This is a genomic window from Vibrio anguillarum, assembly GCF_003390515.1.
Classification (GTDB): domain Bacteria; phylum Pseudomonadota; class Gammaproteobacteria; order Enterobacterales; family Vibrionaceae; genus Vibrio; species Vibrio anguillarum.
In genome coordinates, this window is the sequence record NZ_CP031479.1 from 792,028 (window position 1) to 907,370 (window position 115,343).

The 115,343-nt window shown below is 45.3% G+C and carries 95 protein-coding genes, 1 pseudogene and 1 other annotated feature (2 of these 97 only partly in view); of the genes and pseudogenes, 59 read left to right on the forward strand and 37 right to left on the reverse strand.

All coding sequences use genetic code 11. From position 1 onward, the window contains the following. The 5 genes from DD616_RS07705 to gltB (DD616_RS07725) form a co-directional block, all read right to left on the reverse strand. Nucleotides 1-68: the beginning of a DUF1499 domain-containing protein gene (locus DD616_RS07705; protein WP_081244961.1), read on the reverse strand. Its footprint begins 358 nt before the window's first position; 68 of the gene's 426 nt are visible here — the first part of the coding sequence; its start codon is at nt 66-68; its stop codon lies off the left edge, out of view. A 140-nt stretch (nt 69-208) separates the two neighbouring features. Beyond that, nucleotides 209-1,621 carry a glutamate synthase small subunit GltD family protein gene (locus DD616_RS07710; protein ID WP_208872145.1) on the reverse strand — a complete coding sequence of 471 codons (1,413 nt, stop codon included), beginning with the start codon at nt 1,619-1,621 and terminating at the stop codon, nt 209-211. A gap of 18 nt (nt 1,622-1,639) precedes the next feature. Beyond that, on the reverse strand, nt 1,640-6,103 hold the full coding sequence (gltB, locus tag DD616_RS07715; protein ID WP_094148031.1) for a glutamate synthase large subunit: 4,464 nt from the start codon (nt 6,101-6,103) through the stop codon (nt 1,640-1,642). A 412-nt stretch (nt 6,104-6,515) separates the two neighbouring features. Continuing rightward, complete coding sequence (locus DD616_RS07720) at nt 6,516-7,985, reverse strand: glutamate synthase subunit beta (RefSeq protein WP_013856103.1); 1,470 nt, start codon at nt 7,983-7,985, stop codon at nt 6,516-6,518. Next, nucleotides 7,986-12,533 (reverse strand): glutamate synthase large subunit, encoded by a 4,548-nt coding sequence (gene gltB / locus DD616_RS07725; RefSeq protein WP_029189889.1) that lies wholly within the window; start codon nt 12,531-12,533, stop codon nt 7,986-7,988. Nucleotides 12,534-13,071: 538 nt separating this feature from the next. Here gltB (DD616_RS07725) and mnmL point away from each other — a divergent pair. The 3 genes from mnmL (at nt 13,072) to DD616_RS07740 (ending at nt 16,897) form a co-directional block, all read left to right on the forward strand. Further along, nucleotides 13,072-14,007: a tRNA modification radical SAM protein MnmL/YtqA gene (gene mnmL / locus DD616_RS07730; protein WP_094129850.1), complete on the forward strand. Its 936-nt coding sequence runs from the start codon at nt 13,072-13,074 to the stop codon at nt 14,005-14,007. Between the two features lie 99 nt (nt 14,008-14,106). After that, nucleotides 14,107-16,446 (forward strand): aerobic respiration two-component sensor histidine kinase ArcB, encoded by a 2,340-nt coding sequence (gene arcB / locus DD616_RS07735; RefSeq protein WP_199871270.1) that lies wholly within the window; start codon nt 14,107-14,109, stop codon nt 16,444-16,446. Between the two features lie 4 nt (nt 16,447-16,450). After that, a complete protein-coding gene (locus DD616_RS07740) occupies nt 16,451-16,897 on the forward strand; it encodes a hypothetical protein (RefSeq protein WP_013856107.1) in 447 nt (148 codons plus the stop codon). Between the two features lie 92 nt (nt 16,898-16,989). Here the strand turns inward: DD616_RS07740 and arcA are convergent, their stop codons facing one another. Further along, nucleotides 16,990-17,706, reverse strand: coding sequence for a two-component system response regulator ArcA (arcA, locus tag DD616_RS07745; protein WP_013856108.1), 717 nt, complete (start codon nt 17,704-17,706; stop codon nt 16,990-16,992). A 697-nt stretch (nt 17,707-18,403) separates the two neighbouring features. On the opposite strand from arcA, the gene DD616_RS07750 reads away from it, so the two are divergent. Continuing rightward, nucleotides 18,404-18,889, forward strand: a complete 486-nt coding sequence (locus DD616_RS07750) for a putative 4-hydroxy-4-methyl-2-oxoglutarate aldolase (RefSeq protein ID WP_010318275.1) — start codon at nt 18,404-18,406, stop codon at nt 18,887-18,889. On the opposite strand, the gene DD616_RS07755 is transcribed toward DD616_RS07750, so the two are convergent. Continuing rightward, nucleotides 18,886-19,389 carry a hypothetical protein gene (locus tag DD616_RS07755; protein ID WP_017043071.1) on the reverse strand — a complete coding sequence of 168 codons (504 nt, stop codon included), beginning with the start codon at nt 19,387-19,389 and terminating at the stop codon, nt 18,886-18,888. The genes DD616_RS07750 and DD616_RS07755 overlap by 4 nt on opposite strands. A 242-nt stretch (nt 19,390-19,631) precedes the next feature. Here DD616_RS07755 and thrL point away from each other — a divergent pair, with 242 nt between their 5' ends. The 4 genes from thrL to thrC all read left to right on the forward strand — a co-directional run bounded on the left by thrL (nt 19,632) and on the right by thrC (nt 24,509). Next, a complete protein-coding gene (gene thrL / locus DD616_RS07760) occupies nt 19,632-19,709 on the forward strand; it encodes a thr operon leader peptide (protein ID WP_100208354.1) in 78 nt (25 codons plus the stop codon). After that, nucleotides 19,647-19,764: a sequence feature (Thr leader region), on the forward strand. It overlaps the preceding gene by 63 nt. A gap of 30 nt (nt 19,765-19,794) precedes the next feature. After that, on the forward strand, nt 19,795-22,254 hold the full coding sequence (thrA, locus tag DD616_RS07765; RefSeq protein WP_208872146.1) for a bifunctional aspartate kinase/homoserine dehydrogenase I: 2,460 nt from the start codon (nt 19,795-19,797) through the stop codon (nt 22,252-22,254). 18 nt (nt 22,255-22,272) lie between these two features. Further along, nucleotides 22,273-23,229 carry a homoserine kinase gene (thrB, locus tag DD616_RS07770; protein ID WP_026027386.1) on the forward strand — a complete coding sequence of 319 codons (957 nt, stop codon included), beginning with the start codon at nt 22,273-22,275 and terminating at the stop codon, nt 23,227-23,229. Beyond that, nucleotides 23,226-24,509, forward strand: a complete 1,284-nt coding sequence (thrC, locus tag DD616_RS07775) for a threonine synthase (protein ID WP_199871272.1) — start codon at nt 23,226-23,228, stop codon at nt 24,507-24,509. Before thrB ends, thrC begins: the two co-directional genes overlap by 4 nt. Before the next feature lie 109 nt (nt 24,510-24,618). Here thrC and grcA read toward each other — a convergent pair whose 3' ends face one another. Then, complete coding sequence (grcA, locus tag DD616_RS07780) at nt 24,619-24,996, reverse strand: autonomous glycyl radical cofactor GrcA (RefSeq protein ID WP_026027385.1); 378 nt, start codon at nt 24,994-24,996, stop codon at nt 24,619-24,621. A gap of 298 nt (nt 24,997-25,294) precedes the next feature. Between grcA and nfo the strand changes: the two genes are divergently transcribed. From nfo to DD616_RS07795, 3 genes are all read left to right on the forward strand, one after another. Then, nucleotides 25,295-26,212 carry a deoxyribonuclease IV gene (gene nfo / locus DD616_RS07785; protein ID WP_064625854.1) on the forward strand — a complete coding sequence of 306 codons (918 nt, stop codon included), beginning with the start codon at nt 25,295-25,297 and terminating at the stop codon, nt 26,210-26,212. A gap of 271 nt (nt 26,213-26,483) precedes the next feature. Further along, complete coding sequence (gene ung / locus DD616_RS07790) at nt 26,484-27,164, forward strand: uracil-DNA glycosylase (protein WP_026027958.1); 681 nt, start codon at nt 26,484-26,486, stop codon at nt 27,162-27,164. Nucleotides 27,165-27,251: 87 nt separating this feature from the next. Further along, nucleotides 27,252-27,803: a hemerythrin domain-containing protein gene (locus tag DD616_RS07795; protein ID WP_208872147.1), complete on the forward strand. Its 552-nt coding sequence runs from the start codon at nt 27,252-27,254 to the stop codon at nt 27,801-27,803. Nucleotides 27,804-27,853: 50 nt separating this feature from the next. Here DD616_RS07795 and DD616_RS07800 read toward each other — a convergent pair whose 3' ends face one another. Then, the gene (locus DD616_RS07800; RefSeq protein ID WP_010318284.1) at nt 27,854-28,033 is read right to left on the reverse strand and encodes a DUF3545 family protein; all 180 of its coding nucleotides are present in this window, start codon (nt 28,031-28,033) and stop codon (nt 27,854-27,856) included. Nucleotides 28,034-28,743: 710 nt separating this feature from the next. On the opposite strand from DD616_RS07800, the gene DD616_RS07805 reads away from it, so the two are divergent. The 9 genes from DD616_RS07805 to deoD all read left to right on the forward strand — a co-directional run bounded on the left by DD616_RS07805 (nt 28,744) and on the right by deoD (nt 38,373). Further along, a complete protein-coding gene (locus DD616_RS07805) occupies nt 28,744-30,168 on the forward strand; it encodes an alanine/glycine:cation symporter family protein (protein ID WP_013856119.1) in 1,425 nt (474 codons plus the stop codon). Nucleotides 30,169-30,277: 109 nt separating this feature from the next. Beyond that, nucleotides 30,278-31,051 carry a peroxide stress protein YaaA gene (yaaA, locus tag DD616_RS07810; RefSeq protein WP_208872148.1) on the forward strand — a complete coding sequence of 258 codons (774 nt, stop codon included), beginning with the start codon at nt 30,278-30,280 and terminating at the stop codon, nt 31,049-31,051. A gap of 16 nt (nt 31,052-31,067) precedes the next feature. Next, nucleotides 31,068-31,205 carry a DUF5363 family protein gene (locus DD616_RS07815; RefSeq protein WP_013856121.1) on the forward strand — a complete coding sequence of 46 codons (138 nt, stop codon included), beginning with the start codon at nt 31,068-31,070 and terminating at the stop codon, nt 31,203-31,205. Continuing rightward, nucleotides 31,192-31,980: a TatD family hydrolase gene (locus tag DD616_RS07820; RefSeq protein ID WP_013856122.1), complete on the forward strand. Its 789-nt coding sequence runs from the start codon at nt 31,192-31,194 to the stop codon at nt 31,978-31,980. Before DD616_RS07815 ends, DD616_RS07820 begins: the two co-directional genes overlap by 14 nt. Nucleotides 31,981-32,188: 208 nt before the next feature. Beyond that, a complete protein-coding gene (locus DD616_RS07825; protein ID WP_013856123.1) occupies nt 32,189-33,448 on the forward strand; it encodes a NupC/NupG family nucleoside CNT transporter in 1,260 nt (419 codons plus the stop codon). A gap of 646 nt (nt 33,449-34,094) precedes the next feature. Continuing rightward, a complete protein-coding gene (gene deoC / locus DD616_RS07830) occupies nt 34,095-34,871 on the forward strand; it encodes a deoxyribose-phosphate aldolase (RefSeq protein WP_013856124.1) in 777 nt (258 codons plus the stop codon). Between the two features lie 95 nt (nt 34,872-34,966). After that, nucleotides 34,967-36,328 carry a thymidine phosphorylase gene (deoA, locus tag DD616_RS07835; RefSeq protein ID WP_017043061.1) on the forward strand — a complete coding sequence of 454 codons (1,362 nt, stop codon included), beginning with the start codon at nt 34,967-34,969 and terminating at the stop codon, nt 36,326-36,328. A gap of 21 nt (nt 36,329-36,349) precedes the next feature. Then, a complete protein-coding gene (locus DD616_RS07840; RefSeq protein ID WP_026027379.1) occupies nt 36,350-37,573 on the forward strand; it encodes a phosphopentomutase in 1,224 nt (407 codons plus the stop codon). 80 nt (nt 37,574-37,653) lie between these two features. Then, entirely contained in the window at nt 37,654-38,373 is a 720-nt protein-coding gene (gene deoD, locus DD616_RS07845; RefSeq protein ID WP_013856127.1) for a purine-nucleoside phosphorylase, read from the forward strand. 58 nt (nt 38,374-38,431) lie between these two features. On the opposite strand, the gene DD616_RS07850 is transcribed toward deoD, so the two are convergent. After that, complete coding sequence (locus DD616_RS07850) at nt 38,432-39,049, reverse strand: YtjB family periplasmic protein (RefSeq protein ID WP_026027378.1); 618 nt, start codon at nt 39,047-39,049, stop codon at nt 38,432-38,434. Nucleotides 39,050-39,235: 186 nt separating this feature from the next. On the opposite strand from DD616_RS07850, the gene serB reads away from it, so the two are divergent. Then, a complete protein-coding gene (gene serB, locus DD616_RS07855) occupies nt 39,236-40,216 on the forward strand; it encodes a phosphoserine phosphatase (protein WP_208872149.1) in 981 nt (326 codons plus the stop codon). 97 nt (nt 40,217-40,313) lie between these two features. Here the strand turns inward: serB and DD616_RS07860 are convergent, their stop codons facing one another. Next, complete coding sequence (locus tag DD616_RS07860) at nt 40,314-42,659, reverse strand: PilZ domain-containing protein (RefSeq protein ID WP_019282345.1); 2,346 nt, start codon at nt 42,657-42,659, stop codon at nt 40,314-40,316. 191 nt (nt 42,660-42,850) lie between these two features. Between DD616_RS07860 and radA the strand changes: the two genes are divergently transcribed. Both radA and fusA read left to right on the forward strand, forming a co-directional pair. After that, the gene (radA, locus tag DD616_RS07865; RefSeq protein WP_013856131.1) at nt 42,851-44,230 is read left to right on the forward strand and encodes a DNA repair protein RadA; all 1,380 of its coding nucleotides are present in this window, start codon (nt 42,851-42,853) and stop codon (nt 44,228-44,230) included. Nucleotides 44,231-44,392: 162 nt separating this feature from the next. Continuing rightward, a complete protein-coding gene (gene fusA / locus DD616_RS07870) occupies nt 44,393-46,486 on the forward strand; it encodes an elongation factor G (protein WP_017043055.1) in 2,094 nt (697 codons plus the stop codon). A 153-nt stretch (nt 46,487-46,639) separates the two neighbouring features. On the opposite strand, the gene DD616_RS07875 is transcribed toward fusA, so the two are convergent. The 5 genes from DD616_RS07875 to DD616_RS07895 form a co-directional block, all read right to left on the reverse strand. Then, complete coding sequence (locus DD616_RS07875) at nt 46,640-46,852, reverse strand: VF530 family protein (RefSeq protein WP_017046551.1); 213 nt, start codon at nt 46,850-46,852, stop codon at nt 46,640-46,642. A gap of 154 nt (nt 46,853-47,006) precedes the next feature. Continuing rightward, nucleotides 47,007-48,695, reverse strand: coding sequence for an AMP-binding protein (locus DD616_RS07880; protein WP_208872150.1), 1,689 nt, complete (start codon nt 48,693-48,695; stop codon nt 47,007-47,009). A 176-nt stretch (nt 48,696-48,871) separates the two neighbouring features. Then, nucleotides 48,872-50,020, reverse strand: a complete 1,149-nt coding sequence (locus DD616_RS07885) for an HD-GYP domain-containing protein (RefSeq protein WP_088721265.1) — start codon at nt 50,018-50,020, stop codon at nt 48,872-48,874. 224 nt (nt 50,021-50,244) lie between these two features. After that, nucleotides 50,245-51,393 (reverse strand): chromate efflux transporter, encoded by a 1,149-nt coding sequence (gene chrA / locus DD616_RS07890; protein WP_208872151.1) that lies wholly within the window; start codon nt 51,391-51,393, stop codon nt 50,245-50,247. Between the two features lie 114 nt (nt 51,394-51,507). Further along, nucleotides 51,508-52,818, reverse strand: a complete 1,311-nt coding sequence (locus DD616_RS07895; RefSeq protein WP_017050437.1) for an MATE family efflux transporter — start codon at nt 52,816-52,818, stop codon at nt 51,508-51,510. Nucleotides 52,819-53,110: 292 nt separating this feature from the next. Between DD616_RS07895 and galE the strand changes: the two genes are divergently transcribed. The 4 genes and pseudogenes from galE (at nt 53,111) to galM (ending at nt 57,636) form a co-directional block, all read left to right on the forward strand. Next, on the forward strand, nt 53,111-54,124 hold the full coding sequence (gene galE / locus DD616_RS07900; RefSeq protein ID WP_094129812.1) for a UDP-glucose 4-epimerase GalE: 1,014 nt from the start codon (nt 53,111-53,113) through the stop codon (nt 54,122-54,124). A gap of 53 nt (nt 54,125-54,177) precedes the next feature. Continuing rightward, the gene (locus DD616_RS07905) at nt 54,178-55,230 is read left to right on the forward strand and encodes a UDP-glucose--hexose-1-phosphate uridylyltransferase (protein WP_094129809.1); all 1,053 of its coding nucleotides are present in this window, start codon (nt 54,178-54,180) and stop codon (nt 55,228-55,230) included. Nucleotides 55,231-55,419: 189 nt separating this feature from the next. After that, a pseudogene (gene galK / locus DD616_RS17325) lies at nt 55,420-56,571 on the forward strand (galactokinase); the annotation flags it as partial. A 30-nt stretch (nt 56,572-56,601) separates the two neighbouring features. Further along, on the forward strand, nt 56,602-57,636 hold the full coding sequence (gene galM, locus DD616_RS17330; RefSeq protein ID WP_231140423.1) for a galactose-1-epimerase: 1,035 nt from the start codon (nt 56,602-56,604) through the stop codon (nt 57,634-57,636). Between the two features lie 69 nt (nt 57,637-57,705). Here galM and DD616_RS07915 read toward each other — a convergent pair whose 3' ends face one another. The 4 genes from DD616_RS07915 to DD616_RS07930 all read right to left on the reverse strand — a co-directional run bounded on the left by DD616_RS07915 (nt 57,706) and on the right by DD616_RS07930 (nt 61,882). After that, entirely contained in the window at nt 57,706-58,704 is a 999-nt protein-coding gene (locus DD616_RS07915; RefSeq protein WP_026027964.1) for a substrate-binding domain-containing protein, read from the reverse strand. A 156-nt stretch (nt 58,705-58,860) separates the two neighbouring features. Further along, nucleotides 58,861-59,412, reverse strand: a complete 552-nt coding sequence (locus tag DD616_RS07920) for a gamma-glutamylcyclotransferase family protein (RefSeq protein WP_208872314.1) — start codon at nt 59,410-59,412, stop codon at nt 58,861-58,863. A 10-nt stretch (nt 59,413-59,422) separates the two neighbouring features. Further along, on the reverse strand, nt 59,423-60,364 hold the full coding sequence (locus DD616_RS07925; protein ID WP_017046560.1) for a zinc transporter ZntB: 942 nt from the start codon (nt 60,362-60,364) through the stop codon (nt 59,423-59,425). Nucleotides 60,365-60,430: 66 nt separating this feature from the next. After that, nucleotides 60,431-61,882 (reverse strand): RimK family ATP-grasp domain-containing protein, encoded by a 1,452-nt coding sequence (locus DD616_RS07930; RefSeq protein ID WP_017046561.1) that lies wholly within the window; start codon nt 61,880-61,882, stop codon nt 60,431-60,433. 70 nt (nt 61,883-61,952) lie between these two features. Between DD616_RS07930 and DD616_RS07935 the strand changes: the two genes are divergently transcribed. Together DD616_RS07935 and DD616_RS07940 are read left to right on the forward strand one after the other, a co-directional pair. Continuing rightward, a complete protein-coding gene (locus tag DD616_RS07935) occupies nt 61,953-63,068 on the forward strand; it encodes a GNAT family N-acetyltransferase/peptidase C39 family protein (RefSeq protein ID WP_094163626.1) in 1,116 nt (371 codons plus the stop codon). Nucleotides 63,069-63,246: 178 nt separating this feature from the next. After that, nucleotides 63,247-64,431, forward strand: a complete 1,185-nt coding sequence (locus tag DD616_RS07940) for an NnrS family protein (RefSeq protein ID WP_105977224.1) — start codon at nt 63,247-63,249, stop codon at nt 64,429-64,431. A 120-nt stretch (nt 64,432-64,551) separates the two neighbouring features. On the opposite strand, the gene dapD is transcribed toward DD616_RS07940, so the two are convergent. The 3 genes from dapD to DD616_RS07955 all read right to left on the reverse strand — a co-directional run bounded on the left by dapD (nt 64,552) and on the right by DD616_RS07955 (nt 67,117). Then, a complete protein-coding gene (gene dapD / locus DD616_RS07945; RefSeq protein ID WP_081245327.1) occupies nt 64,552-65,583 on the reverse strand; it encodes a 2,3,4,5-tetrahydropyridine-2,6-dicarboxylate N-succinyltransferase in 1,032 nt (343 codons plus the stop codon). Between the two features lie 243 nt (nt 65,584-65,826). Beyond that, the gene (locus DD616_RS07950; RefSeq protein ID WP_010318120.1) at nt 65,827-66,126 is read right to left on the reverse strand and encodes a YebG family protein; all 300 of its coding nucleotides are present in this window, start codon (nt 66,124-66,126) and stop codon (nt 65,827-65,829) included. 97 nt (nt 66,127-66,223) lie between these two features. Continuing rightward, nucleotides 66,224-67,117: a LysR family transcriptional regulator gene (locus DD616_RS07955; protein ID WP_064625837.1), complete on the reverse strand. Its 894-nt coding sequence runs from the start codon at nt 67,115-67,117 to the stop codon at nt 66,224-66,226. Between the two features lie 117 nt (nt 67,118-67,234). Here DD616_RS07955 and DD616_RS07960 point away from each other — a divergent pair, with 117 nt between their 5' ends. From DD616_RS07960 to recD, 4 genes are all read left to right on the forward strand, one after another. Beyond that, the gene (locus tag DD616_RS07960) at nt 67,235-68,251 is read left to right on the forward strand and encodes a TDT family transporter (RefSeq protein ID WP_088732809.1); all 1,017 of its coding nucleotides are present in this window, start codon (nt 67,235-67,237) and stop codon (nt 68,249-68,251) included. A gap of 98 nt (nt 68,252-68,349) precedes the next feature. Continuing rightward, nucleotides 68,350-71,793, forward strand: a complete 3,444-nt coding sequence (gene recC, locus DD616_RS07965; RefSeq protein WP_208872153.1) for an exodeoxyribonuclease V subunit gamma — start codon at nt 68,350-68,352, stop codon at nt 71,791-71,793. Between the two features lie 273 nt (nt 71,794-72,066). After that, nucleotides 72,067-75,684, forward strand: coding sequence for an exodeoxyribonuclease V subunit beta (recB, locus tag DD616_RS07970; RefSeq protein WP_370685853.1), 3,618 nt, complete (start codon nt 72,067-72,069; stop codon nt 75,682-75,684). Further along, nucleotides 75,681-77,807 carry an exodeoxyribonuclease V subunit alpha gene (recD, locus tag DD616_RS07975; protein ID WP_208872154.1) on the forward strand — a complete coding sequence of 709 codons (2,127 nt, stop codon included), beginning with the start codon at nt 75,681-75,683 and terminating at the stop codon, nt 77,805-77,807. Before recB ends, recD begins: the two co-directional genes overlap by 4 nt. 114 nt (nt 77,808-77,921) lie before the next feature. On the opposite strand, the gene DD616_RS17335 is transcribed toward recD, so the two are convergent. Beyond that, the gene (locus DD616_RS17335) at nt 77,922-78,101 is read right to left on the reverse strand and encodes a hypothetical protein (RefSeq protein WP_013856153.1); all 180 of its coding nucleotides are present in this window, start codon (nt 78,099-78,101) and stop codon (nt 77,922-77,924) included. A gap of 257 nt (nt 78,102-78,358) precedes the next feature. Beyond that, nucleotides 78,359-79,696: an amino-acid N-acetyltransferase gene (argA, locus tag DD616_RS07980; RefSeq protein ID WP_026027647.1), complete on the reverse strand. Its 1,338-nt coding sequence runs from the start codon at nt 79,694-79,696 to the stop codon at nt 78,359-78,361. Nucleotides 79,697-79,847: 151 nt separating this feature from the next. On the opposite strand from argA, the gene DD616_RS07985 reads away from it, so the two are divergent. The 4 genes from DD616_RS07985 to csdE all read left to right on the forward strand — a co-directional run bounded on the left by DD616_RS07985 (nt 79,848) and on the right by csdE (nt 82,825). After that, complete coding sequence (locus DD616_RS07985) at nt 79,848-80,315, forward strand: DUF2850 domain-containing protein (protein WP_013856155.1); 468 nt, start codon at nt 79,848-79,850, stop codon at nt 80,313-80,315. A gap of 69 nt (nt 80,316-80,384) precedes the next feature. Further along, the gene (gene mltA / locus DD616_RS07990) at nt 80,385-81,488 is read left to right on the forward strand and encodes a murein transglycosylase A (protein ID WP_208872155.1); all 1,104 of its coding nucleotides are present in this window, start codon (nt 80,385-80,387) and stop codon (nt 81,486-81,488) included. A 90-nt stretch (nt 81,489-81,578) separates the two neighbouring features. Beyond that, entirely contained in the window at nt 81,579-82,388 is an 810-nt protein-coding gene (tcdA, locus tag DD616_RS07995; RefSeq protein ID WP_017049732.1) for a tRNA cyclic N6-threonylcarbamoyladenosine(37) synthase TcdA, read from the forward strand. A 5-nt stretch (nt 82,389-82,393) separates the two neighbouring features. Then, on the forward strand, nt 82,394-82,825 hold the full coding sequence (csdE, locus tag DD616_RS08000) for a cysteine desulfurase sulfur acceptor subunit CsdE (RefSeq protein WP_017046572.1): 432 nt from the start codon (nt 82,394-82,396) through the stop codon (nt 82,823-82,825). A 32-nt stretch (nt 82,826-82,857) separates the two neighbouring features. Here the strand turns inward: csdE and csdA are convergent, their stop codons facing one another. The 4 genes from csdA to DD616_RS08020 all read right to left on the reverse strand — a co-directional run bounded on the left by csdA (nt 82,858) and on the right by DD616_RS08020 (nt 86,464). Continuing rightward, a complete protein-coding gene (gene csdA / locus DD616_RS08005) occupies nt 82,858-84,069 on the reverse strand; it encodes a cysteine desulfurase CsdA (RefSeq protein WP_208872156.1) in 1,212 nt (403 codons plus the stop codon). Then, nucleotides 84,069-84,668, reverse strand: a complete 600-nt coding sequence (locus DD616_RS08010) for a DJ-1 family glyoxalase III (RefSeq protein ID WP_064625831.1) — start codon at nt 84,666-84,668, stop codon at nt 84,069-84,071. The genes csdA and DD616_RS08010 overlap by 1 nt, the downstream gene beginning before the upstream one ends. Then, nucleotides 84,665-85,555 (reverse strand): 2-dehydropantoate 2-reductase, encoded by an 891-nt coding sequence (panE, locus tag DD616_RS08015; protein WP_208872157.1) that lies wholly within the window; start codon nt 85,553-85,555, stop codon nt 84,665-84,667. The genes DD616_RS08010 and panE overlap by 4 nt, the downstream gene beginning before the upstream one ends. Nucleotides 85,556-85,657: 102 nt before the next feature. Continuing rightward, entirely contained in the window at nt 85,658-86,464 is an 807-nt protein-coding gene (locus tag DD616_RS08020) for a nucleoside-specific channel-forming Tsx family protein (protein ID WP_208872158.1), read from the reverse strand. Nucleotides 86,465-86,793: 329 nt separating this feature from the next. Here DD616_RS08020 and DD616_RS08025 point away from each other — a divergent pair, with 329 nt between their 5' ends. The 3 genes from DD616_RS08025 (at nt 86,794) to DD616_RS08035 (ending at nt 88,814) form a co-directional block, all read left to right on the forward strand. Then, nucleotides 86,794-87,369 carry an LON peptidase substrate-binding domain-containing protein gene (locus tag DD616_RS08025; protein ID WP_026029151.1) on the forward strand — a complete coding sequence of 192 codons (576 nt, stop codon included), beginning with the start codon at nt 86,794-86,796 and terminating at the stop codon, nt 87,367-87,369. Between the two features lie 162 nt (nt 87,370-87,531). After that, nucleotides 87,532-88,134 (forward strand): RNA polymerase sigma factor, encoded by a 603-nt coding sequence (locus DD616_RS08030; protein ID WP_013856164.1) that lies wholly within the window; start codon nt 87,532-87,534, stop codon nt 88,132-88,134. After that, a complete protein-coding gene (locus DD616_RS08035; RefSeq protein WP_208872159.1) occupies nt 88,131-88,814 on the forward strand; it encodes a ChrR family anti-sigma-E factor in 684 nt (227 codons plus the stop codon). Before DD616_RS08030 ends, DD616_RS08035 begins: the two co-directional genes overlap by 4 nt. Nucleotides 88,815-88,869: 55 nt before the next feature. On the opposite strand, the gene DD616_RS08040 is transcribed toward DD616_RS08035, so the two are convergent. From DD616_RS08040 to DD616_RS08055, 4 genes are all read right to left on the reverse strand, one after another. Beyond that, nucleotides 88,870-90,261 carry an AmpG family muropeptide MFS transporter gene (locus DD616_RS08040; RefSeq protein ID WP_208872160.1) on the reverse strand — a complete coding sequence of 464 codons (1,392 nt, stop codon included), beginning with the start codon at nt 90,259-90,261 and terminating at the stop codon, nt 88,870-88,872. Between the two features lie 83 nt (nt 90,262-90,344). Then, a complete protein-coding gene (locus tag DD616_RS08045) occupies nt 90,345-90,890 on the reverse strand; it encodes a peptidylprolyl isomerase (protein ID WP_013856167.1) in 546 nt (181 codons plus the stop codon). Then, on the reverse strand, nt 90,890-91,459 hold the full coding sequence (locus DD616_RS08050) for a YajG family lipoprotein (RefSeq protein WP_208872161.1): 570 nt from the start codon (nt 91,457-91,459) through the stop codon (nt 90,890-90,892). The genes DD616_RS08045 and DD616_RS08050 overlap by 1 nt, the downstream gene beginning before the upstream one ends. Nucleotides 91,460-91,483: 24 nt before the next feature. Beyond that, entirely contained in the window at nt 91,484-92,614 is a 1,131-nt protein-coding gene (locus tag DD616_RS08055; protein ID WP_094149699.1) for a methyltransferase, read from the reverse strand. Between the two features lie 161 nt (nt 92,615-92,775). Here DD616_RS08055 and DD616_RS08060 point away from each other — a divergent pair, with 161 nt between their 5' ends. The 13 genes from DD616_RS08060 (at nt 92,776) to DD616_RS08120 (ending at nt 106,025) form a co-directional block, all read left to right on the forward strand. Then, nucleotides 92,776-93,084: a BolA family protein gene (locus DD616_RS08060; RefSeq protein WP_026027643.1), complete on the forward strand. Its 309-nt coding sequence runs from the start codon at nt 92,776-92,778 to the stop codon at nt 93,082-93,084. Between the two features lie 495 nt (nt 93,085-93,579). Then, nucleotides 93,580-94,920: a Na(+)-translocating NADH-quinone reductase subunit A gene (locus tag DD616_RS08065; RefSeq protein ID WP_026027642.1), complete on the forward strand. Its 1,341-nt coding sequence runs from the start codon at nt 93,580-93,582 to the stop codon at nt 94,918-94,920. A gap of 5 nt (nt 94,921-94,925) precedes the next feature. Then, nucleotides 94,926-96,170, forward strand: coding sequence for an NADH:ubiquinone reductase (Na(+)-transporting) subunit B (locus DD616_RS08070; RefSeq protein WP_013856172.1), 1,245 nt, complete (start codon nt 94,926-94,928; stop codon nt 96,168-96,170). Further along, complete coding sequence (locus DD616_RS08075) at nt 96,160-96,933, forward strand: Na(+)-translocating NADH-quinone reductase subunit C (protein WP_094147720.1); 774 nt, start codon at nt 96,160-96,162, stop codon at nt 96,931-96,933. The genes DD616_RS08070 and DD616_RS08075 overlap by 11 nt, the downstream gene beginning before the upstream one ends. Further along, on the forward strand, nt 96,933-97,565 hold the full coding sequence (locus DD616_RS08080; RefSeq protein ID WP_013856174.1) for an NADH:ubiquinone reductase (Na(+)-transporting) subunit D: 633 nt from the start codon (nt 96,933-96,935) through the stop codon (nt 97,563-97,565). Before DD616_RS08075 ends, DD616_RS08080 begins: the two co-directional genes overlap by 1 nt. Nucleotides 97,566-97,572: 7 nt before the next feature. Continuing rightward, on the forward strand, nt 97,573-98,169 hold the full coding sequence (gene nqrE, locus DD616_RS08085) for an NADH:ubiquinone reductase (Na(+)-transporting) subunit E (protein WP_013856175.1): 597 nt from the start codon (nt 97,573-97,575) through the stop codon (nt 98,167-98,169). A 33-nt stretch (nt 98,170-98,202) separates the two neighbouring features. Beyond that, entirely contained in the window at nt 98,203-99,426 is a 1,224-nt protein-coding gene (gene nqrF, locus DD616_RS08090; protein ID WP_013856176.1) for an NADH:ubiquinone reductase (Na(+)-transporting) subunit F, read from the forward strand. A 178-nt stretch (nt 99,427-99,604) separates the two neighbouring features. After that, complete coding sequence (locus tag DD616_RS08095) at nt 99,605-100,612, forward strand: FAD:protein FMN transferase (protein ID WP_105977238.1); 1,008 nt, start codon at nt 99,605-99,607, stop codon at nt 100,610-100,612. Between the two features lie 8 nt (nt 100,613-100,620). Then, a complete protein-coding gene (nqrM, locus tag DD616_RS08100; RefSeq protein ID WP_013856179.1) occupies nt 100,621-100,854 on the forward strand; it encodes a (Na+)-NQR maturation NqrM in 234 nt (77 codons plus the stop codon). 116 nt (nt 100,855-100,970) lie between these two features. Beyond that, nucleotides 100,971-102,035, forward strand: a complete 1,065-nt coding sequence (gene dinB / locus DD616_RS08105; protein ID WP_017046582.1) for a DNA polymerase IV — start codon at nt 100,971-100,973, stop codon at nt 102,033-102,035. 142 nt (nt 102,036-102,177) lie between these two features. Then, complete coding sequence (locus DD616_RS08110) at nt 102,178-102,921, forward strand: YggN family protein (RefSeq protein WP_208872162.1); 744 nt, start codon at nt 102,178-102,180, stop codon at nt 102,919-102,921. Nucleotides 102,922-102,986: 65 nt separating this feature from the next. Beyond that, nucleotides 102,987-104,543 (forward strand): diguanylate cyclase, encoded by a 1,557-nt coding sequence (locus DD616_RS08115; protein ID WP_208872163.1) that lies wholly within the window; start codon nt 102,987-102,989, stop codon nt 104,541-104,543. Between the two features lie 126 nt (nt 104,544-104,669). Beyond that, complete coding sequence (locus tag DD616_RS08120; protein ID WP_094147589.1) at nt 104,670-106,025, forward strand: sodium-dependent transporter; 1,356 nt, start codon at nt 104,670-104,672, stop codon at nt 106,023-106,025. A 106-nt stretch (nt 106,026-106,131) separates the two neighbouring features. On the opposite strand, the gene DD616_RS08125 is transcribed toward DD616_RS08120, so the two are convergent. From DD616_RS08125 to DD616_RS08140, 4 genes are all read right to left on the reverse strand, one after another. Then, a complete protein-coding gene (locus DD616_RS08125; RefSeq protein WP_088718002.1) occupies nt 106,132-107,229 on the reverse strand; it encodes a succinylglutamate desuccinylase/aspartoacylase family protein in 1,098 nt (365 codons plus the stop codon). Further along, entirely contained in the window at nt 107,189-108,094 is a 906-nt protein-coding gene (rimK, locus tag DD616_RS08130; protein ID WP_010320145.1) for a 30S ribosomal protein S6--L-glutamate ligase, read from the reverse strand. Before rimK ends, DD616_RS08125 begins: the two co-directional genes overlap by 41 nt. Beyond that, entirely contained in the window at nt 108,094-108,534 is a 441-nt protein-coding gene (locus tag DD616_RS08135; RefSeq protein ID WP_094147590.1) for an ATP-dependent zinc protease family protein, read from the reverse strand. The genes rimK and DD616_RS08135 overlap by 1 nt, the downstream gene beginning before the upstream one ends. A gap of 295 nt (nt 108,535-108,829) precedes the next feature. Next, nucleotides 108,830-110,302 carry an aminoacyl-histidine dipeptidase gene (locus tag DD616_RS08140; RefSeq protein ID WP_094147591.1) on the reverse strand — a complete coding sequence of 491 codons (1,473 nt, stop codon included), beginning with the start codon at nt 110,300-110,302 and terminating at the stop codon, nt 108,830-108,832. Between the two features lie 469 nt (nt 110,303-110,771). Here DD616_RS08140 and vcdP point away from each other — a divergent pair, with 469 nt between their 5' ends. From vcdP to proB, 6 genes are all read left to right on the forward strand, one after another. Further along, complete coding sequence (gene vcdP / locus DD616_RS17560; protein ID WP_481008213.1) at nt 110,772-110,858, forward strand: small protein VcdP; 87 nt, start codon at nt 110,772-110,774, stop codon at nt 110,856-110,858. Between the two features lie 330 nt (nt 110,859-111,188). Continuing rightward, complete coding sequence (locus DD616_RS08145; RefSeq protein ID WP_019282317.1) at nt 111,189-112,484, forward strand: NCS2 family permease; 1,296 nt, start codon at nt 111,189-111,191, stop codon at nt 112,482-112,484. Nucleotides 112,485-112,523: 39 nt separating this feature from the next. Continuing rightward, the gene (gene gpt / locus DD616_RS08150; RefSeq protein ID WP_010320141.1) at nt 112,524-112,988 is read left to right on the forward strand and encodes a xanthine phosphoribosyltransferase; all 465 of its coding nucleotides are present in this window, start codon (nt 112,524-112,526) and stop codon (nt 112,986-112,988) included. A gap of 89 nt (nt 112,989-113,077) precedes the next feature. After that, complete coding sequence (gene frsA / locus DD616_RS08155) at nt 113,078-114,325, forward strand: esterase FrsA (protein ID WP_019281101.1); 1,248 nt, start codon at nt 113,078-113,080, stop codon at nt 114,323-114,325. 100 nt (nt 114,326-114,425) lie between these two features. Next, entirely contained in the window at nt 114,426-114,815 is a 390-nt protein-coding gene (crl, locus tag DD616_RS08160) for a sigma factor-binding protein Crl (RefSeq protein ID WP_026027640.1), read from the forward strand. Between the two features lie 122 nt (nt 114,816-114,937). Beyond that, nucleotides 114,938-115,343 carry the beginning of a glutamate 5-kinase gene (gene proB / locus DD616_RS08165; RefSeq protein WP_038148735.1) on the forward strand. It continues 734 nt past the right edge of the window, so only the first 406 of its 1,140 coding nucleotides appear in the window; its start codon is at nt 114,938-114,940; the stop codon falls past the right edge of the window.

Sequence of the window (115,343 nt, forward strand, 5' to 3'; positions counted from 1 at the left end):
ATAGTTGTCACTCCTTGGCTGCAAGCGGTTAGTGTGGCAAACATCAGTAAACTTAGTACTACGCGCATGATAGTCCTTATCAAATGAATCCTCATTACCAATCGCCAAAATACAAGCAAGCTGCAGTGTCGATGGTTGAAGGAAAATGGCCTAAGAAAAAAGGATTCACGTTACCATGAATCCTTCAAGGATATTAAGCAGTTAAGGCTTAAAGGCCTAAGTAGTCAAGTATTCCTTCTGCGGCTTTGCGCCCTTCGTCAATGGCCGTGACGACCAGATCGGAGCCGCGCACGGCATCCCCACCAGCAAAAATTTTTTCATTACTGGTTTGGTACTGGAACGATTGCTGCGACGCGGCCTTAATGCGTCCCCATTGATCAAGTTCAACGCCGAATGGCTCAAGCCATGGCATGGCATGTGGCTGAAAACCAAACGCCATAATGACGGCATCGGCTGCCAACACATGTTCGCTACCCGCAACGGGCTCGGGCTTGCGACGCCCAGCGGCGTCAGGCTCCCCTAAAGCGGTTTGCACCACTTTAACGCCACTCACTTGGCCTTGTTCATTGACCTCAATGGCGAGCGGTTGCAGGTTGAACATAAATTCTACGCCTTCTTCTTTGGCATTTTTCACTTCTCGGCGCGAACCCGGCATGTTCTCTTCATCGCGTCGGTAGGCACAAATCACTTTGGCGGCATGTTGGCGAATGGAAGTACGCACGCAATCCATCGCAGTGTCTCCGCCTCCAAGTACCACGACTTTTTTGCCCGCCATATCAATAAATGTTTGGGGTGATTCCAAACCCATCACTTTATAAGTATTTGACACTAAGAAGGGTAGAGCATCGTAAACACCGTTTGCTTCTTCATTTTCTAGCCCTGCGCGCATGTTTTGGTAAGTCCCGACACCGAGAAAAACGGCATCATATTCATTAAGCAGCGTCTGCAGTGTGATGTCTTTACCTACTTCGATGTTGAGCTGAAATTCGACGCCCATCTCACTGAAAATGCGGCGGCGGTTTTCCATTACGCCTTTTTCAAGTTTGAAAGAGGGAATACCAAAGGTTAGCAAACCACCAATTTCAGGATAGCGATCAAACACCACGGGCTTTACTCCGTTGCGCACTAAAATATCGGCTGCGGCTAGGCCTGCTGGGCCTGCACCAATGATCGCCACTTTCTTATCCGTCCACTCCACGTGCGACATGTCTGGTTTCCAGCCCATCTCAAACGCTTTGTCGTTAATGTATTTTTCGATGTTACCTATGGTGACCGCACCAAAGTCATTGTTTAGGGTACAAGAGCCTTCACAGAGGCGATCTTGTGGGCAGACTCGCCCACAGACTTCGGGCAAGCTGTTGGTTTGGTGCGATAGTTCAGCGGCTTCAATAATGCGCCCTTCGTTGGCCAGTTTTAGCCATTGCGGAATGTAGTTGTGCACTGGGCATTTCCATTCGCAGTAAGGGTTGCCGCAATCTAAGCAGCGATCCGCTTGAGCGGTCGCTTGCTGTTTAGTAAAGGGTTCGTAAATTTCGACGAACTCGATTTTGCGAATAGTGAGCGGCTTTTTTGCCGGATCAACTCGATTCACATCAATAAATTGGTATACGTTCTGGCTCATTAATCTGGCTCCTTCCAATTATTGCGCTTGAACGCGAAGTTCGGCGGCACTGCGGCTTTGATGGCCGAGTAGGGTTTGCAGATCCGCCGCCTGGGGTTTGATGAGATAGAACTTTGGAATCCATTCATCAAAGTTCGCTAAGATCTGTTCAGCATGCACCGACCCCGTCTCTTCCAAATGCTCGGCAATTAAACCACGTAAATGTTCTTGGTGAATGTAGAGATCTTGCAATGAAATAGCCTCTACTGATTCACTATTGACTCGACCTTGGAAATCACCGTTTTCATCCATCACGTAAGCAAAGCCGCCCGTCATACCCGCGCCAAAGTTAACGCCTGTTGCACCCAAAATGGCGACGATTCCGCCTGTCATGTATTCGCAAGCGTTATCACCAGCGCCTTCGATAACCGTGATAGTGCCAGAGTTACGCACACCAAAACGCTCTCCCGCTTTGCCAGCCGCAAACAGCTTGCCGCCCGTTGCGCCATATAAACAGGTGTTGCCGATGATCGTAGCGTCGTTGCAGTTAAAAGCGGTACCAAGGTGGGGTTTGATGACCAGCTTCCCGCCTGCCATCCCTTTACCAACATAGTCATTGGCATCGCCAGTAAGGTAAAGCTCAACACCACCCGCGTTCCATACACCAAATGACTGACCTGCTGTGCCATCGAGATAAATTTTAATCGGCGAGGCGGCTACGCCTTGGTTACCATAACGTTTGGCTATTTCACCAGATAGGCGAGCACCGAGCGAGCGGTCAGTATTCTGTACGTTATAATACAAGCTGATCGATTGTTGTGCTTCAACTGCCGCTAAAGCGTCATCGACAAATTGTTGGTTAAGTTGTCCTTTATCAAACGGTGTATTGGGTTGAGTCCAGTAAAGCGGATGACCCTGAGCGGATACTGGCGCTTCCAATAAACCGGATAAGTCCAATTTGCTTTGCTTAGCGGTCATCCCTTCAAGTACTTCTAGTAAATCGGTGCGGCCAATCAGATCGGTGAGCTTTTCAACGCCCAACTGCGCCAAGTAACCACGGACTTCGTCGGCAAGACCGATGAAATAGTTCATCACCATCTCAGGTAAGCCTTTGAAATACTCTTTACGCAGCGTTTCATCTTGCGTTGCTACGCCTGTCGCACAGTTATTAAGGTGGCAAATCCGTAAGAATTTACAGCCCATCGCGACCATAGGAGCTGTGCCAAAACCGAAGCTTTCGGCACCTAAAATCGCGCCTTTAATCACGTCCAGTCCTGTTTTTAGACCACCGTCAACTTGAAGTCGAATTTTGTGGCGCAGGCCGTTTGCGACTAACGCTTGTTGGGTTTCAGCAAGGCCGAGTTCCCAAGGGCTACCAGCGTATTTTACCGAGGTGAGTGGGCTAGCCGCTGTACCGCCGTCATAACCAGAAATAGTGATAAGATCGGCGTAGGCTTTGGCAACGCCAGTGGCAATGGTGCCAACGCCCGGCTCTGAAACTAATTTGACCGAAACCAAAGCTTTTGGGTTAACTTGTTTGAGATCGAAAATCAGCTGGGCTAAATCTTCAATCGAATAAATATCGTGGTGCGGCGGTGGTGAAATTAAGGTCACGCCTTGCACTGAATAGCGCAACTTGGCAATTTCCGCGGTCACTTTATGGCCGGGAAGTTGGCCACCTTCACCCGGCTTTGCTCCTTGCGCCACTTTAATTTGCAGTACGTCAGCATTGGTGAGGTAATGCGGAGTCACGCCAAAACGCCCTGATGCGACCTGCTTAATACGGGAGTTACGTTCAGTGCCAAAACGGCGTGGATCTTCTCCACCTTCACCAGAGTTGGAGTAGCCACCTAAGCGGTTCATTGCGGTCGCTAACGCTTCATGAGCTTCTGGGCTTAAGGCGCCAATCGACATCGCCGCAGAATCAAAACGTTTAAATAGCTCCGTACTGGGTTCAATTTTTTCCAGTGCTAGCGGTGTCGCTGATTTTTTTAAGCGCAGCAAATCGCGCAACATCGCGACGGGGCGTGCGTTGACCTGCTGGGCAAAGCTTTGGTAATCGGCACTTTCACCTGATTTAACTGCGGCTTGTAAGGTACCAACCACATCTGGGTTATAGGCATGGTATTCACCACCATGCACGTATTTTAATAAGCCACCTTGTTCGAGCGTTTTACGTTTGGTCCACGCTTTGCGCGCTAAATTAAATAGATCTTGTTGGAAGTCTTCGAAGTTAGCACCTTGAATGCGCGTGGTGACGCCTTTAAAACACAACTGAACTACGTCGCTATGTAGGCCAACCGCTTCAAACAGCTGCGAGCAGCGATAAGAAGCGACGGTTGAAATACCCATTTTCGACATGATTTTCAATAAACCTTTGTCGATACCGTAACGGTAGTTTTGCATCACCTCGCGATAGCTTTTTTCCAACGTGCCATCATCAATCATTTTGCCGAGCGTTTCGTAGGCCAAGTAAGGGTAGACGGCGGTTGCGCCAAAGCCGATTAAGACTGCAAATTGATGAGGGTCACGTGCGGTGGCGGTTTCGATAATGATGTTTGCATCGCAGCGTAAATTGGCTTCGACTAAGCGAGTGTGTACTGCGCCCACTGCCATTGCCGCTGGGATCGGCAGTTTATCCTTATGCAAAGCGCGGTCAGACAATACGATCAATACCGATCCTTGGCGTACGGCCTCCTCTGCTTGTTGGCAAAGTTCGAGCAAAGCTTGCTTGAGATCCTTATGCTGTGGATCGTAATTGATGTCTAAAATGGTATTGCGATAGTGTTTGTCGCTGAGCTCCAATAGCTGTTGCATGTCGGAATAGAGCAAGATAGGTGAATCAAAGGTAACACGATAAGCGTGACCATCGGTTTCACAGAACACGTTCATCTCTTGGCCGATGCTGGTGGCTAGTGACATCACGTGCTTTTCACGCAGTGGATCGATAGGCGGGTTCGTAACTTGGGCAAATTTTTGGCGGAAATAATCGGTAACCAAGCGCTCTTTCGAAGAGAGCACCGCCATCGGCGTATCATCACCCATTGATCCCACCGCTTCTTGGCCTACATCTCCCAGTACGCGCAGTACTTGATCAATCTCTTCGTTGCTCATTGCAAACTGTTTTTGATAGGTTTTCAGCTCGTCATTGTCAAAGCTGCGCTCGCCCACCAAGTCGTCACTGAGTTCAGAAAATGGCGTTAATCGGTGGACGTTATTTTTCATCCACTCGCCATAAGGGTGGCGGCTTTTGAGATCGTTATCAATTTCACTAGATTGCCACAATTTCCCATGACGGGTGTCGATCACCAGCAGTTCACCGGGCCCAACGCGGCCTTTTTCAGCCACTTCATCGGGCGCGTAATCCCAAATTCCGACTTCAGAGGCGAGGGTGATGAGTTTATCTTTGGTGATCACATAACGCGCAGGGCGAAGGCCATTGCGATCAAGGTTACAAGCAGCATAACGGCCATCCGATAACACAATGCCAGCTGGGCCATCCCATGGCTCCATGTGTTTTGAGTTAAAGTCGTAAAAGGCACGAAGGTCTGGGTCCATATCAGGGTGATTTTGCCACGCCGGCGGCACTAACATACGCATGGCACGGAAAATATCCATTCCCCCCGCTAAAAACAGATCGAGCATGTTGTCTAAGCTTGATGAATCGGAACCTGTTTCATTGACAAATGGCGCGGCGGTTTGCAGATCCGGTAGTAGGGGAGAGGCAAATTTGTAAGCCCGTGCTCGCGCCCATTGACGGTTCCCTTCGATAGTATTGATTTCACCATTGTGCGCTAAGTAGCGGAACGGCTGTGCTAGTGGCCAACGTGGCTGAGTATTGGTTGAAAAGCGCTGGTGGAACAAGCAAATGGCTGATTCCATCCGTAGATCAGCTAGGTCAAGATAAAAGCGCGGTAGGTCAGCAGGCATGCACAAGCCTTTGTAAACAATGACTTGAGTCGATAGTGAGCAAATATAGAAATCACGATCTTCGGTGATCTGTTTTTCAATGCGACGGCGAGCAATGTAAAGGCGTCGTTCAATGTCTCGTTCACGCCAACCAGCGGGAGCACTAATAAAGACTTGTTGAATATCAGGCACGGATTCGGCAGCAATAGGGCCAAGTACAGCTTGGTTCGTTGGTACGGTTCGCCAACCTGTCACTGTGAGTGTTTCTTGCGCCAGTTCTTTGTTGATAATATCGCGCGCTGATTGCGCTTTGACCGGATCTTGACTGAAGAAAATCATACCAATCGCATACTGTTTGGCGAGCTTCCAGCCTTTTTCTTCAGCGATGAGTCGTAGGTAACTATCTGGTTTTTGTAGTAATAGACCACAGCCATCACCGGTTTTACCATCGGCTGCGATGCCGCCACGGTGGGTCATGCGATCTAATGCTGAAATCGCGGTTCTGACTAATTTATGGCTGGTTTGGCCTTCCATGTGGGCGATCAAACCAAATCCACAGTTGTCTTTCTCTAAACTTGGATCATATAGAGCCATTGCAATTCTCCCTTTGCTTCTCTGTCATCCAGACAGTAAATGACTAACTATTCTATTTTTGTTGTTTTAAGTGGGTAATTATGCGTTCATTCTCAATTTAAATTTTAACAAAAATGATTATTTTAATTTTCACTGACTTCACAACCTATAGCTTATGGTGCAAAAGGTCAAGTTGTTGGTGAAAAATCATGTTGCAATGGGATTTACCACCTAATCATCTAGATTAATATAATATATTCAATGAGATAGAATTTTTGTTGTTACAGTTTGTTAACGTGGGTAATCTCATGGAATAAGAATTAGCCATAAAAAAGGCCAGCATTAAATGCTGGCCAAAAAGTAGAACGTTGGAAGGAATCATCGCTGCTTAGCGCTCTGGATCACCTTGAACCAGCGAAAAGAGCGCGAGGCACTAGGCTGAAAGCATCAATGAGTCGGCTTTCGCTTCTAAGTTGGTGTTGCCCATCAAGTAAGCGTCGATCTCGCGTGCGCACTCGCGCCCTTCATTGATACAACGTACGACTAACGATTGTCCTGTGCGCATATCACCTGCAGCGAAAACACCTTTTTGGTTGGTCGCAAAACCTTGTGTTGCCACATTGCCACGCTCATCTAACTTGATATCAAGCTGAGCAAGTACACCATGTGGTTCTGGATGTAAAAAGCCCATAGCAAGGAAAGCCATATCACACGCAATAATACGTTCACTGCCCGCGACTTCATCAAAGTTCGGGCGCTCACCCGGTTTTGCATCTTGCCAAACGATATCAGCAACACGTAGCCCCGTGACTTGACCTTGCTCGTTGCCGAGGAACTCTTTGGTTAGAATATTCCAATGACGTTCGCAGCCCTCTTCGTGGGAGGTTGAGGTGCGCAAAATCATTGGATATTGCGGCCAAGGCATGTTGGCTGGGCGTTTATTGGCCGGGATCGGCATGATTTCAACTTGCGTTATGCTTGCGGCGCCGTGTCGGTTTGAGGTTCCAACACAGTCAGAACCAGTATCACCACCACCAATTACTACCACATGTTTGCCCTTAGCGTGGATCTCATCAGTTTTAAGATCCATGTTATTCGCGCGGCGGTTATTTTGTGCCAGAAACTCCATCGCAAAATGAACCCCTTTTAACTCGCGCCCCGGAATCGGCAGGTTACGAGGCACGGTAGAGCCACCAGTAAGCAAGATGACATCAAACTCTTGGCGCAGTTGCTGTGCGTTAATATCAACACCGATATGTGCGTTTACTTCAAACTTGACGCCCGCTTCTGCCATCAAATTGATTTTGCGATCAATAACGTCCATACCCAGTTTGAAATCCGGAATGCCAAAACGCAGCAGGCCGCCGACTTTTTCATCACGTTCAAACACAGTAACTGAGTGACCCGCGCTGTTCAGCTGCTCAGCTGCGGCCAAGCCTGCTGGGCCAGAGCCAATGATGGCGATGGTTTTTCCAGTACGAGAACGCGGCTTTTTCGCTTTGGCATAGCCTTCGCGATAAGCCGTTTCCACGATGGTTTTTTCGATATTACAGATGGTGATGGGATCTTGGTTGATCCCGAGTACGCACGAACTTTCACAAGGAGCAGGGCACACGCGACCAGTAAACTCGGGGAAGTTATTGGTTGAGCTTAAGATCTTCCAAGCTTCTTCCCAACTATCACGATAAACGGCATCGTTAAATTCAGGAATAATGTTACCGATAGGGCAACCGTTATGGCAAAACGGTACTCCGCAGTCCATGCAACGAGAAGCTTGAGTATTAATTTTGCTACCAAACTCTTCGTTGAGGACAAACTCTTGGTTGTTTTGAATGCGAACCGTTGGATCGAGCTTTTTTGGCAGCTCGCGGCCATGTTCTAAAAATCCAGTAGGTTTACCCATTTATACGGCCTCCACTTCTTCCGTTTGTACTTGCGCAGCTGCAGCCTTGCGTTTTTGAAGAACCGCTTTGTAGTCACGCGGCATCACTTTCACCATTTGGGTGAGGTTTGCTTCAAAATTATCAAGGAATAACTGAGCCACTTCACTTCCTGTGAACTGAACATGCTTGTTGAGCATCTCACGTAGCAGATCGGTATCTTCTTGTTGCAGTGGGTCGAGATCAACCAATTCAGCGTTAAGCTTAGTTTCGAAGTCTCCATGTCGATTCCACACGTAGGCTACACCGCCGCTCATACCAGCCGCAAAGTTACGTCCTGTCGAACCGAGGATCACTGCGACGCCACCTGTCATGTATTCACAGCCGTGATCGCCGATACCTTCTACGACCACTTTAGCTCCTGAGTTACGCACGCAGAAACGTTCTCCAGCAAGGCCGCGAATATAGGATTCACCAGAAGTTGCGCCATAGAAACAGACGTTACCCACCACGATGTTATCTTGCGCAATGATGGTTGAGCGCGTGTCAGGGTAGAGCACTAACGTACCGCCAGATAAACCTTTGCCCCAATAATCGTTGGCATCACCTTCCACTTCAAACGTTACACCTTTAGCAAGGAATGCCCCGAATGATTGTCCTGCGGAGCCGTTGAATTTAACTTTCATTGGCTGAGGTAGACCTTGGTCTTTGTATACCTTCGATATTTCGTTCGACAGCATAGTACCCGTGCTACGGTCAGTGTTGACGATAGGGAAGACTGCGTTAACCGCTTCGCCTTTCTCAAGCGCGGGGTTGGCTACTTGAATTAGCTGACGATCGAGCACGTTTTCTAGATGATGATTTTGTTTGGTTTGGCAATAAACACCATCTTCTGCACGAGGCTCTTGAATGTACAACACTGGTGACAAATCGAGGTTTTTGTATTTCCAGTGGTTGATGTTGTCACGCACTTTCAGTTTATGCGATTGGCCAACCATTTCATCGATAGTACGGAAACCCAGTTCAGCCATGATTTCACGTAAGCCTTGCGCCATGTATTGGAAGAAGGTGACGACATCGTCTACGCGGCCATCAAAGCGCTCACGCAAGGTTTTGTTTTGTGTCGCAATCCCTACTGGGCAGGTGTTTTTATGACACTTACGCATCATGATACACCCTTCAACCACTAGCGCAGCGGTGGCAATTCCCCACTCTTCCGCGCCTAACAATGTCGCCATTGCAAGGTCACGTGGTGTTTTCATCTGACCGTCACTTTGCACCACAATGCGATTACGCAGGCCATTTTTAAGCAAGGTTTGGTGCGTTTCAGCAAGGCCGAGCTCCCAAGGTAAGCCTGTGTGACGAATCGAAGACATCGGTGATGCACCCGTGCCGCCATCATAGCCAGCAATTAACACCACATCCGCTTTGGCTTTAGCCACACCGGAGGCGATAGTACCGACCCCGGCTTCGGAAACTAATTTCACGTTGACGCGGCCGGTACGGTTCGCGTTTTTCAAATCAAAGATCAGCTGCGCCAAATCTTCGATCGAATAGATATCGTGATGTGGTGGTGGTGAAATAAGACCGACTCCCGGAGTCGAGTGGCGTGTCGCACCGATCCAATCATCGACTTTATCACCCGGCAGTTGCCCACCTTCACCTGGTTTCGCGCCTTGAGCCATTTTGATCTGTAGTTCATCGGCATTGGTGAGGTAGTAGGAGGTCACGCCAAAACGACCAGAAGCGACCTGTTTAATTGCAGAGCGTTCCCAATCGCCATTTTCTTTGCGTTCAAAGCGTGCTGGATCTTCACCGCCTTCACCCGAGTTGGATTTCGCGCCAATACGGTTCATCGCCACGGCTAACGTTGAGTGCGCTTCGTAGGAGATTGAACCAAACGACATGGCACCGGTTGCGAAGCGTTTTAAAATACGTTCAATCGGTTCCACTTCCTCAATGGGAATCGAACCGGCTGGATTTTTAACAAAATCAAGCTGGCTACGCAGCGTGGCAGCGTTGTCGCCTTGGTCATCTACCGCTTTCGCGTATTGCTTGAACTGCACATAATCTTTGTTGCGTGTTGATTGTTGCAGCAACGAAATCGTCTCTGGGTTAAACAGGTGTTTTTCGCCACGCTGTTTCCACTGATAAACGCCGCCCACATCCAACACTTGCACTGGAACTTCGCGAGTCGGGTAGCCCACGCGATGGCGAACTAACACCTCTTTTGCGATGTCATCAATGGTCAAACCTTGGATGCGCGATACAGTGCCAGTAAAGTACTTATCTACCACTGATTTGCTGATGCCCAACGCTTCAAAAATTTGCGCACCGTGGTAAGACTGCAGTGTGGAAATGCCCATTTTGGAGAAGATCTTCAGTAGCCCGCCGTTGATGCCTTTGCGGTAATTGTCAAACAGATCTTTCGCTGCAATGGTCGGGTCGAGTTTTTTAACTCGTTGTAAATCGATAATGGTTTCAATGACTAAATACGGGTTAACCGCATTTGCGCCATAGCCAATCAATGTCGCAAAGTGGTGTGTTTCACGCGCGTCGCCGGTTTCTACCACTATGTCACATTTAGCTCGTAAGCCTTTACGGATCAGGTGGTGATGAACCGCACCGACAGCGAGCATTGCAGGGATTGCCGCATGGTTTGAGTTTACCGCGCGGTCGGTCAATAAAATAATCGAGTAACCATCGATAACCGCATCTTCTGCATATTGGCAAATGCGTTTCAGCGCGCGTTCCAATTTGCCTTGATCTTCACTGGCTTGAAATACGATATCTAAGGTTTTCGCTTGCAGATGTTCGTTATCAATAGCGCGCAGTTTCTCAAGCTCAGAGTTGGAAAGAACCGGAGATTCCAATTCGACTTTTAAGCAGTGCAGGGGGGTCTCTGTCAGTAAGTTCTGATCTTTACCGAGGTAAGTATTGAGCGACATCACCATTCTTTCACGGATCGGGTCGATCGGTGGGTTGGTGACCTGAGCAAACAGTTGCTTAAAGTAGTTGGAGAGATGCTGTGATTGATGCGAAAGCACTGCTAGAGGCCAGTCTGCACCCATAGCCGAAAGCGGTTCATAACCGGTTTTTGCCAAAGGAAGAATGATTTCATTCACCTCTTCTGAGCTGACGCCAAACGACTGTTGGCGTGACATTAGACGCTCAGGAGCAGGTTGGCTGTACTGGTTGCTCGCTTCAGGCAGTTTTTTCAAGCTGAGGAGGTTCTCTTCAACCCATTTGGCGTAGGGCTGCGCATTCGCAATGCTGTCTTTCACTTCCTCATCAGAAATGATGCGTCCTTGCTCTAAATCAGCGACAAAGATACGTCCGGGCTGTAAACGGCCACGGTATTCCACGTTCTCTGGTGCAATTTCAACGACGCCAGATTCAGAAGCCATGATCAGAAAATCATCTTTAGTCACGGTATAACGTGATGGGCGCAGGCCGTTACGGTCCAGTGTTGCGCCAACTTGTACACCATCGGTAAAACATACTGATGCTGGGCCATCCCACGGTTCCATGACGTTAGCATGGTATTGGTAAAATGCGCGGCGGGTTGGATCCATATTTTTATTTTCTTGCCACGCTTCAGGGATCATCATCATCAGGGCGTGTGGCAGGCTGCGGCCAGACAGAACCAGTAACTCTAATGCCATATCGAAGTTGGCGGAATCTGAACTGCCTTCTTGGCAAATTGGCAGCAGCATGTCGATTTCAGCTTGTGTAAACAAATCTGATTCGAGGATCGCTTCGCGCGCTTTCATCCAGTTTAAATTGCCGCGTACTGTGTTGATTTCGCCGTTGTGAGCAATGTAACGGAAAGGCTGAGCTAAGCGCCATTTAGGGAATGTATTGGTCGAAAAACGAGAATGCACCAGTGCCAGCGCGGTCACCATGGTCGGATTTTGTAGATCAAGGAAGTACTGTGGTACTTGCTCTGTGGTGAGCTGACCTTTATACACCAAGGTTTTGTAAGACATGGAGTTGATGTAAAAATCATCACCAATGTTGGACACACTTTCTAAGCAGACTCGAACGGTGTAATTACGCAGAACGTACAATTTACGCTCTAATTCTGCGGGGGTGGTACTTGGGCCACCGGAGATGAAAACGTGCTCAAATTGAGGCTCAGTGCTAAGTGGGTCTGCGCCAATCATGGAGTTATCGGTTGGCAAAACGCGATAACCCAGTACTTCTAAATCGAGTCTCTTGGCGTTGCGTTCTAAAATATCACGACACTGGGCGCGTTTGTGCTCATCTCTTGGAAACAGCACCACGCCGACGCCGTACTTTTCAAACGAAGGCAGTTTTAAGCCAAGTTTAACGGTCTCTTCAAGTAAAAACTCATGGGGTTTTTGTAATAAGATACCTGCGCCATCACCAGAACATGGGTCACAGCCTTGGCCACCACGGTGTTCCATACGAGCAAGCATGTCTAAAGCTTGAGTCACTACTTGGTGAGACTTACGGTTTTTCAGGTGGGCAACAAAACCGATACCACAAGCGTCATGCTCCAATTCAGGAGTATATAGACCTCGTGAATCCTGCTCTCTATCTACCATAGATACATCCTTCCAGTTCAATTTAGACGCACGTGTGCTAAGGCATACTTAGCGATGCGACTTGTCCTTTAATTGTTATCAATCTAAACCTGCCTGTGTTGGCGGGTTCGAATCCTTTCCGTCTCTCGCCGGAAAAATATGGCGAGAAAAACATTCCTTAGTGATATTCAATTTATTTATGCCACTTGCTAGTGGTTTGTATAGGAGGGGTGCGAATATCACCGATTTTTCCACAACTATTTATGTAAGGAATATCACAAAAAATAGGGCGGATATGTAAGTATCCTACAATTTTGTTTATAGGAATTCCAACGAAAACTCATTTTAGTCGCCCATTTTTTTCGTTAAAAATGCATGCACTGTTTAACATTGGTGCAACATTAAGCAAATAACGCTGTTTTTATGAATGTTTATTGATTTTTGTTAGGTTGGAGAGTGTTTGATACGGCTACTCTTTGTGAATTTATTTTGCAGGGATGTAATTTAGTTACATAAATCTAACTGATATTCATTACTATCTATAAGCGGTATTTCTTCAATGCAATTACATCAATTGGTTAACACGATCGGCCAAGATCTGCAGCGCCGTTATGGCGAAAAAGTTCACAAGCTGACCCTGCATGGTGGTTTTAGCTGTCCGAACCGAGATGGTACGATTGGGCGAGGTGGTTGCACCTTCTGTAATGTCGCTTCTTTTGCTGATGAAGAAACACAAGCCCAAAGTATTGAGCAGCAATTGACAGAACGCGCTGGTGAAATCAAACGTGCCAAAAAATATCTAGCCTATTTTCAAGCTTATACCAGTACCTATGCGGAAGTGCAGGTGTTGAAAAATATGTATCAGCAAGCGCTTCAATCGGCTGACATTGTTGGGTTATGCGTTGGCACTCGGCCTGATTGTGTACCCGATGCTGTGCTCGATTTATTGGCCGATTATGTGCGACAAGGTTTTGAAATTTGGCTCGAACTGGGTTTGCAAACCGCCAATAATCAAACGCTCAAACGGATCAACCGTGGTCATGATTTTGAATGTTATGCGTTGATCACTGAGCGCGCTCGAGCCTTGGGGATCAAAGTATGCACGCATCTCATTGTGGGGCTACCTAAAGAAACGCGTACCGATAATCTTCAAACCTTAAAGCAAGTCTTAGCGGTAGGCACTGATGGTATCAAGTTACATGGGTTGCATATTGTTGAAGGCAGTACGATGGCCAAAGCGTGGCGAGCAGGAAAATTACAAGCGCCAACGTTAGAAGAGTATGTTGCTATTGCGAGTGAATTGATTCAAATGACACCGCCTGAGATCATTTATCACCGAGTCTCGTCAGCCGCCCGGCGGCCGACACTGCTTGCGCCACTGTGGTGTGAAAATCGTTGGCTTGCGATGACCGAAATAGGCCGAGCACTTAATCAAGGTGGCGCGCAAGGCTCACGCTTAAGTCGACCGTTTGTCTATACGCTTCCAAACAGCTAAAGATTCAAGCAATTTCGCAAATCCTTGTGATTAACTTGGCTGACGAATCGACGTTAAACGCGTTAGACTAGTGGCACTGTTATTACATGGAAGTGTTTAATGAAACCCATGAAAAACCTTGCCCAGTACTATGTCGACCTATTGGTCAAACTGGGCATTCTCCGTTTCTCCATTCTTCTAGCGCTCGCTTTAGTGGCCTTGGCAGTGGTGGTGCAAGTTGGTATCACGTTGGTGCTCAATGGTTATGTTGATGATATCGACATCGTTCGTTCTGTCTTTTTTGGTTTATTGATCACGCCTTGGGCAGTTTATTTCCTTTCAGTGGTGGTCGATCAGTTAGAAGAGTCACGTCAACGCCTCTCGAAGTTGGTTTCTAAGCTCAAAGACATGCGCTCACGCGATCAAGAGCTCAATTATAAGCTTCAGCAAAATATCGAAAAACTCAACCAAGAAATTGAAGAGCGAATTAAGGCAGAGGAAGCGCGTGAAGAGGCGATGGCCGATTTAGAAAATGAGGTCTATCAACGCGAAAAAACGCAGCTTGAATTGGCAGAAAGAACCGCCTTATTGCGCTCTTTTATCGATGCCTCTCCTGATCTGATTTACTACCGTAATGCGAACGGCGTTTTTTCTGGCTGCAACCGAGCGATGGAAGAGCTAACGGGCAAGCGTGAGCATCAGTTGGTTGGGTTAACTCCGTGGGATGTCTATAGCAAAGAAGTCGCGCAACAGATCGTTGAAACTGACGAAAAAGTGTTTGCTGACAATCAAGCCATCACTTATGAGCAGTGGCTTGAATACCCTGATGGCCGCAAAAACTATTTTGAACTGCGTAAAGTCCCTTTTTATAGCAAAGATGGCCGCCACTTAGGGTTGGTGGGCTTTGGGCGAGACATTACCGAACGTAAACGCAATCAAGAGTCTTTGGAAAAAGCGAGCCGGGATAAAACCACTTTTATTTCGACCATCAGCCACGAATTGCGCACACCACTCAACGGTATCGTTGGTTTGAGCCGCATGTTGCTCGATAGCCCCATGACCCCAGAACAGCGTAAGTACATGCAGACCATTAATGTCAGTGCCATTACGTTAGGTAATATCTTCAACGATATCATTGATATGGATAAGTTTGACCGCCGGAAACTAGAGCTACTGCCAGCACCGTTGAATTTTGAAGAATTTGTTGCTGAAATTGAAAGCATCTCGGCGTTGATGGCTGAGCAAAAAGGGCTTAGGTTTGATCTCGAGCGGCTCAGTGATTTACCTGTTGCGATTGAAGTGGATGCTACGCGCCTGCGTCAGGTATTGTGGAACCTGATAAGCAATGCGATGAAATTTACCAAAGAAGGTGGCGTCGTCATGACGGTCTGCGCTGACATTGAGGATAAGTTTGCGCACATTACCATGGAAGTTGAAGACACAGGCATTGGTATACCAGAGGCTGAACTCGATAAAATCTTCGCCATGTATTACCAAGTTAAATCGGGTAAGGACAATTTGCACGCTGTTGGCACGGGGATTGGCTTAGCGGTATCTCGCCAGTTAATCAACTTAATGGATGGTGATATTTCTGTGAGCAGTGAAGAAGGCTTTGGTAGCACCTTCACCGTTTCAATTCGTGTGCCTTTGGCACAAGATGCCCAATTCAAACCAACGTTACCCGTTCCTCAAAAAAGTTTAGCCATTTTTATGGTTGAAGATATTGAGCTCAATATTACAGTTGCTCGTTCTTTGCTAGAAAGTTTAGGACACACGGTTACCGTCGCTATGACAGGTGAAGAAGCCAAACAAAAATTTGTGCCGCAAGAGTACGATCTGGTTTTCCTCGACATTCAACTGCCAGACATGACCGGGTTTGATGTCGCTGCGTTTTACCGAGAAACTTATGATCACCTTCCGCCACTGGTTGCATTGACCGCCAACGTATTGAAAAATAAAGCTGAATATCTAGAGAAAGGGATGGATGACGCGATCAGTAAACCATTGTCAGTACTGGCGATTCAAGAGGTGATTGCAAAATTCACCCATAGTGAGGCGACTCAACTTGCCGACGCTAAGGTTAAGGCTGCCTCAGAAGAACACAGTGAGTTGAACACGCATTTGCTCGATCTTGAAATGCTTGAGTCTTATATCGATATTGTTGGCCCGAAACCTGTGCTGGAAAGTATCCAAATGTTCGAGCAGATGATGCCCAGTTACGTTGAAGTGCTAGATTCCAATATGGTAGCAAAAGATCAAGCAGGCATTGTTTCAGAAGCACACAAAATCAAGGGTGCTGCGGGTTCAATTGGTTTGAAACACATTCAAAACGTTGCACAAAAGGCACAGTCGCCAGAGCTACCTGCTTGGTGGGAAAATATTGGTGACTGGATAGATGAAATTAAAAATGGGTATCAACACGATATTCAAGTCTTGAAACAATGGTTAACTCAAAGGTAATGGTATGAAAAAAATCGGGTTGGCTTCATTAGTCATGGCACTACTATCTGGCTGTAGTTCACCGCAAGTGAATTGGCTGCAGGACAGCAGTGCCGTGATATCAAATATCACCATTGGGTTGAAAAGTAACCTTTGGATCAATCAAATGCCTACAGCTAATGAGAGCGAAATACCTCTTGTGCATGGGACATTAAGATTGGATTCGTCGGCAATATTACCTGCCAATTTAACGATTGACGCGTTGATGGTCCAGCAAAGGGATAAAAATTGGCTGGTGGGCAGTGAATCGTTAGATTTACGGACTCAAAGTGAAGATCAATGGGAAGTTGTGTTTGAATGGCCGATGCAGCTTAATGTGGATAAGCCCGTTAATGTAGCTTTGCAATTGAGCGATGGTACAACAGCGCAGTGGCTTATCGAAAAGAGCGTCTTCATCGACAAAGTCTATTAGATTTATAGAACGGCTCCACGCACAGTAGTCAGCCATGAAAAAAGCCCTTTAACCTGAGGTTAAAGGGCTTCTAACTATCTGGGGGTAGACGCTTAGTCTTCTAGATCACCACAGAAGCGGTAGCCTTCGCCATGAATTGTGGCGATGATCTCTGGCGTACCTGAGACTGATTCAAAGTGTTTACGGATACGACGAATCGTCACATCTACTGTTCTGTCGTGTGGTTTCAATTCACGGCCAGTCATCTTTTTAAGCAAATCTGCGCGAGTTTGGATTTTTCCTGGGTTCTCACAGAAGTGCAGTAAAGCGCGGAATTCTGAGCGAGGAAGCTTGTAGCCTTCACCATCCGGGTTCACTAAAGAACGGCTATTGATATCCAATACCCAACCGTTGAACTCATATTTTTCCACACTGCGTTTCTCTTCTTGAGTCGTATTGGTATTCATTGAACGACCTAGAAGATTACGAGCACGAATCGTCAGTTCACGTGGGTTAAATGGTTTGGTTATGTAGTCATCAGCCCCGATCTCTAAACCGAGGATTTTATCAACTTCATTATCACGACCAGTCAAAAACATCAGTGCAACATTAGCCTGTTCACGAAGCTCACGAGCTAACAGAAGGCCGTTTTTACCTGGTAAATTGATGTCCATAATGACCAAGTTAATGGGGTTATCAGACAGCACATGGTGCATCTCTTCACCGTTACTGGCCTCAAAAACAGCGTATCCCTCTGCTTCAAAAATACTCTTAAGAGTGTTACGAGTTACTTGCTCATCTTCAACGATAAGAATCTGCGGGGTTTGCATTGGCGGTACCTAAACTTGTGAAAAAATTGTGCTAATAGAATTAATTGTAGGCAAAAAATTGCAACATACAGGTAATCTGCTGCCGATAATAAACTAAAGTTTTGAAAAAAACACTTACTTCAGTTGCCCGCCGTCCTTAGGCATATCTTGCATTGAGGTCTCCATACCCTCGGTGTTCTACTAGTCTTTAAGGCGGATTCTATAATGTTAACAGCATGCTAACAACGGCAGAATGTTAATTCCAATCACTTTGTTGATTTACATCAAGAGTTCTAATGTAACAAATATTAATCGTCTTAAGCAGTTGTAAATTTACACCACATTACCCATGCAAATAGCATGTTTTTTGGGGATTTTCGCTGGGGATGGTAGCATTAGGCGCAATGGGCTTTACCTCACATGGAAATTTACCAGCAAAGAACTTGTTAACTCGATACTTGTCAAAAAATGGGAATTGCGTAAAAAATCAACGTTTACAGCGGGGGATATCGCACTATTATGGATGTCACCAATATGAATATTCAGTCTTTTAAATGCAGTTGGCCGCCAAGTTATGCTCATTCTCAGCGGGTTTTTCTTTGCATCGTTTGTATGAATAGGTGAGTAAAGTATCTGGCATTATGGTTCATTGAGCTGTGGTTTTACAGCGCGTCTAATGTGTCAGATGAAAATAATAAACAATAATCAAGGAAGAAGGATGATAGATATCACACCAGATATTTGCGATAAATTTGAATCGCAAATCAATATATTGGATTTGCCTTTGCAAACTTTTGGTTTAAGGAGTGCTTTTTGGGGGCAAATTGTCACCGTGCGTTGCTATCACGATAACTCTAAAGTTCGTGACGTATTAAGCCAAAATGGTAAAGGTAAAGTTTTAGTCGTCGATGGTAACGGTTCGTGTCAAAGAGCCTTATTGGGTGACCAACTGGCGATCATGGCGATTGAAAACGGTTGGGAAGGGGTCATCATTTATGGAGCGATACGCGATGTTGCTGCGTTATCGCAAATGGATTTAGGCGTGAAAGCGTTAGCGAGTTGTCCACTTAAGACCGATAAGAGAGGTGCAGGCGAAATTAATGTGACGCTGACTATCCTCAACCAGATGATTCAGCCGGGTGACTATGTTTATGCCGATTGGAATGGTGTTTTAACGTCAACTCAAGCGCTAGACTGGCACTAGAATCTGAAACCCACCCCAAATTGAACGCCTTGTTGCCACTCTTGATAATCAAGGGTGGCATGTAAATCAACGTTTTCTGACAGTTGAAGTCGGCTAGATAGCTCCGCCGCCATAGCATCGGCACTGCTCGTATCATTCGGATTACTGGCGGCTGACCGTAAGGTGCTTTTTAGTGATAATTTTGGGGTTAGCTGGTAGCTAAGGCCACTTAAAAAACCACTTTCGGATCCGTAGTCGGAATTATTTATCCTCGCTCCAATGTACAGATCTAAATTGTCAAAAAGGTTATAAGAATAACCGCCATCAATAGTCCAACTATCAAATTGTTGACCATCACTTTCGCTTGAAAGAAATAAGCGATGTGGAGATTGGCTCTGTGAAGAAGGAAGTGCAGGTAAGGTATTGGCCATGCTAGATAAAGAAACAAGCAGAAATAAACATAGTGCAACTTTTAGTTTCATCTGCCTCTCCTTATTCTTGTTTTGAGTTACTGCGTCCACTGCGGTAACAACAATTAAAGCACAAATTTCACACGATGACAGCGTTATGTATATAGCATTTTGTTATTTGCTTATGTGTAAAATGGTTGCACTTAATGTGCAATAAGTATCTTATTTGTGTTGTGTTTTTTAATTTGATTAATTCGGAATGACTATAAAAAATAGCAGATTTTCGTTGACTAATGATGACGAAGTAAGGTAAACGTAAAGGCAATTAAACACACGAGTATTTAAATTTTTCTATGTTACAGCGCAGCCTAGTAGTAATGACAACCACCATTATTATTACCGACATGACACATGTTGGGGCGGGCCGCTGAGCGAAAAGTTTTTACAAAAAAGGCCTGTATCCCACCAGATACAGGCCTTTTTTTTATACCAATTTGAACTGTTTTGGAGGAAGGGATGCGAGTATTAAAGTTTGGAGGTTCATCGTTAGCCGATGCTGATCGTTTTTTAAGGGCGGCAGATATCATCGTTAACAATGTACAGCAAGAAGAAGTCGCCGTTGTGCTCTCTGCACCGGGAAAAACCACCAATAAATTAGTGGCAGTTATTGAGAGTGCTTTGCGTAATGGCGAAGCAGAACGCCAAATAGCGGAGCTTGAATTCTCATTTTTCGATCTACTCGCTGGCATCAAAGCACAATTGCCTAATGTGGATTCGGCCGCTTTTGACAATCAAGTAAAAACGTCACTTTCTCAGCTGCGTCAATTTGTACACGGCATTAATTTACTCGGTATGTGCCCAGACAACGTCAATGCGCGCATTATTAGTAAAGGTGAGCGAGTCTCTATCCAACTGATGAAAGCGGTACTTGAAGCAAAAGGACAAGCGGCTGCATTGATTGACCCAGTACAATATCTTTTTGCTAAAGGTGAGTACCTTGAGGCAATGGTCGATGTTGAGATCTCCACGCAAAATTTCAAGCAAAATCCACTTCCGCAAGCGCATGTTAACATTATGCCGGGTTTCACGGCTGGTAATGAAAAGGGTGAATTGGTCTGTCTAGGCCGTAATGGCTCGGATTATTCTGCGGCTGTGCTTGCGGCATGTTTACGTGCAGATTGTTGTGAGATTTGGACCGATGTCGATGGCGTTTATAACTGTGACCCACGTTTGGTTGCGGATGCTCGTTTATTAAAATCACTCAGCTACCAAGAAGCGATGGAGCTTTCGTATTTTGGCGCGTCAGTGTTACATCCCAAAACCATTGCACCGATTGCACAATTTCATATTCCGTGTCTTATCAAAAACAGTTTTAATCCTCAAGGCGCAGGCACGCTGATTGGTCAAGATACAGGTGAAGATAAGCTGGCTATCAAAGGTATTACTACACTCAATAATTTGACTATGGTCAACGTCTCCGGCCCTGGCATGAAAGGCATGGTCGGCATGGCTAGCCGTGTGTTTGGCGCGATGTCTGCCGCAGGCGTTTCTATTGTGCTGATTACACAATCCTCTTCAGAATACAGCATCAGTTTCTGTATTGAGGCGCAAGATAAAGCCCTTGCCAAAAGAGCATTATCGGAAGCGTTTGAACTGGAATTAAAAGATGGCCTACTTGAGCCTGTCGAGTTTATGGATGACGTTGCGATTGTCACTCTGGTTGGTGACGGCATGCGCACTTCGCGCGGAGTGGCTTCTCAATTTTTCTCATCGCTGGCTGAAGTTCACGTCAATATTGTTGCCATTGCACAAGGCTCTTCCGAGCGAGCTATTTCGGCGGTGATTCCAGAAGATAAAATTTCAGAAGCGATCAAGGCTTGTCATGAAAATCTCTTCAATTCTAAGCATTTCTTGGATGTGTTTGTGGTCGGTGTCGGCGGTGTCGGAGGCGAATTAGTTGATCAAATTCATCGTCAGCAAGCCAAACTAGCCGATAAAGGAATTGTGATTCGAGTGTGTGGCCTTGCGAATAGTAAGGCACTATTGCTGGATAGCGAAGGCTTGCCGCTGGAGCATTGGCGTGATCGAATGCATAGCGCGAGTGAAGAATTTAGCCTCGCAAGGCTTATCTCTCTAGTGCAGCGTAACCATATCATTAACCCTGTCTTAGTTGATTGTACTTCCAGTGAAGTGATTGCCAACCAGTACGCCGAATTTCTGGCTGCGGGTTTTCATGTTGTGACGCCTAATAAAAAAGCCAATACCGCAAGCATGGCCTACTATCACCAGCTGCGTGAAGTGGCGCGCAACTCGCGCCGTAAATTGATGTACGAAACGACGGTTGGTGCTGGTTTACCTGTGATTGAAAACTTGCAAAATCTCATTGCCGCTGGTGATGAGTTGGAAAAATTCAGCGGTATTTTATCTGGCTCTCTTTCGTTTATTTTCGGCAAACTGGATGAAGGTATGACTCTTAGTCAAGCTACGCAGCTAGCTAAAGACAAAGGTTTTACTGAGCCTGATCCTCGTGATGATCTGTCGGGAATGGATGTGGCTCGTAAGCTGTTAATTTTAGCTCGTGAGGCGGGAATGCCTTTAGAACTGGATGACGTAAAAGTCGATCTTGCTTTGCCACCGGGTTTTGATATTTCGGGTACAGTTGAAGAGTTTATGGCGCGCTTGCCGCAGGCTGATGCTCATTTCCAAGAGTTATCCACTAAGGCAGCTGCCGAAGGTAAGGTATTACGTTATGTTGGTGAAATATCAGAAGGCCAATGCAAGGTAAAAATTGCAGTGGTCGATGAAAATGACCCAATGTTTAAAGTCAAAGATGGTGAGAATGCACTGGCGTTTTATAGCCGTTATTATCAACCGATTCCATTGGTGTTGCGTGGTTATGGGGCGGGTACAGAAGTAACAGCAGCAGGGGTGTTCTCTGATGTGATGCGCACCTTAGGTTGGAAGTTAGGGGTTTAATTGATGAGTTCAAGTGACATGAGTGTGGTGGTGTATGCCCCAGCTTCAATTGGTAATGTGAGCGTTGGGTTTGATGTTTTAGGGGCGGCTGTGTCGCCAATTGATGGCAGTTTATTGGGGGATCGTGTTGAAGTTAAAGCGGGCAGCGAACCTTTTGTACTCGAAACAGCAGGTCGCTTTGTCGACAAGCTGCCAGAAGATCCAAAGCAGAATATTGTTTACGATTGCTGGCTTGTTTTTGCCAGAGAGCTTGAAAAAAAGAGCATTGCAGTAAAGCCGCTGCAAATGACGTTAGAAAAAAACATGCCGATTGGTTCAGGCTTAGGTTCGAGTGCTTGTTCAATTGTTGCAGCTTTAGATGCGTTGAACCAGTTTCACGGTAACCCACTTAATCAGACTGAGCTTTTAGCGCTGATGGGTGAAATGGAAGGTAAAATTTCAGGCGGTATACATTATGATAACGTTGCCCCCTGCTACTTAGGCGGCGTGCAATTGATGCTTGAAGAGCTAGGCATCATCAGCCAAGAAGTGCCTTGTTTTGACGATTGGTATTGGGTAATGGCGTATCCTGGGATTAAAGTTTCCACAGCCGAAGCGCGAGCGATCTTACCTTCACAATATCGTCGACAGGACATCATTGCGCATGGCCGTCATCTCGCAGGTTTCATTCATGCTTGCCACTCAGGTCAGCCTGAGCTAGCGGCTAAACTGATCAAAGACGTGATTGCTGAACCGTATCGTGAGAAACTTCTGCCCGGCTTTTCGGATGCGCGTAAATACGCTGCATCAGCCGGAGCGCTCACCACTGGCATTTCCGGCAGTGGCCCAACACTGTTCAGTATTTGCAAAGAAAAAGAGGTTGCCGAGCGAGTTGCTCGTTGGCTTGAACAACATTATGTACAAAATGAAGAAGGATTCGTCCATATTTGTCGCTTAGACAAAAATGGCTCGACCGTTACAGGAAGTGCTCTATGAAGCTTTACAACATAAAAGAAAATGATGAACAAGTCTCTTTTGGCCAAGCCGTACGCCAAGGATTAGGACGCAATCAAGGGCTATTTTTCCCAGCAGAGTTGCCTCAGTTTGAAGATATTGACGCGTTACTAGCCGAAGATTTTATCTCTCGTAGTACAAAAATTCTCAGCGCCTTGATTGGTGATGAATTACCAGCAGAGCAAGTGAATGCGATGGTTGATGCGGCTTTTCAGTTTCCAGCACCCATTAAGCAAGTGAAAGACGGCATTTATGCTCTAGAGCTTTTCCACGGCCCAACGCTGGCATTTAAAGATTTTGGTGGTCGCTTTATGGCGCAGTCACTGGCCGCTGTTTCAAATGGCGGACAGATCACCATTTTAACCGCGACTTCTGGTGATACTGGCGCTGCGGTGGCTCATGCCTTTTATGGAATGCCCGACATCAAGGTCGTGATACTTTACCCTAAAGGTAAGATCAGCCCGTTACAGGAAAAACTCTTCTGCACTCTGGGCAACAATATTCACACTGTCGCGGTAAATGGTGACTTTGATGCTTGCCAAGCGTTAGTTAAGCAGGCTTTTGATGACGCCAAGCTTCGCCAAGAGATCGGTTTAAACTCTGCAAATTCAATCAATATCAGTCGTTTAATGGCACAAATTTGCTACTACTTTGAGGCCGCATCACAATTAAGCAAAGCGCAGCGTGAAAACTTAGTCATCTCCGTACCGAGTGGCAACTTTGGCAACCTAACCGCTGGTCTGTTGGCAAAAGCATTGGGCTTACCAATCAAGCGTTTTATCGCGGCAACCAATGCCAATGATACCGTTCCTCGTTACTTAGAAACGGGTCAATGGGATCCAAAACCCACTGTCGCGACCACATCGAATGCGATGGATGTGAGTCAGCCGAACAACTGGCCGCGCATCGAAGAGCTTTGTCGCTTAAAGGGCTGGGGGCTAGATACCTTAGGTAAAGGTGCGGTATCTGATGCACAAAGTGCGGATTCAGTTCGTGAACTTTACGCGCAAGGTTATTTGTGTGAACCGCATGGTGCCATTGCGTATCGAGTTTTGGATGAGCAGTTACAAGCGGGAGAAACGGGGCTATTTTTGTGTACTGCGCACCCTGCCAAATTTAAAGAAGTCGTTGACGATGTGCTAGGCACTGACATTGAATTACCAGCTCCTCTTGCAAAACATGCAGTGATGACGTTGCTTTCTGAAGAGTTAGACAATGATTTTGACGCTCTAAAAACGGTGTTAAGACGCGTTCAGCCTTAAAGAGATCCTTATTTCATCTTATTGAAGTCAGGATGATATTCCTCTAACGATAAAAATGGCGCTCATTGAGCGCCATTTTTGGATATGAATATTCTCATCAACGCTATGATTATAGCGTCTCAGTGAAGGTACGTGCGATAACGTCACGTTGCTGTTCTTGAGTCAATGAGTTGAAACGAACAGCGTAACCAGAAACACGAATCGTCAGTTGCGGATACTTCTCAGGGTGTGCAACGGCATCTTCAAGAGTTTCACGCTTAAGAACGTTCACATTTAGGTGCTGACCGCCTTCGATGCGAGGTGCTGTTTCAATCGCAACTTCACGGCTTTCATACTCACCAAGGTCGCTGACCGCGATAACTTGATCTGCTTGGTAGCCTGCGTTAGCGGCAACGCAACGTGCTTCATTCTTTTCGTTATCGAGTAACCAGATAGAATTTAGTAGGTTGTCGTTTGCTGCTTTTGTAATTTGAATGCCTTGAATCATCACTATCTCCTAGTCCACTTAAGTGGCGTTATTGGTGTTTATTTTCTAACTTTGTTGAGTTGGTTATTATATAGCTAATATCCTTAAAATTAATATTGATTTAGGTCAAAAAACAACGATAAATATTGATAATATGGGGTTTATTTTATTGATTTAAATCAATAAAGCATTTGAAAACAATGAGTTCTACTTTTTTTTAATACATAAAATATTTTTTATTTATTGTTTTGTTGTAATTTTACTACATTTTTAGCGCGTGTTTGACCTAAGTAACAGAAAATCAGACAATTGAAGTCCAATGTTGAAAGTACAAAGTGATTTAATGACAAATAGAATTCAGGGCCGTGGAATGAAATTTATTGGTGCTCATGTATCGGCCTCTGGCGGCGTTGACCAAGCCCCATTGAGAGCGAGAGAAATTGGAGCAAATGCATTTGCTTTATTCACTAAAAACCAGCGCCAGTGGGTTGCTAAACCGCTCGAAGAGGCAACCATTCGCGCTTTTAAGGCTAACTGCCACATGCTTGGTTTTAAAAGTGAACACATTTTGCCGCATGATTCATACCTTATTAATCTGGGCGCGCCAGAAGCCGATAAGCTTGCTAAGTCACGCGAAGCTTTTATTGATGAAATGCAACGTTGCCAGCAACTGGGGTTGACGCTTCTGAATTTTCATCCGGGTAGTCACCTTAAACAAGTCTCAGAAAGTGAATGTCTTGCGACGATTGCAGAATCGATAAACCTTGCACATCAAGCCGTGCCTGAGGTCGTTGCTGTGATTGAAAACACCGCAGGGCAGGGGACGAATCTAGGCTGGCGTTTCGAACATTTAGCCGAAATTATCCAGCAAGTTGAGGATAAATCGCGAGTAGGTGTGTGCCTTGACACGTGTCATACTTTTACTGCAGGTTATGATTTGCGCACAGTTGAGGCGTGCGAGGCAACCTTTTCTGAGTTTGATAGCGTGGTGGGAATGCACTACTTACGTGCAATGCACATCAACGACTCAAAGGCAAAGTTTGCCAGCCGTGTTGACCGCCATCATTCTCTAGGGCAAGGCGAAATTGGTTGGCCATGCTTTGAATTTATTGCCAAAGATTCAAGGTTTGATGGTATCCCATTGATTTTAGAAACAATCGATCCAGACATTTGGGCCCAAGAAATTCAAACATTAAGAGATCTACACGCACAATCGGTAGATTCAGTAGCATCTTAAATAAGTTGGCATCTTTCTTTCATAAAGACAAAGGCATAGCCGCGTCAATATGAAGGAGGATGTCACTATGTTTCATATGATCTCACGTTCACCATCAATAGCTCGACCACCAGTCCGATTGCCTATACCTAACCGACATGTGAACGGTCAAGGGCATACTCGAACGCCACAAAAATCACATTAACTGGCAAAAGCTCTGTGACATTGACTCATGCAGTGGTGGCTTTTTATGGTTACAATGCGGTAATTAGTTAATTTGCAGAGCGTTGTTATGACTCAATCATTGACTTGGCACGATGTTATCGGCCATGAAAAACAGCAGGAGTATTTTCAACAGACGATAGCGTTTGTTGAAAAGGAAAGGCTGGCGGGGAAAGTGATTTATCCACCTGCTGCTGACGTGTTTAATGCGTTTCGTTTTACCGAATTTGGCGATGTTAAGGTTGTGATTTTAGGGCAAGATCCTTATCACGGGCCAAATCAGGCTCATGGGTTATGTTTTTCGGTGTTACCCGGCGTTAAAACCCCACCTTCACTGGTGAATATCTACAAAGAGCTGGTGCAAGATATCCCCGGTTTTGTTACTCCTCAGCACGGTTACCTAAAAAGTTGGGCCGAGCAAGGGGTGCTATTGCTCAATACCGTATTGACCGTTGAACAAGGTATGGCGCATTCGCACGCTAATACTGGTTGGGAAACCTTTACCGACCGGGTGATTGAGGCGGTAAATCAGCAGCGTGAAGGTGTTGTCTTCCTGTTGTGGGGTTCACACGCGCAGAAGAAAGGCAGCATGATTGATCGCAGTAAACATCATGTATTAGTAGCACCGCATCCTTCTCCTCTTTCTGCGCATCGAGGCTTTTTGGGCTGTAAACATTTTTCAAAGACTAATCAATTGCTTATTGAGCAGGGGAAAGCGCCTGTGAATTGGCAACCCGTATTGGATAAGTGATTAATTGATGTTTTTTCGAGCAGGGTCAAAACAAGCACGCTGAAGCTTTTATACACTTATCTAAAATAAGTGTAATGGAGAAGCACAATGATGATTGAAAGGATCCGTAGAGAACACGGGTATATGGCGCGTTTGCTTGCCATTTTGCGAGATAAACAACGGCAATTGAGTAATGAACAAAGTATCAACTACTCTTTAGTGAAAGAGATTATTGACTACTTGGCGACGCATTCAGAGTCAGTACACCACCCCAAAGAAGATATTCTCTATCACTATTATATTGATCATTATGGTCAACATAATGATATTCAAAATTTAGCGAGAGAACATATAGAACTTTCTGAGAAAACTCATGCTTTTCTAGAGATTGTCGATATGATTTTGCAAGATGCAGTTGTACCACAGCACGTGTTCATCGAGCAGCTTGATGCATTTATTTCTTCCCAGAAGCGTCATCTGGAGTTAGAAGAACAATCGGTTTTACCCTTGATCAGCCGCACCTTTAATGTGACTGATTGGCAAGCGGTGGAGGCGAGCTGGCAACAATCCGAAGATGATCCAGTATTTGGTGAGACAATTGCGGAGCAGTACCAACAATTAGCTCACCGAGTTCGACAAACCGCACAAGAGTGCCAGTAATCTCTGCTGATTCAGTTAAACAAAAAGGCACTGTTGAAGTGCCTTTTTACTCAGAGTTTTATTTGATCAGCCTCGAAGCAGACATCCATTTCCATCAATTCTCTTTGTAACCGTTTTTGATCCTGAATCGCTTCAATTTCTCGCCACATTCTTTTGACTGGTTTAGTGCGACTAGAGCGGAGTTTTGTGATTTCCATTTCCAACATTTCGTCAAATTGCAAGCTTTCCATAAGCAACCTCTTGTTGTTGTTATTACGCCATGTCGTGCTCTCTAGATAGCACAGTTTTCGCTAGCCTAGCTATGATTTGTTTCTCATTTGTTTCCTTTTGATGAACCTTTTATTGGATTTTGACCAGAATTTCACAGTTTCAGAGGGATTCTTTAGTACAAAAAGGGAGCGGTTAAGCGACGCAAACGATTTTATTTGCATTTTGAAATGTTAAATAAATGTTGTTTTGAAAATTTGCAATTGCCTGGTTGGTTGTTTTATGACCATTCAATAAAAAATTATCATAAATTTATGCAAGATTTAGTGGTGAAACTGATTAGCCCTTTATTCTCAAGGGGTGAGATTAAGTGAGTGCAACTGGGTTTTTATGGTTGTTTTTTATCTTTCAATGTTTCCAGTTTGAGTTGTTTTGGTTGCCAAGTTGTTGCTGTATTGGTTTGTTAAATGTTAATCAAAGGTGATTTTATAGTGAAAAATAACATTTTAACTAAACTTGTTGCATATTGATTTTTGTTCTTTCAGGTTGCATTATCCGCCCGTCAAAAATACGTTGCCCCTTCAAAAGTTGAGACTCCTCACTTTTTGGACGAATAAAATGCATTGCATAATATCGATAAAAACATGCTGGTTAGAACGTTGACTCGCAGCATGTGCATTTTTTCGTGAAGCTTTTCGCTTAGGTCAGCGCTATCACTCTATGAGAGGTTCTTGTGACAGACTTAATCAATTTAATGAATGATTTACTTTGGGGATCCATCCTTGTTTATCTTTTAGTCGGTGTTGGTGTGTACTTCACCGTTCGCCTAGGATTCATTCAATTTCGCCATTTCGGCCACATGTTTAGTGTGTTGAAAAACAGCCGCAAAGCAGATAAAGCCGGTATTTCTTCTTTCCAAGCACTTTGTACTAGCCTTGCTGCGCGTGTTGGTACGGGAAACATGGCCGGTGTAGCCGTTGCTTTAACGGCGGGTGGTCCAGGCGCGATTTTCTGGATGTGGTTGATTGCTATGCTTGGTATGGCGACTTCATTTGCTGAAAGCACGTTGGCTCAGCTATACAAAACCCGTGACAAAGATGGTAACTACCGTGGTGGTCCTGCGTACTATATGGAAAAAGGCCTTGGTATGCGTTGGATGGGTGTGCTGTTTTCCATCTTCCTGATTATTGCTTTTGGCCTAGTATTCAATGCCGTTCAAGCTAATTCAATTGCAGGGGCTATGAAAAATGCTTTTGGATTTGATCCGCTGTATGTCGGTATCTTCATCGTTGCAATTTCGGCTTTCGTCATTTTTGGTGGTATCCGTAAAATTGCGCGTACCGCTGAGTTGATTGTACCTTTCATGGCATTAGCTTACTTAGCGATTGCGATGTTTGTCATGGTCACTAATATAGAAAAGCTACCAGCCGTATTAAGCCTTATTTTCAAAAGTGCATTTGGCCTTCAAGAAGCGGCCGCAGGCGGTTTAGGTTACGCGATTGCTCAAGCCATGATTAACGGTATCAAACGCGGTCTGTTTTCCAATGAAGCGGGTATGGGTTCAGCACCTAATGCAGCGGCTTCTGCAACGCCTTATCCGCCGCATCCTGCTTCTCAAGGTTACGTGCAAATGTTGGGTGTTTTTATTGATACGATTGTGATCTGTTCAGCAACCGTCGCCATTATTTTGATGTCGGGTGAATATGTACCGCACGGTGAAATTACCGGTATCGAGCTGACTCAGCGCGCATTAAGCTCACAAGTGGGCAGTTGGGGTGGGATTTTTGTTGCTTTTGCGATTTTCTTCTTCGCCTTTACTTCAATTATTGCCAACTACTCTTATGCCGAAACGAACCTGATTTTCTTAGAGCACAACAATAAGAAAGGGTTAACGTTGTTCCGTATTGTTTTCCTTGCCATGGTGATGTTTGGCTCATTGGCGACCTTGCCTACCGTATGGGCAATGGCGGATGTCTCGATGGGGTTAATGGCGATTGTTAACTTGGTGGCGATCATTCTGCTCTCTGGCATTGTGATTAAGCTCGCGAAAGATTATAACCGTCAGCTAGCCGCAGGTAAGGTTCCCACCTTCGATGCTAATGATTACCCTGAGTTAAAATCTCAGTTGGAAGATGGCATTTGGTACAACAACAAATAGCCGGTTATCGTTACTGACGATTAAATAGATTGAAAAAGCCATGCAGACACCGCATGGCTTTTTTTGTACTCTGTGAGTCATAAAATAAGAATAGAAAGGAAGGAATATCATGCTCATTGTTGTTTCCCCAGCCAAGACGTTAGATTACGAATCCCCGTTGGTGACAAGCAAATATACTCAGCCGGAGCTTATTGACCATTCAGCTCAGTTGATCGATGTTTGCCGTCAATTGACTCCTGCCGACATCTCAGCGTTGATGAAAGTGAGCGATAAAATCGCTGGGCTCAACGTGGCTCGCTTTGCGCAGTGGAGCCCAACCTTCACGTTGGATAATGCACGTCCCGCCATTTTGGCGTTTAAAGGGGATGTTTATACAGGATTTGAAGCAGAAACGTTATCGGATGCCGGATTTGAACATGCACAACAGCATTTAAGAATGCTCTCTGGCTTGTATGGTGTACTGAAACCACTGGATCTGATGCAACCATACCGTTTAGAGATGGGCACGAGATTGGGTAACCCGAGGGGGACTAACCTGTACCAGTTTTGGGGGGATATCATTACCGATAAACTCAATCAAGCTCTGAAAGAGCAAGGTGATGATGTGTTGGTTAATCTCGCTTCCAACGAGTATTTTAAAGCGGTTAATCCGAAAAAGCTTAAGGGGAGCATCATTACTCCGGTATTTAAGGATTGTAAGAAAGGGCAATACAAAGTCATTAGCTTCTATGCTAAGAAGGCTCGTGGCATGATGGCGCGCTACATTATCGATAAACAAATCTCTTCTGTAGAGCAATTGGCTCAGTTTGACAGTGCTGGCTACTATTTTGTAGAACAGGAGTCATCAGCAACTGAGTTGGTCTTTAAACGCGAAGAGCAGTGATGTAAGAGAGGCGGTTATGTGGCAGTGGTTGAAAAAGCAGGTTGCGCGTTATGATCGCTGGTGTGAGAACATGGGTTTAACACCAGATAAAAAACGTAGCTGTGTTCCTTATCGTCAAGATCCTGTTCAGAGTAAAGAACGTGAGCGAGAATAAGAAGCTGCGTTTATTTGATACGCATTGCCATCTCGATTTTTCTATCTTTGAGCGTGAGTTTGAACACCATTTACATTTAGCTCGCCAGCAGGGGGTTGAGAAAATAGTGATTCCCGCCGTTGGTCCAAGTAACTGGCAGCGAGTGGCCGAGCTTGCTAACGGTTATCCTGAACTCTATTTTGCTCTCGGTTTCCATCCCTGTTTTTTATCAACCTCTTCCCCTGCGGATATCGACGAGCTTGAGCAAAAGCTACTTCAAAAACCAGCCCAATGCGTGGCTCTGGGGGAGTGTGGCTTAGATTTTGCGACTGATATTGCTCCCGCTTTGCAAGAAACAATGTTTGAAATGCAACTAGAGCTTGCGAAACGAGCCAGACTTCCATTGATATTACACAGCCGCAAAGCGCACAACCGCTTAATACAACTGTTAAAAAAGCATCAATTTAACCAAGGTGGAGTGCTGCATGCTTTTTCTGGCAGCGTTCAACAGGCAAACCAGTTTATTGAACTGGGTTTTAAGATTGGCGTGGGTGGTGTTATTACCTATCCAAGAGCCAACAAAACCCGTCTTACTATTGCGGCACTCCCCATCGAAAGTTTAGTGCTAGAAACGGATGCTCCTGATATGCCACTCAATGGTTTTCAAGGGCAAGCGAATCACCCACAAAAACTGCCGATTATCCTGCAAACGCTTGCGTTGCTGAAGAACCAATCAGAGCAAACGGTTGCTGATGTTTTGTGGAAAAACAGCCATTCTCTGTTCTTTCCGGTGTGAATAAATTCGAAATGAAATGTAGGTTTAATGATTCTAGTGTCAGTAAACATTGAACGTGCTCACATAAATGAGTGAATGGGCAGTGAATCTTATAAGAAAGTGTGAGGCTGGCATTACTTTATCTTAGTGGTGATGAGTATAATCACCCCGCTTCATGAGCTCCATTTTATAACACGCCAACAATAACCTAATAAGGAAATCATAAACTATGAGCCTGTTTATGAGCCTAGTCGGTATGGCAGTTCTGCTAGGACTTGCAGTTCTACTGTCTGATAACCGCAAAGCTATCAATCTAAGAACAGTGGGTGGCGCTTTTGCTATCCAATTTATTATCGGTGGTTTCGTTCTTTACGTACCATGGGGTCGTGATCTCCTTGCAGGTTTCTCTGCGGGTGTCCAAAACGTCATCGACTTCGGTAAAGACGGTACTGGTTTTCTATTCGGCAGCCTAGTTAACTTTTCAGTTGACGGTATTGGCTTCATCTTTGCTTTCCAAGTTCTACCTACTCTAATCTTCTTCTCGGCACTTATCTCTGTGCTTTACTACATTGGCGTTATGCAATGGGTAATTAAGATTCTAGGTGGTGGTTTACAAAAAGCACTCGGTACCTCTCGTGCGGAATCGATGTCTGCTGCAGCCAACATTTTCGTAGGTCAAACAGAAGCGCCACTCGTGGTTCGTCCGTTTGTACCTAAAATGACTCAATCTGAGCTGTTTGCAGTAATGTGTGGTGGTTTGGCTTCAGTTGCGGGTGGTGTACTTGCTGGTTACGCATCGATGGGTGTGCCGCTAGAGTACCTTGTTGCGGCCTCTTTCATGGCAGCACCGGGTGGTCTACTGTTTGCAAAAATCATCAAACCAGAAACCGATACTCCAGATGAAGAACTGGGTAGCGATATGGATGGCAATGATAAACCTGCCAACGTAATCGATGCTGCTGCAGGTGGTGCTTCTGTTGGTCTGCAACTTGCGTTAAACGTAGGTGCAATGCTACTTGCCTTCGTTGGTCTAATCGCCTTAGTTAACGGTATGCTTGGTGGTGTGGGTGGTTGGTTCGGTATGCCTGAACTGACTCTAGAACTACTGCTTGGTTGGCTTTTCTCTCCATTAGCATTCCTAATTGGTGTGCCATGGGAAGAAGCAACGCTAGCGGGCTCTTTCATCGGTCAAAAACTGGTTGTAAACGAATTTGTTGCTTATCTAAACTTCGTACCTTACGTGGGTGAGAACGCACAGATCGTTGCTGCTACTGGTGCGGTGATGTCTGAGAAAACTCAAGCTATCATCTCATTTGCACTGTGTGGCTTCGCCAACCTTTCTTCTGTTGCGATTCTACTCGGTGGTTTAGGTGGTCTTGCTCCTAACCGTCGTCACGATATCGCGAAGATGGGTGTAAAAGCCGTTTGTGCTGGTACACTGTCTAACTTAATGGCAGCAACCATTGCTGGCTTCTTCCTTTCTTTCTAATTAAATAAGAGAAAGAGATATAGACGCCGTTTAACATCGCCCCGTAGCAAGAGATTGCTGCGGGGCTTTTTTGTTTTGGCGAAAGGAATACTTTGATTCACTCTTTAGTCGGGTGGTCAGTGTTTATCACCTCAAGCTCTCTTTTATAAGTTAGCTTTTAATGGATAGATCAGAGTTTATCGGTAAACGAGATTATCGTTGACGCTGATCTTTTTTGAGATACAAACCGTTTGCTCTATGAATGACGCTACAGTTTTGTAGTGAAAATCTATACTGTATCAGTGAGATTCATTTTCAATAGAAGAGTGAAGATATCAGCTAGCGCCAATCAATACATGGAGTATGATTTGACGCAAAGGCAGCCCGTTTTATCATGTCGTGTTGCTTTGATATAAATTAGATACGGGTATAAGTTACACACGGATATACGTTAGACACGGCGATGAGTGCAAATAAGCGGCATATCATGGTTGTGCCATAGGCCAAATTGGTACTGTGCGGTGACAGGGATAGCAATTGAAATGCAAGTGCATTTCGAGTCTTCAAGGAACCAAGTCCGTTCATTTGTGGCTAGCAAGCCATCTCGCTCTCAACACTGAGCGTGGTTTACTAGTGAACTATTTGAATATATTGATCGGAGATAGAAATGAGCGATTTAAAAGCAGCCGCACTACGTGCACTGAAATTGATGGATTTGACTACGCTAAACGATGATGACACGGATGCGAAAGTGATTGCCCTTTGTCATGATGCCAAAACGGCTGTAGGTAATACCGCTGCAATTTGTATTTACCCTCGCTTTATTCCTATTGCGAAGAAGACACTTCGTGAGCAAGGCACGCCAGAGATTCGTATCGCAACCGTTACCAACTTCCCACACGGTAATGATGATATTGAGATTGCCGTTGCGGAAACTAAAGCCGCTGTTGCGTACGGTGCTGATGAAGTCGACGTTGTGTTCCCTTACCGCGCATTAATCGCCGGTAATGAGCAAGTCGGTTTTGATCTTGTTAAGCAATGTAAAGCCGCGTGTGGTGACATTCTGCTTAAAGTGATCATCGAAACAGGTGAGCTAAAAGAAGAAGCATTAATCAAGAAAGCGTCTCAAATCTGTATTGAAGCGGGCGCTGATTTCATCAAAACCTCAACGGGCAAAGTCCCTGTGAATGCAACACCAGAATACGCACGCATGATGCTAGAAGTGATTCGCGATATGGGCGTTGCCAAAACTGTAGGTTTTAAACCTGCGGGCGGTGTACGCACAGCGCAAGATGCTGCATTGTATCTCGCGATGGCTGATGAGCTACTTGGCGCAGATTGGGCCGACAGCATGCACTACCGTTTTGGGGCTTCAAGCCTGCTAACCAATCTTTTGAATACATTAGAAGTAACAGACCAAAAAGCCGATCCAGCTGCGTATTAATTATGCGCTGAAGTAGGACTGATAATAATAAGTCTGACTCGTGGAGCTGAGCCATCAGCTCCCGATTACCTCTTTACCTTACTGACCAAAGCATCATGCTTGGGAGGCAACTAATGTATTCAACTCAAACTTTTTTACCTCAAGAAATTATTCGCAAAAAGCGTGACGGCGAGATCCTCACCACCGAAGAAATTAACTTTTTTATTCAAGGTGTGGCGAATAATACCGTCTCCGAAGGCCAAATTGCGGCCTTTGCCATGACGATTTTCTTCAATGAAATGACTATGCCAGAGCGCATTGCACTGACGTGTGCTATGCGTGATTCTGGGATGGTGATCAACTGGGATGCGATGAACTTCGGTGGCCCTATCGTTGATAAACACTCAACTGGCGGCGTAGGCGATGTCACTTCGTTGATGCTTGGCCCCATGGTCGCAGCCTGCGGTGGTTTTGTCCCTATGATTTCAGGGCGCGGCCTTGGTCATACGGGCGGCACGCTGGATAAATTGGAGTCGATTCCCGGTTATAACATCACGCCAAGTAATGACGTATTTGGTCAAGTAACCAAAGAAGCGGGCGTTGCTATCATCGGCCAAACGGGTGATCTCGCGCCAGCGGATAAACGCGTATACGCCACACGTGACATTACCGCAACGGTCGACAATATTTCACTCATCACCGCCTCGATTCTTTCTAAAAAATTAGCCGCTGGGTTAGATTCCTTGGTGATGGATGTCAAAGTCGGTTCTGGCGCATTTATGCCGACTTACGAAGCTTCTGAAGAGTTGGCTAAATCTATCGTCGCAGTGGCTAACGGCGCAGGTACGAAAACCACGGCTATTTTGACGGATATGAACCAAGTGCTGGCCTCTTCGGCAGGTAATGCCCTTGAAGTGCGTGAAGCGGTACGCTTTTTAACTGGTGAATATCGCAACCCTCGCTTACTGGAAATTACCTTGGCCTCTTGCGTTGAGATGTTGTTGTTAGGCAATTTAGCAAAAGACAGCAATGATGCTCGTGCGAAACTGATGTCCGTTCTTAATAACGGAAAAGCGGCTGAATGCTTTGGCAAAATGGTCAAAGGGTTAGGCGGCCCCGCTGATTTTGTTGAAAATTACGATCACTATCTTGAAAAAACCGAGCTGGTTAAGCCCGTTTACGCTCTAGAAAGTGGCGTCGTATCGGCAATGGATACTCGCGCGATTGGCATGGCCGTGGTGGAGATGGGCGGTGGACGCCGCGTCGCAACTGACACCATTGATTACGCGGTTGGGTTTGACCAATTTATTCGCCTAGGTGACGTTGCCGATAGCAGCAAGCCGTTGGCGGTGATCCATGCGCGTAATGAAGCGCAATGGCAACAAGCGGCCAAAGCATTACAAAGCGCCATTCAAATTGGCGGAGAATATACACCAACACCCGATGTCTACGGTCAAATTCGCGCAGAAGACGTATAAAAATATCGGTTGGAGAGAGCAATGAAAAGAGCATTTATTTTAGTATTAGATTCATTTGGTATCGGCGAAACCGCTGATGCACCACAATTTGGTGATGTTGGCGCTGACACTTTGGGCCACATCGCAGACCAATGTGCTAAAGGCGAAGCGAATAACGCGGATCGCCAGGGCCCATTGACGCTACCAAACTTATCGAAATTGGGGCTTGCTATGGCGCATAAAGAGTCAACGGGGCGTTTTGCTCCGGGGCTTGATGCCAACGCTGATATTATCGGTGCGTACGGCCACGCCGCTGAGCTTTCATCAGGTAAAGATACTCCTTCGGGTCACTGGGAAATTGCTGGTGTCCCTGTGCTGTTTGAATGGGGTTATTTCAGCGATAAGCAAAATAGTTTCCCGAAAGAGCTGACAGATCGCATTATTGAACGCGCAGGTTTGGATGGTTTTCTTGGTAACTGCCATGCATCAGGCACTCAGGTTTTAGATGATTTGGGTGAAGAGCACATGAAAACGGGTAAACCGATTTTCTATACCTCGGCTGATTCAGTGTTCCAAATTGCTTGTCATGAAGAGACGTTTGGTCTTGATCGTTTGTTAGAACTTTGCCAGATCGCACGTGAAGAATTGGCGGATTACAACATTGGCCGCGTGATTGCGCGCCCGTTCATTGGCCCGAAAGCGGGAGAATTTGCTCGTACTGGCAACCGTCGTGATTTATCCGTTGAGCCGCCAGCGGCGACCGTGCTGCAAAAGTTGGTTGATGAGAAGCAAGGTAACGTGGTTTCTATTGGTAAAATTGCCGATATTTACGCCTACTGCGGCATCACTCATAAAGTTAAAGCGACAGGCATCCCAGCTTTATTTGATGCAACACTAGAACAAATCAAACAAGCGAAAGATAACACCATCGTCTTCACTAACTTCGTTGATTTTGATTCCGCTTATGGTCATCGCCGTGATGTAGCGGGCTACGCTGCGGCACTGGAGTACTTTGACAAGCGTCTGCCACAAGTGCTTGAGTTAATGGAAGAGGACGATGTACTTATTCTTACAGCGGACCATGGTTGCGATCCAACTTGGCCGGGTACGGATCATACGCGCGAGCATATTCCAGTCTTGATTTATGGGCATAAAGTGGCCCCCGGTTCATTGGGCCGCCGTGAGACGTTTGCTGATATTGGTCAGTCACTGGCGCACTATTTCGGTACGTCTGCGATGGATTACGGCACCAATTTCTTACAGTAAGCGTAGCGATTCATTTTTTTGAGGATGAATAGAGAGATCACTCTCTATTCTTTGGTCAATTTAGATAAAGGATACTTTTAATGGCAACTCCACATATTAATGCTGAAATGGGTGCATTTGCAGACGTCGTTTTAATGCCGGGTGACCCACTTCGCGCAAAATACATCGCAGAAACTTTCCTTGATGATGTGGTTCAAGTGTGTGATGTCCGTAACATGTTTGGTTATACAGGTACATACAAAGGTCGTAAAATTTCGGTAATGGGCCATGGCATGGGGATCCCTTCATGCTCAATTTACGTGACGGAACTTATCAAAGATTTTGGCGTGAAAAAAGTGATCCGTGTCGGAAGCTGTGGTGCGGTCAGCGACGATATTAAAGTGCGTGATGTTGTGATTGGTATGGGTGCTTGTACCGATTCCAAAGTTAACCGCATCCGTTTTAAAGACCACGACTTTGCTGCGATTGCCGATTACAAAATGGTTAAAGCCGCAGAAGAAGCGGCTACGGCGCGTGGTATTAACGTGAAAGTGGGTAACTTGTTCTCCGCAGAGCTTTTCTACACGCCAGATCCAGAGATGTTCGATGTTATGGATAAATACGGCATTGTTGGTGTAGAAATGGAAGCGGCAGGAATCTACGGCGTAGCGGCGGAATATGGCGCAAAAGCACTGACGATTTGCACTGTCTCTGATCACATCAAAACTGGCGAGCAAACGACTTCAGAAGAGCGTCAAAACACTTTCAATGAAATGATTGAAATTGCGTTAGATTCAGTATTGATTGGCGACGCTCAATAATATTCTTTTATAAAAAACCTCAGTGTCGCAACTGAGGTTTTTTTATTTACAAAGCCTGCTAGGTCATATCATCCACATTCTGTAGCAGCAGGTTCTCTCCACCACTCTTTGGCTTTCGGCGCAGCAGTAGCAGTGTGAGCAATACACCGCTGACAAAGCTGGTTAGCAGCATGAGATACATGTAGCGATCACTTTTACGATAGTGGTGATCTGAAATTGCGGTGACGCGGCCAGTTTCAAAAGTAATGCGGATAAAACCAATGATACTGCTTTCATGATAGACAGGCTCAACCAGTTGCTGACGGCCAATGCTGGCCGTGCGCAGTGGTGTATCCAATCCTAATACTTCGCGTACGCTTAACGCGTTATCGCTGGCGGCTAATTTGACCCCTTCGGAATCATAAATGGTGGCATCAAACACCAGTTTATCTTGAGCTAACTGGTTGGTAAGGGCTAGCAGGCGCTCTTGATCTTGCTCTGATATCATGCTGCCCGCAGATAATGATGCCTGTGAAATCAAAACCTTAGTTAATGTTTCTAGTTGGTTGGCCTGAATTCGTTCGTTACCTTTACTGATCACAACGCTGTTTTTTACGGTAAAGAAGAACATGCCTGCTAATAAAATGACGGTAAGCACACGAATTGCGACGCGAAATGAAAATAAAGAGCCGTCCATAACCCACCTGATTGGATAAATAAAAACTTTACTCATATTGAGACTTGCGTTTTTAAATTGCAATAGGGTAACGTCAGGGGCATACACCCATTTATTGATACTCGAGCATTGAATCGAGTTGATCCCATTTTGCTTGTTGTGCGTTTAAGCAGGCTGAAGGAAAGGATTGATTAAGGAATGATAAACATGGATGCCCTCAAAACATTGCCGATCAAAAGGCACACAACGCTGCTCAACCGCTTGCCTGAAACTCGTTTCTCTTCACAATTTGACAAAGCAAAAGCAAGTTGGATTGTTTTTGCACCTTATCTCTCCACTCAACATTTTGATGATATTGACTTTTTTACCGGTTACTACAACGCTGTCCTCGATATGTGGAAAGTGGGGCATTATGAAGTGGCGTTGATGTCAGGTGAGCTGACAACAGAGCACGAGAAAATTTTACAAGGGCTCGAAATTGATTATGCCCGTTTGTGTGAAGTACCAGACCTTTCTAAACCGGGTTTGATTGTGATGGATATGGACTCCACGGCGATTCAAATTGAATGTATTGATGAGATAGCTAAGTTAGCGGGTGTCGGAGAGGAGGTAGCCGAAGTCACTGAGCGAGCGATGCAAGGTGAATTGGATTTTGAGCAAAGCTTGCGTCAGCGGGTTGGAAAGCTTGCTGGTGCCGATGAGTCGATTCTTGAAGCGGTTCGCTCTACATTACCCATGATGCCCGATTTACGTGAACTGGTGGCGACACTGCATGCATTGGGGTGGAAAACGGCGATTGCATCCGGTGGCTTTACCTATTTTTCAGATTATTTAAAAAGCGAACTGCAACTTGATCATGCGCAATCCAATACGTTGGAAATTGTTGATGACAAGCTTACTGGTCAAGTGCTAGGTGATGTCGTTTCGGCACAAACCAAAGCCGATATTTTGGTTGAGTTAGCACAACGTTATGAGATTGAATTGCACAATACTGTCGCGGTTGGCGATGGGGCGAATGATTTAGTTATGATGGCTGCCGCGGGGTTAGGCGTTGCTTATCATGCTAAACCTAAAGTTGAAGAAAAAGCACAAGCGGCGGTCCGTTTTGCAGGCCTTGGTGGCGTGCTCTGTATTCTCTCTGCCTCATTGGTGAAGCAGCAAAAACTCAGTTGGAAAGTGAAGCCTTAAGTAAAGCTCAACAGCGAGAGATAAGCAAGAGATAAGAGAGTGAGCGATGCCCACTTCCTCTTTTACCCATACTCTCTTTTACAAAAGTCAGTCGCTTTTACAAGGTCAGCTCTAAGCGAATCAATACTTCTTCTGTAATATCGATCACCTCTCCATAACCAATGATCGAGGTGATCTCTTTTTCTAGCGTACGAGCGTGATGAAGACTAATTTGTGCCAACTCATTGAGATCACTGCGCAGCAGCGTAGTGATTGGGTCAAAGACGGGTGCACTGCAAATCCTCAAGATGTAAATTTCACCCATGTGCTGTGCTTTTTGAATGAAATCAATACGCTCTTTAGTGTTTTCAAAATCACTTAATAATTTCGATTGGATTGATTGAATACGCGTGCCAAATTTGATTGCCGCAATATAAACGTCGTGATATTGCGGTATCGCTCCTTCAATGCGCCGCATCGGTTTAGCCAGTAGAGTATTGGTGTGACCTTTGAATATTGGCTCTAACGTGATGCGATTTTCTTGGCCTAATTTAGCCAGTAACACCAGATGAGGCGGCAAGGGATAATTCACGCCAATCACTTTAGGGCGTAAATTTGCACCGTGTTTATCAACGAAAATTGGCGAACTTATCATCTTATCAAGCAAAATGTTGTGCAACCCTTCCAGCAAGTTATGACTTGGTAGCACTTCTTCTTTCTGTAACAACTTATCTTGATTGTTTTCAATAATGCTATTGAAAAAAGCGATTGTTTTGATGGTATGTATATTTTCTTCTATCACCAATTGTAGACGCCGACCTTCGGGCCCAATACGAATGACATTATAGGGAAGGCTATGCAGTGGCAGCTTTTTGTCGTAAAGCTGTAATTCGTGGTAATTGATGGTGACGTTATCGCCTGCTTTCACGGGTAGTGGTGTATCCACAATAATACTTAAACCACGTTTGGATAAATCAATCGTGTGGCCAGTTGCATTTACCCCAGATCCTGAAGTGATGGTCAGCGGTGTCTTGAATTGGTAACGAGGCTCTTTTCTACGCGAGCGAGCATCAAAATAAATACCTGTAGGTTGGCCAATGATCTGCCTTGGATGACGAAATTTATTGAGTTCGCTATTGGGTAAATTGGGTTTGTCAGTCAATAGGTAATCTTTTGCCGAATCCTCATCGCCAATTTCTTGTAAAACGCCACAGTGCGTTAAGTGGCTTGAGCGATCTGACAATTCATGGGCATGAACCGCAAGTTCTTGACGCTCTTCATCCGAGAGTTCAAAGACAAATAAGCGAAACGCTTTCCAACTTTGTCGACGAGCGCCAACATGCCAAAACATTTTTCTTTGTTCACGGTTGGCCTCTGGCATCATCATTGAAAAAAAGAGCGTTTTTTCCTGATGTTCATGCTTAAAAGCATAAAGCACATTATTGCTACCCCGCATCCCCGGCTTGGTTAACTGTTCCATCCGCTCTTTATTGAATAACGAACCGAGTGCTTGTTGATTACGCTCGTCGTGCCAGTATTGCCAGATCGGTTGGTTATTTTCAGTCAGCAGCACCAACTTCAATTCACTGCCACTAAAAAACACTGGTAAGTTACAGGTGTGTTTTAAATAGGTGTGCTCGTAACCACGGGTTCGAGCTCGGATGAGTTTATCTTGGTTATCGTGGCGCGCTTTTTGAGTGTTATTTTGCAGCGATTCAGTAATCACTTTTTCGATGATGTTAGTGTCGGAAAGTTTTAGTGTACGCAGAAATTTCACGGCATCGTTATCGTAAGACTCATCAATACCTAAAATACGATATTCAATGGCGTGGTGCAGTCCAACCACTTCTGACGTTTTGTTGAGTTCGGAAAAATAGACTTTGATCACCTCACCGAGCTTGTAGTTAAAAGCGGCGGGAACTTTAAATTTTGCACCCGAAACGGATAGATCAACACTGAGGCCATTGACCAGCTGTTTACTAGGTAGGTGAATCTCAACTTGTGAGGTGACTTTTAAGCGATTTTCTTGACGCTTGAGATCATAACCAAGCTTAATTGGCTCAGCCTCAAAAAACGTACTGCCACCACCGTCTTTTTGTGGGTTTTGGGCACCACGTTGTTGCATCACACGGAAGTTGTTTGGCGTATTGTTTAATGCTTCCCATACACCTTCCGTGTACGCACCAAATTTTTTGACCCCTTTGTGATACGCGTTAAAGGCCACATCGTCGAACCAATGTTTGCGGCCATCTAATTCATATTCTCGGCATTCCCCTTGTACCCGACCTCGCAAGTCAATACTTTTAACACAAGGAGCCATGATGCGATTGAGCTCCATTTTGACCAGTAATTTTGCCGACGGTGACTCATCTTCTGTCATTTGTGAAAGAAGGTATTCAAAATCAGGTAAACGGTAAGCTGGGATCAAACGCTCTGCGATTGATAGAATTTCAGATTGCTGCATACTTTTCTGTTAGAGTGTCCGTCTCAAAGATTAATCGGCATCGTTATCATAATCTTTAGTTATCTGTTGCGAAGGTTCAACCTTTATTTAAACGTAAATCAACCTATATCACTTCATGATTACTTAACAGTTTAATCTTTAAGCTTGAAAAGTATAGGTTACCAACAAGAAACAGGAATTGTTGAGGAAGCATGGCAAAAGCAAAACGCGCCTATGTATGTAATGATTGCGGCGCAGATTTTCCGCGTTGGCAAGGTCAATGTAGTGCTTGTGGTGCATGGAATACTATCACCGAAGTACGCTTGGCAGCATCGCCGCAGGTTGCACGTAATGAGCGACTAGGTGGTTACGCTGGGGCGGTAACGGAATCACAAGTCCAAGTGCTGTCGGATATTAATCTGCAGGAAGTCCCACGGTTTTCTAGCGGCTTTAAAGAGTTGGACCGTGTATTGGGTGGTGGTGTCGTACCCGGCGCGGCGATTTTAATCGGTGGTAACCCTGGCGCTGGGAAATCGACTTTATTGCTGCAAACCATGTGTCAGCTCGCGGCGTCAATGCCTGCTTTGTATGTCACGGGTGAAGAATCGCTTCAGCAAGTCGCGATGCGAGCCTCTCGTCTTGGCTTACCTAAAGATAAGCTTAAAATGCTGTCGGAAACCAATGTAGATCGCATTTGCCAAATCGCTGAAAAAGAGCAGCCCCGCATCATGGTCATAGACTCAATTCAAGTGATGCATGTGGCCGACGTCCAATCCTCTCCCGGTACGGTGGCACAAGTGCGCGAGTCTGCGACAACGCTCACACGCTACGCTAAGCAAAACAACGTTGCCGTATTTTTAGTCGGACACGTTACTAAAGACGGTTCTTTGGCTGGTCCAAAAGTGCTAGAGCATATTATTGACTGCTCGGTATTGCTCGACGGAGGGACTGATAGTCGTTTTCGTACATTACGCAGTCACAAGAACCGATTTGGTGCGGTCAATGAACTCGGCGTTTTTGCCATGACGGGACAGGGCTTGCGTGAAGTGAGTAATCCTTCTGCCATTTTCCTTTCGCGAGGCGAAGAAGATACTTCGGGCAGTTCGGTGATGGTCGTATGGGAAGGAACGCGTCCACTGCTAGTGGAGATCCAAGCACTGGTTGACTATTCACAATTAGCGAACCCAAGGCGAGTCGCCGTTGGGCTTGAGCAAAATCGCTTATCTTTATTGTTGGCAGTGCTTCACAAGCACGGTGGCTTACAAATGTCCGATCAAGATGTGTTTGTTAATGTGGTTGGTGGCGTTAAAGTGACGGAAACAAGCGCCGATTTAGCACTTCTCATGGCACTGCTTTCAAGCTTCAGAGATAAACCACTTGCTAAAGATGTTGTGGTGTTTGGCGAAGTCGGTTTGGCCGGAGAAATTCGCCCAGTACCTAGTGGTCAAGAGCGATTAAATGAAGCATTTAAACATGGTTTTAAGAAAGCAATTATTCCGATGGCGAATATGCCTAAAGGTGGAATACCTGGCATGCAATTGCACGGTGTGAAGAAATTATCTGAAGCAATTGAAGCATTTGATGAGTTATAAATCTTAATTAAACTCGCCTCTTTTACGGTTATGACCTATATTTCACCGACAGTTCGTAACCGTACTATATTTTTTTTCAAGCAAGCGTATGCAAGGGTATCAGTCTTGACAGATTGTGATATACTCTGCGCGCACTTTATACCTTATTAACAGAGTAAGACAATGGCAGATTTATCAAAATACAGAAACATTGGTATTTTCGCGCACGTTGATGCCGGTAAAACCACTACCACTGAGCGTATTCTTAAGCTTACTGGTAAAATCCACCGTACAGGTGAAGTACACGATGGCGCTTCTACCATGGATTTCATGGATCAAGAAGCTGAACGCGGTATCACAATTCAATCAGCAGCGACGACTTGTTTCTGGAAAGATCACCGTTTTAACGTTATCGATACTCCTGGGCACGTTGACTTCACAGTTGAAGTTTACCGTTCTCTGAAAGTTCTTGATGGCGGTGTTGGTGTATTCTGTGGTTCTGGCGGTGTTGAACCTCAGTCAGAAACTAACTGGCGTTACGCGAACGATTCAGAAGTAGCTCGTCTGATCTTCGTAAACAAACTAGACCGTATGGGTGCAGACTTCTTCCGCGTTGTAGGACAAGTGAAGAAAGTTCTTGGCGCAAACCCACTTGTAATGACTCTTCCAATTGGTCGTGAAGACGAATTCGTTGGCGTTGTTGACGTATTAAACCGTCAAGCTTACGTTTGGGATGATTCAGGTCAGCCAGAAAACTACGAAATCAAAGAAATTCCAGCAGACATGGTAGAGCAAGTTGAAGAATACCGTGAAATGCTAATCGAAACTGCAGTAGAGCAAGACGACGAGCTAATGATGGCTTATATGGAAGGCGAAGAGCCAACTATTGAGCAACTAAAAGCTTGTATCCGTAAGGGTACTCGTGAATTAGCGTTCTTCCCTACATTCTGTGGTTCAGCATTCAAAAACAAAGGCATGCAACTTCTACTAGATGCCGTTGTTGATTATCTTCCAGCTCCAGCTGAAGTTGTACCTCAAGATCTGACTGATCCTGAAACAGGTGAGCCTACTGGTAAAGTTGCAACAGTTTCTGTTGACGAACCATTCCGCGCACTTGCATTCAAGATCATGGATGACCGTTTTGGTGCCCTAACGTTTATCCGTATTTATTCTGGTAAACTGAAGAAAGGTGACACCATTCTTAACAGTGCTACTGGTAAGACTGAGCGTATTGGCCGTATGGTTGAGATGCACGCGAACGATCGTAACGAACTTGATTCCGCTCAAGCGGGTGATATCATCGCTATCGTTGGTATGAAAAACGTGAAAACTGGTCACACTCTATGTGATCCTAAACACGAATGTACTCTTGAGCCAATGATTTTCCCAACGCCTGTAATCTCTATCGCTGTTGCTCCTAAAGACAAAGGCGGTTCTGAGAAGTTAGGTATTGCGCTAGGTAAAATGGTTTCAGAAGATCCATCATTCCAAGTTGAGTCTGATGAAGAAACTGGCGAAACCATCCTAAAAGGTATGGGTGAACTTCACCTAGATATCAAAGTTGATATCCTTAAGCGTACACACGGCATTGATCTTATCGTTGGTGCTCCTCAAGTTGCTTACCGTGAAACTATCACTAAAGCAATTGAAGACAGCTATACGCATAAGAAACAGTCTGGTGGTTCTGGTCAGTTCGGTAAGATCGACTACCGTATCAAACCAGGTGAGCCAAATTCAGGTTTCACGTTCAAATCAGTAGTTGTTGGTGGTAACGTACCTAAAGAATTCTGGCCTGCGGTAGAGAAAGGCTTTAAGTCTATGATGGACCAAGGTGTTCTTGCTGGGTTCCCTGTACTAGACGTTGAAGTTGAACTGTTCGACGGTGGCTTCCACGCAGTTGACTCATCTGCAATCGCATTTGAAATCGCAGCGAAAGGTGCATTCCGTCAATCTATGCCTAAAGCTGGCGCTCAACTTCTAGAGCCAATTATGCACGTTGACGTGTTTACTCCAGAAGATCACGTTGGTGATGTTATCGGTGACCTTAACCGTCGTCGTGGCATGATTAAAGATCAAGAAGCTGGCGTAACAGGTGTACGTATTAAAGCGAACGTTCCTCTATCTGAAATGTTTGGTTATATCGGTCACCTACGTACAATGACATCTGGTCGTGGTCAGTTCTCTATGGAGTTCTCACACTACGCTGCATGTCCTGCAAACGTTGCAGAGCAAGTTATTGCTGACGTTAAAGCACGTAAAGAAGCAGATAAGAAGTAATTCTTAAAAGCTAAGCTGAACGTAAAAAGCCCCACCAGTGAAAGCTGGTGGGGCTTTTTTATGTAACAACGAAATAGAAAAGGGCATAAAAACCCATAAAAGCAGAAACTGCCGGGTGAAGGTAGTTTATACCACTAAATTCATATCGTTTAGTTAGCCCTTAAGGTTGATATAGATTTCTTCCACTTTAATACGTGCCCATTCAGTTTTACGTAAAAACTTCAAGCTTGATTTAATACTCGGATCCTTTTTAAAGCAGTTAATATTGACCATATAGCTGAGCTCTTCCCAGCCATAGTATTCAACGAGCTCCGTGAGTAGTTTTTCTAAAGTGACCCCATGCAGCGGGTTATTATCTTGTGTCATGATCCAATTATTCAATGGCGTTATTTAAGCTAAGTATAGCAGGCACAGGAGTTAAATTAGGACAAAATATTAGGCAATATAGGAGGTTGTTAGTGTGAAAACTTGGTGTATTGGCAGGTTAGAGGCTAAGTCCAACCTGCTCAATTAGAATGGATTACTCTTCCCAAACAACCAGTTGTCCTTTTGGCCAATTGTGCCCCATTTCATGATATTTCTGCTCTAATACATGCCGCTTGATTTTTAAGGTAGGAGTGAGGACACCATTTTCGATTGACCATGGCTCCTTTATCATCAGCACGCCTTTGATTTGCTCATGCGATTCCAATTCCTCATTCATCCGCTTAATGACTTTTTGAGTAGTACGCTCATAACGAACGCGATCAAAATGAGGGAAATTATGTGGAACAACCAGCAAAATAGGGGCGGGAAGCCCTAAGCCAATCAGACACATCATCTCGACTCGAGTGTATTCGAACAGTTTATTTTCGATAGGTACGGGAGCCACAAACTTGCCTTTGGCTGTTTTAAAGGTGTCCTTTTTGCGCCCTTGAATGGTGAGATAACCTTCAGCATCAATAAAACCGATATCGCCAGTATGTAGCCATCCTTCTTTATCAAATGACTCTTGAGTTGCAATGTCATTTTTATAATAGCCAGAAAATAGTCCTTGGCCACGCACCATAATCTCATGATCATTAGTAGCGATTTTAAGTTCGATTCCTGGGCCTGCTCGTCCAACCGACCCCAATTTGTCGGCTCTAAACGGGTAGTTCAGGGTGCTATAAGCAAAAGATTCTGTCATGCCCCAAGCTTCGGTAATGTTTAGCCCAATTTGGTGATACCACTCTAATAACGCCGGTGATACGGGAGCCGAGCCACAACCAAGCACACGTGCTTGATCAAGCCCTAAGCCATCAGCAAGTTTCTTCTTAATCAGCGTGCTTACAAAAGGGATCTTTAGCAGAAAATTGAGCTTTTTCTGCGGTAATTTGTCTTGAATGCGTTGCTGAAATAGAGTCCATAACCTTGGTACTGAGATAAAGAGCGTCGGGCGCTGCATTTTGACATCTTCAATAAAGGTGTCTAATGATTCAGGGAAAGCCGTTTGTACCCCACCCATGATGGAAGAGCCAAAAATATAAACACGTTCAGTAATATGAGCCAAAGGGAGGTAGGAAAATAAACGGTCGTTTTCTTGAATGCCAATGTGGTTTATAAGCTGTTGAGCTGACCAGCTAAATGCACCGTAGGTCAGCATAGCCCCTTTCGGCAAGCCCGACGTACCCGATGTATAGACTAAAGACATCAACTTATTGTCATGATGTACTGGGCGTTCTGTGCTTGGCGGATAATGCTCAATCAATTTTGTAAACAGGTGATCGCAAGTGGGAGCAGAATCATAGGGTAGCGCAATACTGATGATATCTGGCAAATGGCTCAATACTTGTTGGGTGGCTTGGCCGTTATCGAGTTTACCCACAATGACTATTTTTGTTTCGCTATGGGTGAGGCAGTATTCGATGGTATCGGCGCCAGCTGTTGGAAAAATGGGAACACTGACAAAGTCGCCGAGCATCATTGCGAGATCACACACAAACCATTCAGCGCAGTTTTTGGAAATGAGTGCAATTTTATCTTGGGGTTTTGCCCCTAGCGCTTGTAGCGCCGAGGCGAGCCTGAGTGCTTTGTCGGCCACTTCAGCATAGGTGTATTCAACAAATTTTCGGTTAATAATTTGTCTTAAATAAACTTGGTTGGGGCGTTCCGCTGCCCATTTCAAGATCATTTCATTCGGTGGTGGGAGAGCACAAGTTGCTTTGCTTAACTCGTTAGGCTGAATCATTCTCTAACTCCATGTTATTGGCAAAAATATTATTATTCTTATGTTAATGTTTTGTTAACCTTAGCATGGTGGAATGGTTAGGTAAAAGAAGATTGTAGTTACTAAACGTTAAAGTTGAGCGCTGGATTCACTTTCTTATTTTGACACTATTAACTCAGAGTGACGTTTATTTCTGTTCAGTTGAATCTATCCTTCGGGTCGATTTCTGGGTGAATATCAATCACATGTTTTAAGTAATCTTGATGATAGCGAAGGGCATTGACACAGTGTTTATCAAGCTTGCCGCTCACGACCATTTTTTCCAGTTCGAGAAGGGCAAAAGGAACAGACCAAGCTTGTTTGTATGGACGATGGCTTGTTAAGGCATCAAAGACGTTGGCAACAGCAATAATGCGTGCCGATATCGGGATATTGTCTTGCATTAGGCCGTAAGGATAGCCACTGCCATCCAAAAACTCATGATGATAAGCGACGATCTCTTTTAATATGGATATGCAAGGGTGATCAGGTGTACCTATGTCATCAATAATTTGATTAATGATTTCAATCCCTTTTTCTATGTGGCTATACAGTTGAGCGCGCTCTGGTTTATCTAATGTATTTGGGTTAAGTAATAAGCTTGTCGGTAGGGCAAGTTTGCCTATGTCGTGATAGCGCGAAAACTGGATAATGTTATCAATGGTTTCATCATCCAGTTGATAAATGTCAGCAACCTCAGTAGCGATGACTTTGGCATAACAGCTAATACGTTCTTTATGCTCTTTCGATTCCAGTTGATGCTCTGGGGAGCGCGCTTGAGTCAAATTTACAGTCTCTAAAATAGTGTGGACTAAATCGTATTCAGAGCAAACTGCAAAGCGAATCATCTCAATAAAAGGTTCTACATTCTGCCTTACCTGTTCGGTAAACAAATGGCTTTGACACGAGTTGAGGAAAATAAAGCCAATAAATGCTTGCTGGTGGTAAGTCGGAATCGCCAGTGATGAACAATAACCTTGCTCAATTAGCCAGCGAGTATGAGGATAGTCTGGCTTCAATTGGATTGGGATATTTTCAACGCTACGACTCTGGCCGTTTTGTGCGCATTGCTTAAGGACTGGAAGCTCAGCAAGTGGAAACTCGTAATGTATAAGCTCGCCCCCGTGAAAGGTGCTGTCGGCGTAGGTTTTCAAATTGTCATGGTGATGGTCGTATAGCGCAAAAGAGATACGGTCAATCTCTGGGACTTTGACTTGCATTCGTTGGTGTATGTTAGCCAGTTGCTTATTGAGTGGACCAACATGTGGAAAATAGGCGTGCTCGCAACCTTTGCTATGCGTATCCATCGCGTGTTCCTCTGCGCTACAGGGTCTCCAAGGTTGAAATGGAGAAGCTCTTCTAATTGATAAGTTTAGAACAGATAAGCGATGCGTGCGTGAAATTTAACTAAAAAATGGGTTATATAACCAAGCAATATGAGGTGGTACTGGAAAGCCGTTGGATGACGCTGGGTCACTAGATAAATACGGCTATTTGACGCCATTTTTAGTCACAAGGCGTATGGCCAGTTTCAGTTTAATCCAAGTGCAATACCACTGAGCATAAAGAATATAACCAGCCAGACAATAGGCAGTTTGAGCTGTTTTAGTAGGTAAAAACCGATCAGAACGATCGCCATATCTAGATGATTGCTGACCGAGCTTGTAAATACAGGGTGATATAAGGCTGAGAGTAGTAAACCAACGACGGCGGCGTTAACACCGTTGATTGCTCCTGATACTGATCGATAGTTTGCTAAGGCTTGCCAATTTTTAAGCACGCCGAGCAGTAACAAAAAACCCGGCAAAAAGACGGCAATGGTCGCCAGCGTTGCGCCTAAGATTGGCGCTTGTGGTAGTAGGGCGTAACCAATGTAAGTGGCGAAGGTAAACATTGGACCAGGAACCGCTTGTGCTGCGGCATATCCTGTTAAAAACAGATCCGGGTCAAGTGCGTCGCCAACTAAATTTTGCAGCAATGGAAGCACGACATGCCCACCGCCAAACACTAAGCTACCTGCTTGATAAAAGTGGTTAAATAGAGCGATTTTAGGCATCAAGTGGGCGGCAAAAGGTAAACCGACCAGTAAGCCAATAAAGAGAGCGAAAGGGATGAAAGCGGGGACAAATGAACGTTCAGTGGCTAAATCTTGACTAGGGAGCCATTTCACTCCGATCAGCGCTGCCGCAATGAGAACTCCGATTTGCGTTCCAATACTGGGTGCAACAATCAGCATCACAGCGGTGGCCACACACAACCCAACGGTTAAGCGATTCTTACAGAAGTTTTTATACATTCCCCATGTGGCATCCGCGACAACCACAACGGCTAGCAGTTTTAAGCCGTGAATCACGTTTTGAAATAAGGGGGTTTGTAGTAATTGGCTGCTGGCGATGGCAAGGGCAACCATGATCAAAACCGAAGGGAGTGTAAAACCAGCAAAAGCGGCGCATCCACCCAATAAGCCACCACGATGGTATCCTAGTGCAAACCCAACTTGGCTTGAACCTGGCCCTGGCAAAAACTGACTTAAGGCAACGATCTGTGCGTATTCTTTATCTTCAATCCATTTTAATTTTTCAACGAATGTATTGCGGAAATAACCAATGTGAGCGGCTGGCCCACCAAAGCTTATCCACCCAAGCAGAAAAAAAGTTTTGAAAATAGTAAACATGTGCATAAGCACTCTTAAAGAGACGTTGTTTCGCTACTTTAAAAGGATGTTTGAGCAGATTCAAATTTAATCCTTAACCATTTGTAAACCGCAGAAAAACGATAAACAGACAGGCATGGGTTAACTGAGTTTAAACTTAGTCCAAGCCTTAGATCTCCAACGCCTAAACATGATGATGCCTCTAAACCATTCATCCACCGAAATGGCCACCCATGCACCCATAACTCCCCATCCCCAATGTAAGCCAAATAAGTAAGTTAAACCTGCGCCAAAAGTCCACATGCTTAATATGCCCATCTGCACTGGAAAGCGAATGTCTCCTGCGCCTTTGAGTGCGGCAATAAAAATTAGGTTAAACGTGCGCCCAGCTTCCATTGCAATGGAGCCAGCAATTAACCCTGCGACCAAGGCCGTTATCTCAGGATCAGAAGTGAAGAGGGCGATGATGTCAGCGCGCAGTAGATAAATTGAGATCGTCAATGTGCTGGAGACGAGAAAGCCAACCACAAAATATTGTTGTACTTTAGTCAGAATCTCATCCACCCAACCTTTACCAATGTAGTAGCTAGTTTGAATTTGCCCGGCTTGCCCAAGAGCCACTGAGAATGCAAAGGCGAGACGGGCAATATTTTGCGCATAAGTAAACGCGGCCAGTGAAGCCGTGCCCATTTTTACAACGAAAAAAATCACCGTCAGTTGCATCATGTTATAGGAAAGAATCTCTCCCGCATTCATCATGCCGATCTTGATGATCTTCTGGTATAGCGGCTTCGGGATGATTTTCCACTCTTTCACCGGTAGTGATATGTGGTAGTACTTAACGGTGTAGTACAGCAAAATAGTGCTGACAATTTGGCTGAACACTGTTGATATCGCAACCCCTTGTACACCGTAGACGGGCAGTCCAAAGGGTTGAAAAATAGCAATATAGTTACCGATTATATTCAATAATCCGGCAAATAAATTAATGAACATCGGCGCTTTGGAGTAGCCGTTACTGCGCAAAATCGTCGCCAGTACAATGCCGATGGTAACGTTTACTGTAAAGCTGCCACTGATAACCAGATATTCATAGCCATATTGTGCGACCTGCGCTTCTAAGCCGTAGGCATTCATGACTGAATTAGCGCTCAAATAAGCGGCTAAACTGAGCGATGAGCCAATGATTAATCCAAGCAGTAAACTGGCCACCCCAACATGTGCCGATTCACTTTGGCGGCCAGAGCCATTGTATTGCCCAATTAGGATCCCTGTACCACTGCTGACCATCATTGAGACAATCAGCAAGAAAAAATTGATTTGAGTGATAACCCCAACCGCTGATACAGCCTTGTCTGAATAACTACTCAGCATAAATACATCACTGGTGTTAATCGCCGTCCGTAATAAAATCTCAATAAAGATCGGCCAAGTCAAAGTGACGATATTCATTCGGTTATTCAGTTCTACACGGCTTTGGGTCATGGGCTAAAACTCAGCAAGGTAAGTCGAACTAGAGAAGATGATGGTGCAAGGTGGTGGGCTGCAAAATATCTCACTAGAGCCTACCTGTGCGTATTGTATACGTAATTTAAATAAAATCAGTTAAGTGAAGGGAATTGTTTTAGAGTTTTTGTGGAAACGTTTACATTGTGGTGTTTTGATCACAGATTGAAAGCGAGTAAGGCTGTTAGACTTTTTCAAAAGCGAGAATCAACCTCTATCGGTATCCCAATAGGAGAGTATGGTGAAAGTATTAGTGACGGGCGGCATGGGCTATATCGGAAGTCATACCTGTGTACAAATGATACAAGCGGGTATCGACCCCATTATCGTTGACAACTTATCTAACGCGAAGATTGAAGTATTAAGCCGTATCCATGCACTGACAGATAAAACGCCCGTGTTTTATCATGGTGATATCCGTGATGAGGCCTTTCTCGATAAGGTATTTGCTGAACATAATATTGATGCTGTGATTCATTTTGCAGGTTTAAAAGCTGTCGGTGAATCCGTGATAAAACCGCTCGAATATTATGACAATAACGTCAATGGTTCGTTGGTGCTAGCGCGCAGTATGCGTAAAGCTGGAGTGAAAAGTATTGTATTCAGTTCATCGGCGACAGTGTATGGCGATCCTGAAATCGTGCCGATAACTGAAGATTCTCCAACCGGATCAACCACCAATCCTTACGGTCGTAGCAAATATATGGTTGAGCAGTGCCTGTCGGATTTAGTGGTTGCTGAGCCAGATTGGAGCGTGACCTTACTGCGTTACTTCAACCCTGTGGGGGCTCACCCTTCTGGCACTATGGGCGAAGACCCGCAAGGTGTGCCGAATAATCTGATGCCGTTTATTGCCCAAGTTGCGGTAGGTCGCCGCGAGAAGTTATCCATATTTGGTAGCGACTACCCCACACCGGATGGTACGGGTGTGCGTGATTACATTCATGTTATGGATCTAGCCGATGGCCATTTGGCCGCTTTAAATACGGTTGCGATGAAAGCGGGAAGGCATATTTACAACCTTGGATCGGGTAACGGATCGAGTGTGTTAGAGATAGTTTCAGCCTTTGCTCAAGCAAGTGGTGTTCCTATTGCTTATGAGATTTGCTCACGACGCTCGGGTGATATTGCCGAGTGTTGGGCTAGTACCACAAAAGCGGAGCGAGATCTGGCTTGGAAGGCGACGCGCAGTATCGATGAAATGGCTGCTGATACATGGCATTGGCAATCCAATAACCCGCAAGGGTACTAGTTTTATCCGGCGTGACGCGTCGGACTATCAAATAGCATAATTGAGTAAGCAATATGTCGAATGTTGAATTTAACCCAGTGGATCATCCACATCGTCGCTACAACCCACTCACGGGGCAGTGGATTTTAGTCTCACCACATCGCGCTAAACGCCCTTGGAGCGGGGCTGATGAAAAGCCAGCGGTAGATGAACTGCCAAGTTATGATGAGAAGTGTTTTCTTTGCCCGACAAACGAGCGTATCTCTGGTGATGTCAACCCAGACTACCAAAGTACATACGTATTCAACAACGACTTCGCAGCACTGATGGTAGATTCACCAGATGCACCGGAGTCCGATAGCCCTCTATTCAAAACTCAAGGTGTGCGTGGTTTGAGCCGAGTGATTTGTTTCTCTCCAGATCACAGCAAAACTCTGCCAGAGTTACCCGTGGGCAACATTCGCAGCGTGATTGATACGTGGAACGATCAAATCGAAGAGTTAGGTAAAGAGTACGTTTGGGTGCAAGCATTTGAGAACAAAGGCGAAACCATGGGTTGTTCCCAGCCTCACCCACACGGCCAAATTTGGGCTAATAGCTTCTTACCCAATGAAATTGAACGCAAGGAGCACAACCTAAAAGCGTATTACCAACAACAGGGTAGTAACCTGCTGGTGGATTATGTGCAAGCTGAGCTGAAAGATGGCTCACGCATTGTGCTGGAAACAGAGCATTGGGTGGCTGTTGTGCCTTACTGGGCTGCATGGCCATTTGAAACCATGTTGCTGCCAAAAACGCATATCCGTCGCATGAGTGAGTTGAGTGATGCGCAACGTGACGATCTCGCCGTTGCGATTAAAAAACTGACCAGCCGTTACGACAACCTGTTCCAATGTTCTTTCCCTTATTCTATGGGCTGGCATTACGCGCCTTTCTTTGAAGAGGGTACGAACATTGACCATTGGCAACTGCATGCACTGTTCTACCCACCACTGTTGCGCAGTGCCTCGATTCGTAAGTTTATGGTGGGTTATGAAATGTTGGCTGAAAGCCAACGAGATTTAACCGCAGAACAAGCGGCGCAGCGTCTGCGTGAGCTAAGTGATGTTCACTACAAAGAGCAGTAACGTCATCTGTGAAGTTGTAGCTTTGTTGCTGCGTAAACGCACCCTAAGAACATAGGTAATCTATGTTCATTGGCTGAATTTACTTATCACCTCACTGCGCCTCCAACGACTTGGGCTTAACAAAGTTTTTTTCATAGCGCTAAGTGGTTAATGAGAAATGAAAACCAGTTTATGAGTTTAGGAATGCAAATGTTTGATTTAATCCAAAATGTGAAAGCGTCTTTTGAGCAAGTGTTGGGCTACGCGCCTAGCCATATCATCCAAGCGCCAGGCCGTGTAAATTTGATTGGTGAGCACACCGACTATAACGACGGTTTTGTGCTCCCCTGCGCAATTAACTACCAAACCGTGGTAGCGGCGGCCAAGCGTGAAGATAATTTAGTCCGCATCGTGTCTGTTGATTATGGCAATGTACTTGATGAGTTTGACCTCACCCAAGAGATTACTTTCCAACAAGACAAAATGTGGGCGAACTACATTCGCGGCGTGGTGAAATGTTTGCTTGCGCGTGGGTACTCGTTTACCGGGGCGGATATTACTGTCAGCGGTAATGTTCCACAGGGAGCGGGGCTTAGCTCTTCGGCTGCGCTTGAGGTCGTGCTCGGTCAAACTTTTAAAGAACTTTATCAACTGGATATTTCTCAAGCGGAAATCGCACTAAATGGCCAACAGGCCGAGAACGAATTTGTCGGCTGTAATTGCGGTATTATGGATCAAATGATTTCGGCGCAAGGTCGTGAAAACCACGCGCTACTTTTAGATTGCCGTAGCTTAGAAACACAAGCGGTTTCAATGCCAGAAGAGATGGCCGTCGTGATCGTCAACTCCAATAAAAAACGCGGCTTGGTGGATAGCGAATACAACACCCGCCGTCAGCAGTGTGAAGAGGCTGCGCGTATTTTTGGCGTCAAAGCGCTGCGTGATGTAAGCATTGAACAGTTTAACCAAAAAGTTTCTGAGCTTGATGAGTTGGTGGCTAAACGTGCTCGTCACATCATTACTGAAAATGAGCGTACTGTTGAAGCGGCCCAAGCGCTGCGCGCCCACGACATGAAGCGCATGGGCGAGCTGATGGCTCAATCACACGTATCGATGCGTGATGATTTTGAAATTACGGTCAAAGAGATTGATACCTTGGTTGATATCATCAAAGAGGTGATTGGTGACCAAGGCGGTGTGCGTATGACTGGGGGCGGCTTTGGTGGCTGTATTGTGGCACTTGTCCCACCGACATTGGTTGATGCAGTGAAAGCGGCTGTCGATGAGAAATATGAAGTGGCGACTGGCCTCAAAGCGTCGATTTACGTCTGCCAAGCAAAAGAGGGCGCTGGTCTAGTGGAGGCTTGCTGCACATCTTCACTTGTTCACACTATGACTCAGCAAGTAGCCTATGATGGCCACCCGGCACAACTTGTCAGTTTGACTAACCGCATTGGTAGCCGCGTAGTATTAATGGATATTGGCGCAACATGGCTCAGTTGTGAGTTGGCGCTTAAGGATGGGGAACGCAGAGAAGTTCTGCTGGGTGTTTCCACCATGAGCGACTTCCAGAAACAACAAAGCTATATGGGCGTCACTGTGGGACGTTATGCCAACCGGATCGCTAAAGGCCAATTTGAATTAAATGATCAACGCTATCAAGTGACGACCAACCAAGCTGGAAATAGTTTGCATGGCGGTCTTGAAGGGTTAGATCAGCGTCGTTGGACTATTGCTCACAAAAGTGCTCAACAAGTGACGTTTTCAATCCATTCATCGGATGGTGACCAAGGTTTTCCCGGTAATGTTGACATTGCCGTGAGCTATGAACTGAACGATCAGAATCAATTGATCCTCCGCTATTTAGCGACCACAGATAAACCAACGCCGCTTAATTTAACCAACCATGCCTATTTTAATTTGCTAGGCGCAGAGAGTGATCATACGATTTTAGATCATTCACTTTCTATAAAAGCCGATCAATTTTTACCCACAGATCCACATGGAATCCCATTGTCAGGGCCAAAATCTGTCATCGACACGGGCTTTGATTTTCGCGTTGCAAAATCAATAGGTCGTGACTTACTCAAAGATGAGCAGCAACAAGCAAGCAAAGGGTATGACCACAGTTATTTATTGCTTGATAAAGCTGATTTAACCGTGTGCGCCGCGCAACTGAAATCACCAGATGCAAAGGTAACTATGAGCGTATTTACGACTAAGCCTGCCATACAACTTTATAGTGGAAATTGGTTATCGGGGACGCCCAATCGGCGCGGTGGGGTTTATCAAGGCTATGCGGGGGTCGCATTAGAAACTCAATACTTGCCGGATGCTCCCAATCATGCCGAATGGCAGCAACCCAGCTGTATTACTCTGCCAGGGCAAGAATATACTCATACCACCATTTACCAATTTGACGTTTAAGGTGGGTACATCGCTTAGATGTTGAGTATTGATGCCCAAAGTGGCGAGTGAAAGTGTAACCTGAGTGCGTCAGATTTTTTCTACCGAATCTCGACGCACCAAAGTCGGTGAGAAAATCATCGGTTCTTTTTCTATCGTTTCGCCACGGGCTAATTGGAGTGCCAGTTTAGCGGCTTTTTCAGCCATCATCTCGATTGGGTAGCGGATGGTGGTCAGCCTTGGGCGAATATAGCGTGCGATCAACGCATCATCAAAGCCGATCACTGAAATTTGCTCAGGGCTTTTTACACCATTCTCCTCAAGCACATTTAACGCGCCCGCTGCCATATTATCGTTGTAGGCGACCACGGCTGTCATGTCGATCGAACGGATCAGCAAGTGAGTCATCGCTTGCTCGCCACCTTCGCTGTGTGGTTCGGCCAACTCGATGTAATTAGGAGCGATCTCAATACCGTGATCTTTCAACGCGGCTTGATAACCAGCTACGCGATCTGTAGCGTCTTCAATCGAATGAGAAGAGCCAATACAAGCGATTTTTTTATGACCGTGGCGGATCAAAAACTCAGTCGCCAAATAAGCACCTTTGTAGTTATCCAATGAGATGCAGCGGTTAGCCAGTTGCGGGATATGACGGTTGATCAATACCATCGATTTCACTTCGGCAGCGTAGTCGATCAATTCTTGATCCGATAAACCTTTCGAGTGAATCACCAAAGCGTCACAACGGCTGTTGATCAGCAGTTCAATCGCTTGGCGCTCTTCTTCAGCACGGTGATAACCATTGCCAATCAACAAATGCTTGCCATTGTCATGAGCCACATTATCGACCGCTTTCACGAGCATGCCAAAAAAAGGATCGGAAACGTCGCTGACTAGCACGCCTATGGTGTCGGTACTTTGGCTGACTAAAGCTCGTGCGGCGGCGTTAGGCCGATAGCCAAGTAAACTCATTGCGGCGGTGACCGCTTCAATCGATGTTTTACTCGCTTTAGGGGATTTATTGATGACTCGTGAAACCGTTGCCACTGACACACCGGCTTCGCGAGCTACATCTTTTATGGTAGCCATATTACACCTCTTGCTATTGCTCGCTGTATTTAACAATGGTGGTGTAAATAAGGCAAACGAACAATGCAATCAATGTGATAATTACGACTTTCTATACAGGTAAATCAAGGCTTCTGATTAATGTAAACGTTTAAAATTGGAATAAAAGCTAAGGCGCTAACGGACCGTAGCCATCAGCTCATCAATGATCGCATGATGACAGGGTTCTACCCCTGCTAAATTACCGTATTTCGGCGCGAGGCGATCGTTAATCAGCGGATGTTGCCAGCCTACCGTGTGCTCAATAAAATGGCGCGCAAAGGTTTCTGAAAACTCTAAACAACCAGCCAGCACGGTATCGACATAGGTTTGTACGATAGGGCTTCGCTCGCAGGGAGGCTCTGGTGCCTCTTTGACATAAACCCAAATCGGCCATTGGAGGTTAAAAGCGTCATCACTCTCGATTTGATTGGTGTTGAGGGGCACTCGCTCATAACCACGTTCTCGACGGTCAAATTCTGCCAAAGCGGTTTCATCGATCTCCAGTAGTACGCCGTTGACTTGCCCTTGTCCTTCATTCACCACCAAAGGTGACAATATGTAGCTCTCATCAATTTTTCCCCAGTAACGAACTAAACCATGCGCGACCACGGGAATCGCTCTTCCTGTTTGCCCTGTTAACTGGCGAGAAGCGGAGTTGATCAAGCTGCCATAACCAAAAATATACATCATCAGTGAATTACGACTCCTTATTGAAAAAACGTAACCGATGCAAAATCCAAAACTCTAAACCAAAAATACCAACCAGTGCGATGCAAAAGAGAGCAAAAGCAACGGGGGATTCAGTGCCGGGAATACCGCCGACATTAACCCCAAGTAAGCCAGTTAAAAAGCTTGTTGGTAGAAAGATCGCCGCAATCACCGAGAATAAATAGGTGTTTTGGTTCATCTTCTCTGCATGATATTGACGCAATTCTCCTTTGATCAGTTCGAGCTCTCCAAGGTAAAAATCGAGGGTTTCATTAATGCGCGTGATGGTGTTAACGCTGTGGCGCAGACGCAAGTTTTTATCATTTGCCAGCGAGACTTTGGAATCACTGAAATCATCGATGGCGTATTGCTGAGGTTTGATAAAACGTTTGATTTTGAGCAGCGCTTTATGCGTCTGCATCAGCTCGTCACTGAGTTCAATTTCGTTATCGTATTGGGTGATTTTCGCTTCAATGCTGTTTAAGTAGTTATCGATGTTTTTGTTTAAACCATCAATGATCTGCACGAGTACATCTGAAAGGGTTTGCGGGCCTTGCCCGGCCTGCAGTAAGTCACGGATTACATTGACGGCTTTTGATGGGATTTTTCGGGTTGAAAACAGCGCGCCATTGAAATAGAGAATGCGCACGCTCAACATATCTTCTGGGTTTGCGTTGTCGTTCATGTTGACGCCACGCAAAATCAGTAAAAAGTTATCATCATCGTATTGCTCAAACAGTGGGCGAGTGTCCTCTGCTAAGAGGCTGTCGACAATTGAAGTGGGGATCTGATACTGCAGCAACCACTCTTTTAAACCGGGAATATCGCGTTGGCAGTGATACCAATTCCCAGCTTCAATCAGTGAAGCACTATTGAGTTTTTGCTGCGGAGCGGATGCAGAAAAATGCCACTGGTCGATCAAAAATTCCATGAATATCCTTATCACTTGCTCCTCAATGACTCAGCATTGAGGAGCAGTAGATTATACCAATTGAGATCAGAAGCCGCGCATTTGAATACGGCGCAGAAACTCAGTCATGATCCTATCGTAAAGAAGATCGCCTAAAAACGCATCCTCAACTTGGTGATCAATACTAGGGTTATCATTCACTTCAATTACATAAACTTGGCCATCAATCTCTTTCAAGTCAACGCCGTACAGGCCACTGCCGATAAGGTTTGACGCTTTTAAGGCAACATCAACCACGTTTTTAGGTACTTGTTTTAAATCCAAGGTTTCAAAGCCGCCAGAAGAGACTCGGCCACTGTTGTGGTGTTGATAAATTTGCCAGTGGCCGCGGCTCATCATGTATTTGCAGGCGAAGATGGCTTGGCGGTTCATTACACCGATGCGCCAGTCAAAGTCAGTTGGCATGAAGGCTTGTGCCAAAATCAGAGCACTTTTTTCAAACAGTGCGCCAGCTTCGCGTTCCAGCTCTTGCTCGTCGCGTACTTTGACCACGCCACGTGAAAATGCGCCATCTGGAATTTTTAATACCATGGGAAAGCTCAACTCCTGCATGACATTGCTTTTCCATTGCTCATCAAAACTTTGCAAAATCACGCCTTTTGGCGCAGGCACTTTATTGCGTTGCAACAACTCAGTTAAGAACACTTTATTGGTGCATTTCATGATCGATTCAGAATCATCCATCACCACCAAGCCCATTTTCTCAGCCGTTTTTGCAAAGCGGTAAGTGTAATTACTGATGTTCGTGGTGGCGCGAATAAACAAGCCATCAAATTCACCCAAACGCGATAAGTCATCCGGTGAAATGGTTTCTAGGTTAACCCCTAAACGGTTTGCGGCGCGGCGAAAACGTTTTAATGCTGAGGGATCAGAAGGTGGCATTTTCTCTTCTTCGTCCACCAGCATGGCAATATCGTAACGGTACTTTTTCTCTTGCTTCGGTTTACGCCAAACTTTGGTTGAAAACAGTTCTAATGATTCGACGAAGAAATCTTGCTCTTGGTCGTTCAAATCTTGGAATGGGAAAGGGCCAATTTTGCTGATTTGCCACTGCCCTTGAACGCGGTTCATTTCCAACTCAATAACGGGCACCATAAACTGTTCAAACAGGCGGCGAGCCAGTTTATCCAAGCCTTTTTCTGCGGTGCGGCCAAAATAAATTTTGCACTGTATAAAATCGGTTTGGGCGCACAGTTTATTGAGTTTCAATAAGCCAGAAGAGAGTAAAAAGGGTTGATTGATGTCGTTGATCGCCATCACTCGAGGGATAACGCGGTGGCCGCGTGCCTCTGCCATCAGCGAGCAGTAATAGCCGCTGCTCATGTAGCCATAATCGCGACACAGGTTGACCACTTGCAGGCTGCGATGAGTATGGGTGCCATTACTGTTGAGGTATTGGTCTACACTTACCACTTGCTCTGAGGGGAAATATTGTTGCCAGTCACTGGACTGGTCGGTCACGATCAAAAGGTTTGCCATTGCTATTCTTTTCCTTAATCAATAGGAATAATATTGAGCCGCAATCTTGCCAACCACTTAAGGACGTCGTATGGACTTTCGTCTTGCGAAAAGTGCTGATCTCACTGCTCTTAATGCGTTAGAACAACAGCTGTTTGACGGAGATAAAATCTCTCCACGTCAAATGAAGCGTTTTTTACATTCCAACCAAGCGGTGTTGTTTGTGGCCGATGCCGGCACAGAGCTGGCTGGATATGCATTGCTACTATTTCATCAAGGTACACAGCTATCAAGGTTGTATTCGATTGCCGTAAAACCTGATTTCAGAGGCCGGAGGATTGCTCAAAATTTGGTCGAGCAATGCGAGCGTGCTGCTCTTGATCAAGGTGCCACTACATTACGATTAGAAGTGCGTGAAGACAATACGGCAGCGATAAATTTATATGAAAAAATGGGCTATAAAACCCTGAAATTTCTTATCCATTATTACGATGATTTGTGTAATGGACGCCGGATGCAAAAACGCTTGTCGCCACAAGGGCCTAAGGTGCAGTTACCGATGCCACTTTATGTTCAGACTACGCCATTTACTTGCGGTGCGGCATGCTTGCTGATGAGCTTTTCTTGCTTGTCTAAATCGTTTGAGCCGAGTCGCACCGCTGAGCTGCAACTGTGGCGAGAAGCAACAACGATTTTTATGGCGGCAGGGCACGGTGGGTGCAGCGGCCAAGGGTTGGCACTGGCTGCTAGTCGACGCGGTTATCATGTGGAGCTGTGGAGCCAATCCAAAAGCACGCCTTTTATTGATAGCGTGCGAGATGCCAATAAAAAACAAGTTATCGAATTGGTTCATCTTGATTTTTGTGAGCAGCTTAGTCATCAAGATGTGGCGATGATTGATGCACCACCGAGTCAAGAGCAACTAGAAGCGTGGGTGACGGAAGGGGCATGTGTGCTGCTACTCATCAGCACTTATCGTTTCGATGGTAAGAAAGAGCCGCATTGGATCGTACTCAGTGGTATGAGCGATAAATTCTTCTTCATTCACGATCCACATGCGGAAACAGAAGCGGATGCGATGGCTTCGGCCTTCATTCCGGTCGGCAAAAAAGCGCTGTCACAAATCATCGGTTTTGGTAAACAAAAACAGACGGCTTGTGTGGTGATTAGCTCGAACCGCAGTGCTATGTGTGTAACTACGGGTTAGGATAGAGTTTAAGTGAATTCATTGAGTCATAATGACTGTTTTTCTTGAGTTGTTATGACTCTTTTTTTGAGTGATATTTCTTATTTTATTGTTTTTATTGGGTATTTTTATTGGCTTGAATTGTGCTTGTGGTGTTGGTCGTCTGTCATGATATCCACCACCGCCGTAAGAGGTCACAGTGCTCAATATTACCGATATAAAAGTAGAACAACGCATACCCGCTTGGTTGCGCCTTGGTTTTCGTCCCTTTTTCCTACTTGGTAGCGTATATGCCGTTTTAGCGGTGACGTTATGGGTCTGGATGTTTCAAACAGGTCAACCATCGGCATTACAAGTTCCTGCGCTGTGGTGGCATGTACATGAAATGCTGTTTGGTTTTGCTATGGCAATTGTGGTCGGTTTTCTATTGACTGCCGTACAGAACTGGACTGGCATTAATGGCACGAAACATTATCGCTTAGCCGTGTTAGTCGCCTTGTGGCTAGCGCCTCGAATCTTATTGTGGACGCCGACACCTTTGTGGGTCATCTCTTCTGCCGAAGCGCTTTTTTTGGCCGCTTCAGCCTATGAAATTGGCTGCCGAGTAGTGCAAGCGAAAGGCTGGAAAAATCTCTTTTTTGTGCCGCTGTTTATTTTAGCGATCGGCGCGAACTTTGCGAGTTATGCCACCATTAAAGGAATGCCGCCCTTTAGCTCAGCGGCGGTATGGCAGGCTATGTTGTGGTGGTTCACATTGTTGCTATCAGTCATGGGAGCACGCGTGATCCCTTTCTTCAGCGCAAGGCGTTTTAACTTTGAAAAAGCACAGCCATGGGTATGGCTCGATTGGTTAGCCAATGCACCCATTGCGGCCTTGTTTATTTTGAGTTTCTTCCCGCTGACGATGGTGCAGATTGGTCAGCCTATCATGTTACTGGCTGGGTTAGCGCAGTGGGTACGTTGGATGCGTTGGAAACCATGGCTAACATTGAGTGAGCCTCTGGTTTGGTCGCTGCACGCCGCGTATGCCTGTATTCCTTTGAGCTTATTACTGCGCGGGTTAATTGATGATGTATATGTCACTCATAACCTGATCCATCTCTTTGCCATTGGAGCCATCTCAGGCTTGATTTTATCGATGATTGCACGCGTGACCATGGGGCATACCGGCAGGGCGATTTATCAAGGGCCTAAAATGAGTATTGCGTTTGCGGCTTTGATGATGTCGGCATTGGTACGCAGCCTCGGTGTGGCGTTTTTCCCAGCACAACTCTTTTTGATGGTGAATATCAGCGCCGCACTCTGGATATTGGCTTTTACTCTGTTTGTGTGGAAATTCGGCACGATGTTACTTACGCCGAGAGTCGATGGCCACCCGGGATAACGGTTTGGCTCGTAACGTGGAAGTAGCAAAATAAAAAAGTAGAAAGTAGCCTAGCAGTAGAAAGCGCGCAAAAGAAAAAGGCTTGGCACATCGCCAAGCCGTTTTATCAGAAAAACTGGATCAGTTATGGCTGTGCAGCATGCTGTTCAGTTCAACGGCTGATTTATTGGCTAAACACTCAATTTGACCTGTGATCGAGTTGCGACGGAAAAGTAGATCCGATACTCCAGCTAAATCACGTGCTTTGACGATTTCCACTTCTTGGCCTTGGTTATCGAGCATACGCACTTTAGTGCCAGCAGTTACATACAAACCTGATTCTATCGTGCAGCGATCGCCGAGTGGGAAACCTAAGCCTGCATTTGCGCCAAGCAGTGAGTTTTCACCGATAGAGACCACGACCTTACCGCCGCCAGAAAGCGTACCCATGATAGAAGCGCCACCGCCGATGTCCGATCCATTACCAACAACCACACCAGCAGAAATACGCCCTTCAACCATGCTCACGCCTGTTGTACCAGCGTTGAAGTTGATAAAACCTTCATGCATCACAGTGGTACCTTCGCCCACGTGCGCGCCAAGGCGAACGCGCGAGGTATCCGCAATACGGATGCCCGCTGGGACAATGTAATCAACCATTTTCGGGAATTTATCGACACAATCTACCGTTAAAGCACGGCCTGCAAGGCGAGCTTCAATTTGACGATCTGCTAGTTCAGGTAGGTCGATAGGACCTTCATTGGTCCATGCGATGTTGTGCAGCAGGCCAAAAATACCATCAAGCACAGTACCGTGTGGTTTCACTAAACGGTGTGAAATCAGTTGTAGCTTCAAAAAGCCTTCAGCGACTGATTGAGGTTGTTGGTCGGAAGCTAAAATAACCAGCACTAGTGGTTGTGAGGCGTTAGCGGCTTTATCGGCAAAATTGGCATTGTTAGCCTGATCATGTTGAGCAAATATCGCGGCGAGTTGGGCGCTTTGCTCGGTTGAGATGTCGAGATACTGGTTGCCTTCGCCATAACCAGAGACTTGAGCAAGCTCGCTCACTAGTGCGTCACTTGGGTTGAGAATTGGCGCTGGAAAAAACGCTTCAATAATTTTTCCATCACGGTTTTTGGTTGCCGTGCCAAAGGCAAGTGCAAAGTAAGCCATTTTGATATCTCCATGTTGTCACTATTGATGCGCTCGCCAGCGTAGGTTGAGCATCATTGCGGCGCACTCGATTTATCAAGCATCATAAAGAGTGAGGCAGGGGTAGGAAAGGGCAAAAGGGGAGAAAGTCCGTAAAACGATACCTTTTGTCTTTTTAGCGATGTATTTCTTTAGACAGAAATACAAAACCGCTGACGAAGCAGCGGTCTTTTCACGTTCTATCATCTTAAGCGTTTAATCGCCTTAAGCTGCATCTTCTTCTGGTGCTTCGTCTTTTACCGCTTTGGCTTTTTTAGGCTTAGCCGGTGCAGGCTTGCGCTTTGCGCCAAGTGCGTAAAGCACTTCTTCTTTGTTTTGCGCTAAGAACATCGCCAAAGCTTCTTGCTTGGCTTCATCTTCTAGCAACTCACTTTTCCCTAACAGTTCGAAAAGCTCATCTGCCATATCGAGCATTTTGTCATAAGCGTCAGCGTCTGCTTTAGAGGTAAAAGTCATCTTTTCTTCTCCGTTGCGTTCCACCACGTACTTGACGATTACAGCCATGGTTAATCCTCTAACTTAGTCATTAATTCTACTGGCTGTTTATACAGTTTTTAAACCATGAAGTCTAGGTGAGCAGGAAAAAGTGAGAGGTGGATGGCTACTCTTTGTTCCATTGATAACAAAATTCAATAAAGTGTTTGAGCAGTGGGCTTTGGTATTTTTCTTTATGCACCAATAGCCAAAAACGGCGTTTCATGTCCAGCGGAACATCGAGTCTTTTAACCCGGCCATCTTGCAGTGCTGAATGCGCAGCAAGGGTGGATAAACAGCCCAAGCCTAACCCTGCCGAAACACTGTTGATTAAGGCTTCAGTGGTATTCAATTCAAAGGCTTCATGCCACTGCTCAAGTCGTGGTGCGATAGCCCGTAAGAAAAACTCTCGCGAGCCAGAACCCGCTTCGCGCAATACCCATTGGCTCTGTTCGAAATCATTGAGGGTGAGCTGATTTATTATTGTGAGTGGATGTTCGGGTGCGCAAATAATACACATTTCATCGTGTGAAAAAGGCGTTGAAATCAGCTCTGGGTGCAGTGTTTTTCCTTCAATCAACGCGAGATCCAGTTCGTAATCGACCAACTTTTGGCAAATCAGCGCCGAGTTGGAAATAAACAAACTTTGCGAGATGTGTTGGGTTTGCTGGCGAAATTGACTGAGTAGATAAGGCGCAACATGGTTGCCAATCGTATCACTGGTACCAATGCGCAATTGGCCTGCGAGGGTTTGCTCACTGTCAAACAGTTGGTTGATGTTGCTCGCACGGCTTAGCAGTTCATCGGCGAGCGGCAACAGTTTTTGTCCCTCTTGATTGAGGATTAAACGGTTATTGACCCTATCGAACAGCGCATGCCCAAGCTGTTTTTCCAGTTCAGACAGTGACATGCTCACGGCCGCTTTTGACAAAAACAGCGCCTCTGCGGCTTGGGTCAAGGTTTTATGTTGCGTAATCGAAGTGAATACTTTCAATTGCTTAAGAGAAATATTGGCAGCCATAAATTTGTTTAATTAATCTGAACGTGTGTTCTATATATTTAGATATATCAGAACAAAAGGCAAGCGTATGATAGCGACATTGAACAACTACTTTGTTAGTTCTGATGAGAGGTCAATATGATTCGAGCAGCAAAAGCGAAAGTTATGGGTGCGCCAACCCCTATGGCGGGTTTAGCTCTAGGCATCGCAAGCTTGGGTTGGAGTTGGGAAAACTTTGCACCATTACAAGGTTATGGCCAATTAAGTGGAGCCGTTATTGCCAGCGTGTTACTGGTGGTTCTTGCGTTTAAATTTCTCTTTCATGGCCACTTATTACGCCAAGATCTCGCTCATCCGGTCGTGGGCAGTGTTGTGCCTACTTTTGCGATGGGCACAATGGTGGTTTCCAATTCATTAGGCCATTTTTACCCAATGGCCGGTGATGCGTTATGGCTATTTGCTGTGGGTTTACACATCATCTTCTTGGTCAGTTTTTTGTACCATCGCGCGCAGTCTTTTGAACTTCACCACATGGTGCCAAGTTGGTTCGTTCCACCTGTGGGTATTATTGTGGCCGACGTGGCATTTTCTGGAAACCCAGCACTTGCACCAATCGCAAATGCAACCATGATGTTCGGTTTAGTCGCTTATGCGGTGATGCTGCCGATGATGATTTACCGTTTCATGTTCACACATGAAGTTCCAGATGCAGCAAAACCAACCATGGCTATTTTGGCGGCACCAGCGAGCCTCTCATTGGCTGGTTACTTAACTGTCACGGCTAACCCATCGCCAGTGATCATCGGCATTTTATTTGGTATTGCCGTGTTAATGACAACGATTATCTACTTAGCTTTCTTTAAATTATTACGCTTGCCTTTTAGCCCAGGCTACGCAGCGTTTACCTTCCCAATGGTGATTGGTGCAACGGCGCTATTTAAACTCACACATTGGATGGAAACCGTTGGGGTGAGTGCTGAGTATGTACAGCAAGTGCATTGGTTAGCTGGGTTAGAGTTGATTGTGGCAACTATTGTGGTGGGTTATGTTGCTGTTCGTTACTTAAATTTCTATCAACCTCATCGCGTGCTACTCAGCAGCATGAATGAGCTAGAAGAGCAAGATGAACACGCATTGAACTGTGAAATGAAATAGCCTGCAGTTTAGGCAATTCAAAACATAAAATTCTCAAGTATAGAATGCACTTATGCTAATCTCAGTCCTTATTGTGACAAGAAAAGCGTGAGTGCATTTTGTTTACTGTCTACCATTCCAATAAAGTCGATACCTTAAAGATCCTACTCGTGCATTTGATCAAAAGTGCACCGTTAGCCAACCCCTTTGAGAAAGAGCAGATCTTGGTGCAAAGCCCGGGGATGTCGCAATGGCTCAAAATGGCCTTAGCGAAAGAGCTCGGTGTGGCGGCGAACCTTGAGTTTCCTCTACCGGCGACCTTTATCTGGGACATGTTCACTAAAGTGCTACCTGATGTGCCTAAGCGCAGCGCTTTTAACAAAGAAGCGATGACGTGGAAACTGATGCATCTGTTGCCAACCTTGCTCACGCTCGACCCCTTTGCTCCTCTGCAGCGTTATCTTGAACAGGATGATGACCATTCCAAGCTCTATCAGTTGGCCGAGAAAATTGCCGATATTTTTGATGGTTATTTAGTCTACCGCCCCGATTGGATTGCCAAGTGGGAGGCGGGCGATGATGTGAGCGAGATTGGTGATGAACATCCATGGCAGCCGATATTATGGCAAGCCTTATATCAATACACGCTAGATCAAGGCCAGTCGCACTACCATCGTGCCAATCTCTATCAAAGTTTTATTGATCAGCTTGCGCGTGGCTCGGTTGATTTAACCAAACTGCCCAAACGTTTGTTTATTTTCGGTATTTCGTCACTGCCGCCTCGTTATATGGATGCACTCAAAGCGTTGGGCGAGCAGATTGATGTTCACTTGATGTTTACCAACCCTTGTCAGCATTATTGGGGCGATCTTCGAGATAGAAAAACGCTCGCCAGACTGCACAGTCAGCAACGTAAAACGTTCGCCTTACAAGGTGATGAGATTCAGTTTGAAGGGCAACGCTCGCCGCTTAAAGGTGACATTGAAGCTAACCTCGTGGATGAATTGCATACCGAAGCTGCGGTTGGCAATGAGTTATTGGCCTCGATGGGGAAACTTGGGCGCGATAATCTTTTTTTACTCTCCCAAACGGAAAATGAAGAGCACGAATTTTTTATTGATCTGCCACGCGATAACTTATTGCATCAGTTGCAGGCCGACATTTTACATTTGCAAGAGCATCGAGATGATAGTCAACTGGACAGTAGCGACCACAAACAAGTGATTGCTTTGGATGATCCATCGCTCACTCTTCATGCTTGCCATAGCCCGATGCGAGAAGTGGAAGTGTTGCACGATCAATTGTTGGCAATGTTTGATGCTGACCCTGAACTGAAACCGCGCGATATTATTGTGATGGTGGCGGACATCAATGCTTACAGCCCAGCCATTGCGGCGGTATTTGGTAACGCGCCGGGTGAACGCTTCATTCCTTACTCCATTTCAGACCGTACGGCAGATCAAGAGAGCCCGATCTTAGCGGCATTTATGCAATTAGTGCATTTACCCGATTCTCGCTGCCTAGCGTCAGAGTTATTAGAGCTGCTTGAAACTCCTGCGATGATGGCAAAATTTGAGCTTAATGAGCAAGACTTTGCGCAAGCCAAATTGTGGGTAGAAGAGTCAGGCATTCGCTGGGGGCTCAATGCGAGCACCGCGCAACAATTTGAGTTGCCGCAGACCGAGCAAAATACTTGGCAATTCGGGATTGAGCGCATGTTACTTGGTTATGCCATGCCTGCCTCAGCGGGTTTATTTACGCAAGGCGAAGTGACGCTCGCGCCTTATAATGAAGTGCAAGGCATGAACGCTGAATTGGCGGGTAAATTAGCGCACTTTATTCAGCAAGTGAGCCATTACCGCGAGCAGTTAGCACAAACCCAAAGCGTCGACGAGTGGCGCCGCTTGCTCGGTGAGATGCTTGGCGCTTTTTTCAAGGTTGAGTTGGAAGGGGAGCTCGCACTCAAGTCGATTCGCGACACCTTGTCGCAGTTAAAAGATCAACTGGCCGAGGCCGGTTATGAGCAAGCACTTGCGCCAAGTATTATTACTCAATATTTGCAAAACAAATTGTCAGGTACGCGCATCAGCCAGCGTTTTCTGGCGGGACAAGTCAATTTCTGTACTTTAATGCCAATGCGTTCCATCCCTTTTAAAACCGTTTGTTTACTAGGAATGAACGATGGCGTTTACCCGCGCACTATGCCAGCCGAAGGGTTTGATTTGATGAACGGTCGCACCCGCGCTGGCGATCGCTCGCGGCGTGACGATGACCGCTATTTGTTCTTAGAAGCGATGCTCTCGGCGCAGCAAACCTTGTACATCAGCTACGTCGGACGCTCAATTCAAGATAATACCGAACGCGTTCCTTCAGTGTTGGTCTCTGAGCTTTTAGAGTATTGCCAACAAAATTACTGTTTGGTCGGGGATGAAGCGCTTGGCAGCGATCAATCGGCCAAAAATTTAGCCTGTGCTTTAACGACCACTCACGCCATGGTGCCTTTTAGCCCTAATGCTTTTTTGAGTAAAACTGGTAGCTATGCCAAAGAGTGGCTACCTGCCGCCAGTCGGCAAGGGCGAGCCAGTGGTGAGTTTAATCTCGCCCTAAGCGATTATTTACAAGGGGCGAGCTTTCCTGTCAGTTTAGATCTGGTTGAGCTGCAACGGTTTTGGCGTTTGCCTGTGCAATATTTCTTTAACCGTCGCCTTAAAGTGACGTTCGAGCCTCCGTTACCGGTAATGGAAGATGATGAACCCTTTGCCTTAAACGGCTTGGAGAGCTACCAGTTACGCGATGAACTGCTAGAGTTGCTGCTTGATCAACCCAATTCACCGCATGCCCTTGAGAGATTCATTGACCAGCAGCGCGCGCAAGGAAAGTTACCGATTGGTGCTTTTGGATCCTTGGAATTTGAAACTAATCGCGTGCAAGCACAAGAATTGGCGCAAAGAATCGCTTTCTTATGCCATTCGCCACTTGATGACCAAGAGATCGATCTGCGATTTGAATTGTTTGGTGAAGGCAAAAACGTACAACTGACGGGGTGGCTGACTAAGCGCTATCAATCCGGTTTAGTGCGCTACCGCAGTGGTTCGATTCGCGCGCAGGACTATTTAGCCGCGTGGATTGATCACCTCTCACTAGCGGCGATGGGCGAAAGTCAACCTACTCATTTGATGGGCTACGATCGTAAAGAAGGTGTGCAGCATTTTATTTATCCGCCCATGCCCGATACCGAACAAGCCAAAGCGTTGCTCGCAGAACTGGCGGGTTTGTTTTATCAAGGTATGACAGCGCCGCTCGCTTACTTTCCAAAAACCGCGTTAGCCTGTGTGGAAGCTGGCTTCAGCCGTGGTCAATGGGTTGATGATCGCGATAAATCGCTCAAGAAAATGGCCGATAGCTTTAATGAAAGTTACATGAGCCACGGTGAAGGAAGCAATGTTTACATCGCGCGTATTTGGCCGCAGTGGAATGAAGCCTTAGCTGAGCAGGTGCGTTTATTGGCCACGTTGGTGATGCAAGGGCCACGATTGTGGGTGCAAGTGGCGCAGGATGTTTAGCGATGGATAACTGCTTGGAAAGTAGAGTGGCCGCCAGTCAATCATTATTGTGTAGGGCGTTTTCTGTACGGCCACAGGTCAGAGGGACCATGATTTGGTTGGTTCGCATCATCGTGAGATTTACGAAACACGTGGCGCGGATAGTAAAGGCTGCCCGTTTGGCGAACCGTGAGAAAGATCTCACAACGTCTTAATTTATAAACTTATTTTGATTATTCATACCATTATTCAAGCGCGATCACATTCGCTTGCGTATTCAAAGGCTAACTGTTTATGAGTATGACCCCGGCTACGGTCACAACACCATTAAATACCCTTACGTTCCCACTGCACGGAGCAAGGCTTATCGAAGCGTCGGCGGGCACAGGTAAAACCTTCACCATTGCAGGTTTGTATTTGCGCCTGTTACTTGGACATGGTGATGCAAAGTCACGTCATCAAGTGCCACTGACGGTCGATCAAATTCTAGTGGTTACCTTTACTGAAGCTGCCACTGCTGAGCTTCGCGACCGTATTCGGCGGCGCATTCATGAGGCGCGTATCGCTTTTTCGCGCGGTTTCAGTGATGACCCTGTTATCAAACCGCTACTTGAGCAAACCAGTCATCACAAGCAAGCGGCGCAAATATTACTGCAAGCGGAACGGCAGATGGATGAAGCGGCAGTCTATACCATTCACGGCTTTTGCCAGCGTATGCTCACCCAAAATGCGTTTGAATCGGGCAGCCGTTTTAATAACGAATTTGTGACCGATGAAAGTCATCTAAAAGCGCAAGTGGTCGCGGATTATTGGCGTCGTCAGTTCTATCCGTTGTCGATTCAGCTTGCTGCGGAAGTGCGCCGTTTATGGTCATCACCAGCGGCGCTGCTTGAAAAAATCAGTGGCTATTTAACTGGCTTGGCGCTAACGCTCTCTGTTGAAGCGATGAGTGGCGATTTAAGTGCGCTTTATCAATCGTGTCTGTCACGCATAGAGTCGCTAAAAAAGCAGTGGCTTGATTCATGCGATGATTTACCGCCATGCATTGAAGCTTCAGATTTGCATGCAGCAACCAAGAAAGCGTTGCTGAAACGGCTAGAAGGGTTAGCGTTGTGGGCGAACAACCCACAGCATGAATTGAACCTACCGAGCGAATTACAAGAGTTTGCACAAAGCGCGTTGGAGGCTAAGTCGAAAAAAGGTCAACCCCCGCAACATGCGCTGTTCACGACCATTGAGCTCTTTTTGCAACAACCCATCAGCTTAGAAGCGCCGCTGCTGGCGCACGCTATTACTCATTGCCGAGCCATGCTTGCCAAAGCGAAAGCACAAAAGCAGTGGTTATCGTTTGATGATTTGCTCACTCAGCTTTCTGCCGCGATAGATAATGATGAGCTGGGCATACTGACTGAGCGGATTCGCAGCCTTTACCCCGTTGCGATGATCGATGAATTCCAAGATACCGATCCGCTGCAATACAGTATTTTTAGCCGCATTTATCTGCCTAAGGCTGAATGCGGTTTGTTTATGATTGGCGACCCAAAACAAGCGATTTACGCGTTTCGTGGTGCAGACATTTTTACCTACATCAAAGCGCGTAAACAGGTGGGCGCACACTACACCTTGGGGACCAACTGGCGTTCTAGCGCGAATATGGTCAATGCCGTCAATCAGATTTTTAGTACGCCTGATAGTGCTTTTATCTACGACCAAGACATTCCCTTTTTACCCGTTGAAGCCAGCCCAAATGCGCAGCAGCGTCAATGGTGGCTTAACGGAACCGTGCAACCAGCGCTCACCTATTGGCTGCAAGAAACGCAAGACAGCCCGTTGCCAAAAGGCGAATACCTGCAATGCATGGCCAAAGCGTGCGCCAGCCAAATTCAGAGTATTTTGAGCGCCGCGCAGCATCAACAAGCGTACTTTGATACTGCTAAAGGGCAAAAGAGCGTGCAAGCCGGTGACATCGCAGTCTTAGTACGGACGGGTAATGAAGGTCGTATGGTGAAAGAGGCGCTCGCCACGCAAGGCATTGCTAGTGTTTATCTCTCGAACCGCGATAGTGTTTTTAGCAGCGAGGTAGCACAAGATGTACAGCGTCTATTGCAAGCGGTACTGACTCCTGAACATGATCGCGCCTTGCGGGCTTGTTTGGCCTCACCACTTTTCGCGTTAGATGCTGCCAGCTTGGATGATTTAAACAACGACGAATCGGTATGGGAAAACGCGGTTAACGAATTTAAACAGTATCGCCAATTGTGGCTTGAGCGCGGCGTGCTTCCTATGTTGCGCAGTGTGATGAGCAAACGTCACGTCGCTGAACGTTGGTTGGAAGAGCCGCAAGGTGAGCGCTCACTGACCGATTTTATGCACATCGGTGAGCTACTACAGCAAGCGCGACAAGAGATTGATAGCGATCACGGTTTGCTGCGTTGGCTAGCACAAGCTATCAGTGACGCCGAGCATGGCCTAGGGGGCCGTGATGATCAAATTCAACGTTTGGAATCCGAACGCAACCTAGTGCAGATCGTCACTATTCACAAATCGAAAGGTTTGGAATACGACTTAGTGTTTCTGCCGTTTGTGGTCAGCTATCGCGAGGCAAGTGAAGGCAAATATCATGATGCCGTGAATGAGGAAACTGTGCTGGATATTACCGCCAGTGAAGCTTCTCTCAAGCAAGCGGATAAAGAGCGGCTTGCGGAAGATCTGCGCTTGATTTATGTAGCGCTGACTCGTGCTGTGTATGGCTGTTTTATCGGCATTGCGCCGCTGCGTAATGGCCGCTCCACCAAAGAGCCAACCGGTGTGCATTTAAGTGCCATTGGCTATCTGCTGCAAAATGGTCAAGCCGCAGGCATTGCCGATCTTAACGCTGCGCTGCACGCTCAATCTAATCAATACATTCGTGTTTCTGAGCCACCAGCCGAGCAACCAGAGCCGTTTAAAGCGTTGAGCGTCGAGACGCCGGTATTGAGTGCCAAAACACTGCAAGCGCAGATTGACCGTTTTTGGCGAATGACCAGCTATTCTGGGTTGGTAAAACAAGGTGTGAAACACGCTAGCCACGACGCGAGTTTAGAAGTCTCAGGCTTTGATATCGACTCTGTTGATGAGCAAGCGGAAGCTTTACTGGTTGAACCTGAACGTTCCATTTTCACTTTTCCACGCGGTGCAACGCCCGGTACTTTTTTGCATTCTCTCTTTGAAGAGGTAGAGTTTACTGAGCCTGCTAGCAGCGATGCTAACCAAAAAGTGATACGGGATTTACTGGTGCGAGAACAAATCGATATTGAATGGTTACCTGTATTACAAACGCTGGTCGATACCGTGTTACAGACACCTTTAGATGGCAAAACGTTGCGTTTGAACCAAAAAACCGCCACTCAGCGCTTGGTTGAAATGGAATTTCTATTACCGATAGAAGTACTGAGCGCTCCTGCATTGAACCGTGTCATTCAACGCCATGATCCACTGTCGGCTAAAGCTGGAGATCTTGGTTTTTACACTGTGCAGGGCATGCTGAAGGGCTTTATTGATTTGCTGTTTGAGCATCAAGGAAAGTATTACGTGCTGGACTGGAAATCGAATCATTTGGGGGATGATGTGAGCGCCTATCATGGCGATCGTTTGAAAGCGGCGATGGCAGAGCATCGCTATGATTTACAATATCAACTCTATGCATTGGCGCTGCATCGATTCTTACGCAGCCGTCTAGCAAACTATGACTACCATCGCCATTTTGGCGGAGTCTATTATCTCTTTTTGCGCGGCATGGATGGCGAGTCTGAGCATGGGATTTTCTCAACCAAACCGAGCTTTGAACTGCTTGATGAGATGGACAGATTGATTGATGGAGAAACCGTAGATACTCGCGCGACCGATGCAGGGCAAATGGAGTTAGATTTATGAGCAGTACGCTAATGATAACGCTTAAGCAGTTAGCGGAAAAAGGCGCTATGCGTCAGTTAGATTACCAATTCGCGCGTTTTATCGAACAAAAAAGCCAGCAGCAACTTGGCGCTGAACATAGCCAAGCGCTCGGATTTATTGCCGCGGTGGTCAGTGCTGAATTGGCCAAGGGGCATATCTGCTTACCTTTAGTGGATGCTTCAACGGCACAGGGTGTCGACCTCGCAGCTAAGTTAGGCTTGTTTGGTGAGGCAGCATTGGCGATCAATCAGCACCTATTGGCGATTGATTGGCCTTGGCTACTCAACCGTTCAGACTTAGTCGGACAACAAGGGGAAGCGGTGCCTTTAATGTTTGATGGGCAACGTTTATATCTACACCGTTATTGGCATTATGAAGTTACCTTAGCACAGCGTTTAATCAGCTTTGGGACACCCATGAGCCTAAAGCCTACTGATGTCCAAAAGCTAAAATTGCTGCTAGATACACTGTTTGCGCGTCAATACCACTTTCTGCTCCATGCGCTTCGTCAATTGCCAGAGACAGCCAATGCATCAGCATGCCAGCAACAAGTGTGTGATTTTCTGGATGTGGTCAACGCCGATGAACTTGATTGGAATGAGATTGAGCAAGTCATTAGCCAAGCACGTACGGCGAAAGAACTTGAAGCATTAGAGACGCTGATCCCGCAAAGCGTTTGCATCAACTGGCAAAAAGTCGCAGCGGCAGTGGCACTGACACGCCGCTTTGCCGTGATTTCTGGCGGGCCGGGAACCGGTAAAACCACCACGGTTACCAAATTACTAGCCGCTTTGATTACCCAAGCCCAACAGCAAGGTGAGACGCCCACCATTAAATTGGTCGCACCAACGGGTAAAGCTGCGGCACGTTTGACGGAATCGATCGGTAAAGCGGTGGCTGAACTGGCGGTTGAGCCGGCGTTGAAAGCGGCGATTCCCACCGAGTCGAGCACTCTTCACCGTTTATTGGGCGTCATACCTAACAGTGTTGAGTTTCGTCACCATCAGCGTAACCCGCTGCATTTAGATATATTGGTGGTTGATGAAGCATCGATGGTCGATTTACCGATGATGGTCAAGTTAATCGAGGCATTACCCAAACACGCACGCTTGATTTTACTGGGTGATAAAGACCAACTCGCGTCAGTCGAAGCGGGCGCTGTGCTGGGGGACATTTGTTCATTTTTGACCTTAGGCTACAGCCGAGCGCACAGCGAGTACCTAGCTAAGTTAACAGGCTATCAAACACTGATTGCTCATTCACACCCTAACGTAACCCCGATTTCAGACAGTTTATGCATGCTGAAAAAAAGCTACCGCTTTGATGTCCGATCAGGCATTGGTCAATTCGCAAAAGCGATCAATGCTGGGCAAGTGGCTATGGTGGATGAGGTGTTAAAACGCAATTATGCTGATATTACGCACCACTCACTCAGCAGTGAAAGCTATAACCTAATGCTGAAAACCTTAGTCAAGGAGTATGGTCGTTATCTCACGCGCATCGAGAGTTCTGGTGCTTATACTGCGGAAACTCAAGCCCAAAAAGCCAAAGCCGTATTGGATTGCTTTAATCAATGCCGTTTGCTTTGCGCTATTCGTGAAGGGGATTTTGGGGTAAGTGGTTTGAATCAACGTATTGAACGTGCGCTGATCGCACGTAAGTTGATTAAGACTCAAGATGAGATTTGGTATCACGGCCGACCCGTGATGGTGGCGCGTAACGATCATGGGCTGGGTTTGTATAATGGTGATATCGGCATATGCATGCTTGATACGAGCGAGCAAGAACCGCGTTTGAAAGTGTATTTTGAGCTGCCAGATGGTAGCGTGAAAGCTATTTTACCAAGCCGCGTACCAGAGCACGAAACAGCCTATGCGATGACCATTCATAAATCACAAGGCAGTGAGTTTGATCTAACGCTGATGATTTTACCGCCTGATTTTAGCCCGATATTGACCAGAGAGCTTATCTATACTGGCATTACGCGCGCCAAGAAGCAGCTGATGCTTTTTGCTGACATGGGAACGATGAAACGAGGGCTCAAGATAAAAACGCAGCGAGCCAGCGGCTTAGTTACGAGATTAGACAAGAGACTAGCGTAAATCAGCAACTAGGATAAACGAGTTTGAGCTGTCCCCACACAGTTTGAAGTTTACATGGTATGTTCAATTCATTCCGTTGTTTGGGGGAAGCTCAATTACTGATTTGGTGTGCTGCTATGCGAAAGCATGAGTAAAAGAGATGTTTCTGATTTTATAACGATCTTGCGAGCTGAGTATAAAGACTCGTAGCTTGTCGTTAACGGGAAATACGCAATGCACATGTTGGCCTTCAAGGAATTGGTTATCAGCCATATCCCAAAAGCTTTGAAGTGAGTTACAAATAACAGTTTTCATAGAATTTTTGCTCTTAAGTACGTGTCGTAGTAAAAGCAATCCGTGCAAGCCGACCTACTGGTATCTGACCAATCGGTATAAAGCCAAGTTCCTGTGTTGTTCATTAAATGTACATCATTAATGATGTCGGCGGATTCTACACATAATATTAAGTTAAATAAAGCGCTTATTTTGTATACAAAACAATGAAAACGTTTGCACTTGATCAAAGATAAACTATTCACCATAACTTAACGAATAAATACAATATCCTGACGTTAGAGCGTCAGGACTAAAATTTTTGAACGGCGTTGATAGTTGTACAAACTCTGTTTAGTTATCGGTAACGATTCCACACCGACTTCATAAAAACCTTGTTCTCTAAACCAATGCAAACTGTGCGTTGTCAAAACAAAGAGGCGATCTAAACGCATCGATTTTGCTTGTTGCTTCATGTGATTGAGTAACAATAAACCGCGGTTGCCGTCCCGATATTCCTGGTGAATAGCGACACACGCCATTTCTGCCATGCCCTCTTCTGGGTAAGGGTAAAGCGCGGCGCAACCAATCAATAAGCCATCTTTATCAATAATCGTGAATTTGTGGATCTCTTGTTCTAACTGCTCACGTGAACGCCGTACTAATATTCCTTGTTCTTCTAACGGGCGGATTAAATCGAAAATTCCGCCGATATCATCGATCTGTGCCTGACGGACTTGTTCGGCACTTGCCATGACAATCTGAGTGCCGATCCCGTCAAAAGAGAACAACTCTTGGATCAAAGCACCATCTTGTTTGTAACTGACTAAGTGACTACGTGGCACACCTGCACGGCACGCTGAAACGGCGGCACGCAGAAAGCGTGAGGTACCTGAGCTATTATCCTGAACTTGGTCGGTATCTGCTTCAATACGCTGCATTATCCGTTCAACATCAGATGGGAACAGTTCAGCAATCGCATTGCCTTGCTCATCGATAATGCCTTGCTCTGAGCAAAAGCCGATCAGCTTATCTGCTTTTAGGCGTATTGCGACTTGTGTGGCTACTTCTTCAGAGAGCAAATTAAAACATTCGCCAGTGACGGAACTCGCAATTGGCCCCAGTAGCACGATCGAACCTTGGTCAAGCATACGGTTGATGCCTTCAATATCAATACGGCGAATGCGGCCACTGTGGCAATAATCGACACCATCATCTATACCTAATGGTTGAGAGATAACAAAATTACCACTAACGATATTGAGCTGAGTACCAGCCATTGGCGTGTTATTTAAGCTCATTGAAAGGCGTGCTGTGATAGCGAGTTGAAGCTGCCCCGCGGCTTGCATGACTAAGCTGAGCGCTTCCTCATCAGTGACCCGAATGCCTTTGTGATAAGGAGTGGAGCAATGATGTGTCGCCAGAATCTGGTTGATTTGTGGGCGAGCACCGTGCACCAAAACAATTTTGACACCAAGGCTATGCAGCAGTGCGAGATCGCTGATGATATTAGCGAAATTTTTATCGGCAATCGCTTCACCGCCGAGCATGATCACCATGGTTTTACCGCGGTGAGCGTTAACATAGGGAGCAGATTGTCTAAATCCTTTAACGAGAGCTGTACTGCGAATTTTCACTCTGAGAGCACCTTGGTGTTTAAATATGTTCAAATAATGACTTTTTATTCACGTGTCGGCAAGTGGTTTTTTGAGTTTGGTGCAATTATTCAATCGCCGATTTTATCTCTGATTTAGGACACGTTAGACTGCTTGCCAATAAAGGCGAAATATGGCCAAAACCAACGAGTTGAGTCGCATGAAAATGACAAAAAACGTAGGCCTTACGGCTACGCCTCAGTTCACAAACTTGCGAAGACGTAAGTACATTGAACGAGGCTTGATGCTGGTTGTGATGATTGGCCTGCTTTCCGTAGCGTCGCTATACGGTGATCTCTTTACTCGGTTGGAAAACTATTTTTCGCCAAAAGATGAGGTGTATGGAGTTTGGGTTGAGCAGTATGTTGCCCCTTATTCAGCCAAACGAATTGAATTGGGGAAAGCCGGCGTGATCAGTAGTGGCCGAGTACTCACCACTTCATTTGAGTTTGATGGTCATTTTTTAGAATACCAGATTGGTGATACGAGCTATCGTTACAAAATGCGTGATGATAACAATACTGAAATGACACAAATGTCGTCGTCGCACTACAATCCAACCTTCCGATTGTCAGGAAAATACCAAAAAAACCTCCGTTAACAATTCGCTGATTGCGGTTTAGGCGCGAGTTTGTCATGCTTTTAGCAACTCAAATAACGGATAACTTCTGTGATTAAGCAAATTTTTCCTCTTGCGGCAGTACTGCTGCTGTTTGGTTGTGCGCAACCGACCGACCGTGCTCAGCAATATTTGGATGGTAATTTCTTTAAAGCGCTCAACAAAGTAGACACGGTGCAGTCCAATACGCCACGTGACTTTACGCAATTTTCCAAACAGAGCGAACAAGTGGTGACTCGCTCGGCGTCGATGGCAGCGATTTATCAACCTTTGTATCAACAGATCAGTGAATGGATTTTGCAAAGTGGTGATCCACAAGATTTGGCGAATTTTGGAATACAAGCGGCGCAGCTTGGTGGTGGCGATAAAAAAGGTAATGTGCTTTTCACTGGCTATTTTTCTCCGGTAATGGAGCTTCGCCATCAACCGGATGAAATATTCAAATATCCCGTATTTGGTTTGCCTGAATGTTCGGCCGATTGCCCAACGCGTGCGCAAATTTATGATGGTGCGTTAGCTGAAAAAGGGCTTGAGTTAGGTTATGCGGCGAACCTGATTGACCCTTTCATTATGGAGGTGCAAGGCAGTGGTTTTGTGCATTTTGAAGATGACGATACGCTTGAGTACTTCGCTTACGCGGGTAAGAATAACAAAGCCTACATCAGTATTGGCAAAGTCTTGATTGAACGAGGTGAAGTGACACGAGAGAAAATGTCACTCAAAGCGATCAAGGAATGGGTGCTAGTCAATGATGAACCGACGGTAAGAGAGCTGCTAGAGCAAAATCCTTCCTATGTCTTTTTTGCGCCCAAAGCGGCAGCCCCCGTCACTGGCTCTGCCGGTATTCCACTCCTGCCGATGGCCTCGGTGGCCGGAGATCGTTCCATCTTTCCAATGGGCACACCTATTTTAGCAGAAGTGCCGCTGCTCAATGCCGATGGTACATGGAGTGGCGCTCATCAGTTGAGAATGTTGATTGTGCTAGATACGGGCGGCGCGGTAAAAGATAACCACCTCGATCTGTACCATGGCATGGGCGAGCGCGCCGGAACGGAAGCAGGGCATTACAAACATTTTGGTCGCGTTTGGAAACTGGGGTTAGAAAACTCAGCCACACAAGCACCTTGGGCATTGCCGCCTGAAAAGCTACAATAGTGACACAGGTTTCGACCTAGACTTTTAAATAAAGAGTGCGTATAAATCGCACTCTTTATTTTTCTATCGCTTTCAATCGGACTTTTAATTATGCGTGAACTCGATACCCCCGCTTCAGATAGCTACAACCAACGCTTCGGAGGCACTCGTCGCCTTTATGGAAATCGTGAGGTTGAAATACTGCGCGCCGCGCACGTGTGTGTGATTGGTATCGGTGGCGTTGGCTCGTGGGCAGTCGAAGCATTGGCGCGCACCGGCATTGGCGAGTTAACGCTGATTGATATGGACGATGTGTGCGTCACCAACATCAACCGTCAAATCCATGCGATGAGCGGTACGGTTGGGCAAAGTAAGATTGAAGTGATGGCCGAGCGGGTCAAGCTCATCAACCCTGAGTGTGTGGTGCACTTAATTGATGACTTTATCACGCCAGATAATCAGCACCGCTATTTGAGTCAAACGTTCGATTACGTGCTTGATGCGATAGACAGTTTGAAAGCGAAAGCTTCACTACTGGCTTATTGCCGTAGCAATAAAATTAAAGTGATTACCGTCGGTGGTGCGGGTGGTCAAGTTGACCCAACTCAAATCAAGGTCGCGGATTTAACCAAAACGATTCAAGACCCATTGGCAAAAAAACTCAAAGATACGCTTCGTCATCGCCATAATTTCCCTGTAAACCCTGCGCGTAAGTTTGGTATTGATTGCGTGTTCTCGACAGAGCAGCTCAAATATCCGCAAGCCGATGGCAGTGTGTGCGCGGTGAAATCAACCGCAGAAGGGCCAAAGCGGATGGATTGCGCCAGCGGATTTGGCGCTGCGACGGTTGTTACCGCAACCTTTGGTTTTGTTGCCGTAGCGCGCATTGTTGAAAAGTTAATTCAGAAACATAAGGTGTAACGTTAATGACTCCTTTTCCTGCCTCCCCCTTTGGTCGTGAGATTAGCGCTGATGACATTGTGGCGACCATGCAAAATTTTACTGGCTGGGAAGATCGCTATCGACAAGTGATCCAGTGGGGGAAGTTATTGCCCACGATGCCTGATGCTTTGAAATCGCAGCAAGTCAGTGTTGCAGGCTGCGAGAGTCAAGTATGGTTAGTGGGGCAGGAGCACCAAGGAATATGGTCTTTCTGTGCCGATTCGGATGCGCGGATTGTGCGTGGTTTAATTGCTTTAGTCCTTGCTGCGTACAACGGCAAGACCTACGCACAAATTCAAGCGTTTGATGTGGATGCTTATTTTGAAAAAATAGGCTTGATTGCCCATTTAAGTCCTTCACGTGGTAATGGCCTTAAAGCCATTGTCGATAAGATAAAAAATATCGATCCAAGCTGAGCATCTCCCCCTTTTGATGAAAGGGGGAATTATTACAGCATATCAACCGCTTTAGTGATGGCGGCGATCAACTGTTCAACCTCTTGTTTGGTATTGTAAATACCAAACGAAATTCTCACGGTGCCAGTTAACCCGAGCGCATCCATTAATGGGTGAGCGCAGTGATGGCCAGAGCGAACCGCGATGCCTTGCTGATCGAGTAAGGTGGCTATGTCTTGATGATGAACGCCATCCATCACAAAACTGAGAATACTGGCATTCGGTTGATAGCCGATTACGCGAATATCATCGAGCTGTTGCAGGGCTTGATAAGTACGTGCTTGCAATCTATGCAGGTGAGTTTCTACGGTCGTCCGATTGCAGTTTTGTAACCATTCGATTGCTTTGGCAAGGGCTATCGCCCCGGCGACATTCGGTGTGCCTGCTTCAAATTTCCCCGGCAGTTCGGCAAATGTTGTGCCTTCAAACGACACTTTTTCTACCATCTTGCCGCCGCCATGCCATGGAGGCATTGTTTCAAGCAGCGCTAATTTTCCGTATAGAACACCAATGCCAGCGGGAGCGTAAAGCTTGTGCCCAGAAAAGAGATAAAAGTCGGCATCGAGTTCGCGCACGTTGACGGTTTCATGCACAATTCCTTGCGCGCCATCAATCACGACCACCGCGCCGACTTGGTGCGCCAGTTTAATCACGGTTTCAATCGGTTGGCGAGTGCCCGTCACGTTGGTGGTATGGGCTAGGGCGACAATTTTGGTTTTACTCGATAATCGTGCTTGAAAAGCCTCAAGATCAAAGTGGCACTCTGGCGTGATGGGGACTTTGACGACGCTTGCTCCGGTTTGAGCCGCGACGATTTGCCAAGGCACTATATTGGCGTGGTGTTCCATTTCACTGACCAGAATCTCATCACCGGCTTGCAATGTATTACGTGCGTAAGTCTGCGCGATCAGGTTGATCGCTTCGGTCGCTCCGCGAGTCCAAATAATCTCTTTACGAGATGATGCGCCAATAAATTGAGCCATAGTGTCACGCGCCGCTTCAAAATCGCTGGTCGCTTTGGCCGTTAAGCGATGGCTACCACGATGTACATTGGCATTTTGTGTACTGTAGTAATGACTAATGGCATCTATCACCACTTGTGGCTTTTGCGTGGTAGCGGCGCTGTCTAGATAAATCAGAGTTTCGCCATCCACGGCTTGATTGAGTGCGGGGAATTGATCGCGAATGGTCTGCACGTCAAACATTATTGCTCACCTAACTTGTGATAATTCAATGCTGCCAGTGTCACCATTGGCTGTGCAACTGACCATGCGTGTGCTTTACCTGAGAGTGATATGATGATCTCCATCGCGAACTCAAGTGCTGTTCCCGGCCCTTGGCTGGTGATTAATTGATGGTTTGTATCGATGGTTACTCGTTGATCTCGCCATAAATCAGTGGGGATATGATCGCGAAAAGCCGGGTGCCCTGTCATGATCGCTTGCGGGAAAAGCTGATGATGTTGCAAAACTAAGGCTGGCGTGGCACAAATAGCCGCCAACCATCGACCATGGTTATGCTGTTGCTTGAGCATTTCGATTAGCACTGGATTGTCACGAAAGATCTCAGCGCCTCCAACGCCACCGGGCAGCGCAATCACGTCAAACTCTTCATCGATCACATCCAGCAGTTTACAGTCTGCGGTTAATGTCACTCCGCGTGAGGCTTTCATCATCAATTGCCCGTCGAGATTAGCACTGGCAACCACGACTTGATAGCCAGCTCTGACCATCATATCAATCACGGTGATCGCTTCCATCTCTTCGCAGCCCGTAGCTATCGGGACTAAAATTCGTTTACTCATTGGTTTTTCCAACTGTGTTCTATCTGTTGAATAGCGTGATATAGCTTACTATTTTCTGGTGTTGCGAGCTGATGTTGCTCTGCTTTCTTCAGTAAATAGCCCGTAATAAAGTCTATCTCAGTCTTACGTTGATAGAAAATATCTTGATGCATTGACGAATAATTCTCTGCTGTGGCTTGAATCACCTGCTTAACCTTAGCAAGCAGTGATGATTGAGTGATCGCAAAGCCTTCAGCGCTCATGACATCGGCGACTTCTGCAACAATATTTTCCAGCGGCCGTTGGAAGCGTTCATCGGCTAACTCACCATTGCGACATTGCTCTAATGCGGTGAGCGGGTTAATCGCGCAGTTAATTGCAAGCTTATGCCATAGTGCTTCTTCAATCGTGTTATTCCACATTACGTCTGGCAATGTATGCTGTAGTACATCCACTAGAAACTGACACTGCTTGCCTTGGGCGTTGTAAGCCCCTAATTGAGTTACGCCTTTGCCAGTATGCAATACTTGATTCATTGACGGCTTGAGTGCACCGTGCGTGGTGGTTGAAAGCACAATAGGAAAGTCATTCAGTGGATCCTGCATCGAATCAAGCGCGCCCATGCCGTTGTGCATAAATAGCAAAATGGTGTCACGATTGAGTGTATTCAGCAGCGGAGTGAGCGCTTGCTCGACTTGCCAAGCCTTAACGGTAATCAGTAAGAGATCGGCATGGCAGAGCGCGCTGTGATCATTGCAGGGCAGGGTAATAGACGCCTGTTTATCTAAAGCAATGGAAAGTGAAGATTGAGGTTGTCTGCCCCATAATGAAACGCGGTGTCCAGCAGCATGCAGCTTTGTCGCCCAAAGCAACCCAACCGCGCCCGGCCCAAGCACGACGATATTCATAACACCTCTCCATATTTGACTTTGCGCCAAGGATAATGAGGTAGAAATGGAAAGCAATAAAAATGGCGCTCGAGAGCGCCATTTGCCAAAACTTAGGTTCGATTAGAACTTGTAAGTCACAGCTAGGTAGTGACCAACGCCTGACGTTTTACCAGCGAAACCACCATCTTCAAGACCATAAACGGTTTTGTAGCCTTTAAGGCCGTAGCCAACCGCAAAGCGATCAGAGTGCCAGTAGATGCCGTTAAACATAGCACCACCACTACTTTCTGCACTGTATTCGTCTTTCATGCCAAATTGCCAGTCAATGTAACCTTGGTAAGAGATAAATGAACCGTTTTCAAAGAAGTAGAAAGGTTTAAACCAGTTGGTTGATACTTGGAAGCCGTTCCAATCTTTCTTATTTGAATCGTAGTTACCATAGAAATTCAGGCCAATTTTACCTAACCATGGAACATTTACATCTGAACCCAAACCAACTTTTTGTTGGTTAACACCGAAAGTTGTACTTGTTGTATTAACACCATCCCAAGTAATTTCACTTGCCACATACAACTCTTGTACTGGACCAAATGAAAGATCTTTACCTGTGACAGCATCAAGAGACATGCGAGGTGCGAATTTCATGAACATTTTAGCTTGGCTATTTGCTTTGTCACTGCTTGGGTTGCTTAGCAGGTTAAAGATATCAACGTAACCGTACAGATCAAAAATCCCTGAGCGGCCGCCAAATTCCATCTCTAGGTAATCATGCGATGATTCACCTGGTAATTCATCGATTGCAGCCATTAGGTTAAATTGCATCCATTTGTAATCGTTTTTATGGATGTCGCCATCTGAATAGTCAGCGGCCATAACTGGAGCAGAAGTTGCAGCCATTAGGCCTAGAGCTAGAAGTGATTTACGCATAAGGGGGACTCTCTATGTTTTGTCATAATTCAGCACACGTATATTTCTGATGTGCGTTCAATTGGCCCGAATAATAACGATAAAAATCTCAATTAAAAGTGATTGCGAATGCAAAAGTGAACAAACTTAGTGACTACGGTCACGTTAATGAATATTTGCTCGGAACTAAATTAATATTTCGTTCGCTTGCATCTTTAATGTGATTTTAATCACTTAAACGTTTGCTTTAGTATTGTTTTATGCAAATCGATAAACCAACATTTTTAGTTAGTGATCGTTTTGTAATCTTCAACGTATTTATTGACGGGCATGATGAAGAGTGATGAATGATGAAGAAATTGATGCTGTTTCCTTTAGCTTCAATCGTTTTACCAGAAGGGAAAATGAAGCTACGGATCTTTGAATCAAGGTATAAGAGGATGGTCACTCAATCCAGCCAGTCTGACTCTACATTTGGGATTTGTTTGATTGATAACAAAAAAGGCAATAAAGCAAATCAGTTATCTAAATTTGGGATGTTGGTTAAGATTGTTGATTTTGAAGCGCTCGACAATGGGATGTTAGGATTAACCGTGATGGGAATGGAGCGCTTTAAAATAGAGTCAGTAGTGAGCGAATTTGATGGCCTGCGAGTTGCTCAGGTCACGTCATTGCCCAGTTGGCCAGTAAGAGATTTAGAACCTCACGAATGGTATTTAAGCCACCAGCTACAAGCGGTTTATCAGCAATTTCCTCAGCTTGGCGAGCTCTATTCGCACTGTTTTTTTGATGATGCCAGTTGGGTGGCGCAGCGATGGCTAGAGCTGCTCCCTATCTCGATTCAACAATTTGATGATTTAATGAGGCAGGATGACGCGCACAGTGCGGTTGACTTTTTATTGCAGGTAATCGAAGTCTCACACTAACTTTGAAAGCGTGCAGTAAACTTAAACGAGAAGTCGCTCTGTAGTAGTGGCTTTGTATAAAAAAGAATACGACGAGTGATCGATGTATGCATTACTCACGTATAAAGGTTTATGGCTACTGTATGCCAATAACAACGGTTACTCCTAAAGGAAGAGCGCAGCATGAGCAGTGATTCTCAGCATAGTGTGTCGCTAAGCCCAAGCTACACCAAGCAAGACTGGGCTGAATGCATGGAACGTGTCAAGCAACGTGATAAGCAGGCGTTTGCCTTAGTGTTTCGTTATTTCTCTCCTCGCTTACAACAGTTTGCGTTTAAGCATGTAGGCAGTGAGCAAGTGGCGTTAGAAATGGTGCAAGAAACCATGACCACTGTGTGGCAGAAATCGCATCTATTCGATAACCGAAAAAGTTCGCTTTCGACGTGGGTTTACACGATTGCACGCAATTTGTGTTTTGATCTCCTGCGTAAGCAGCGCGGACGAGAGTTACATGTTTATGCCGATGATATTTGGCCAACTGACTACTGCCCACCTGATTTGGTTGAACATTATTGTCCTGAACATGACATGTTAAAAGAGCAAATATTAAAGTTTGTGGCGTTGTTGCCTGAAGCTCAGCAAGCCATCGTGAAGGCGGTGTATCTTGAAGAACTGCCCCAGCAGCAGGTTGCGGAGATGTTCAATATTCCTCTCGGTACTGTCAAATCGCGTTTACGACTAGCCGTTGAAAAACTTAGACATTCTATTCAAGCGGAGCAATTATGAGCAACCATCCAAGCAACGAAGTACTGCAGCAGTATGCCAATGGTTCAATTGATGCGGCGCATGGCATTATGATTGCCACTCACCTTGAACTCTGTACTCAGTGTCGTCAACAGGTTCAATACTTAGAAACTCGGGCCGCCGAAGCATTGTTGAGTCAATCGTTACCGCAACAAAGAATGGCCGCTTCTAATGATGATCATTTAAACCAGATGTTTGAAACGATCACAGCACTGGATACTCTACACCCATCGACCTTGCGTAAGCCTGAGCCGATAGAAATTAAAGTCAATGATCGCGTTATTATGCTGCCTAGTACGCTGAGCCAACTGATTCGTTTCAAAGGCGAGTGGCGCAGCTATGGTGGTAAAGTTTTTAGTGCCCACCTAGATATTGCTGAAGACTCTCGCATGAACCTGATGTACATCAATCACAACGTGCAGATCCCTCAGCATACACACAAAGGGGTTGAGTCGACCTTGGTGCTCCATGGTGGCTTCAGTGATGAAGATGGGCATTATAAAGTGGGTGATTTCATTCAAAGAGATGCGAGTATTAAACACAGCCCTTTTACCAAAGTGGATGAAGATTGTTTATGCTTAACGGTGCTAACTGAGCCGATGCTGTTTACGCAAGGTGTTGCGAGAGTGTTTAACTTATTTGGTAAAGGTCTCTATCCGTAGTCCATAGCAGGCACATCAAATTAAAAAAGGTCGTATTGTACGACCTTTTTTTCATCTAACGCTTATCAATGCCTTGCTTGGCAATATCATCGATGTCTCTCTGCCGAGCTTTTTGCAGTAAATCAGCAAAATAATGGCGCAGTGAGTAGAGCATGATAAGGCTTGGTACTACCATCAGTGCGGTAATAATAAAGAATAGTGACCAATTATTGAGATAGTCGACCAACTCCCCGCTAAAGGAAGCCAGCGTGGTGCGGCCAAAGTTTCCTAGAGAGGCCAATAGCGCATATTGCGTTGCTGAAAATGCCTGCCCTGTTAACACAGTAAGAAACGAAACAAAGGCCACGGTGGAAAACGCAGTGGTAAAGTTATCGACAATTATGGTCGCCAAGAACAGATGCTCATTAGGGCCAACTTGAGCGATCCACGAAAACATCAAATTACTGGCAGACATCGCGATGCCACCAATCATCAAGCCACGAACAATACCAAATCGCACGTTAAACATACTACCAATCAAAGTGAAGAACAGGGTTGCTCCCCAACCAATTAACTTCGAGTAGTGACCAATTTGTTCGTTGCTAAAGCCAATTTCTTTGTAAAATGGAATCGACATTCGGCCAAGAAAAGCTTCGCCAATCTTGAATAAAAAGACAAACAACAGCAGGGTTAGTGCTACTTGCGCGCCATTGCGTTTGAAGAAATCGAGAAATGGTTCGATTACGGTAACGGTGAACCACGCGATGACTTTCGAACCAACTACCTGATTGTGTCGCAGCTCCGCTTGATGCTGTAGTGCTTCGCGATGTGTTTTTGGTTCTCCCACCAAGAGCGTGAAAAGCATTAACAGCCCGACACAGAGTGCCATGCCATAATAAACGGCATTCCAACCGATACTATCGGCGTTTATAAAAGCGAGATAGCCCGGCAGAGAATATCCAGTCCACCACCCCATGATGGCCATGGCGGAGGCTTGTGGCAGCTTATTGGCTTGTGATTTGGGGAAAGTATCGATACGAAAAGCATCAATCGCGATATCTTGAGTGGCAGAAGCGATCGCAATGCCCAAGGCAAGCATTGAGGTAAACATCAAATTTTGGGCTGGATTGACACCCGCAATCAGCAACGTACAGATCAAAATGATCGATTGGCACAAAAATACCCAACTGCGGCGTTGACCTAATAATGGCGTCAGAATGGGTAATTTGACGCGATCCACCAATGGGGCCCATAGAAAATTAATCGCGTAAACTGCGAAGACACTACCAAAATAACCAATTGCAGCGGTGGTTAAGCCTGCATCTTTTAGCCATCCTGACATATTTGAACCAATCAAAACCCACGGAAAACCGCTCGAACACCCCATCATAAATACCCACAATAGGCGTTTATCAAGATAGCTACGGATAGTTTCCATCCAAGTGAGAGAGGAGGAGGTTGATGGCATACAGCGAATCCTTGTCAGTAAAGCAGCTTAGGTCGAAAGGCGACCCAATAAAATCAAACGCCGATAAATCGGCGTTGGTATGGTTATTGTTCTAGTGTGACATTCGTAATAACGATTGGTTCGATGGGGACGTCTTGCATTCGTCCTTTCGTGCTGGTCGGCTGTTGAGCCATTTTTTGCACAACATCAAACCCTTGCGTGACTTTACCAAAGACGGCATAACCCGGTGGGCGAGCGTTGTAGTTGAGAAAATCATTATCGACCAAGTTAATAAAGAATTGGCGAGTAGCCGAGTTAGGATCATTGGTACGGGCCATTGCGATCGTCGCGGTGTCATTAGTCAACCCATTGCTCGCTTCATTTTTGATGGGAGCGTAAGTGGTGAGTTGTTTTAAATCCGCATCAAATCCGCCGCCTTGTGCCATAAATCCTGGGATAACGCGGTGGAACTGGCTGCCAACATAACTGCCATCTTCAACATATTTTACGAAGTTTGCGACAGTCGTTGGCGCTTTCTCTGTATTAAGCTCAACAGTAAATGACCCTAAGTTCGTCTCAATTAGGACGTTGGGCGCCGAAAACGCAGTGCAACTGACGAGCGCTAATGTCGTAACGAGAGAACGTAACATTAAAAGCGCTCCTGTAAATAACCATTAAGTTCGCTGTCATTGGCAATTTCTTTAAGTACCAAGTTCATGACATCGTTGAGTACCATTTCAATCTCATCATTTGAAGCGCTGAGTGTACCGGAACGTTTTGCCGTTCCGTTGAACGTTTTCACCAATTTGCCTTTTGGTGTTTCCGCGGTGATTTCAAGCGTGACACTGCCATCCATTTCATTCGACATGACGCTGTGTTTTACCGTCACTAGTGCTTCTGCAATTTCAACGGTGACATTGTTTTCGCTGTTCACTGTTAAGCGATAGCCTTGAGAGTTAAATTGTTCTGCCAACGCATTCTCAACCGCAATGCGAACATTTTGTTTGGCATGAATTGGCTCAATATTAGAGCGGCCACTATCCACTAAAGCCACATATTGCGCCGATCGAACATCTTTGCTAACCAGAGTAAAGGCTTTATTGTTGACGACCGTATTTTTGCTGGTCGTTGCAGTAGGCATAAAGTTGATTTGCTGTTGCTGAGGTGCGGCACAAGCGGTGAGTAATGCGATTGAGGCTGCGAGAACCAGTTTTTTCATGGTCATTTCCTTTCTTATCCTTGCCTATTTAGTTGCTTGTAAGATAACAAATTTATGGTTGGTCGCGACAGTTTTTACCTGCCCTTGGCCAAATAATCTTGCTAGTTTTACATCGTAGCCGAGGTGGCGATTGCCGATCACTAATAATCGTCCCCCTTTTTTAAGAACATGCTTTGCATCACAGAACATCTGCCAAGCAATGTGATCCGTGATAGCTTGTTGTTGATGGAATGGTGGGTTGCACAATACTAAACAGCTACTCTCTTGTTGAAAACCATCTAAGCAGTTATTCGCAATGCATTGAATATTGCGATCTTCTCCTAAATTCTCCAGCAAATTTAGCTTTGCAGACTCGACGGCCATCAAGCTTTCATCAACGCAGGTCATTCGTACTTGAGGATTGAGTTGGCCCATCTTGATTGATAACACCCCGTTGCCGCATCCAAGGTCGATGATGTGCTGTAACTTAGGATCTTGTGGAAGATGCTGTAGAAAAAAGCGTGCGCCGAGATCCAATCCCTCACCTGAGTAGACATTCGGCAGGTTTTTTAGACGGATGGATTCGCTTTCTACGGCCCATTCAGTTATGGGTTCCACCGTTTCAATCGGTGATACGTTCGGTGCTGAAAAAACGAGGCGGTGTTTTTTCCATGCAAGAGAAGTGCTTGTTGAACCTAAATACTTTTCAAATAAGTTTAAGGTTGATGTGTGGATCTCTTTCGCTTTGTTGACCGCTATCACAGGGCAATCTTGGGCAAGGGACTGACGGAGTTGGCTTAATTGCCAAACCAAGTGGCGATTGCTCTTGGGCAATTGAAAAAGCACCAGATCGACCGATTCAGGGATGGCATCCATTGTTGAGAGCAATTGCACGTTGCGGCACTGATTGCGCTGAAGATTGTTTAACGTACCTTGTTGCGAAATAAAAGAGTCGCTCATCATGGTGACGTGATGCTTATCTGCAAACCAACACGATAGAGCGCCAAAGTGATCGTTTAAAATAAGGATGCGTTTGCCTATTGCTAAATTCAACGCTTCAATATGATTAATCACATATTCATCGCCCGCATCCCAAGCTTGTAATGTTTCGTTTGAACGATGTGGGAAACGGTGCAAGCTCAACGTTTGATCATGCAGTGCCAACTCTGTTTTCATAATTTTTTATAGGTCGTAGTGATAATTACGGATGCATTGTCTCAAATGGCGTAGAAACAAGGAACCAAAACCTTTCGCTATTCTATAAGGCTAGTTAAACTTAAATCTCTTTACACTCGTATATGTTCTCATGCTCTTATTTGAGGAAGAAAGGCAACGGTATGATCCAACCCATAATCGAACAAAAATTGCATCAAGCATTTCACCCTGATTATTTGAAAGTCGAAAATGAAAGCTACATGCACAATGTGCCTTCAGGATCGGAAAGCCATTTTAAAGTCATTGTGGTGAGTGACAGTTTTGAAGGAATGCGTTTGATCGGCCGTCACCGACAGGTTAACCAAGTGTTGGCAGAAGAGTTAGCGAACCACATTCATGCACTCTCGATTCATACCTACACACCACAAGAGTGGCAGGCGCAAATTAGTGGCGTACCTGATAGTCCTATGTGTATGGGCGGTGGAAAATAACTCGTTCAGAACCGTCTGAATATGCCGTTCTCTTGTTCTGTTTTTGAGCGGAATGTTAACAGTATTTAAACAAATTGACGAGATGAACAAGTTGAGAGAAATTGTTTTAGGTAGTGAATAAAAATAAATACTCATAAGGGGTAAGGAATAGGTTATTTGTGCGATGCTTCAAAGTTATGACTATTCGCTAGCCTTTATGATTCAAATCCTTCCAAATAAAACGACTTATCAGAGGATTGGTCATGGCATCAGGTTCCGAAAAAATGCTAGACTATTGCACCTAATGGATCTCATACCATACTTGTGATGAGGTTATTAAAAGGATGTTGCGGTTCTGGCGTTTAAAACAAGCCAAAATCGGACACAGAAATGTCGTGTCTAAGGCTGGTTTAACTTTCATTTGGCCTCTTATCAAGAACGACCATGAAAGATAAACAAGCCTTGAACTTACGCAATTAAAAGAATCTTTTTCCCGATAAAATAGTGCAAGTGCGTATGATTACAATAAAAAGGGGTTTGGACCTTCCTATTGCAGGAACTCCTTCCCAGGTGATTAATGATGGTAAGACCATCACTAAAGTCGCCTTGCTTGGCGAAGAGTACGTTGGCATGCGTCCTACCATGCATGTTCGCGTAGGCGATGAAGTAAAGAAAGCTCAAATTCTTTTTGAAGATAAAAAGAATCCGGGTGTTAAATTTACTTCACCAGCAAGCGGTAAGGTTATCGAAGTCAATCGTGGCGCCAAACGTGTCCTACAATCCGTAGTGATTGAAGTGGCAGGTGATGAGCAAATCACGTTCGATAGCTTTGAAGCTAGCCAACTAGCAAGTATTGACCGTCAAACGGTTAAAACTCAGTTAGTTGAGTCTGGTCTTTGGACTGCGTTGCGTACTCGTCCGTTTAGCAAGGTTCCAGCAATTGAGTCTTCAACTCAGGCTATTTTTGTGACAGCAATGGATACCAATCCATTAGCGGCAAAACCTGAGACGATCATTAATGAGCAATCTGAAGCATTCGTCGCTGGTCTCGATATCCTTTCAACTCTGACTGAGGGCAAGGTTTACGTCTGTAAATCTGGTACTAGCTTACCACGCTCTTCACAGCCAAACGTTGAAGAACATGTGTTTGATGGCCCACACCCTGCAGGTCTTGTAGGGACTCACATGCATTTCCTCTATCCAGTAAATGCAGTCAATGTGGCGTGGAGCATCAATTACCAAGACGTGATTGCGTTTGGTCAATTGTTCTTAACCGGTGAGCTATACACACAACGAGTGGTGTCGCTTGCAGGACCCGTAGTCAACAAACCTCGTCTTGTCCGTACTCAGATTGGTGCTAGCCTCGAAGAGTTAACGGATAACGAATTGATGCCGGGCGAAGTTCGTGTCATCTCTGGTTCTGTACTTTCTGGTGTGAAAGCGGCGGGGCCTGTAGCTTATCTTGGTCGTTACCACCTCCAAGTATCGGTTCTGCGTGAAGGTCGTGACAAAGATTTTCTTGGTTGGGCAATGCCTGGCAAGAACAAATTTTCAGTCACTCGCTCTTTCCTTGGTCATCTATTCACAGGTCAGTTGTTCAACATGACAACCACAACCAATGGTAGTGATCGTGCGATGGTACCTATTGGTAACTATGAAAAAGTGTTGCCACTAGATATGGAACCAACGCTCCTACTTCGTGACCTATGTGCAGGTGACATCGATAGCGCTCAACGTCTCGGTGCCCTTGAACTGGACGAAGAAGATCTCGCATTGTGTACCTTTGTATGTCCTGGTAAATACGAATATGGTCAGCTACTTCGTGAGTGCCTAGACAAGATTGAGAAGGAAGGGTAATTTTCATGGGCCTTAAAAAGTTTCTTGAAGACATCGAGCATCATTTTGAACCTGGCGGCAAACATGAAAAATGGTTTGCCTTGTATGAAGCAGCCGCAACGCTTTTTTATACGCCTGGTTTAGTTACAAAACGAAGCTCACACGTTCGTGATAGCGTTGACCTCAAACGCATCATGATCATGGTTTGGCTAGCGGTATTCCCAGCGATGTTCTGGGGTATGTATAACGTTGGTCACCAATCGATTACTGCACTTAACCATCTGTATTCTGGCGCTGAATTGGCGACAGTCATCAGTGGTAACTGGCACTATTGGCTAACTGAAATGCTTGGCGGTACATTAAGTACGCAAGCCGGTTGGGCAAGTATGATGCTGCTCGGTGCGACTTACTTCCTACCTATCTACGCCACGGTATTCTTGGTCGGTGGTTTTTGGGAAGTGCTGTTTTGTATGGTGCGTAAGCATGAAGTTAACGAAGGTTTCTTTGTAACTTCAATTTTGTTTGCTCTGATTGTTCCACCCACACTGCCTTTATGGCAGGCCGCTCTAGGGATTACCTTTGGCGTGGTTGTTGCCAAAGAAATCTTTGGTGGTACCGGGCGTAACTTCCTAAACCCAGCATTAGCCGGTCGTGCTTTTCTATTCTTCGCCTACCCAGCACAGATCTCTGGTGACGTTGTTTGGACAGCTGCAGATGGTTTTTCAGGTGCAACGGCGCTAAGCCAATGGGCTCAAGGTGGTAACGGTGCTCTGATCAATAAGGTCACTGGCGAAGCCATTACTTGGATGGATGCATTTGTTGGTAACATTCCTGGCTCTATCGGTGAAGTATCGACGTTAGCACTGGCGATTGGCGCGGCATTTATTGTCTACATGGGCATTGCTTCATGGCGCATTATTGCGGGTGTTATGGTAGGTATGATTGCCATATCAACGCTGTTCAATGTTATTGGTTCAGACACAAATGCAATGTTTAATATGCCTTGGCATTGGCACCTGGTACTTGGTGGCTTTGCGTTTGGTATGTTCTTCATGGCAACCGACCCAGTATCGGCTTCATTTACTAACAAAGGTAAATGGGCATACGGTATTTTGATTGGTGCAATGTGTGTGATGATTCGTGTGGTTAACCCAGCTTACCCAGAAGGTATGATGCTGGCGATCTTATTTGCGAACCTATTTGCACCTTTGTTTGACCATATTGTGATTGAGAAGAACATCAAGCGGAGACTAGCACGCTATGGCAAGTAATAACGATAGCATTAAAAAAACGCTGTTTGTTGTTATCGCATTGAGCTTAGTGTGCTCAATCATCGTATCGACAGCAGCGGTTGGCCTGCGTGACAAGCAAAGAGAAAATGCGGCGCTGGACAAGCAGAGCAAAATTCTGCAAGTCGCTGGCATTGAAGCGAAAGGCAGTAAACAAATCGTTGAGTTGTTCAATAAAAGTATTGAACCACGTCTGGTTGACTTCAACACGGGTGACTTTGTTGAAGGCGATGCAGCTAACTACGATCAACGCAAAGCAGCGAAAGAAGCCTCTGAATCGATCAAGCTGAGCGCTGAACAAGATAAAGCGAAGATCCAACGTCGTGCGAATGTTGGTGTGGTTTATCTGGTGAACGACGGCGATAAAACCAGCAAGGTGATTCTGCCTGTACACGGTAATGGTTTGTGGTCAATGATGTACGCATTTGTGGCTGTAGAAACCGATGGTAATACCGTTTCCGGCATTACTTACTACGAACAAGGTGAAACTCCGGGATTGGGTGGTGAAGTTGAAAACCCATCATGGCGTGCTCAATTTGTTGGCAAGAAATTGTTTGATGACAACCACCAACCTGCAATTAAAGTTGTGAAAGGTGGCGCTCCTGCCGGATCTGAGCATGGCGTTGATGGACTTTCTGGCGCAACACTAACCAGTAACGGTGTTCAACACACTTTCGACTTCTGGTTAGGTGATATGGGCTTTGGTCCATTCCTAGCAAAAGTTCGTGACGGAGGTTTGAACTAATGTCTAGCGCAAAAGAGATTAAAAAGAGCATTCTAGCGCCGGTGTTGGATAACAACCCAATCGCACTTCAAGTGCTTGGTGTCTGTTCTGCCCTTGCGGTAACCACTAAGTTGGAAACGGCGTTTGTTATGACGCTAGCCGTTATGTTTGTAACGGCTTTCTCTAACTTATTCGTTTCGTTAATTCGTCACCACATACCTAACAGTGTGCGTATCATCGTTCAGATGGCGATCATTGCTTCATTGGTTATTGTTGTTGACCAGATCCTACGTGCTTACTTATACGATATCTCGAAACAGCTATCGGTGTTCGTAGGGTTGATCATTACTAACTGTATCGTAATGGGCCGTGCTGAAGCATTTGCAATGAAGTCGGCACCGATTCCTTCCTTTATCGATGGTATCGGTAATGGTCTGGGTTATGGTTTTGTATTGATCACTGTTGGTTTCTTCCGCGAACTTCTTGGTTCAGGCAAGCTATTTGGAATGGAAGTTCTACCTCTTGTGAAAGATGGTGGCTGGTATCAACCTAACGGTTTGATGCTGCTAGCACCTTCGGCATTCTTCCTAATTGGCTTCATGATTTGGGCGATTCGCACGTTCAAACCTGAACAACTAGAAGCGAAGGAGTAAGGGCGTTATGGAACATTATATCAGTTTGCTTGTTCGATCGATTTTTATCGAAAACATGGCACTCTCTTTCTTCTTGGGTATGTGTACATTTCTTGCTGTATCTAAGAAAGTAAAGACATCGTTTGGTTTAGGGATTGCGGTTACTGTTGTTCTGACCATTTCAGTACCAGTGAATAACTTGGTTTATAACTTGTTACTTAAACCGGGTGCATTGGGTGAAAATATTGATCTTACATTTCTAAATTTCATTACCTTTATCGGTGTTATTGCCGCATTGGTACAGATCTTAGAGATGATATTGGATCGTTTTTTCCCACCTTTGTATAACGCGCTGGGCATTTTCTTACCTTTAATCACAGTGAACTGCGCCATTTTTGGTGGTGTATCTTTCATGGTTCAGCGTGATTATAACTTTGCTGAATCCGTCGTTTACGGTTTCGGTTCGGGTGTGGGTTGGATGTTAGCTATTGTCGCTCTTGCCGGTATCCGTGAGAAAATGAAATATTCAGATGTACCTCCGGGTTTACGTGGTTTAGGGATTACCTTCATCACGGCGGGTCTAATGGCGTTAGGCTTTATGTCTTTCTCTGGTGTTCAACTGTAAGTCGGGTAAACCGCAACAATTAAGGAATAGTCAATGGACATTATTCTTGGTGTAGTGATGTTTACCCTGATTGTTCTAGCACTCGTTTTGGTAATTCTATTTGCTAAATCTAAGCTAGTTCCAACAGGCGACATTACAATTTCAATTAACGGTGATGCAGATAAGTCTATTGTGACTAATCCAGGTGGTAAGCTACTGAGCGTACTTGCAGGTTCTGGTGTCTTTGTATCATCGGCGTGTGGTGGTGGCGGCTCTTGTGGTCAATGCCGTGTAAAAGTGAAATCTGGAGGTGGTGATATTCTTCCTACTGAACTTGATCACATTACTAAAGGTGAAGCTCGTGAGGGTGAACGTTTAGCGTGTCAAGTGGCTGTGAAAACAGACATGGATATTGAACTTCCTGAAGAAATTTTTGGTGTTAAAAAGTGGGAATGTACCGTTATCTCTAACGACAACAAAGCCACCTTCATTAAAGAGCTTAAACTTCAGATCCCTGATGGCGAGTCAGTGCCTTTCCGTGCTGGTGGTTACATTCAGATCGAAGCGCCAGCACACCACATCAAATATTCAGATTTTGACGTGCCAGAAGAGTATCGTGGCGATTGGGACAAATTTAACCTGTTCCGCTACGAGTCAAAAGTTGATGAAGATATTATTCGTGCTTACTCAATGGCGAATTACCCTGAAGAGTTCGGTATTATTATGCTAAACGTGCGTATTGCTACGCCGCCGCCTAATAATCCCAATGTGCCACCGGGTCAGATGTCTTCTTACATTTGGTCACTGAAAGAAGGTGATAAATGTACTATTTCTGGTCCATTTGGTGAGTTCTTTGCCAAAGATACGGATGCAGAAATGGTCTTTATCGGTGGTGGTGCGGGCATGGCTCCAATGCGCTCACACATCTTCGATCAGCTTAAGCGTTTAAAATCTACCCGTAAGATGTCTTATTGGTATGGTGCGCGCTCTAAGCGTGAGATGTTCTACGTTGAAGATTTTGATGGCCTTGCAGCTGAAAACTCGAATTTCGTATGGCACTGTGCGCTTTCTGATCCAATGCCTGAAGATAACTGGGATGGATACACAGGTTTCATCCACAATGTATTGTATGAAAACTATCTGAAAGACCATGAAGCGCCTGAAGATTGTGAATACTACATGTGTGGTCCACCGATGATGAATGCGGCTGTGATTGGCATGCTGAAGAACCTTGGTGTAGAAGATGAGAACATCCTTCTTGATGACTTCGGTGGTTAATTCACTGAAGTAAGTAAAACCTATGGCTGGCTCTGATGAGTCAGCCATTGTTTTTTTAGTTTTAGTTTTGCCTTGTGGCTTTGAATTCCAACTCAGTTAACATAGAAAATAGGTGTAGGAATTTCTTTTCTATAACCACTTCTTTTCTATATTCACTTTCATTTTTAGGAGTAAACAAGTGAAAAAATGGCTTGTTGCGTTAGCTTCTCTATTCATCTTGGCGGGTTGTGAAAAATCGGTTGAGCAAGTTCATCTCAGTGGCCCTACTATGGGCACGACTTACAATATTAAGTACCTGAAAGCTGAAGGGATCCCTAGCTCGGAGGCTCTCCAAAAGGAAGTTGATCGGTTATTGGAAGAAGTGAACGATCAAATGTCGACCTATCGTAAAGATTCTGAGCTCAGCCGTTTTAATCAATATCAAGGAACGGAACCTTTTACGGTTTCTTCTCAAACCGCAACCGTGGTGAAAGAAGCGCTGCGTCTTAACGGTCTTACTTTAGGTGCATTGGATGTCACTGTTGGTCCTTTGGTTAACCTATGGGGTTTTGGCCCTGAAGCTCGTCCTGATGTGGTGCCAAGTGATGCTGAATTGGCTGAGCGTAAAAACAATATAGGCATTGAGCATCTTAGCGCAACCGACACTACGTTAAGTAAAGATCTTCCTAATCTCTATGTGGACCTTTCAACTATTGCGAAAGGGTGGGGAGTCGACGTGGTTGCTGACTACATTCAATCACAAGGCATTGTCAATTACATGGTTGAAGTCGGTGGTGAGATGCGCTTAAAAGGCGTAAATCGAGAAGGCGTACCTTGGCGAATCGCTATAGAAAAACCGACAGTTGATGAACGTACCGCTCAAGAGATCATTGAACCTGGTGATCTGGCAATTGCCACTTCAGGTGATTACCGTAATTATTTTGAGCAAGATGGTGTGCGTTATTCTCACATTATCAATCCAATCACTGGCAAACCCATCCATAATAAAGTGGTATCAGTTACCGTTTTGGATGCATCTTCAATGACGGCAGATGGCCTAGCGACTGGATTAATGGTACTAGGAGAGACGAAAGGTATTGAGGTTGCAGAGCAATACAATATTCCTGTGTTCATGATTGTGAAAACAGAACAAGGTTTTGAAGAGATTGCCTCCAGCGCATTTAAGCCATTTCTAAATAAAAAGTGAGTTAAGTTATGAATACTTTTTTCATTACATTCAGTGTATTTCTGTGTGTCATTGCCGCGATGGCGGTTGGCTATGTCTTTCAAAAGAAAGTAGTCAAAGGCAGTTGTGGTGGATTAGGTGCTGTTGGCATTGAAAAAGTGTGCAATTGCCCAGAGCCTTGTGATGCACGTAAAAAACGCGAAGCTAAGGCCGCAGCAAGAGCTGAAAAGTTAGCGCATTGGGAAAAAGATCGTATCGCCTGAGCTACGATTAAAGAGCCTGTTTTGTGCAGGCTCTTTAATTTTTAAAAGCAATTCATTTCAATCCATAGAAACCAAGAATATACTGTTTATGTATACAGTCTTTTGATGGTTTTGAATTGGAAAATAAAATCAAAAAAATTATCCATATTGATATGGATTGTTTCTACGCTGCAGTAGAAATGCGTGATAACCCCGAATATAGGCATCGCCCTCTAGCCGTTGGTGGTCATGAAAAGCAGCGTGGTGTGTTAAGTACTTGCAATTATGAAGCGAGGAAATTTGGCGTTCGTTCCGCAATGCCGACTGCTCAAGCCTTAAAATTATGTCCCAATCTGCTGGTCGTTCCGGGGCGGATGTCGGTATACAAAGCTATCTCCATTCAAATCCGACAGATATTCGAACGTTATACTTCCATTATTGAGCCGTTATCATTAGATGAAGCATTTCTTGATGTGAGTGATTCACCGTTATGTCAAGGAAGCGCAACATTGATAGCTCAAGCCATTCGCCATGATATTCACAACGAACTTCAACTGACCGCCTCTGCAGGTGTAGCGCCTGTAAAATTTTTGGCTAAAGTGGCCTCTGATATGAATAAGCCTAACGGCCAATTTGTAATACCACCCGATAAAGTACAGCAGGTGGTCGATTCATTGCCGCTAGAGAAAATACCCGGTGTCGGTAAGGTTAGTCTGGAAAAGTTGCACCAAGCGGGTTTTTATAAGTGTGAAGATATTAAGCTAACAGACTATCGAGAGCTACTTCGTAACTTTGGCAGATTAGGCGCTTCACTATGGAAGAAAAGTCATGGAATTGATAATCGCGAAGTCGTGACAGAGAGGGAGCGCAAATCATTAGGTGTCGAAAGAACATTTAGTCAAAATATCTCAAGTTATGAAGAGTGCTGGCAGGTGATTGAACATCATCTCTATCCAGAGATAAAAGCGAGGTTAGACAGAGCGAGTGTTGATGGTTCGATTGTCAAACAAGGGATCAAAGTCAAGTTTGCCGATTTTCAACTTACGACGATTGAGCATCTTCATCCACAGTTAGAGCTCAATGACTTTCGAACCCTTTTGGAGAATATTTTGTTGCGGCAAAACGGGCGAGAAATTCGCTTACTTGGTTTACAGGTGATGTTAAAGCCAGAAATGCTCAATAAGCAGCTCAGTTTTTTTTAAATTAGTGAAACAAACTAACATTTATGTCATTAAATTGACGGTTTTTAGGTTGAAATCATTTATATTGCTAGCGAGAAATACTAACTCATCAAATATCCACACCTGATATGGTTAGTCATAAAACGATCGATGAGAGAAAACAATGAAAAAAGTAGTGTTAGTCACTTTAATGTTGTTGAGCTCCCCTTTGTGGGCAGCGCAGTGCCGAGTTGATGTGAACCATGAAGTTCACCTTGATGGTGATAAGGTTGAAATTCTTAAAACGAGCACCGACACTGTTTTGATAGATAAACAGAATAATCTCTATATCCGTGGTGAAAAGATGGAACTCGACAGTGAGCAGAAAACGGCCCTTGAGCAGTATAGAGAAAGCATGAATGCTTCATTGCCTAAAGTAAAACAGATGGCGAGTGATGGCTTAGCGTTGGCGAATGATATTTTGGATGATGTTGCGAAAAGTATTGAATCTCCCAACGCCTTCGATAGCGCCAAGCAATCCATAGCCGCTTTTTTTGCCAATATTGAATCTCGTTATTACAAAGATGGTGAGCTGGTTATCCCTGCGCAGACTTTTGAATCAATGACGCAAACTTGGGCCGATGATTTTGAAAAAGCGAAAGCTTTATTTAACAAAGAGTTTATATCCGGTGCCTTCGATGCCCTTTCACTGAAAATGAGAGAAGAGGGTGGCTTAAACATCACAAAATTGACCGATACAATGGCGGACTTAAAAGTTAAGTTAGCCGAGCGAATTCAAGAAAACGCCGCCACAATTCAAAAAGAGAGTCGTGATTTTTGTGAGTCTCTTAATGATATGGTTGAGCAGGAACAACAACTGCACCAAAAAATACCAGTATTAAAAGATTATCAAGTCTTTACCATCTAAACTTAAAGAGCACATTCGGTGCTCTTTATTTGTGTCTATGATGTTAGGTTAATTTACTGGTATGGATGTTGTTTAATAATTTTAGTTTGAGACGGTTAACAGCATTAGTTTCAATAGCCTTCGTTGTGCTGTTTATTTTGTGTTATCTGCTATTTAAGTTTATGTGGTCTTATGATCGCGCCGTTGAAGATGCTCTTTCCTTGCAACGAGGTGAGGTTAACCGAGTTCGAACTGTTCTTAATATGCAAAAAGCGGACATGGGGGCATCATTGGCTGATTATGCCGCATGGAATGAAATGGCCGATTTTATTGCTAAGCCTAATGATGATTTTATTCGCGACAGTATTGGTACTCACACCTTTGAATCCAAGTCATTAGACGGTATTTTTATTTTTAATCCAGATGTGCAATTAGTTTGGGGCCAGCGCTACGACTATGAGACTGGCCATGAAGCCAGTTATGATGCGATTCGATATAATTTTGGTGATATTTTAGCGGACGCGATGAAAGCACCAAAAGATTTCATCAAACCGAATCTCAGTTTTATCGTGATAGACGACAAACCTTTTATCGTTGCAACCTCTCGGGTTTGTAATAGTGACGCAAAGGAATGCGACAAAGGTTATTTACTTTTTTTAAAAAGGATCAGTGGACAGTTTATCAATGAGCTTGTGATTGCAACTGGGGTGAATGTGGAAGTGATGCTGATCAAAAGTCTTAATGATCAAACCGTTGCCGCGCCACATGAAGATAATATCTCTTACCTTGAAATGCTTGATTATCGCAATCGTCTTACTGTGTTGATTAAAGTAAGTCATACCGTTAAAGTCCCACCGTTTATTCAATGGCAGGAGCTGTCTGGGCTTGCTTCATTCTCTATCCTAATGTTTTTCTTGAACTTAGTTGTAGCGAATAAAGTAGTCAAGCCAATCAATGATGCCAATCAAGTGCTGGATCAATTTAAAGCATCGGGTGGAAAGATGCCTAGTGAGCGCTCCTTCATATCGAAGGAAATGAAAGAGTTTTCTCGTACGATGAACCAAATAGTATGGGAGCTGGAAACCAGTCGGCGTGAACTAAAATGGCAATCAGAGCACGATCCACTCACACGTATTGCGAACCGCCGTCGTTTAGAAAAGGTCTTTAAAAGCTATATTGTTGATTATCAATTTAGATATATCGTATTGTTTTTAATCGATATTGACTGTTTTAAATTGTTCAATGATCACTACGGCCACTTAGAGGGTGATGAAGCATTGAAATCTGTTGCGACTAGCTTAAAAAAATTGGATTTTGGCGGTGAAAAACTGGTTGCTCGCTTTGGTGGAGAAGAGTTTTGTGTAGTTTTGGCGAGCGACATCGAAATTGATGGTCAAGCTTATGCTAAACGACTGATCGAATCGGTTGAATCACTGCGCATTACCCACCAATTTTCCCCGGCTAAGAAGACGCTTTCAATTAGTGTTGGAGGGGTTGAAATTGATACCCCACAGTTGAATCACTATCTAGATTTCTTTCATGTGGCTGATAGAGCACTTTATGCAGTCAAAGCACAAGGAAGAGGTCGTTATCTCGTGCAAAAATTCACCTCTAATCTCCCGTTAACATTGCCTGTTCAATAATCTTTACGCAGTAAATTCTGTTTATTTTTGCAATGCTTGTTTAATAAATAAGCAGTGGAATTGCTCTATTTGATTGCCTGTATTACCGTACTAGCTAACTAGTCTATTGATATTTGTGTGAGTGGTATGACACAGTCTGATTCTCGTGAACATTTTGGTTCACGTCTTGGTTTTATTCTTGCGGCGGCGGGTGCGGCAGTTGGCCTAGGTAATATTTGGGGCTTTCCAACCCAAGCGGCAAGCAACGGCGGCGGCGCATTCTTATTGGTTTATTTGGTGATGATCATGGTCGTTGCCTTCCCTATGTTAGTGGTTGAAATGGCGATAGGCCGTTTTGGGCAAGCAAACCCTGTTGATAGCATGCGCTCATTAACGCCTCATCCACTAGGTAAAATGGTCGGTGGCTTTGTCGGTTGGATTGGTTTGAGTGTTCCGAGTGCGGTACTGGCGTTTTACAGCATCGTCGGTGGCTGGCTAATCTGCTTTTTACTCGGTGCGATGACAGAGTTATTGGGTTTTGTGGAAATCACAGCTTGGTTGAAAGGGTTTAGTGTTGAGCGTAACTTATTCGGAACCTTAGTGTTTTATATTTTGACGATTCTAATCGTGCAAGGTGGTGTTAAAGACGGGATTGAAAAATGGTCAACGCGTTTAATGCCTGCATTGTTTGTACTGTTTGGTGTGCTGTTTGTTTACATCATGATGCAAACTGGAGCGATGGAAGGTTTACAACACTATTTAGTCCCTGATTTTTCAAAGGTGTTTGACAGACATCTCTTATTGGCGGCAATGGGGCAAGGTTTCTTCTCATTAACCATTGGTGGCTGCTCGATGCTGATTTACGGATCTTATCTGAGTAAGCAAGAAAACCTGCCGAAGATGGCACTAAATGTGACTTTAGTTGATACCGCCGTGGCTTTCATTGCTGGCCTTGTTGTGTTGCCTGCGATGTTTGTTGCGATGCATAAAGGGGTGGAAATCTATGCCGCTGACGGTTCTTTACTAAATTCAGATACGCTCGTTTTTACTGTGTTGCCATTGATGTTTGATAGCCTTGGTTGGATGGGGCAGGTGTTTGCTATCGTATTTTTCACTTTACTGACGATCGCCGCGTTAACCTCTTCTATCTCTATGCTGGAATGCCCTGTAGCCTTAGTCAGCGAGCGTTTTAATACGAAACGCGCACCAACAAGTTGGGTATTAGGCGCGTTAATTGCGCTAGTCAGTGTCGTTATTGTTTATAACTTTGGTGCGCTATTTGGCTTAGTGGCAACGGTTGCGACGCAATATTTGCAGCCGACAGCAGCGCTGATGTTCTGCCTATTTGGCGGTTGGGTATGGCGTCGTCAGGCGAAGGTCAAAGAGTTAGAGCAAGGTTTCCCTGAGTTCCAATTGGGTTGGTTTGGTAAAATCTGGCCTTGGTACGTGAAATTTGTCTGCCCTGTATTAGTGGCTACGGTGATTTGGGCTTCGTTCGGTTAATGAGTTACTTTCTTCATCCCACTCACGCTTAGACAGCATAAAGCCCTTTGAATAAGGGCTTTATTATTGAACTTTTGTGTCTCTATTGTTTAGAGTTATCGACTATTTAGACCATCGACGGTGGCATCAAGTGTCCCGTGGTTAGAGGTTCTAAATCGCTGTCTGCGACCTCTTCAATAAAATCGCCCACGACTTGCTCAACCATCTCATCGCTTTGCGAGAAGTAGGCGAGATGGAATACGGCATCTCCTTCATTAACAAGAGGCAGAGTTTGTTGGCCAATCACAATACCCCCCTTATTGGCTCTTAATTCGACTTCGACATGACCAAGCGGTGAGTTGATATAGGCAAGCACTTGTCCTTTCTCGACCTTGTCACCAAGCGTCACCACAGTGCGCAAGATGCCATCGCTTTCGGCTCTGAGCCAACTGGTTGATTTTGCGATGATCGATGTCGGTACGGCCTTGCGACTTTTGCGCATCATACCAATGGCTTGCATGGTGCGTTTCACACCGACAATACCCGCATTGATGGCAATAGGTTCAAATTTTAGCGCTTCACCTGCTTCATAAGTTAATACTGTGATGCCTGATTTCTCCGCTTCACTTCTGAGCGAGCCATTACGCAGTGGAGAGTCGATGATCACTGGGGTTGCAAATGCTTGGGCAATACGTAAGGTTTCAGGATTAGTGAGATCGGCGCGGATTTGTGGCAAATTCGTGCGATGAATAGCACCAGTATGCAGGTCAATGATGTAATCACAACGTAAAGCGACTTGGGAAAAAAAAGTATGTGCAATGCGAGAGGCGAGGGAGCCAGTTTCACTTCCAGGGAAGCAGCGATTGAGATCGCGTCGATCAGGAAGGTAGCGAGATTTATGAATAAAGCCAAAGGCATTGACGATGGGGACAACAATCAGTGTCCCTTTTAGTTTTTGCGGGTCGATGGAGTTGATCAGTTGACGGACTATTTCAACGCCGTTCAGTTCATCACCATGGATGGCGGCATTGACCATTAAGGTTGGGCCAGTGGATATTCCATTAATGATTTCGATAGGGATAGAGAGTGGCGAGTGTGTATAAAGCTTAGCCGCTTCTAGCTCCATTGCCTTGCGCGTTCCTGGGGGAACTGAATCCCCCAGGAAATGAAATGCTGTGTTTTTCCTAACCTTTGCCACGTGTTTTTGTCCCTTTCGTTGCCGCATTTTTTTCAATAAATTCGACAATCAACCCGGCGATATCTTTACCAGTAGCGGCTTCAATACCTTCAAGACCTGGCGATGAATTGACTTCCATCACTAATGGGCCACGTTCCGATCGCAAAAGATCCACCCCCGCAACATTGAGACCCATAATCTTCGCCGCATCGATAGCCGTCTTACGTTCTAGAGGGGTGATTTTTACCAAAGAGGCGGTTCCGCCGCGGTGTAGGTTAGAGCGAAACTCACCATCGGCACCTTGCCGTTTCATGGCTGCGATAACTTTGTCGCCAATAACGAAACAGCGAATATCGGCGCCACCAGCCTCTTTGATGTACTCTTGCACCATGATATTGGCTTTCAAGCCCATGAACGCTTCGATCACACTTTCTGCTGCTTTGCGTGTTTCCGCTAACACTACACCGATGCCTTGAGTTCCTTCAAGTAATTTAATTACTACCGGTGCTCCTCCGACCATGTCGAGTAAGTCTTTGACATCATCGGGTTTGCTGGCGAAACCAGTAATTGGCATACCAATGCCGCGACGAGACAATAGCTGCATTGAGCGAAGTTTATCTCTGGAACGGCTAATAGCCACAGATTCATTGACGGGATAAACCCCCATCATTTCAAATTGGCGTAATACCGCAGTACCGTAAAACGTAACGGATGCACCAATACGAGGAATGACTGCATCAAAACCCGCTAACTCTTCACCTTTAAAGTGAATTTCGGGTTTTTCAGAATTGATATTCATATAGCAACGCAGCCCATCAATCACTTTGACTTGGTGGCCACGGCTTTTACACGCTTCAATCAGACGCTTGGTTGAATACAACGAAGCATTACGTGACAGAATACCAATTTTCATTATTTGCTCTCCTCGAAAGCGATTAAAAACGATTTAGTTGGATTAACTAAAATTCGACGGTGCATTGCGGTGCGACCTAATAGCATACGAAAACCCATATTTTCGCGATTGGTTAACGTTATTTCAATGGGCCAAGTTTGGCCGCCCAAACTGACGTCTGATTGAATAACGTAACGTGACTCTTCATGGCCACCGGAATCACGGACGATTCGTTCATCAATGACTTTAGCTTCGCACACTGTGACCTTGTCATTATTGCGCTGCACAGGGTGGATCCAAAAGCGAACCCAAAGAGTCTCTTCCTTGATGAAGCTCTCTACCTTAAATGCGTGTAAGCACGACGTGCGGGCTCCGGTATCGACTTTGGCATTAATTTGATCAATACCTAACCCTGGAAGGCTGAGAGTTTCTCGCCATCCGACAATCATTTTTTCTTTCATCGCAGTTTCAATATTTTTGGAGAATGTAAGACGCCGCTAAGGAGTAGCCGCATCCCCGATACAACTTTTAAATGGTGTTATCGCTTGAAGAGAGTGTGGTGAATAACTCTAGGAACTTCAAGGGGGCGAACTCTAGCAGTCACAAAAAATGTGCGCTAATGAAATTAATTTGCCTTATCGATAAAATTAATTGATAGAAAAAGAGGTAAGGATTGATGCCGAATTCCGCTGCCAAAGCAAGATATTCATCAACTTGCTATTACACGCTGGTTGAAGAATTCGACATCAGAGTGGGTTAAACTTTCGCTGGAATATGCTCTAGTAGGGCAACCATTTGCTCCCAGAAAAGGTCGACTGTGTCGATCTTCACTTTCTCATCCGGTGAGTGAGGGAATTTAATGGTTGGGCCAAACGAAACCATATCCATTTCTGGGTAAGGTTTTTTGAAAAGACCACATTCTAGGCCAGCATGGATCACCATGATATTCGGTTTATGACCGTAAATACCTTGGTACATGTCTCTGAAAATAGCCATGATCTCTGAATCGGCATCTGGTTTCCAGCCCGGATAAGCACCAGTAAAGGCAATTTCCGCATTCGCTAGCTCAGCAACGGATTTGAGCATGCTTTCAACCTGTTGGCGACCTGAATCAATCAGAGAACGAATAAGGCATAACACAGTCACAGAGTTTTCTTGTGTAGTAATCACACCGACATTCAATGAGGTTTCAACCACGCCTTCAATTTCATCGCTCATCCGGATCACACCGTTTGGACACGCATTTAATGCGGCAATAAAACGTTGTTGATCAACAAGAGCGAAGACATTTTCCGCATTGTCTTGCGGGTTGTTGAAAGTGACAATTCCCGTTTCGACGCGTCCAAGCTCTTCTTTCACTAGCTGGGTATAGGAGCTAAATAGCTCATCCAGTTTTACCCCATTTTCGGCAGGAATGGCCACGGTGACAAACGCTTCTCGAGGAATGGCGTTACGTAGGCTACCACCGCGAAACTCGATCAAACGTAAATCAAGTTCTTGTGCGTGACTAGCAAGAAAGCGAGCCAGTAGCTTGTTAGCATTCCCACGGCCAGTATGGACGTCACACCCAGAGTGACCTCCTTTTAACCCTTTCAAAATCAATTGATGTGTTACGTAACCAGCAGGCATGGCTTGTCGTTGGATATTAAAAGTCATTGCGCCATCAATACCACCAGCACAGCCCATATATACTTCGCCCTCTTGTTCTGAATCAGTATTGAGCAGGATCTCTCCTTCTAACCAACCCGCTTCAAGGCCGAAAGCACCTGTCATACCCGCTTCTTCATCAATCGTCAGCAACACCTCAATAGGACCGTGCTTGAGCTCTTTTGACGCGAGAACAGCCAAACATGCTGCCATACCCATACCGTTATCGGCACCTAAAGTGGTTCCTTTGGCTGTTACCCATTCGCCATCGATATACGGTTGGATAGGATCCTTAGCAAAGTCGTGTTGCGTGTCTTCGTTTTTTTGCGGCACCATATCAATATGAGCTTGTAGAACCACACCTTTCTTATGTTCCATGCCAGCTGTCGCTGGTTTTTTTATGAAAACGTTGCCGGTTGGATCTCGGCGTACCGCTAAACCCTGCTCTGTCGCCCACTGGATGATGTGTTGGGCTAAGGCTTCTTCATGCTTAGACGGGTGAGGAATGGAACAGATTTTATCGAAAAATTGCCATACGGGTGCAGATGACAATTTACTGATTTCAGAATAGAACTCAGACACGGAATACTCCTTTTATTCGAGCTTGCCAGATCATGAACAGGCGAAATGTTTCTTTGGTAGCGATATCGACTAGATCTGAGCATGACTTGTAGTGGTGGACAGCATACCACTCTCGACAATCAGCGAGTAGCCTCACCGCTTGAGAATTGTTTTATTGGTGTCACATTAAATCGACTGTAGCGTATAGAAGAGATGACACAATCGGCGATGAGATTCTTCCCCTTACCGCCTAATAATCATTTTTTGCTGATATTTGTGTAATTTAATTACTTAAATCTGTTGATGTAGATCATTAAAATAAAATTATGTGATTTTTATCACGCTAAATATTGTAATTTAATTTCTTGGTGGTATATTTGTAACCAACTTCGAAAGCGAAGAAAAAATGCTCAAAGGATGAGTCCGTTTATCGCCTCCATGGAACCGAGAAATCAAATTTATGTTCAATTGATTTTATAAGGTGATAGTTATGAAAGGTTTACCATCTGCAATGTTCTGGACAAACAAGTCTGTTTACACTGGCAACTTTGCTTACCCAACAAGCTTTGGTTATTAAGACTTTAAGCATGTTATTTGAACTGTATGTTCACCCCCTAGATATTGGAATTTTTTTGTAGTCAGTTTGGCTAAAATGATTCGCCGCCACCTCAGATGAGGTGGCGTTTTTTTATCTCAATGTTCAGCACTTCCTTTACGGCTCAATGGCAATACGATATGGAAATCCGCTTTTTCTTTTTGAAGAAATGAAGCGCGACTAGGTTCATAAGCCATTAATAAAAGCATATTACAGCCTTAATTCTATCTGGAATTTGTGATCTGATCTCTCTATAATCCACAGCCAATCGATTACGCAACCGTTTACTTTTTACCCTTATAGGACTCGATCATGCTCGAAAGGCTATTTAAACTTAGTGAATATGGCACAAACGTGCGCACTGAGGTTATCGCAGGAATAACGACATTTCTCACGATGGCATACATTATCTTTGTTAACCCTGCGATCTTAGCGGATGCCGGCATGGACCGTGGTGCAGTATTTGTTGCTACGTGTCTTGCGGCGGCTATTGGCTGTTTCATCATGGGCTTTGTTGCCAACTACCCAATCGCACAGGCTCCGGGTATGGGGTTAAACGCATTTTTTACTTACGCCGTTGTGCTCGGCATGGGATATACATGGCAAGTTGCGCTGGCGGCGGTATTCGTTTCTGGTGTGCTGTTCATTTTTCTTAGTATCTTTAAAATCCGTGAGTGGATCATCGGTTCGATTCCGATGTCATTACGAACGGGGATTTCGGCCGGTATTGGACTTTTTCTTGCCTTTATTGCCCTGAAAAATGCAGGCATTGTGGTTGATAACCCTGCAACTTTGGTTTCTGTCGGCGCAATTACTTCTCTTCCTGCTGTACTCGGTGCGATAGGTTTCTTCCTGACGATTGCTTTGGTTCATCGTGGTTTAAAGGGTGCTGTAATGATCGCGATTCTTGCGGTTACTGGCCTTGGTTTAGTGTTTGGTGACGTTCAGTGGCATGGCATTATGTCGGCACCACCAAGTATTGCGCCAACTTTTTTGCAGCTTGATTTCTCCGCCATTTTTGAAGTGGGTATGATTTCAGTGGTATTTGCGTTTCTGTTTGTCGATCTATTTGACACGGCTGGCACCTTAGTTGGCGTGGCGCAAAAGGCAGATTTGATTGGCAAAGATGGTAAAATCCCACGTCTAAATAAAGCATTGCTTGCCGATTCTACCGCTACGTCAGTCGGTGCCCTGCTGGGTACATCAAACACAACCTCTTACATTGAAAGTGTGGCGGGTGTTGCTGCTGGCGGGCGCACAGGGCTGACTGCAGTCGTTGTTGGCATTTTGTTCTTACTTGCATTATTCTTCTCGCCATTAGCTGGAATGATCCCTGCGTACGCTACGTCTGGTGCATTATTTTACGTGGCAATTTTGATGCTTTCTGGTTTGGTCAGTATTGATTGGCGCGATTTAACAGAAGCGGCTCCTGTCGTCGTTACCTGTTTATTAATGCCGCTGACATTCTCTATCGCAGAAGGTATTTCTCTTGGTTTCATTGCTTATGCGGCTATCAAACTATTTAGTGGCAAAGGGCGCAGTGTATCGATGAGTGTGTGGGTGATGTCAGCCATCTTCATCTTTAAGTATATCGCCTCTGCAATGTAATGAACGACACAGATTATTTAAATAATTAGGTTTACAACAATGAGCAATAAATTCGTTATCACTTGGGACAACATGCAGACTTACTGTCGTCAATTGGCAGAAAAACAGATGCCTGCAGAGCAATGGAAAGGTATTTGGGCGGTGAGCCGCGGTGGTTTGGTTCCTGGTGCCATATTGGCGCGTGAATTAGGTATTCGCCATGTCGATACGATTTGCATTTCAAGTTACGATCATGATCATCAGCGTGACATGACAGTGATCAAAGCACCTGAAGGTGACGGCGAAGGTTTCTTAATTGTTGAAGATTTGGTCGATAGTGGTGATACCGCACGTAAGCTACGTGAAATGTATCCTAAAGCGAAATTGATTGCGGTGTGTGCGAAGCCTTCTGGCGTCAGCTTGTTAGATGATTACGTTGTGGATATTGCTCAAGATACGTGGATTGAGCAGCCATGGGATATGACGATTCAATACGCAGAACCGATTAACCGTAAACAAAAGTAATGTTTTTCTTTGCGTTTATTTGAAAATGGCCCTTTATCGGGCCATTTTTTTTATTACTATTAGAGCACCGCTCTCAATTGAATCGACTTATGTCTGAATCTAACAGCCAAAACCTTTCTGAAACCTTGTTCCAGAAATACAAGCAAGCCCAAGAAACCTCGGCATTGACCCGTTATATGCCAAGCAGCCAAGAAATTTTGGACCTAAAAAAACAGCAAGAAGGGTACGTTTGGTATCGAAATCTCAGGCGTTTACAGTGGATATGGCAAGGTGTTGATCCAGTAGAGCAAGAAGAAGTTCTCGCCCGCATTGCCTCTTCGAAACATTCGCGAACCGAAGCGGATTGGTTAGATACGGTTATGGGCTATCACAGTGGTAACTGGGCATACGAGTGGACTAAGCTGGGTATGCGTCACCAAAAGCGCGCTAATGACAAGCAAGACGAAGAGGCGGCCAATGAACTTTTTTCCGCGTCGCTCTGCTTTAGCATTGCTGGTTATCCGCATCTAAAAAATGATAATTTATCCTTGCAGGCACAGATACTGTCAAACAGCGCTTATAACGAAGCGGCCAAATTGACTCGTTATGTGATTAAGCAAGTTGAAGTACCCTATAAGAACAAAAAAATAGTCGCTAATTTGCATTTGCCCAATACCGATAGGCCTCATCCGGTCGTTTTGGTTAGCGCCGGTTTAGACAGTTTGCAGACGGATATGTGGCGTTTGTTTAGAGATTATCTCGCGCCTAGAGATATTGCGATGTTAACTATTGATATGCCCTCCGTAGGTCATAGCTCCCATTGGCCTTTAACTGAAGATTCTTCATGTCTGCATCAAGCCGTACTCAATGAACTGGAAAGCTTGCCTTGGGTTGATCATCGAAAAGTGGGGCTTGTTGGATTTCGATTTGGTGGTAACTCTATGATCAGGCTCTCTTTTCTAGAGCAAGATAAAATCAAGGCTTGTGTTTCATTAGGGGCACCTATCCACGATATTTTAGCTTCGCCAGAAAAATTGAAAAAAATGCCCAAAATGTATATTGATGTGCTGGCGTCTCGTTTAGGTAAAGACGTGGTGGATATTAATAGCCTTGCTGGGTTGATGCGAGCGTGGTCACTGAAAGTGCAAGGTTTTTTAACCAGTAGGCGAACTAAAGTTCCGATTTTGGCTTTAGGATTAGAAGGTGATCCCATTTCACCCTATTCGGATAATCAATTAGTTGCAATTTTTAGTGAATATGGCAAAGCGAAACAGATAAAAAGCAAAACAATTACACAAGGATATGAGCAATCCCTCGATTTAGCGATAAAGTGGTTAGAAGATGAGCTATTTAGGTGACTTTTCTACTAAATTAGTTAAGCATGATATTGGTATGCGGTAACAAGCATATGATTAATAAAAATAATGATCGTTCTTAACATTGAAATGGAGAGTCAATATGTCAGAAATGACCCACACCCCGACTCATTATCGCTTATTGTCTGCTTTAAAAGCTATTGGACCTTATTTACGAGAAGGCCAATGTCGTGAGGATCACTACTTATTTGATTGCCTTGCGTCTTGCGTTAATGACAAAAAATCCCCAGAAAAACGAGAGTTTTGGGGCTGGTGGCTGGAACTTACTAAGAAAGAATCAGGGTTTGAGGCTAAGTATCATACAGGACGTTACAACTTAGCTGGCGCGTGGGATGCCGACGCGATTCCTAAATCCGTATTTTCTGAAGTCAAACGTACCCAAGAAGAGTTTCATGCCAAACTGGTAGCGAGTCTCTATGAGCGCTTTGAATTGAGTGTTGAGATTGCACAAGATTCCGCTGAATTCGTCTGATTTTCGTTATCCCCTTACCCTCGTGATGAAAAAGGTGCTTTTTAGCACCTTTTCTACTTGTGAATTATTGCTTTGATTGCTAAAACATCAGCTCTTATGTGTTTTCCATTTCAGAAGAAATCATGACAACGAATCAACAAAGCGGAAAAGCGGTGCAACTTCAAACAATCGTTGTGAAGCTAGGAACCAGTGTATTAACCGGTGGTACTTTGGCGTTAGATAGAGCTCATATGGTTGAGCTTGTCCGTCAATGTGCTGAACTGAAAAAGCAAGGCCACTCAGTGGTGATTGTATCGTCGGGCGCAATTGCCGCTGGTCGAGAACACTTAGGTTACCCCGCACTCCCCAACGCAATGGCTAGCAAACAGTTGCTTGCTGCGGTTGGGCAGAGTCAACTGATTCAAGCATGGGAATCTCTTTTTGCCATCTATGGGATTAAAATAGGTCAAATGCTACTGACTCGTGCCGATCTAGAAGATCGTGAGCGTTTTTTGAATGCGCGAGATACCATTAATGCTTTGGTCGAGC

Excerpts from the sequence above, each read along its gene's own strand:
- DD616_RS07710 (WP_208872145.1), bottom strand. The coding sequence starts at position 1,621 with ATGAGCCAGAACGTATACCAATTTATTGATGTGAATCGAGTTGATCCG.
- gltB (WP_094148031.1), bottom strand. The coding sequence starts at position 6,103 with ATGGCTCTATATGATCCAAGTTTAGAGAAAGACAACTGTGGATTTGGT.
- DD616_RS07720 (WP_013856103.1), bottom strand. The coding sequence starts at position 7,985 with ATGGGTAAACCTACTGGATTTTTAGAACATGGCCGCGAGCTGCCAAAA.
- gltB (WP_029189889.1), bottom strand. The coding sequence starts at position 12,533 with ATGGTAGATAGAGAGCAGGATTCACGAGGTCTATATACTCCTGAATTG.
- mnmL (WP_094129850.1), top strand. The coding sequence starts at position 13,072 with ATGCAATTACATCAATTGGTTAACACGATCGGCCAAGATCTGCAGCGC.
- arcB (WP_199871270.1), top strand. The coding sequence starts at position 14,107 with ATGAAACCCATGAAAAACCTTGCCCAGTACTATGTCGACCTATTGGTC.
- DD616_RS07740 (WP_013856107.1), top strand. The coding sequence starts at position 16,451 with ATGAAAAAAATCGGGTTGGCTTCATTAGTCATGGCACTACTATCTGGC.
- arcA (WP_013856108.1), bottom strand. The coding sequence starts at position 17,706 with ATGCAAACCCCGCAGATTCTTATCGTTGAAGATGAGCAAGTAACTCGT.
- DD616_RS07750 (WP_010318275.1), top strand. The coding sequence starts at position 18,404 with ATGATAGATATCACACCAGATATTTGCGATAAATTTGAATCGCAAATC.
- thrL (WP_100208354.1), top strand. The coding sequence starts at position 19,632 with ATGTTACAGCGCAGCCTAGTAGTAATGACAACCACCATTATTATTACC.
- thrA (WP_208872146.1), top strand. The coding sequence starts at position 19,795 with ATGCGAGTATTAAAGTTTGGAGGTTCATCGTTAGCCGATGCTGATCGT.
- thrB (WP_026027386.1), top strand. The coding sequence starts at position 22,273 with ATGAGTGTGGTGGTGTATGCCCCAGCTTCAATTGGTAATGTGAGCGTT.
- thrC (WP_199871272.1), top strand. The coding sequence starts at position 23,226 with ATGAAGCTTTACAACATAAAAGAAAATGATGAACAAGTCTCTTTTGGC.
- grcA (WP_026027385.1), bottom strand. The coding sequence starts at position 24,996 with ATGATTCAAGGCATTCAAATTACAAAAGCAGCAAACGACAACCTACTA.
- nfo (WP_064625854.1), top strand. The coding sequence starts at position 25,295 with ATGTTGAAAGTACAAAGTGATTTAATGACAAATAGAATTCAGGGCCGT.
- ung (WP_026027958.1), top strand. The coding sequence starts at position 26,484 with ATGACTCAATCATTGACTTGGCACGATGTTATCGGCCATGAAAAACAG.
- DD616_RS07795 (WP_208872147.1), top strand. The coding sequence starts at position 27,252 with ATGATGATTGAAAGGATCCGTAGAGAACACGGGTATATGGCGCGTTTG.
- DD616_RS07800 (WP_010318284.1), bottom strand. The coding sequence starts at position 28,033 with ATGGAAAGCTTGCAATTTGACGAAATGTTGGAAATGGAAATCACAAAA.
- yaaA (WP_208872148.1), top strand. The coding sequence starts at position 30,278 with ATGCTCATTGTTGTTTCCCCAGCCAAGACGTTAGATTACGAATCCCCG.
- DD616_RS07815 (WP_013856121.1), top strand. The coding sequence starts at position 31,068 with ATGTGGCAGTGGTTGAAAAAGCAGGTTGCGCGTTATGATCGCTGGTGT.
- DD616_RS07825 (WP_013856123.1), top strand. The coding sequence starts at position 32,189 with ATGAGCCTGTTTATGAGCCTAGTCGGTATGGCAGTTCTGCTAGGACTT.
- deoC (WP_013856124.1), top strand. The coding sequence starts at position 34,095 with ATGAGCGATTTAAAAGCAGCCGCACTACGTGCACTGAAATTGATGGAT.
- deoA (WP_017043061.1), top strand. The coding sequence starts at position 34,967 with ATGCTTGGGAGGCAACTAATGTATTCAACTCAAACTTTTTTACCTCAA.
- DD616_RS07840 (WP_026027379.1), top strand. The coding sequence starts at position 36,350 with ATGAAAAGAGCATTTATTTTAGTATTAGATTCATTTGGTATCGGCGAA.
- deoD (WP_013856127.1), top strand. The coding sequence starts at position 37,654 with ATGGCAACTCCACATATTAATGCTGAAATGGGTGCATTTGCAGACGTC.
- DD616_RS07850 (WP_026027378.1), bottom strand. The coding sequence starts at position 39,049 with ATGGACGGCTCTTTATTTTCATTTCGCGTCGCAATTCGTGTGCTTACC.
- serB (WP_208872149.1), top strand. The coding sequence starts at position 39,236 with ATGGATGCCCTCAAAACATTGCCGATCAAAAGGCACACAACGCTGCTC.
- DD616_RS07860 (WP_019282345.1), bottom strand. The coding sequence starts at position 42,659 with ATGCAGCAATCTGAAATTCTATCAATCGCAGAGCGTTTGATCCCAGCT.
- radA (WP_013856131.1), top strand. The coding sequence starts at position 42,851 with ATGGCAAAAGCAAAACGCGCCTATGTATGTAATGATTGCGGCGCAGAT.
- fusA (WP_017043055.1), top strand. The coding sequence starts at position 44,393 with ATGGCAGATTTATCAAAATACAGAAACATTGGTATTTTCGCGCACGTT.
- DD616_RS07875 (WP_017046551.1), bottom strand. The coding sequence starts at position 46,852 with ATGACACAAGATAATAACCCGCTGCATGGGGTCACTTTAGAAAAACTA.
- DD616_RS07880 (WP_208872150.1), bottom strand. The coding sequence starts at position 48,695 with ATGATTCAGCCTAACGAGTTAAGCAAAGCAACTTGTGCTCTCCCACCA.
- DD616_RS07885 (WP_088721265.1), bottom strand. The coding sequence starts at position 50,020 with ATGGATACGCATAGCAAAGGTTGCGAGCACGCCTATTTTCCACATGTT.
- chrA (WP_208872151.1), bottom strand. The coding sequence starts at position 51,393 with ATGCACATGTTTACTATTTTCAAAACTTTTTTTCTGCTTGGGTGGATA.
- DD616_RS07895 (WP_017050437.1), bottom strand. The coding sequence starts at position 52,818 with ATGAATATCGTCACTTTGACTTGGCCGATCTTTATTGAGATTTTATTA.
- galE (WP_094129812.1), top strand. The coding sequence starts at position 53,111 with ATGGTGAAAGTATTAGTGACGGGCGGCATGGGCTATATCGGAAGTCAT.
- DD616_RS07905 (WP_094129809.1), top strand. The coding sequence starts at position 54,178 with ATGTCGAATGTTGAATTTAACCCAGTGGATCATCCACATCGTCGCTAC.
- galM (WP_231140423.1), top strand. The coding sequence starts at position 56,602 with ATGACTCAGCAAGTAGCCTATGATGGCCACCCGGCACAACTTGTCAGT.
- DD616_RS07915 (WP_026027964.1), bottom strand. The coding sequence starts at position 58,704 with ATGGCTACCATAAAAGATGTAGCTCGCGAAGCCGGTGTGTCAGTGGCA.
- DD616_RS07920 (WP_208872314.1), bottom strand. The coding sequence starts at position 59,412 with ATGTATATTTTTGGTTATGGCAGCTTGATCAACTCCGCTTCTCGCCAG.
- DD616_RS07925 (WP_017046560.1), bottom strand. The coding sequence starts at position 60,364 with ATGGAATTTTTGATCGACCAGTGGCATTTTTCTGCATCCGCTCCGCAG.
- DD616_RS07930 (WP_017046561.1), bottom strand. The coding sequence starts at position 61,882 with ATGGCAAACCTTTTGATCGTGACCGACCAGTCCAGTGACTGGCAACAA.
- DD616_RS07935 (WP_094163626.1), top strand. The coding sequence starts at position 61,953 with ATGGACTTTCGTCTTGCGAAAAGTGCTGATCTCACTGCTCTTAATGCG.
- dapD (WP_081245327.1), bottom strand. The coding sequence starts at position 65,583 with ATGGCTTACTTTGCACTTGCCTTTGGCACGGCAACCAAAAACCGTGAT.
- DD616_RS07950 (WP_010318120.1), bottom strand. The coding sequence starts at position 66,126 with ATGGCTGTAATCGTCAAGTACGTGGTGGAACGCAACGGAGAAGAAAAG.
- DD616_RS07955 (WP_064625837.1), bottom strand. The coding sequence starts at position 67,117 with ATGGCTGCCAATATTTCTCTTAAGCAATTGAAAGTATTCACTTCGATT.
- DD616_RS07960 (WP_088732809.1), top strand. The coding sequence starts at position 67,235 with ATGATTCGAGCAGCAAAAGCGAAAGTTATGGGTGCGCCAACCCCTATG.
- recB (WP_370685853.1), top strand. The coding sequence starts at position 72,067 with ATGAGTATGACCCCGGCTACGGTCACAACACCATTAAATACCCTTACG.
- recD (WP_208872154.1), top strand. The coding sequence starts at position 75,681 with ATGAGCAGTACGCTAATGATAACGCTTAAGCAGTTAGCGGAAAAAGGC.
- DD616_RS17335 (WP_013856153.1), bottom strand. The coding sequence starts at position 78,101 with ATGAAAACTGTTATTTGTAACTCACTTCAAAGCTTTTGGGATATGGCT.
- DD616_RS07985 (WP_013856155.1), top strand. The coding sequence starts at position 79,848 with ATGGCCAAAACCAACGAGTTGAGTCGCATGAAAATGACAAAAAACGTA.
- tcdA (WP_017049732.1), top strand. The coding sequence starts at position 81,579 with ATGCGTGAACTCGATACCCCCGCTTCAGATAGCTACAACCAACGCTTC.
- csdE (WP_017046572.1), top strand. The coding sequence starts at position 82,394 with ATGACTCCTTTTCCTGCCTCCCCCTTTGGTCGTGAGATTAGCGCTGAT.
- csdA (WP_208872156.1), bottom strand. The coding sequence starts at position 84,069 with ATGTTTGACGTGCAGACCATTCGCGATCAATTCCCCGCACTCAATCAA.
- DD616_RS08010 (WP_064625831.1), bottom strand. The coding sequence starts at position 84,668 with ATGAGTAAACGAATTTTAGTCCCGATAGCTACGGGCTGCGAAGAGATG.
- panE (WP_208872157.1), bottom strand. The coding sequence starts at position 85,555 with ATGAATATCGTCGTGCTTGGGCCGGGCGCGGTTGGGTTGCTTTGGGCG.
- DD616_RS08020 (WP_208872158.1), bottom strand. The coding sequence starts at position 86,464 with ATGCGTAAATCACTTCTAGCTCTAGGCCTAATGGCTGCAACTTCTGCT.
- DD616_RS08025 (WP_026029151.1), top strand. The coding sequence starts at position 86,794 with ATGAAGAAATTGATGCTGTTTCCTTTAGCTTCAATCGTTTTACCAGAA.
- DD616_RS08030 (WP_013856164.1), top strand. The coding sequence starts at position 87,532 with ATGAGCAGTGATTCTCAGCATAGTGTGTCGCTAAGCCCAAGCTACACC.
- DD616_RS08035 (WP_208872159.1), top strand. The coding sequence starts at position 88,131 with ATGAGCAACCATCCAAGCAACGAAGTACTGCAGCAGTATGCCAATGGT.
- DD616_RS08040 (WP_208872160.1), bottom strand. The coding sequence starts at position 90,261 with ATGCCATCAACCTCCTCCTCTCTCACTTGGATGGAAACTATCCGTAGC.
- DD616_RS08045 (WP_013856167.1), bottom strand. The coding sequence starts at position 90,890 with ATGTTACGTTCTCTCGTTACGACATTAGCGCTCGTCAGTTGCACTGCG.
- DD616_RS08050 (WP_208872161.1), bottom strand. The coding sequence starts at position 91,459 with ATGAAAAAACTGGTTCTCGCAGCCTCAATCGCATTACTCACCGCTTGT.
- DD616_RS08055 (WP_094149699.1), bottom strand. The coding sequence starts at position 92,614 with ATGAAAACAGAGTTGGCACTGCATGATCAAACGTTGAGCTTGCACCGT.
- DD616_RS08060 (WP_026027643.1), top strand. The coding sequence starts at position 92,776 with ATGATCCAACCCATAATCGAACAAAAATTGCATCAAGCATTTCACCCT.
- DD616_RS08065 (WP_026027642.1), top strand. The coding sequence starts at position 93,580 with ATGATTACAATAAAAAGGGGTTTGGACCTTCCTATTGCAGGAACTCCT.
- DD616_RS08070 (WP_013856172.1), top strand. The coding sequence starts at position 94,926 with ATGGGCCTTAAAAAGTTTCTTGAAGACATCGAGCATCATTTTGAACCT.
- DD616_RS08075 (WP_094147720.1), top strand. The coding sequence starts at position 96,160 with ATGGCAAGTAATAACGATAGCATTAAAAAAACGCTGTTTGTTGTTATC.
- DD616_RS08080 (WP_013856174.1), top strand. The coding sequence starts at position 96,933 with ATGTCTAGCGCAAAAGAGATTAAAAAGAGCATTCTAGCGCCGGTGTTG.
- nqrE (WP_013856175.1), top strand. The coding sequence starts at position 97,573 with ATGGAACATTATATCAGTTTGCTTGTTCGATCGATTTTTATCGAAAAC.
- nqrF (WP_013856176.1), top strand. The coding sequence starts at position 98,203 with ATGGACATTATTCTTGGTGTAGTGATGTTTACCCTGATTGTTCTAGCA.
- nqrM (WP_013856179.1), top strand. The coding sequence starts at position 100,621 with ATGAATACTTTTTTCATTACATTCAGTGTATTTCTGTGTGTCATTGCC.
- DD616_RS08110 (WP_208872162.1), top strand. The coding sequence starts at position 102,178 with ATGAAAAAAGTAGTGTTAGTCACTTTAATGTTGTTGAGCTCCCCTTTG.
- DD616_RS08115 (WP_208872163.1), top strand. The coding sequence starts at position 102,987 with ATGTTGTTTAATAATTTTAGTTTGAGACGGTTAACAGCATTAGTTTCA.
- DD616_RS08120 (WP_094147589.1), top strand. The coding sequence starts at position 104,670 with ATGACACAGTCTGATTCTCGTGAACATTTTGGTTCACGTCTTGGTTTT.
- DD616_RS08125 (WP_088718002.1), bottom strand. The coding sequence starts at position 107,229 with ATGCGGCAACGAAAGGGACAAAAACACGTGGCAAAGGTTAGGAAAAAC.
- rimK (WP_010320145.1), bottom strand. The coding sequence starts at position 108,094 with ATGAAAATTGGTATTCTGTCACGTAATGCTTCGTTGTATTCAACCAAG.
- DD616_RS08135 (WP_094147590.1), bottom strand. The coding sequence starts at position 108,534 with ATGAAAGAAAAAATGATTGTCGGATGGCGAGAAACTCTCAGCCTTCCA.
- vcdP (WP_481008213.1), top strand. The coding sequence starts at position 110,772 with ATGAAAGGTTTACCATCTGCAATGTTCTGGACAAACAAGTCTGTTTAC.
- DD616_RS08145 (WP_019282317.1), top strand. The coding sequence starts at position 111,189 with ATGCTCGAAAGGCTATTTAAACTTAGTGAATATGGCACAAACGTGCGC.
- gpt (WP_010320141.1), top strand. The coding sequence starts at position 112,524 with ATGAGCAATAAATTCGTTATCACTTGGGACAACATGCAGACTTACTGT.
- frsA (WP_019281101.1), top strand. The coding sequence starts at position 113,078 with ATGTCTGAATCTAACAGCCAAAACCTTTCTGAAACCTTGTTCCAGAAA.
- crl (WP_026027640.1), top strand. The coding sequence starts at position 114,426 with ATGTCAGAAATGACCCACACCCCGACTCATTATCGCTTATTGTCTGCT.